The organism is Flavobacterium frigidimaris (assembly GCF_002217275.1).
GTDB classification, from domain to species: Bacteria; Bacteroidota; Bacteroidia; order Flavobacteriales; family Flavobacteriaceae; genus Flavobacterium; species Flavobacterium aquidurense.
The window spans coordinates 115343-220872 of the sequence record NZ_MUGV01000039.1 but is presented as its reverse complement, the minus strand read 5'-3'; the positions used below and the strand labels follow the sequence as shown (position 1 = coordinate 220872).

Genomic DNA, 105530 nt, shown 5'->3' with positions numbered 1-105530 from the left:
ATCACGGGATGGCCAGGCGGGAAACCAAATTCAGATGATTCAAATCGTCCGGAAAGAGCAGAACCGGCTAAAAAACGTGTGTTGATTTTTAGTCCGCACCCAGATGATGATATCATTAGTATGGGAGGAACTTTCATGCGTTTGCAAGAGCAAGGGCATGAAGTTCATGTTGCGTATCAAACTTCAGGAAATATCGCTGTAGCGGATGATGAAGCATTACGTTTTGCAAGATTCGTGATTGATTACAATGAGAAATTCGGAATCAAAAGTGCTCAGGCAGATGATATTTACCAAAAAGCGGCGACTTTCTTAACCAATAAAAAGAACAGCGAAATTGATATTCCGGAAGTGCGTTATATCAAAGGATTGATCAGGAAAGGAGAAGCGAGAGCAACAAGTCATTTTGTTGGATTGACAGATGATCAGATTCATTTTATGGAATTACCATTTTATGAAACCGGAACAATTGAGAAAAAACCACTTGGCAAAGAAGATATTCAATTGACAATGGATTTAATTGAAAAAATCAAACCACACCAAATATATGCTGCAGGAGATCTAGCAGATCCGCACGGAACACATAAAGTATGTCTGGATGCTATTTTTGAAGCGGTAAAAGCTCTAAAACCAAAATCGTTTATGGATGATTGCTGGTTATGGTTATACCGTGGAGCATGGCAGGAATGGGGAATTGACGAAGTGGAGATGGCAGTACCAATGAGCCCGGATCAGGTTTTGGCAAAACGTCACGGAATCTTCAAGCACCAGTCTCAAAAAGATGGTGTAGTTTTTCAGGGAACCGATGCAAGGGAATTTTGGCAAAGAGCCGAAGACAGAAATGCAGAAACAGCAGCTTTATACCAACAGTTAGGTTTGGCAACTTATGCCGCTATGGAAGCTTTTGTGAGATGGCACTATTAAGTTGCTAAGGTTCTAAGGGACTAAGATTCTAAGATTTTATATTCGCCACGAATTCACGAATTGATTTAAATATAATTCGTGAATTCGTGGCGAAAATTTTTTAAATCCTTTTAATCTGTGGCAAAAGAAAAAATAAGTGATAGTTTTGCATACAATTAAATTAAGCGGAATAATCTATTTTCTTTGTTCTAGCTTCTTTCCTCTCTAAAAAAATGGAACAAGACAAAAAACTGCTCATAAAATTAGCTCATACCAAAATGCCTTTCGGGAAATACGAAGGGCGATTTTTAATCGATTTACCGGAGTATTACGTGGTTTGGTATCATAATAAAGGTTTTCCTAATGGAGAATTAGGACAGCAATTAGCTCTCATTTACGAGTTAAAACTGAATGGTTTGGAGGAATTAATTCGGAATATTAAAAAGCAATATCCGAAACCAATTAAATAGTAGGAAAAATCTTTGGTGGTTTGATTTTTTTTATTTAAGTTTGATGTATATAATATTATAATTTTTAAAAACTAATTGATACCACAGAATTCAAGACTGAATTTGTAAATGTGTACAAGTCAATATTTTGAAATTATAATAGACATAAAAAATATTATAATTTTTAAAAACAAATTGGCACCACAGAATTCAAGACTGAATTTATAAATGTGTACAGGTCGATGTTTTAAAATTATAATATTTTTTTTTGCTTAAAGTTTCCTGTAAAACTTATAGTAAGAAAGTGAAATAACTTTGCAATCATAATTAAATTAGAGAGCAATAATTAGTCTCAATTTAAATACATTTTTCAAAAAAATCCCAAATTAAAAGTTAAAATTATCGATTACAAAACCATATAATCATTCTGTTTAAAAATTTGCAAATTATCTCATTCTCTTATTGACAAATAATCTAATTAAATTTGTACTTTTGCCAAGTTTTTTACACAACTACATACAAACAACAACAGAATGAATCAAACAAAATATATTTTTGTTACAGGCGGTGTGACTTCTTCATTAGGAAAAGGGATTATCGCGGCATCTTTAGCAAAATTGTTACAAGGAAGAGGATACCGTACAACTATTCAAAAATTTGACCCGTATATAAATGTAGACCCGGGAACACTTAATCCGTACGAACATGGAGAATGTTATGTAACAGATGATGGTGCTGAAACCGATTTAGATTTAGGTCACTACGAACGTTTTTTGAACGTTCCTACTTCTCAGGCGAATAACGTTACTACAGGAAGAGTTTATCTTTCGGTTATTGAGAAAGAAAGAAGAGGAGAATTTTTAGGGAAAACGGTTCAGGTTGTTCCTCATATTACAAACGAAATCAAAGACAGAATGCAATTGCTGGGTAAATCTGGTGATTATGATATTGTTATTACTGAAATTGGTGGAACAGTTGGTGATATTGAGTCTTTACCTTATATCGAGTCTGTTCGTCAGTTGGTTTGGGAGTTGGGCGAAAATAACGGAATCGTTATTCATTTAACTTTGGTTCCTTATTTGGCTGCTGCAGGTGAATTGAAAACAAAACCTACACAGCACTCTGTAAAAACGTTGATGGAAAGCGGTATTAAAGCTGATATTTTGGTTTGCAGAACTGAGCACGAACTTTCAGATGAATTGCGTAATAAATTAGCATTATTTTGTAATGTAAAAAGAGAGGCAGTTATTCAATCGATAGATGCTTCAACCATATATGAAGTTCCAAATTTGATGCTTGAAGAAGGATTAGATGTTGTGGCTTTGAAAAAATTAGATTTACCTAAAAAAGCGGCACCAGACTTAAAAAACTGGAATACTTTTTTACGCAGATTAAAAAATCCAAAACATACCGTAAATATTGGTTTGATTGGAAAATATGTAGAAATGCAGGATTGTTACAAATCTATTTTAGAGGCGTTCATTCATGCAGGTGCTTCAAATGAAACTAAAGTTAACGTAATTTCGATACATTCAGAACATATTAATAGTGATAATGTAGAAGAAAAATTAGGACCTCTTGATGGGGTTTTAGTAGCTCCTGGTTTTGGTGAAAGAGGAATTGAAGGAAAAATAGAAGCGGTTCGTTTTGCACGTGAAAATAATATTCCATTTTTCGGGATTTGTTTGGGAATGCAAATGTCTGTTATCGAATATTCAAGAAATATTTTAGGTTACGCTGAAGCGAATTCTACAGAGATGAATGAAAAAACAAAACATCCTGTGGTGAATTTGATGGAAGAACAAAAGAATGTTACTGATAAAGGTGGAACAATGCGTTTAGGGGCTTGGAAATGTGATATTAAACCAAACTCACTAGCACATAAAATCTACGGTCAAAAGACGATTTCAGAGCGTCACCGTCACCGTTATGAATATAATAATAAATATAAAGATGAATTACAGAAAGCAGGTTTAATTGCTTCTGGAGTTAATCCTGATACTGGTTTGGTAGAAATTATAGAACTTGAAAATCACCCGTTTTTCATTGGAGTGCAATACCATCCTGAATATAAAAGTACTGTTGCAAACCCACATCCAATTTTTGTAAACTTTGTGGCTGCTGCTGTTAATACGCATAAAAAATAATATTAATATTCTAAAAGGATGTAACGTTTGAGTCCAACTCACAACTAATAGCCTTTAACGAATAACTTTTTTAAATTAATAATGGAAGAAAAAAAATTTGATCTTAATTCAATCATTGGTTTTGTATTGATATTTGGAATTTTGATTTGGATTATGTACCAAAATCAGCCTTCTGATAAGGAAATTGCTGCTGAAAAAGCCAAGAAAGAATTAGTTGCTAAGCAGGAAGCTCAGGCTAAAGTGGATAAAACTAAAACAGCCGTTTTGCCAGTTGCTGCTGCAACAACTCCTGGTGATACAGTTCAATTGGCACAATTGCAAAAAACTTTAGGTGGTTTTGCTTATTCGGCTACACTTCCTTCTGCAAAAGAAGGTTTTACAACTATTGAAAACGAAAAGATGATACTGAAAATCGCCAATAAAGGTGGTTACATAGTTGAAGCTACGTTGAAAGAATTCAAAAGGTTTGAGAAAAATTCAGGTCAATTAGTAGAATTAATTAGAGATAATAATTCGAATCTAAACATTCAGTTACAAACTACAGATAACAGAACTTTAAATTCTAAGGATTTATATTTTGAACCAACTTTGACTAAAAGCGGAGCAGATCAAATCTTAACAATGCGTTTGAAAGCGGGTGCAAACGAATTTTTAGAATATAAATACATCTTAAAAGCAAATGACTATTTAGTTGGTTTTGATATTCGTTCTCAAGGATTAAATAAAGTCTTAAATTCTTCTAAACCATTAGATTTACAATGGGATTTGAAAAGTTACAGAAATGAGAAAAGCGTTTCTATTGAAAAAAGATATGCTCAGTTAGAATATGAATATGGTGATGAAAAATCTAACTATGTAAGCGCAGGTGTAGGAAAAGAAGATACTCCGGAAAAAGTAAGTTATATCGCTTTTAAACAACACTTTTTTGCTGCTATTTTAGCAACTGATAAGCCATTCGAAAAATCTAAATTGCAATCTGATGATTTAGTTAAAGATGAAGCTATCGATACAACATTTGTAAAGCAATTTAGAGCAACAGTTCCTTTAGCTTTTTCTAATGGAGAAGTTGATTATAAAATGAGCTGGTATTTTGGACCATCTGATTATAAAACATTAAAATCATACGATAAAAATTTCGAAAAAATTATTCCATTAGGATGGGGAATTTTTGGATGGATCAATAAATGGATTTTTATTCCGTTATTTGGATTCTTAAGTTCAACAATTGGATTGTCTTTAGGAATTGCAATTATCATTTTTACTATACTTATCAAATTGGCAATGTCGCCAATTACATATAAATCATTTTTGTCTCAGGCTAAAATGAAAGTTTTGCGTCCAGAGATTACAGAGTTGGGAGAAAAATTCAAAAAAGACCCAATGAAGAAACAGCAGGAAACAATGAAGTTGTACAACAAAGCGGGGGTAAACCCAATGGCAGGATGTATCCCGGCATTGATTCAGCTTCCATTCATGTATGCATCATTTCAGTTCTTTCCATCAGCTTTTGAATTAAGACAAAAAAGTTTCCTTTGGGCCGACGATTTATCTTCATTTGATGCTGTCGTACAATTGCCATTCCATATTCCTTTGTATGGAAGTCACATCAGTTTGTTCCCAATTATGGCAGCAATTGCGATTTTCTTCTACATGAAAATGACTTCTGGAGATCAGCAAATGGCGGCGCCTCAACAAGAAGGTATGCCGGACATGGCAAAAATGATGAAAATCATGATCTATGTTTCGCCATTAATGATGTTGATTTTCTTTAATAGCTATGGTGCTGGTTTGAGTTTGTATAACTTTATTTCAAACTTAATTACAATTGGAATTATGTTTGTTATTAAAAACTATATAGTTGATACAGATAAAATTCACGCTCAAATTCAGGAAAATAAATTAAAAGAGCCTAAAAAACAAAGTAAGTTTCAACAACGTCTTCAGGAAGTTATGGAGCAACAAGAAGCTGCGAAAGGGCAGAATAAAAAGAAATAAATAATATTATTTATAAATAAGAAAGCCGTCTTTTTGACGGCTTTTTTGTGTTTAAAATTTAGGTAATAGAACTTTGTCTATTACATGAATGATTCCATTTGAGCACTGAACATCTGTAGCTACAATAGTACTTACTCTATTGCTCGCATCTGTGATTTTTGCACCTCCAGTTAAACCAATTGTAAAATTTTGTCCGGCAAAAGTACTTACTACTTGCCCGTTTGTTAATGCGGTCGATTGTACATTTGCTCCGGCTACAACATGATATTTTAAAGTAGTCTCTAAAACATTGGCAGGAATAGCTGGAAGTCCTGAAAATCCAGTTTCAGTTAAGAAACTTGTAAAAGCAGCATTTGTTGGAGCGAAAACAGTAAACGGCGAGCTGGCGGTTCCTGATAATATTCCGGCAAAACCAGATGAAGGATTGAAAGTTAAAGCAGCAACAAGAGTAGTGAAGTTTTTATTGGCTACCGCATGATTAACAATAGTCGGTAATCCGATAACACCATCAACTACATGAATGATTCCGTTTGATGCTTGAATATCGGCAGTAGTAACTGTTGCTCCGCCATTTGTTTTTCCACCGTTAATAGCAACACCGGAACCTTTTTCAAGATACATACTTATGGTATTTGAAGTCGATGCACTTCCTTTAGCTAAAGTCTTTACGTAGCCTGTTGCAATTTCTGTCGATTTTACTTTGGTACTCAAAACATGATTTAATAATATTTCTTTTAGGGCAGGAACAGGAACAGCATTTAAATTGGCATAACCTTTGGCTGTTAAAAATGCGCTAAAAGCGGTATTGGTAGGCGCAAAAACGGTATAAGAACCGGAAGAGTTCAGTGTGGTAACCAGATCTGCTTTTTCAAGAGCGGCAACCAAAGAGCTGAGATTAGGATCTGCTTTCGCAATAGAGACGATCGTTTGGGGTTGTTGAGATGAATCATCATCATCATCATCATCATTGTTACATGAAATACTGACGAAAGCAATTAATGCTACCAGAGCAATTAATTTAAATTTGATTGTTTTCATAATATTGATTTTTTTTGTTTGTTACTGCTAAGTTATTTATTTTGTTTAACAAAATTTACAATTAATTAAACAATTATTAATTTTAATATATATTTAACCTTTTTGTTTAAGGTTGTATTTTGCTGATTGCTAGTTAATTATGTTTTAATGACTTGCTTTTTGAATATTCGTGTAGATTCAAATGTGGCAAAATGATTAAACAAAAATTAAAATTATTTTTTGGGTAATAAAAGTGAAAATGAAGCTACTTTTGCAATACTAAAACGTACTTTTTATTGTTATATAGAAAAACATATTATGAAAAATTTTTTGATTTTATTTTTAATAAGTGTTACCGCTTTTTCTCAAGATTTTAATAAAATAGATGCCAGTGGAAAAAAAGACGGAGCCTGGAAAGGAACATATGAACTTTCCAAACGTCCACGTTATGAAGGAACTTTTAGTCATGGTAAAGAAACAGGAATATTTAAATTTTTTGATGACACTAAAAAAGGTGATGTTGTAGCTACTCGAGATTTTACTGCTAATGACGGCAGTTCATTTACTATTTTTTATGATCAGAATAAAAATAAAGTAAGTGAAGGAAGAGAAGTGGGTAAAGCCCGTGAAGGGGAATGGAAATATTATCATAAAGCTTCGAAAGTGGTTATGACACTTGAAAATTATAAAAATGGTAAGTTAGAAGGTGTGAGGTCTGTTTTTTATCCGGATTCTAAAATTGCAGAAGAAATGACGTATAAAAATGGTTTAAAAGATGGGACTTATAAAAAATACGGTCAAAATGCCTTTCTTTTAGAACAGAGCACATATAAGAATAATGAGTACAACGGAGACGCTATTTTTTATGATTCTGATGGTGTTATGGCCTCTAAAGGAAAATTTTTAAACGGAAAGAAAGTGGGAATGTGGCAGTTTTATCTAAAAGGAAAATTAACTAAAGAAGTAAATATGAGCGATCCGAAAAGCAATTATAAAGCGGATTCAAAACCTAAAATGGAATAATAGGTCTCGAAATTGCTTGAGTAAAAAGAATTTTTTTGCCACGAATTCACCAATTTATAAATCAATATTTAAATTCGTGAATTCGTGGCAAACTTTTTTCTAAATTTGATTTGCTAATACTTTAAGTAAATGGATTTAAACGAACTTATCGGAAGGTTTTTATTATTGTTTTTCTCAATTTTGGTTTTGTATTTTTTCTCTAACAGAAAAGATAATGAAACTATAAATCCGTTGATGGTTATTGTTGGTCTTTGTACTTTTTCATTGTGCTATTTATTCACAAAAATCGAAATTGGAGTAGGCATTGGGTTTGGATTATTTGCTATTTTCTCGATTCTAAGATTCAGAACGCAGTCTTTTACTGTAAATGCCATTATTTTCCTTTTTGCAACCATCACACTTTCTATCTTAGATATTATGTATCCGTATGAAAAGATTGAAGTGTTATTGTTCTTCCAAATAATTATTATCGGATTTTATATTTTGGCTTCGGTTTTAGTCAATAAAAAAGCATCTAAATATCTGAATATTGTCGATGTCAAAATTCCTCTAGAAGGCGACTTTTCGTTAGAAAATCAAAGAATTCGAAAAATGATTCAGCAAAAAATTAATATTGACGATTTCGATTTTAAAATCATCCTGATCAATACGGTTTCAAATGAAATAGATTTGCAGGTTTTCTATTGATTATTCGTTAAAAGGCCTAGCCTGTTTGATATATAAAGCTCTGTTTTTTCCAACAATTTTAAATTCAATATCAACAGGGTTTAATCTGTTTTTTTTCCAATAACGATTCATTTGGGTTTCAATTTTTTGACTAACAAGATTTAGACTGATCATTTCTTTGTTACTTAACAAAGGTTCATTATTGTTTAAATTGGAATTGGAGATATAATCGACATTAAAATCTTCATCAGCTGTTTTTTCAGGCGTCAGGTAATAAGCCGTGAATTGCTCGCAAATTTCTCCTTTTTCAGGTTTCACAACTGAGTTTTCTCCTTTTTGTATGTTAACCGTAATACCCGGGAAATTTTTCCTGAAGATATTTTGAGTAATGATTACGCCATTTGCCAATTCATCTGGAAAAGAACGATGCACCAAAACGCCCATAGCAATACTTTGCTGATCGATTCCAAAAAGCTCTCTTTCGGTGTAAGACCCTTCATTCCATACACTGGCCCAAACTTGCTTAATTGCCTTTTCGAAAGTTTTTATACTATCACCTAAAATTCCGGTTTTAGAATCGTAAAGACCGGCGCCATTAAAATCATCTAAATCTTCAGCATTGGTAGAAGACCTGAATCTGAAATTTTTAAAGGCTGCATTTTTATACGCTTGGTTCAGTTTTGCAATTAAATCCGGATTAATTGGTTCTTTTTTAATAGCATCCCGAATTTTTTTTAATTGATGATTGATCCATACTGTTGAATCTTTATATGGATAGTCTAAAAGCTCTTTAATTAAGGGTGATATTGATTGCTTCTGAATGTGTTGGGTATAAAAATAAAAAGGAATAGCATGCGCATTTTCAGGAGTTTTAAACGAAATATCTTTTGTAATATCTTTTGAAATCGCAATTAAATAGGCCAAATTTTGTGCTTTTGAGCCAATAAAATTCACACCTTTTTTGGGTATTGAATTCAAATCGACTAAATCTGTAACACTATTATCAATAAGCAATTGCTTCTTTTTGGAAATGGTTTTGTTATTTATTTTTTTGGTTGTTTCTTTAATGTAAAAAGTGTCAATTTCAATTTTTAACTCTACTTTCTTTGAAATCAATCTTTTGATAGTGTTGTCTTTAAAAACAGTTGTATAGGCCATAATCGGAATCTTTCTGTTTTTACCTAAAAGTACTAAATGACTTAAAGGTGTTTGAAGTTCATTCACAATAATTCCTCTTACATCTGGCAGAATATCGGGCGTTCCATCTAAAATTATAATTTCGTCAGTCTTTGGTTTAATCGTCTCTAAATCTTTTATTTTATATGGTTTTAAGATACCAACGTTACTTCCTGAAACGATCTCCTGATAGGTAATTTCATTAAAAATGTAATCTGATTTTACACAGGGAATTTTGAATTTATTTTCCTGATACCACTGCATTTTTTCAGGATTATTCAAATAGAATTTTAAATTGGGTCCAATGAAGCTGGATTTTAAAATTAAATTATAAAAGTTTTCAATTAAAGGAACAGACATGCGATCTGACGCAGCTAACTCAAAAATCCATTTGTCAGTTCCTTTGATATGGTTTAGATTTCCCAGTAAATAAGTTCTGTCTTTTTCGGAATCGCTATAATTTTCCTGATTAAAGATTTCTACTTCTTTGTCATAACCTAAATAGTTGGTTGCAAAATCGTAGTGATGCGAAATTAAGGCACTATTGAAGTAGTACATTTTTTTGTTCTTCAAATCATAAACAATTTTTACCGATTCGATATTTGAAAATTTATCTGATAATGGTTTCCCTTTAAATGCTTTATAAGCTTCGTAATTGGACAAAGAAGCACTGTAGCTTTGTGCGCTTAAAGAGGTTATAATGAAGAGGAAAATAAAAGTGTAAACAAATTTTCGCATGACATTTTTATTGAATAATAAAAGTAATTAAAAAAAACGATAGGTTTTATCTACTGCAGGATTATATAAACTAATCAAAACTAGTCTAATTATCTATATTTTGGCTTACCTTTGCACCCTTGTAAAATATAAACGATTTAGAATGAAACGTGTAGTAGTTGGACTTTCTGGTGGAGTAGATTCGAGTGTTGCAGCTTATTTATTGCAACAACAAGGATACGAAGTTATAGGCCTTTTTATGAAAAACTGGCACGACGACTCGGTTACTATTTCTAATGAATGCCCTTGGTTAGAGGATAGTAATGATGCTTTACTGGTTGCTGAAAAACTAGGAATACCGTTTCAAACTGTCGATTTAAGCGAAGAATACAAAGAAAAAATCGTTGATTATATGTTCAACGAATACGAAAAAGGAAGAACTCCAAATCCTGATGTGCTTTGTAATCGCGAAATCAAATTTGATGTTTTCATGAAAATTGCCTTAAGCCTTGGTGCTGATTATGTAGCAACAGGACATTATTGTCAAAAAAAGGAAATTGAAGTAGATGGAAAGCCAGTTTATCAATTAATTGCCGGTGCCGATAACAACAAAGATCAGTCGTATTTTTTATGCCAATTGTCGCAAGAACAATTAGCAAAATCACTGTTTCCAATTGGAGCTTTAACCAAACCGGAAGTGCGCGAAATTGCTGCTGAAATGGATTTAGTAACGGCTGAAAAGAAAGATTCTCAAGGATTATGTTTTATTGGAAAAGTACGTTTGCCGGAATTTTTGCAACAAAAATTGCAACCTAAAGAAGGTAAAATTGTTCAGATTGATAAAAACGATCCCATTTATATTATTGAAAAACCAGCTGGTTTATCGGTAGAAGATGAATTGAATTTAGAAGCTCAAAAACGTGCTTATCTTCCAACAATGGGAAAAGTAGTGGGTAAACATCAAGGGGCTCATTATTTTACAATTGGACAAAGAAAAGGTCTGAATGTGGGCGGAACAACAGATCCGTTATTTATTATTGCGACCAATGTTGAAACCAATACCATTTATACTGGTTTGTCAAGCAACCATCCAGGTTTGTTTAAAAAAGCTTTATTTATTGAAAAATCTGAAGTGCACTGGATTCGTACTGATCTTGCTTTAAAAGTTGGTGAAACAATGGAAGTTATGGCAAGAATTCGATACCGTCAGCCTTTGCAAAAAGCTACTTTGCATCAGTTTGAAGATGGAATGTATGTTAGTTTTGATGAGTCGCAATCTGCCATTACTGAAGGTCAGTTTGTTGCCTGGTATTTCGGTAATGAATTAGTTGGTTCGGGAGTAATTTCTTAGCTTTATACTTTTTATGGAGGTTTATCCTTTAAAAAAAGTACAGTATGAAGCACATTTTTACGTTTACTTTATTGTTATTTTCTCTTGTGATGTTTTCTCAGGAAGAAGATGCATGGGTTTATTTTAAAGATAAGCCAAATGCACAACTGTTTTTAAATAAGCCATCAGATATGCTTTCGCAACGTTCTTTAGATCGAAGAACGAATCAAAATATAGCTTTAAATAGTACCGATGTTCCTGTTGAGAAAACATATATTAATCAGGTAAAAGCGAGCGCTGGAATCAAAATAATGGCGCATTCAAAATGGTTAAATGCACTTCATATTCGTGGAACGCAAATTAATATTCAGGCACTTAAATCATTATCATTTGTAGACAAAGTTGTTTTTGCTAATAAGGCTTTAAATACAACTGCGAAAAAAGTTAATGAGAATCTGGTAACCCAAACTAATGATAAGCTTAAAACTACTGTAGATTACGCTTACGGCAATTCTGCCAATCAAATTCAGATGCTTAACGGGCAGGCTTTGCACAAACAAAATTATACTGGTGCCGGAAAAATAATTGCTGTTTTAGATGGTGGATTTCCAAATGTAAATACTGCGGAACCGTTTAAAAAGCTGATAGACAATCATCAAATTTTAGGAGGTTATGATTTTGTGTCTAAAAGTGAAAATTTTTATACAGGTGACAATCATGGGACAATGGTTCTTTCTACGATGGGAGGTTATAAAGAAAATGCTTTGATTGGAACAGCACCAGATGCTTCTTATTATTTATTTATTACAGAATATGACCCGACTGAAAACCCGGTAGAAGAATCTAATTGGGTGGAAGCCGCTGAAAAAGCAGATAGTTTAGGTGTAGATATTATAACCACTTCATTGGGTTATTTTGAATATGATAATGTCAATTATAGTCATACTTACAGTGACATGAATGGTACTACCAATTTTATTTCACGAGGTGCAGAAATCGCCTTTAGTAAAGGAATAATTGTGGTGGCTTCGGCAGGAAATGAAGGCACTACATCAGAGCCTCATATTGGCGCGCCTGCAGATGCCGTTTCAGTGTTAACTGTTGGATCTGTTACTTCAGCAAAAGTAAAATCAGGTTTTAGTTCTATAGGACCAAGTTTTGATGGGAGAATAAAACCCGATATTATGGCGCAGGGTACTGCAGCTGTGGTTTCTGATGTAAACGGGAATATTGTCACTACAAACGGAACTTCTTTTTCTTGCCCAATAATAGCTGGAATGATTGCCTGTTTATGGCAGGCATATCCATCTAAAACCAATAAAGAAATTAGACAAATGATTTTAGAATCATCTGATAAATTTGCTGCACCAAATAATAATTATGGATACGGTATTCCAAATTTCGGATCTACTTTAGGCGTTGAAAGCTTTCAGGTTTTATCTCATTTTTCAGTTTTTCCAAATCCAGCTAAAACTTTTGTTTCTTTTTCTTTTTCAAATGAAAATTACAACGCATTAGTCTCAATTTACTCCGTTTTGGGACAAAAATTAATCGAGAAAAAAATCACAAATCAAAACCCAATTCTTTCTGTAGAAGCATTAGATAGTGGACTTTATTTCTATACTTTTGATGCCGAAGGTTTGCATAAAACCGGAAAGATAATCAAACAATAAGAACCTGCTTGCATGAATAAAATTACACAACTTTTCAATATAAAATACCCAATAATTCAAGGCGGAATGATCTGGAACAGCGGTTATAAACTAGCATCTGCAGTTAGTAATTCAGGAGGACTAGGCTTAATTGGTGCAGGTTCTATGTATCCTGAAGTATTAAGGGAACACATTCAGAAATGTAAAAAAGCGACTGATAAACCTTTTGGTGTTAATATTCCGATGTTATATCCCAATCTGGAAGAAATCATAAATATTGTGGTGGAAGAAGATGTGAAAATCGTTTTTACTTCGGCAGGAAACCCTAAAACCTGGACTTCTTTTTTGAAAGAAAAAGGGATTACGGTAGTGCATGTAGTAAGTAGTAGTGTTTTTGCCTTAAAAGCGCAGGAAGCTGGAGTAGATGCAATTGTTGCTGAAGGTTTTGAAGCGGGAGGACACAATGGACGAGATGAAACTACAACATTGACTTTGATTCCGATGGTGAAAGAAAAAATTCAGATTCCGATTATTGCTGCGGGGGGAATCGCAACGGGAAGAGGAATGCTGGCAACCATGATTTTAGGTGCCGATGGCGTTCAGGTTGGAAGCCGCTTTGCCGCTTCAATAGAATCTTCTTCGCACAATAATTTCAAAGAAACAATAGTTAAAGTAAAAGAAGGAGATACACAATTGACTTTAAAAGAATTGGCTCCAGTTCGATTGGTGAAAAATAAGTTTTATCAGGACGTTCAGGAATTATATGAAAAATGTCCTTCTAAAGAAGATTTGGTTCAACTTTTAGGAAGAGCAAGAGCCAAAAAAGGAATGTTTGAAGGAGATCTTGAAGAAGGCGAACTTGAAATTGGACAGATCGCCGGATTGATTCATGAAATTCTTCCAGTCGAACAAATTATTCAACAAATGATCACTGAATTTGAAGATGCCTGCAAAGAAAAAGCTAAATTTGAGTTTTAATTATCTGCAAGAACCTACAATATGAATTCTATACGAACCTACATACTATTACTTTTTTTAACATTTGGTCTGCAACAGGTTCAAAGTCAGTCTTATCAATTTAAAACTTCAGGATTTAGTGTTTTAGAAAAAAACGAAAGAGGAAAATGGGGCGAATGGTCCAATCTCGATTTAGTAAATCTCTCTGTAATTCTAGATACTAATAAGCACCGAATTGTTGTTTATTCTCAGGAAATCCAACTTTTTAGCATTTTAGATTATATAGAACGGGAAGAGAATGATACTGATATTGTTTATTCTTTCATGTGCAAAGACAATGATGGAAAAGAATGTAAAGTATCTATTATAACCCGTAAAAAGCAAGATTATCGTAAACAGCTTTACATCAACTATGATGATCGTATTATCGTATATAATATTTTTAGTGTTTAAATCATATAACTATATATAGATAAAAAACAAACAAACCCGACAGGATTGAAAAAAATCTCTAGGGTTTGTCATTAAAAAAAATCTTAGAATCTTAGAATCTCAGAACCTTTCTCAAGAAATGTCTTTAATAAAATCATCATACTCTAAATAAAACATTTCAAGAGCATTCATCTTTTCAAAAAAGAAATCAAAAATAGTATCCCAGTTATTGCGATTGCTAAAACCTACGCCTTGTATTTCTGTCCAAATACGACTAATCGTTTTACCGCTTTCTAAAGTATAGTTTTTTTCGAAAACCAAATCTTTAATAAATTCATCTTCCAGAATTCCTTTTAAAGCTTCTAATTTTTCAAAATAAGCATTTCGTTTTTCATCGCTTCTTTGTTCGATATCAATAAATACCTGCGCCTTTTTATTATCTACATAAAATTTAAAAGAAAAATCTTTTATTTTGGTGTCATACAGAACCCATTTTCTTGGATATTTTTCGGCAAAAGCCACCCAAAATTCTCTTTTTATTTTCTGTGATTCTTCTTTACTGTACATTTTTTAAATTTTGTATAGCCGTAACTATTTAATATTGGAGTTTAAAATTATTTACGTATAACGTACTGTTTACACCACCTTCATATAAAATTCCATCGGCACTTGAAGCGAAAACTACAATAATATGCGTTGGTTTATCTGTTGCACTACCATAAAGACCATTGCCAGGTTTCTGATAATCAGGATATGATGAATCTAACGTTCCGTAGGTCAAATTTACACTAATATTTTGAAGATTTATGCCTGTTGTGGTGCCAGTTCTGTGCCAACCTGTTGCAATTCTTTTAATAGCATTTGGATTATCTCTATTTTCGAGGATTACATAAATATCAGCCTGATCTGTTTTGTCCATAACTTTTCCTTTTCCATCCTGATAAGGTGTTCCGGCGGTGTATTTAATTTCTGCAGAAAAACTTTTTGGTTTCGCAGTAAATGGAATTCCAAATTGTGTTGAAGCCGGAGGATTAGAAACATTCAAAACAAATTTCCCTGTAAATAAAGTGCCAGAACCCATACGTTGGCCAACAATGCCTGAAACGCTACCAAGATCTTTAGTGATAATTTGTGCTACATAATCTGTTCCTGTATTTAGATAAGGGTAAGTTGTTACGTTGGCGGCACTGGTTGTTGTAGTTCCATCATTTGCAGTTGCCCATATAGTATTGTCGTTTAATCCAGGTTGTTTATAAGCTTTTCCGGAAGGTGTATACCAGTCATCAAAAGCACTGTTTTCCAGTTGAGGATTAGAACCTTCCTGAGTAACAATAACTGTATAGATGGCTTTGTTTCCGTTTTCGGCCGTTACAGTGTACGTTTGCGGAGAGGTAAAATCACGAACTGTTTCTTTTACAGGAGACAGGGTTGCAAAAGTTGATAAAGCTAGTGAATCAATAGCTAATTTAGTTACGTCAGCATTGGTATCAACAGTAATTTTGATTTCTTTTGTTTCCTTGTTAATTTCAGAAAAACCAGATTGATTTTGTAATGTAATATATCGAATATCATTTTTATCAGAAGCACCAAAATGATTTTCATCAACACAAGCGATTATTAAGAATAACAGACTTAAAGTCAAAACGGAATAGCAGAAAATCCTTTTCATTTTTTTAGACTTTTTTTGATTGGAAAATAATAGTAAAAACCGATATTCAAGCGAAGTAAATTAATACTAAAATCAGAGTCTGTTCCATGAGATTTCTCTGTAATTTCGTCATTTACTTTTGTTTCTGTCCATGATGCTTTAAATCCTGCAATTTGTGCCCCAACTTCTACAGAAAAACCTTTAACGACATTCACCATGATTCCAGGATTTATTTGCAATTCGATCGAACGATCTTTAGAATAGGTCCTGGTCAATAAATCATCTGTTGTCCTTTCTTCCAGAGAACTGCTAAAAGAAGTTCCTAACAGAATTTGGTTGTATAAAAAGAATCTTTCTTTCTGATCGAGAGGAATAAAATTCTTCATCACGCCATAAATTCCATAAGCGTCTTTTGCATATTGAACTGCTGTTGCACTATTTTGTGAGTCAGTTTCCGTCTGTTCTCTTCTGATATTTTCGTAACTGATTAATGCTCCCAGGGCAAAGTTGTTCTTGATAAAATAACCAGCATCAATGCTTGTTTTAAACTGATTGCGGGATTCATCATTTACATCAACTAATAAACCTTCTTTTTTGTCCGTATCTTTAGTTGAAAATGAAAAAGTGATACCACTATACATATTGCCTTTTCCGGTAAGTTTGTGTTTTAAATCGAGACTGTCTTTTGGTGTTGTTTGCGCAAAACTTGTTTTTGATAAAAATATAAAAAGAATTAAAAAACTATATCGGATTATCTTTTGACGCATAAATTGGTTTTTTGATGGTTTTGGAGTCTTTTATAAAGTGTAAAGCAGCAATAGTTTACATCATAAAAATACAATTTTTATCCAATTCTTTATTTACTAATCATAAATTAAGCGATTGAGAAATATAAAACTTGTGAGATGAGGATTTCTAGACTATCTTTAGGTTTAATTTTTTACAAAAACTTCCTTTAATCATGGATTTTCAAGATTTTTTGCAATATGTTCCTAATTTAATTCCAGTTGAATTGCCAGCCACTTTGTCTCATATAAAAATGGCCCCAAAAGGACGCATCGAAGAACTCAAAAATCTTGATTTGTCAACCAAAACGCCGAGAATTGCTGCTGTTATGATGTTGTTTTATCCTAAAGATGAGAAGACGCATTTAGTTTTAATTGTTCGGAATGCTTATAATGGAGTTCACTCTTCGCAAATTGCTTTTCCTGGTGGCAAATATGAAATTTCAGATGTAAATTTTCAGGAAACAGCACTAAGGGAAACAGAAGAAGAAGTTGGTGTTTCGTCTGAAAAAATTAAGATCATAAAGCATTTTACACCAATGTATATTCCGCCAAGTAATTTTTTGGTGCATCCATTTTTGGGAATTGCCAACGAAGAACTTTCATTTTTTCCGGATATTAGGGAAGTAGCAGATATTATTGAGTTGCCCTTATCAGTCTTTTTAAATGATGAAATTATTATCGAAGCCACATTGTCAACTTCTTACGCCGAAAATGTTTTAGTTCCCGCTTTTAATATTCAAAATCATATCGTTTGGGGAGCAACTGCGATGATATTGAGCGAGCTAAGAGACGTCCTGAAAGCAACTTTTGAGGAAAATTCGTAAAAACAAAAAATTAATGATTTGATATTCATTATAATAACAATTTATTTCCGAAATTGCTTAATAGTATTGCTAAAAGAATAATTTTTGTATGTTTGCGACCTAACAAAAAAAAACAATAAGCACTTATGGGATTGTTTAAGCGAAATCCTTTTGGACATATATTATTCATCAAGAAATGGTTAATCCGAATCTTGGGCTCAATGACGCACCGAAGATACAGAGGTTTTAATGAATTGCAGATTGAAGGATCTGAAATTATTAAGACACTGCCAGATAATAATGTATTGTTTATTTCGAATCACCAGACTTATTTTGCTGACGTTGTGGCGATGTTTCATGTCTTTAACGCAAGTTTAAGCGGACGTCAAGATACTATTAAGAACATTGGTTATTTGTGGCAGCCTAAAATGAATATCTATTATGTTGCTGCAAAAGAGACGATGCAAGCGGGTTTATTGCCAAGAATTTTAGCTTATGTTGGCGCTATTACAGTGGAGAGAACATGGCGTGCTAAAGGTGTTGATGTTACGGAAAAACGTGAAGTTAATCCAAATGATACTGAAAATATTAGAATTGCGCTTGAAGATGGTTGGGTAATTACTTTTCCGCAAGGAACTACAAAGTCTTTTAAGCCAGTTCGTAAAGGAACGGCGCATATTATCAAACAGCATAAACCAATTGTAATTCCGATTGTTATTGACGGTTTCCGTCGTTCATTTGACAAGAAAGGATTACGAATGAAGAAAAAAGGAATACTACAATCTTTTATCATCAAAGAACCTCTTGAAATTGATTATGAAAATGATACTATCGAAGAAATCGTAGAAAAAGTAGAATATGCTATTGAACAACATCCATCATTTTTAAAAGTTATTCCAGCTGAAGTAATTAAGGTAGAGGAAGAACTTAACGAAATGAGAAGATGGAGTTATAAGGGGCCGGAAAATGAATATTAGTTTGTAAATATTTTTATGTTTCAGTTAGAAACTTAGCAACTTAGTGTCTCAGAACCTTAGCAGTTTAAATTAAAAATCAATTTTCTTCAACTCTTTATAATTAGCATATAATCTTCGTAATAAGGTTCCGTAAAGCAATCGGTAAAAACACCAGAATAGACCAAAAAACGCACAGGCAACCAAAAATGCTATTCCGAAAGTTATAAACATCGTTCTGCCATTTGCGGCTAATTTTTCTCTTATAAATGCCATGTCAGGATTATAGACAAAGGTGATAAAGAAGCTTAGAATTGCTGTGATCACAATTATTACCAGATTGTACCAAACATAATACTGCACTGTTTTGCGTGTTCTTAAAATAGCGCTCATTAATGATTTTGTAGCAACTGTAGTTGAAATTGTAGCGTAGTTTTTATAGAATAGGAATACAAAAACCAATCCAATTAGATAATTTAGATAAGTTAAGTATTCAAGTGCACTCACAATTTCCGGATGATTACTTTTCTGTAAGACATCATCTGTATTAAGGAATAAGTTTGAAAAAGTCCAAAATGAAATCTCTACAATACTAATTATCAGAATCCACTTCACGATAGAAGATGATTTCTTGTGAATCATTCTGTAGATTTCTTTTTCAGAAATTTGTTCAAAAGAATCCGAGTTCTTTTTCCAGTCTTTTTTTAATAAATCCAGTTCTTTCATAATAATTTTTAAGGATTTAGTATTTTTTTAAGTTTCCCTTTAATTCTATTCATTTTCACACGCGCATTCACTTCGCTGATTCCCAGGGTCTCTGCTATTTCTTGATAATCTTTGTCTTCTAAATACATAAAAACTAATGCTTTTTCGATGTCATTAAGCTGGTATACGGCTTTATACATCAATTTAATCTGTTCTTCTTCTTCATAGTTGTAATCAACATCTTTTACAAAATGCTGATGACTTTCATATTCTACTGTCGATATGGTTCTTTTGGTTTTTCGATATAAGGTAATGGCAGTATTTAAAGCCACACGATACGTCCAGGTCGAAAATTTACTGTCGCCCCTAAATTTTGGATAAGCTTTCCAGAGCTGAATAGTAATTTCCTGAAACAAGTCTTTGTGTGCATCTTCGCCAGCAGTATATAATCTACAAATCTTGTGGATTATATTCTGATTAGCCTTCAATTGCGCAACAAATGACTGTTCTAGGTTTTCGCTCATAATGTATTAGTAGTATTGCAATCTATTTTGTTACAAAGATTTTTTCTTTAGCTATTAATTGCACAAACTTTCTATAGTTTATTATAATTTTTTAGATAAGTAGATGCGTCTATGCCCTTTCGGAAAATCTTTTATTTCACCAATTGTTTCGTAACCATTTTTTAAGTAAAATTTTTCCGCTTGAAAATCAAATGTATCAAGCATAGAAATTTTGACTCCTTTTTCTCTCGCAATTTTTTCAGCATGTTTCAAAATCCAGGTTCCGATACCTTTATTTCGGTATTTTTCTTCTACCCATAAAACTTTAATTTCAAGTCCGTTCCAATATCCAATACCTGCCAATATTCCACCAATTTCAATACCGTTTTTGGTTTTTGCCACAAATTCTAATGGATCCCAGGTATCTGAAATTGCTGGAACTTTACTCAAATTAAACTCATTAATTCCATCAATTACTTTCTCTATATTTTCTTTAGTACAAGTTTCAAGAGTAAATTCTGTTATTATCTCCATTTTAGTTTTTAAGATCTTTTTATTGTGAAATTGTGTAATTGCTTTAGCTGTTCAGTATCACTAAAGTTTTGTTAGCTTTTATAAAGGCTTGGTTTTATAATAATTCACCATCAAATCTACAAATTTACTATAACTGTCTATGCCGTCTTTTTGATTGTTTGTCTTTAGGAAATTATCATAAAAAACATGAAAACCTTCATCTATAAAAGTGTCATACTGTTTCCAGAAATCCTGACTTTCCTGATAGTTTTTTAAGATTCCAACATGCGTTTGTTTCTTTAACTGGTCGAAAATTTTCTCATTTTTAACTTGCCAGATCCCTAAACAATAACGTAAGGCAAAACTGTATCCGGAATATTGATAATATAAATTATTGTTTTTTACCGATGCTAAAACACCTATAAAATTACATTCGCTTTCACTTGCAAAACCCATTTGGTGTGCCATTTCATGACAAGTGGTAACCGGAAAATTGTACATTGGCAATAGATCATTTACCTGTGCTTCATTAGTAAATGGATTGAGATAACCACCAAAACCCATATAAGTTAACGGCAGACTGAAAAGAGATTTTTTGACACTTAAAATTTCATATTTAAAATAAGGATGTTCTTTCGCAAGATTTTCATAACCTTTAAGATTCATCTGAAAAGCTTCTTTTTGAGAGTAAGGAAACACGACTTTTGAACTGTCGTTTTTGGTTATCTGAAATTGAATTTCGTTGGTTTTTAAAATTAACTTTTTAGTGAAAGCCAATAATTCGGCATCAGTATATTCTCTTTTTATTTCCATCTTTTCAAACAGGGGTTCGCGATAATAATTGAAAGCCCAGAGAACATGAAACAAAAAGTAAAAAACAGAAATTTTACCTATGATTTTTAAAAGATGGTCTTTCCAATCTGCTCTCCATGTTTTTCTGATTTGCCAAAACCAGCTAATTACAGATAGGATTAGAATAGCATAAATAAGATCACCAACAGAAAATGGGATCTTACCTAAAAGTGTGCGTAAGAAATGCGAAATTCTGATATATAAATTATTGCTGTAAGCGCCCTCGACAAAATCCGGGAAAAAGGGCAGGATCCTCAGGAAGATAATTTGAATTGCAAGAAATAAGGGTAAAATATATTTTGATTTCACATTGTAAATTTTGGATACGTAAATATAAATACAATATTAACTGATTAAAAAAAAGTTGGCCAGGAATTCCAAAAATTTCCGCTAATTAAGGTTGTCCTTTATTAATAGTTTGATTTTACTTGCATTTAGAGTCCTTTTAATTTGTGCTAATTCGTGTAATTCGTGGCCAAAAAAACTAAGACATCACTTTAAACTTTGTAACTTTGGAACTCTTAATTGTTAAACTTCAAACAAAATATAATGAGTCAGGAAATAAGAAACCTCGAACCCAAAGCGCTATGGAATAAATTTGCAGATTTAAACGCTGTTCCGCGTCCATCAAAGAAAGAAGAACGTGTGATCGAGTTTATGAAAAACTTTGGAAATAGTCTGGGTCTGGAAACTTTTGAAGACGAAATTCGAAATGTAATCATCCGTAAACCTGCAACTCCGGGAATGGAAAATCGCAAAGCAATTGTAATGCAGGGACATCTTGATATGGTACACCAAAAAAATGCTGATACAGTTTTCGATTTCGATACGCAAGGAATCGACATGTATGTTGATGGTGACTGGGTTCGCGCTCGCGGTACGACATTGGGTGCTGATAACGGATTAGGGGTTGCTACAATTATGGCTATTTTGGAAAGCAAAGAAATTCCGCATCCGGCAATTGAAGCTTTGTTTACAATCGACGAAGAAACAGGAATGACAGGTGCTTTAAATCTTAAAGGAGGAATCCTTCAAGGTCAGATTTTATTGAATCTGGATACTGAAGAAGATGATGAGATTGATATAGGATGTGCTGGTGGAATTGATGTAACGGCTACAAGAACCTATCACGAAGAAGAAGTTCCGGAAGGATCAGTGGGTCATATTATTACCGTAAAAGGCTTAAATGGTGGTCATTCAGGAATGGATATTCATAAAGGTTTAGGTAATGCTAATAAAATCATGAACCGCTTGTTGTTTGATGCTTTTGAAAACTTCGGTTTGCAGGTTGCTGAAATTAATGGTGGAAGTTTACGTAATGCTATTCCGAGAGAAAGTGTTGCTAAAGTTATTATTTCTGAAATGTTTGATGAAGCCTATATCTTTGATATGCAGGAAATCATCAACGATATTAAAGCGGAATATAAAACGACTGAACCAAACTTATCTATTGAAATCGTAAAATGCGATTTACCTGAAAAAGTAATGGATTTAGGAGTTCAGGAGGGAATCATCAGAGCGATTTATGCTGCACATAATGGTGTTTACAGAATGAGCGCTGATATGGATGATCTGGTTGAAACTTCAAATAATATTGCTCGTGTTATTGTAAAAGATGGCGAAATTTTAGTTGGATGTTTAACGCGTTCTTCTGTTGAAACTTCAAAATTTGATTTGGCTAATTCACTACGTTCTGCTTTTGAACTGGTAGGCTGTGAGGTTGAGCTTTCAGGTTCATATCCAGGCTGGACACCAAATGTACATTCTGAAATATTAGATACTTTGGTTGGAATTTATGAAAAACAAAATGATGAGAAACCAAAAGTGGTAGCTTGTCACGCTGGTTTGGAATGTGGAATTTTAGGAACAAATTATCCTGATATGGATATGATTTCTTTTGGACCAACAATTCATGGTGCGCATTCACCAGATGAAAGAGCAAGTATTTCATCTGCTCAAAAATATTGGAAATTTGTATTAGAAATTCTTTCAAATATTCCAGTTAAGTAAAAAAGTCTCAGTTTACAGTCTCAGTTTACAGTTCTAAAAGTAACTGAAAACTGCGACTGCGACTGAAAACTAAAAAAAAAGTCTCAGTTTTCAGTCTCAGTTTTCAGTTCTAAAAGTAACTGAAAACTACGACTGCGACTGAAAACTAAAAAAAAGTCTCAGTTTTCAGTCTCAGTAATCAGTTCTAATAGTAACTGATTACTGAGACTGTGACTGCAAACTAAAAAAAAGTCTCAGTTTACAGTCTCAGTTTACAGTTCTAAAAGTAACTGAAAACCGCGACTGCGACTGAAAACTAAAAAAAAGTCTCAGTTTACAGTCTCAGTTTACAGTTCTAAAAGTAACTGAAAACTGCGACTGCGACTGAAAACTAAAAAAAAGTCTCAGTTTTCAGTCTCAGTAATCAGTTCTAATAGTAACTGATTACTGAGACTGTGACTGCAAACTAAAAAAAAGTCTCAGTTTACAGTCTCAGTTTACAGTTCTAAAAGTAACTAAAAACTGCGACTGCGACTGAAAACTAAAAAAAAAGTCTCAGTTTTCAGTCTCAGTAATCAGTTCTAAAAGTAACTGAAAACAGAGACTGTGACTGAAAACTTAATTAATCTCTCTTCGGATTATTTTTCTTCTCGCGTTTCTCTTCTTTCTTTTCTTTAGCCGTTTTTAACGGTTCTTTTTTTGCTGTTTTTTTAGCATCCTGACTCTTTGACATATTTTTTTTGATTAAGTTATTTTATTTATTTTCAAGTAAATATAAGTTCTATTTTTGGTTTATGATGTTAGTTTTGCTGATATACTTCAATTGAATCTTTGGCAAGTCTTTGTTTTAGCCACATTTTCATTTTTATTTGTGTTGCTTCATCAAGACCTTTAGTACTCTGAAAAAGAATTACAGGAATAATTTTTGATCTGGTTGCGTCATTTTCGATAGTGTAATTTCCAATTTTTAATGAAGTCAATGTTGGGAATAAAATTTTAGCTTCATTGTTAATCTGGTTCGTGTTGAAATTGTATTGCGATAATTGATTTCTAAGGCTATTGATTAAAATATCTTTTTGATCGACCGCAGTTTGGTTGTTATTAATCTGATTCATAATATCTTTTCTCAAATTAACGGTATCTTGTCTAATAATGAGTTTTGTATTGGGTAAATTGTAATTAATCAGTTTCTTATTAAGATCTTTAATTTCTTTGTCATCGAATTTTTTGGTTAAAAAAGCCAATTCAATTTTTTTAGGATCTGCATTGTATCGTATTTTTTTATAGATAAGAGGATAATCTTTGTTGTGGAATTCATCTTGAAGAAAAACTTCTACTCTTGAATTATAACTTTTTTGATTGTATAACTGATAAGCAAAATAAACACTTGGGGTAATTAAAAATAAGATTAAAATCGAGATCCCATATTTTACTCGTTTTTGATGTTTTTGGTCAAGCTGTTTTGTAATGGGGTATTTCAAATATTTAACGATCAAAAAGGTAGCAATGCAAATAAAAACACAATTAATAGTATACAGATACATGGCTCCCAAAAAATAGATGTAATTTCCTAATGCCAATCCATAACCAGCGGTACAGAGCGGAGGCATTAAGGCTGTTGCAATGGCTACTCCAGGAATTGGATTTCCTTTTTCTAGTCGTGTTACGGCTATCACTCCCACTAATCCGCCAAAAAAGGCAATTAAAATATCATAAATATTAGGAGAAGTTCGGGCCAATAATTCGGATTGGGCTTCTTTAAAAGGGCTTGCATAAAAATATAGAGTTGAAGTGACCAGACTTACCAGGGTCGCTATGATCAGGTTTTTAATTGATTTTTTTAAGAGTTCAAAATCGTACATTCCTAAACCAAATCCTGCGCCCACGATTGGTCCCATTAAAGGAGAAATTAACATAGCTCCAATAATAACAGCTGTCGAATTCACATTTAATCCCACAGATGCAATAATTATAGCGCAAGCTAAAATCCAAATATTAGAACCTCTGAAAGACACAGCGTTCGTTATATTTTCGATTACAGATTTTTTATTTTCTTCGCCTTTATGAAGATCAATAAAATTCAGAATTTTTTGAGTGATATCGGTCATTGCTTTTAATGGAATAATTGAAAATTAAATTTTCGATAGAAGTAAGGATGTCTAATTTAATCAAAAAAAAGGATTAAATACTTGATTTGGGAGATAAACTATGTGAAATACCCAGAAAAAGAAGATAAAAGTTTCTCTTTCAGACATAAAAAAATCCTTAATAAAAAATTAAGGATTCGAATATTTTTATTTAAAACGAAATCTAATTTCGTTTTAAAACTTTATATTGTTCATAACAACCGCTTATAGCATCCAGAATTTGTAAATCATTTGCAGATTGAATAAAGGAGTCAGAATAATTGCAACGTTGCAAAATTTCAGGAATTTCATCTTTGCTTATACCTAAAAGCACAGCAAGTGTTTCACGATCGTATTTCGATTCTAAAAGATTTCGAATCGTATCGTCTTTTTTCATATCCTTTAGTTTCTTAAGCTCTTTTCCATTTTTTCCAAAGAAATTGTAAAGCATATCAGCTGGATTGAAAATAGATCCTAATACTTTTCCAAAGGCATTTGGCGCATATTCACCAGCTTCATAACCCTGTGTTAGACCAGAAATGCTATAACGATAATTTTCTTTGGTTGGAATTAATTTAGAATCAATTTCAAGATAACCAGTTAAGTTAAAAGGAGCAATAACAACTTCTTCCAGCGCAATTGCTTTTTCTGTAAGTTGAATTCTTGTTACTTTATTTTTTATCCAGTCATTCGTTACTCTGATTCGCAGAGACTGAAATCCTAAAAGAGAGAAATGAAGCGTGTCATTTGGCTGCACGTCAATCTCAAAATATCCTTTAGCATCAGACATTGCACCACGTACTTTGTTTGTGTTAATGACATTTACATTAGGAAGTGGTTGTTTACTATTATCGTTGTAGATATAACCAGAAACTCTCTGAGGAGTGGTGGGTTCAGTTTCTTGTGCAAAACTGATGGTCGATACTAGTATAAAAAAGAAAACTGCGAAATATTTCATATCCTGATTTAAAGCACTAAAAGTAGTAAATCGGGATTAAATATTTCGCAGTCTTCGAATATAATTATAAGAAAATTAACAAAGCAAGTAGTGTTGCTTTTAGTATTTAAATAAAAAGGTATGAGAAAGATTAAATTGAATTGTTTTTAATTAGAAAAACTTATTCCAGAAAGATCTTCGGTACAAAAAAATCCCAAATTCCAATTATGTCTGGAATTTGGGATTTTGTATTTAAGATGATTAAAATTAATCTCTCCTTGGTCTTCTTGGTCTTGGTGAATCACCAAAACTTTCAGAACGTCTTGGAGCTCTGTCTGAACTTCCTTCAGTTCTTGGAGTTGAACTTCTGAAACCACCTTCTCTTTTTGGAGCAGATGAGTTTCTGTCGCTTCTGAAACCACCTTCTCTTGGAGCAGCGTTTCTGTCGCTTCTAAAACCTCCACCACCAGAACCTTCACGTCTTGGGCCGAAACTACCGCCTCCAGAACCTTCACGTCTCGGTCCAGAACTACGTCCTCCACCGCTGCGTCCGTTATGGTCACGTCTTCCTCCGCCATCATTTTTAGAAATTTCAACATTAATACGACGTCCTTCTAATTGTACGTTGTTTAATACTTCCATTACTTTTTCAGTGTGCTCAGGATCAGTGTTAAAGAAAGAGAAACCTTCTTTTACATCTACTTTGAAAACGTCATCACGACCTAAGTCTAATGTTTCTTTCAAATAATCTTTCAGTGTCATCCAGTCGAAATTGTCTCTTGAACCGATGTTTACAAAATAACGAACTGCTCCGTTATTATTGAATTCTCTTGGTTCAGAATCACTTCTTTCACGTCTTTCTCCTGCTTGAGATGAAATATCTCTGTTCTTTTTATAGTAAGCAATAAAACGGTTAAATTCTACTGAAACCATTTTCTTAATCAATTCTTCTTTAGATAAACCTTCAAGAACATTGTTGATTGCTGGTAAATAGTTGTCAATTTCGTGATCAACTTCAGTATCTTTAATTTTGTTTGCTAAGTGCAATAATTGAATTTCGCAGATTTCGATTCCAGATGGAATAGATTTTTCTTCGAATTTTTGTTTGATAATTCTTTCGATAGAAGAAATTTTACGCAACTCACTTTTTGTAACAATTACAATAGAAGTTCCTAATTTTCCAGCTCTACCAGTACGTCCAGAACGGTGATTGTATGTTTCAATTTCGTCAGGAAGTTGGTAATTTACTACGTGAGTAATATTATCAACGTCAATACCACGTGCAGCAACGTCAGTAGCAACTAGCATCTGAATTTGTCTTCCACGGAAAGATTTCATTACACCATCACGTTGCGCCTGAGATAAATCTCCGTGCAATGCAGCAGCGCTGTATCCATCTTCAATTAATTTTTCGGCTACAGCCTGAGTATCTCTTTTAGTACGACAGAAAACCACAGAGAAAATATCCGGGTTAGCATCGGCTAAACGTTTTAAGGCTTCGTAACGGTCACGTGCATTTACTAAGTAAAATTCGTGAGAAACTGTTGCAGAACCTGAGTTCTTAGCTCCAACAGTAATTTCAACCGGGTCGCTCATGAATTGTTTTGCAATTCTTGCAACCTCTTGCGGCATAGTTGCAGAGAACAACCATGTGCTTTTTTGATCTGGTGTATCAGATAAGATAGATACGATATCTTCATAGAATCCCATGTTCAACATCTCATCAGCCTCATCCAAAATACAGTAATCTATATTTTTAATGTTTACTAAACCTCTGTTAATCATGTCTTGCATTCTTCCCGGAGTAGCCACGATAATTTGTGCTCCTCTTTTAATGTCCCTAGCTTGCTCTGTAATACTAGCCCCGCCGTAAACTGCTACCACATTAATACCTTTCTCGTATTTTGAGTAGTTTTTAAGTTCGTTGGTAATCTGTAAACAAAGTTCTCGTGTTGGCGATAAAACTAATGCTTGTGTATTCCTGTTGTCAGCATCAATTTTTTGAATTAGCGGAAAACCGAAAGCTGCCGTTTTCCCTGTCCCTGTCTGAGCCAACGCAACCATATCTGTGTCTTTTTCCAATAATAGGGGAATCGCTTTCTCCTGTACTTCTGACGGATTCTCAAATCCTAGATCTAAAATCGCCTTCAGTAACGATTCATTCAATCCTAATTGTTCAAATTTATTCATATGTGTATTTAAAATAGGGTGCAAAATTACTGTTAATATTCCACATAAACTAATGCATTTTTAAGAATTATGCATTTGTTATGATTTGATTATCAAAAAGTTATGTTTATCGCAAAATCAATTTGATAAGAAAATGAATAAATTTACGTCTGGTAATATAAAATTTACCCTTTAAAATGTTGTATTTTAAACAATTATTTTGTGGAGTTCAGAAAATCAATTAGTTGCTGAGTTGCTTTTGCGCGATGACTGATTTTATTTTTGATTTCTGAGGATAATTCGGCAAAAGTCTCCTTATAGGTTTCAGGTTGAAAAATAGGATCATACCCAAAACCGTGATTTCCTGCTTTATCCATAGTAATACCTCCTTTTGCAAGTCCGGTAAATAAATGTTGTTGGCCATTTAAATTTAAAGCAATAACGGTCTTGAACTGTGCACTGCGATCTGATTTGTCTTTTAAGGCAGTTAAAAGTTTATTCATATTATCGTCAGCATTTTTTTGCTCGCCGGCATATCTTGCAGAATATACGCCAGGTTCTCCGTTTAAAGCCGCAACTTCTAAACCTGTATCATCAGCAAAACAATCGTAACCGTATTTTTGAGTTATATAATCCGCTTTTAAAATGGCATTTCCTTCAATAGTATTTGCCGTTTCAGGAATTTCTTCATGACAGCCAATATCTTCCAGACTTAATAATTGTATCGATCCATTTAAAATGCTTTGAATTTCTTTGATTTTATTTAAATTGTTTGATGCAAAAACGAGTTTCATAATAGGGAGTTTAGTTAAAGGAGTAATTGTAATACAAATTTAGAATTCTTATATTTGATAAGTTGCCTAAAAATAAAATAAATGGAGATATCCTTATTATATAAGAAAATAACACCTTTTGTAAGGCCCTATCGAAAAATGGTTATTGCGACTTTATTACTTACTTTTTTAGGTTCATTTGCGGCACAGGTGAATGCTTTAATAATAAAATATACAGTTGATACAATTAGTAAGCTGATGGTTGCGCATGAACCTTTATCAAAAGGGTTTCATTTATTAGGTATTATTAGTGTTGTTTTGCTTTCTAAAGAATTGATTTATTCGGTGGTGCAATTTGGACAAAAATTCTATGGAGAAAAATTGCGAATCTTTATAACCCGTGATATTTCTCAAACCATAGTGGAGAAAATTCTGAGTTATAGAATGGAATTTTATTCGTCAAGCGAAAATGAAAGCGGAAAACTCCAAACCCGAATAGATTTAGGAATCAGCAGCTTAACAAGGCTGGTTCAGAATTTCTTTATTGATATTTTGCCTTTGTTTGCCAATGCTTTTGTGGCATTGATTTTAATGTTTTATGCCAATGTCTATGTTGGTTTAGTGAGCTTGTGTATTATTCCGATTTATTTTTATGTGAGCCAATTGCAGGCCAGTAAATTAAGTGGTTTTAGAAGAAGAATGCGTAATTATCGTGAAACGAAGAACAACGGAATCATAAGTTTAATTGAATCGATAACCGTAATAAAATCTTTTGTTCGAGAGCCAATGGAGGCGAATCGGCATAAGAATATTCAATTTGAAATGACCGAAAATCAATTGGCAACAAGAAAAACCAGTTTTATTTTTGAAAGTATTAAAGGTTTTATTGAGCAAATAGGAGTGGTAATTATCATTATTCTGACTGCTTATTTTGTTTTGAATAATACGATGACCATTGGGGCAATCATGTTTCATATAATGCTTTTTAACAATGTTTCATCGCCAATTAGACAATTGCACAGAATTTATGATGAAGTAAATGATGCGTTGATTTATTCCGAAGGATTTTTCGACATTTTAGAATCGGATCAGGAAAAAGAAACGAGTGGAAGTTACATTCCAGAGAAAATTGTCGGGCTTATAGAAGTTAAGAATGTTGATTTTTTCTATCCAAATGGAACGAAGGCACTCTCAGATATTAATTTTACCATTAAGCCAAATGAAACAAGCGCTTTGGTTGGATTAAGTGGTGCCGGAAAAAGTACTGTTATTAATTTATTGGATAAATTTTATTTGCCTTCATCAGGAAAAATTTATCTGGATGGAGTAGATCTAAAGGATTATGATACCGATTTTCTTCGAAAAAATATTGGATTGGTTTTACAAAAGAATCATATTTTTAAAGGTACAATTGCCGAAAATATTTTTTACGGAAATCCTGACGCTACACAATCGGAAATTATTGATGCGGCAAAACAAGCTTATATTCACGAACAAATAATGGAATTGCCAAAAGGATATGATTCGGATGCGCATTTGCTTTCAGGCGGACAACAACAACGCATTGCCATTGCCCGATTATTTTTAAAAAATCCACCAATTATTTTTCTGGACGAACCAACGGCTAGTTTAGATGCAATTGCAACAGAGCAAATTAAAAAATCTCTAGATGCTATTAAAAAAGACAGAACCGTAATTATTATTTCGCATAGTATTTCTCAAATTATTGATGCTTCTCATATAATAGTTTTGGAGAAAGGAAAATGCGTAGAGCAAGGAACGCACGATGAATTATATGATAACAAATCGGTTTATTATGAAATATTTACCGCTATGGCGAATAGTTTAAATATTGATAAAATTACTCAGACACTTGATTAATGTTTTAAGTGGGATTTTTGTCAAAATTTTAAGCTTTGACAAAGATTAGGTTCTTTAATTAGACAGACGAAAGTGTATTATTTTCCCAAAGGATTTTATCAATGATAAAAGCAATTGCAATTCCAAAAGTATAAGCCATAATATCAGTCCAAAGAAAACTCTGACCGAGAACATATCTTCCAAAAAGTGTTTTTCTCAATTCTATCATCCATTCGCCTTGATAGAGTTGTAAAAACTCAATTCCGTAGCAAATTAAAAGAGAAATAATTGCTGTTTGAATTACTTTTTGATGCATCAATATTATTCTTATAAGTACATACATCATAACGGCATACAATAAATCGCCTACGTATAAAGGAATAAAGCTTGTTTTTCTGGAAAGTATTCCGAGAAAAATAATTCCGACAAAAGTGATGAAATAGTAGAGTCTGTTTTTTTTCAATTTTCAATTTTAGTTGGCAACATTAGTACTTTTTAGGTAAACAAAAATACAAAGATTCGGATAGCTATATTTTATTTTCTAAATTTATCAATTCTAAAAAACTTTACAAAAATAACCACATGATTACAAGATTTTCAACACTCATTTTGGCTTTATTTCTTTTGACTATTTCAGCTTATTCTCAAAAAAGCAATTCATTTAACGTTAAAAAACAACTTGAATATTGTGCTGTACAAGCTTCAAAAACATTAAAAGTAACTCCGGATGACGGAACTTCTCCGAGAACTGTTCCGAATGGAAGCAAAGAATGGAAATTTGTGGGTTATAAAGACTGGACAAGTGGTTTTTGGCCAGGGGAGTTATGGTATTTATATGAAGCAACCGGCGATAAAAAATGGGAAAAAGAAGCAGATAAATTCAGTCGATTTTTAACACCATTATCTGTAAGTAAAGCCGGTGATCATGATTTAGGTTTTCAGGTTTTCAATAGTTTTGGAAATGGTTATCGCTTAACAAAAAATAAGGAGTACAAAGATATTATCTTGAAAACTGCAGATACGCTTGCAACACTTTTTAATCCAAAAGTAGGAACAATTCAATCGTGGCCACATAATAAAATGGGTGGCCATAATACGATTATTGATAACATGATGAATTTAGAATTGCTTTTTTGGGCTTCTAAAAATGGTGGAAATAAAAAGTTATATGATATTGCCGTAAAACATGCCGAAACTACAATGGCCAATCATTTCAGACCAGATTATTCAGCTTATCATGTCATTATTTATGATTATGAAACGGGCAAAAAGATAAAAGGAAGAACAGCACAAGGTTACAGCGATGATAGTATGTGGGCACGTGGTCAGGCTTGGGCAATTTATGGATTTACAATGGTTTACAGAGAAACAAAGGATCCTAAGTTCTTAGATTTTGCACATAAAGTAACACGTGTTTATTTGGACAGATTAACAACAGAAGATTTAATTCCGTATTGGGATTTTAATGCGGCGGGAATTCCGAATGAACCAAGAGATGCTTCTGCGGCTGCGATTGTATCCTCGGCATTAATCGAATTGAGTTCGTATACAAAAGATAAAAACCTGAAAAACGAATATTTAACAAAATCTAAAAAAATGATTGTTTCACTTTCAGATCATTATCAAAGTCATGATGTTAATTCGGCTTTCTTGCTTCATTCAACGGGGCATAAACCAGCCGGAAGCGAAATTGACTGTTCTATAAATTATGCTGATTATTATTATCTGGAAGCACTTCTAAGACTTCAAAAACTAAAATAAATTAAAGATTATGATGAAGAAGATAAGTAAAGTTTTATTTGTAATTACAATTGCATTAATGGCGATAAGCTGCAAAAACACCAAACAGAAACTTCAGGAATATGTAGTTTCCTATAATAAAACTGCTGTCAATTTTAAAAGCGAGAAGGTGACACTGACAACTGCAAGAGGCTACATGAATGACAACAAAATTGAATTGCGATTTGAAACGGATTTAGAGCAAAATGAATCTAATAAAACAACAGTCGCAACAGAATTTCCGAAGCTATTGAAGGAAATGATTAACAAAGACGATAATTTTAAAGAATTAGTAGAAGAAGGAGTGCAGTTTGATGTTTATTACCTGGCAAATGATAATACTGTTCTGGAGAAAAGAATTATCAATAAGGAAGAAATGTCTCTATTGTTGAAATAAGTAATTCTAAATATCATTCCTGAAATAATTTACAGCCTCTTTAATCGTTTTTAAAGAGGTTTTTTTTGGAAAAACAATTCGGTTTTGGTTTTTGTAAATTCAATAATTCTGAGGGTTAATTTATTTGTAGTTAAATAATTACGTTTTGTTGTTTTTTTTAGCACATGTTGCTTTTGTGTTAAAAGTTTGTTATGTTTGAGTTAAAAAATAACTATAAAACCAAAAAATTATGAAAAAAATTACCCAAATCGCATTTGCTCTTTCCTTTGTTTTACTGCTGGTAAGTTGTAAAAACACCAAACAAAAGATACAGGAACATGTTAGTAATTATAATACTACCTCGTCTATAAAAGGTGGAAATGTTGTGAGTACAAGTGCAAAAGCATTTTTAAATGATAATAAAATTGAAATAAGAATTGAAACGAATCTGGAAGGAACTGATGCAAACAAATTAGCCTACAAAGATACTTTTCCTGATTTGTTGAAAGAAATGGTTAAAAATGACCAAATTTCTCCAGCATTAATCGAAGAAGGAGTAAAGTTTGATGTTTACTTTTTGTCTTATAATAATATAATTCTTGCTCAGCAATTAGTGGATAAGGAAGAACTGGCAGTTTTAGAAAATGGTTCTTCAGCTGGTAAAGAAACCGCAAAACTGTAGTTTGAAGAAAGTTTAAAAAACATAAAGAACGATATACTAAAAAGCCTCTTTGTTAAATTCAAAGAGGCTTTTTTATTTCTAGTGTTTGGTAACGTTTGTTAAGTTATCAGGAAAATAAGAGTCTGATAAATTAGCAAATTCATCACCACGCATGAAGATATTAATATCGACGTCAGCAAAACTTTTCTTTCCAGCTGCTGCTAAAAGTTCATTAGCCGCATGCAGCGTGTTTTTATGAAAATGATAAACACGCTCTGATTTATCGGTGACAACCAAACCTTTCATTAGCATTTTATTTTGAGTTGCTACTCCGGTTGGGCATTCATTATTATGACAACGTAAGGCCTGAATGCAGCCTAATGAAAACATAAATCCGCGGGCACTGTTGCACATATCTGCACCTAAGGCAATCGCATGCAGAATAGAATAGCCTGAAATGATTTTTCCGCTTCCAATAATACGTATTTTGTCACGGATATTTAAACCTATTAATGTTTTGTTTACAAATATCAGGGCAGGTTCAAATGGCATTCCAACTCCATCTGCAAATTCGAGCGGTGCGGCACCAGTTCCTCCTTCGGCACCATCAACGGTTATAAAATCTGGATAAATATCTTCAGCAATCATTTCGTGGCAAATGGCTTCAAATTCAGCGGTGTTTCCAATACATAATTTAAATCCAATAGGCTTTCCGTTTGATAATGCACGTAACTGCGCTATAAAATGAATAAGGCCTTTACTGTCTGAAAAAGCATGATGACCTGGAGGAGAAAGAATGGTTGTGTGAGGTTCAACACCTCTTATTTTAGCAATTTGTTCGGTGTTCTTAGCTGCCGGAAGTACACCTCCGTGACCAGGTTTAGCACCTTGCGAAAGTTTAATTTCGATCATTTTTACATTCGGAAGATTGGCTTTCTCAGAGAATTTTTCCGGACTGAAATTTCCATCAGCAGCGCGACAGCCAAAATAACCTGTACCAATTTGCCAGGTAATATCACCACCGCCCGCCAAATGATATTCGGTTAAACCACCTTCTCCTGTGTTTTGATAAAAATTTCCTTTTTTAGCACCAATATTTATCGCACGAACCGCATTTTCGCTTAGTGAACCAAAACTCATGGCAGAAACATTAAATAAAGAAGCCAGATAAGGTTGCTTACAATCTTTTCCACCAACCAAAACACGAGGTAGTTCCTCATTAACTTTTGCGGGAAAAATAGAATGTTTTATTCCTTCATAACTGTCATGATTTAAATTTAGTTGTGTACCAAAAGGAGAATTTGAATCGATATTTTTTGCTCTTTGATAAACCAGAGAACGTTGATTTCTGGAGAAAGGTTTTCCGTCAGTAGATCTTTCAATGAAATACTGTTGAATTTCAGGCGCAATCATTTCAAATAGATATCTGAAATAGCCCAGAACCGGGAAGTTTCTTAAAATAGCGTGCTTTTTTTGAATAATATTATAAATGCCAACTACCAATAAGATTGGAATAATAATGACCAGTAAAAAACCACGTTTTGTATAAAAGTAAATGGTAACAACAATTATTAACAATAAGAATCCGTAAATAAAGAATTTTTTTCTCATGTTTTTAAAACTTTAAAATGTAATAAATTGATAACTAATTGAATCTTAAACGAACATAAACGTGTTTGATTCCTTTTTTATCTGATTCTCTTTCGTCAATTTCAAGAATATCTGTTAGTGATTTCAGCATAGGTGTAAGCTTAGAAAATCCATAATTTCTAGGATCAAATTCAGGTTTTTTCTTTACGATCAAATTTCCAACATCACCTAAAAATGCCCAGCCATCGTCATCCTCAATATCTTCAATTGTGGCTTCAATAAGGTCGATGGTTTGTTTATCAATTTTATGCAATGCTTTTTCAGCAGGTTTTTCAACAGGTTTTTTGGCATCTGCGGCGACAGCAGTTTTTGGTTTTTTCTTTTGAATGGCACCATCTAAAACTTCGATATAAATAAATCTATCGCAGGCGACAATAAAGGAGTTAGGAGTTTTCTTTTCTCCAATTCCAATCACTTTCATGCCAGATTCACGTAATCGAATGGCTAAACGGGTAAAATCACTATCGCTCGATACGATACAAAATCCGTCTAATTTTCCGGAATAAAGCAAATCCATTGCATCGATAATTAAGGCAGAATCAGAAGAGTTTTTTCCAACAGTGTAACTATATTGTTGAATAGGAGTAATGGCATGCTCTAGCAAAACACCTTTCCAGCCATTTGAGTTAGGCTTGGTCCAGTCGGCATAAATACGCTTGGTGGTTGGTGTTCCAAATTTTGCTATTTCTTCCATCATACCTTTTACATTGCTGTAAGGTACATTATCAGCATCTATTAAGACTGCTAACTTTAAATCTTTGGAGTTGCTTAAGGGCATTATTGAATTATTTAGAATTTGTGTTTCATTTTTTTTAAAATGCTTTTAAAATTACTAAAAAATAAAACAATGGCAGTCCTTTTGAAAGAATTTATAACAGGTATAAATTGTGAAATTTCGATAGACTTATGTTTATTTATTAAGAATTAATGTCATAAAATTTTTTATTTTATTCGTAAATCTTTAGAAAACATCAATTTTCATTTCGAATCATTTTTAAATTATTATGATACCATAGAATAAATATTTATTTTTGCTCGCTGATAAATTAAAATTATTACTTCAAATATATTATGGTAAAAGATTTATTCGAAAGAATCCAGAACAATAAAGGCCCTTTAGGAAAATGGGCATCACAAGCAGAAGGTTATTTTGTATTTCCTAAATTAGAAGGAGAATTAGGTCCAAGAATGCAATTTGGTGGAAAAGAAATTTTAAACTGGAGTATAAATGACTATTTAGGACTTGCTAATCACCCGGAAGTTCGTCAGGCTGATATTGATGCTGCAACACAATTTGGAGCTGCTTACCCAATGGGTGCGCGTATGATGTCAGGACATACTAAATACCACGAGCAACTAGAAAATGAATTAGCGGAGTTTGTAATGAAACCGGCAGCTTATTTATTGAACTTTGGTTACCAGGGTATGGTATCGATAATTGATGCATTAGTTACTAAAAATGATATTATTGTATATGATGTAGATTCTCATGCTTGTATCATTGATGGTGTTCGTTTGCACATGGGTAAACGTTTTACTTACAAACACAATGATTTAGAAAGTATGGAGAAAAACCTGCAGCGTGCTACTAAAATGGCTACTGAAACAGGTGGAGGGATTCTTTTTATTACTGAAGGTGTTTTTGGTATGAGAGGACAACAAGGGAAATTAAGAGAAATTGTTGCTTTAAAAGAAAAATATAATTTTAGATTATTAGTAGACGATGCACACGGTTTTGGTACTCTTGGTAAAACAGGAGCAGGAGCAGGTGAGGAGCAGGGAGTTCAGGATGGTATTGATGTTTACTTCTCGACTTTTGCAAAATCTATGGCAAATATTGGAGCTTTTGTAGCTGCAGATCAAGATATTATTGATTATTTAAAATATAATTTGCGTTCTCAAATGTTTGCAAAAGCATTGCCAATGATCCAGACTATTGGTTCATTGAAACGTTTAGAATTATTGCGTAATAATCCTGCATTGAAAGACAAACTTTGGGAAAATGTAAATGCTTTACAAAATGGTTTACGTGAAAGAAACTTCAATATTGGAGATACTAATACTTGCGTAACGCCTGTTTATTTAGAAGGAAGCGTTCCTGAAGCAATGGTAATGGTAAATGATTTAAGAGAAAACTACGGGATATTCTTGTCTATCGTAATTTATCCGGTAATTCCAAAAGGAATTATTTTATTGAGAATGATACCAACAACTTCTCATACGATAGCTGATATTGATGAAACTTTGGTTGCTTTTGAAGCCATTCGTGAGAAATTAGTAAACGGAACTTATAAAGAAATTGCTAGTAGAACTACAGTTGATTTAGACGCTTAATTAGAAGTAAAAAAAAAAATAGATTTTCTTAAGTGGAAATTATGTAAAAAAATCCATTCGTTATACGAATGGATTTTTTTTATTTGCGGTAACTTTATAATTCAAAATCAGTAAAAAATAAGAATTATGAAAAAATTACTAGCAGCAACGATCATTATTTTGGGAGTTTTTATTTCTTGTAAAAAAGAAACAACACTTCCGCCTCCCCAAATAGAACCAAATCCTCCAAAAGAAGCAGAAATTGTAGAACCTGCCGGAGATCAATGTTATACATCAAGACTTAACGGTAATATTGTAGCACTAAGTTTTAACGTTAACTCACATCAGGAAGTAAACGGAAAATTAAGTTATAATATAACTGGAAAAGATAAAAATGAGGGTACTATAATTGGAAATATGAAGGGTGATACGCTTATTGCCGATTATACTTTTATGTCTGAAGGAGTGTCTTCGGTAAGGGAAGTTGTTTTTTTACAAAAAGAAGGAACTCTTATAGAAGGATACGGAGATGTAGTTGATGCTAATAATAAAGTTACTTTTAAAGATAAAAAGAAATTAAAATTTGATGCAAAAAATACGTTGACAAAATCAGATTGCCCACAGTAAAAAATAAAAAAAATGTAAAAAAAATCCATTCCAATATATGTTGGAATGGATTTTTTTATTTGTTACAAATAAGGGCTTATTTAAGGTCCTTTATTTTATTTAGATAGTCAATAGAATTTCCATTCCAATAGCATATTACAAAGCGTCTATTTTTAAATTTAGGGTCACAATTTTTATATCTTGCTGCATTTTAATTCAAAACTGAAAACTGTTACTGAGACTGAATACTCCTTAAAGATCTTTTCTATATGTTTTTCTCTGACAGTGAATTGTCGGGTCAAAGTTTTTCCAAAGTAAATGAATAGCTGTATTTTCAGCTAATTCCGGAGTTCTAATACAATTTACAATTCCTTTTTCTGAAAAAGTCTTAAAATACTCATCAAAAATAATAGCGGTAACGCCTTTGTTTTGATAATCAGGATGAACTCCAATTAAATAAAACACAACATCTTTGCTCTTTTTTCTGGCTTGTAATAAATGCCAAAAACCAAACGGAAACAATTTGCCTTTTGCTTTTTGTAATGCTTCAGAAAAACTGGGCATTACAATACTGAAAGCTATTAAATTATCTTCTTTATCAACTACAAACTTGATGTACTCCGGATTGATAAAACTGATGTATTTTTTCTTGAAATATTCTTTCTGAACGTCAGAAATAGCTACAAACGATGCTAAATTAGCATAAGAAGTATTAAACAAATCAAACATTTTATCCACATGTGGCATAATGTCTTTTGTTTTGGTAAAAGTCAAAGATCTTAAACCATACCTTTTTTTGATTAATTCCTGGGCTTTCAGGAAAAATTCAGGATGAACATTTGAGAAAGGAAAAATACTCTCGATGTATTCTTTTTCTACCTGAAAACCTAATTGTTCAAAATGTGTTACATAATAAGGGTTGTTGTACCAGGTAATCATGGTTCCCATTTGATCATATCCTTCTGTAAGTACTCCAACTTTATCTAAGTTTGAAAAACCCATTGGACCTTCTGCGTGTTCCAGATTATGTTTTCTGCCAAGTTCATATACTTTTTCTAATAAAGCTTTTGTAACTTCAACATCATCAATAACATCAAACCATCCAAAACGGACTTTTCTTTTATGTTGATTATTAACTTCAGACCAATTTATGATTGCTGTAATACGGCCAACAACTTCATTGTTTCTGTATGCCATATAAAAGTAAGCTTCCGCATGATCAAAAGCAGGGTTTTTTGTTTTATCAAAAGACTCTAACTCATCAGCAATAATTGGCGGAACCCAATATGGATTGTCTTTATACAGTGAAAACGGAAATTTTATATATTCTGTTAATTCCTTTTTAGTTTTGGCTTCTTTAATTGTAATCATTAAAAGTCTTAATTGTTTTTCTCCGGTTTAGAGAAGTTCAGTTATTAAATTATTCATATTTAGCTTTACGCTTTCTTTCCTTTTCCTGATAGTCTATATTTTCTTCTGCATTTTTATTTTTATCCTTTTTCTCTTTCTTGATTATCAGTTCTTGTTTTTCTTTATACCAACCGTCATAACGCCATGAAAAACCAACTCCGCCATATAATACAGAAGGTGTATTTTTAAAATTAGTACTTATAGAAGCATCAATCTGCATGTTTGAATTAAGTAAATAGGCAGCGCCGCCACGAACGATTGCATCGCTGTAAAAATCACTTTTATAACCTTGGTTTTCAATGAAACCAGACCATTTGTCATTAAATCCGTGCGTCAAAGTTAATACATATCCGTAACTTGGGTAATCTGTTGTGATATAATCTGCAATAAAGTTAGTGACAAATACCCATTTACCGCCTCCAAAAAGATTTTGAGTGATTAATACAACTTTAGGAGAAATACTGGATTCTGGTGAAAAAGAATATGGATTATCTGCTCCAACAAAATTAGCACCTGCAAACAGCGAAACGGCTGGTATTAGTTGTTGCCAATCAAAGGAATGATTTGCTTTGTAACTGTAAATATTGGCTGTTTTTTTGTCACTTTTAAAAGGATCATAGATTAAATATTTTGCTCCTAAAACGGTCTGTCTGAAATTGTTTTTTTTGTAACTGGTATATGGAGTATCAAAGTTTTCCATTTGATACTGGAGATCAAGAATAAACTCAAGTTTCTCCGTAAATGCGCCATAACGAACTGTTAAATCAGTTCCAAAACCGCTTGCGTCATAATCTAGTAAATCGTGTTTTTCTTTAATTCCGTAAACACCAATTTCTCCCTGAATAACGGATTTCCCAACTGCGTAAGCAGACATTGTTTCGCCGGGGCGATTTGAATTAATTACATCTGTGTATTGTGCAAAGAAAAGTTGTGGTGCTAAAAAAAGAATTGTAATAAATAAGTTTTTAATTTTTAACATAAATGTATTTTTTGATTAAAAAACTATAACGCATTTCAAATGTACTATATTTTATTATTTATTTAAGATTGATATTTTAATTTTAAACAACGGATTTATTAATTTTGGCAAAAATTATACGATTATGCAAGAAGCATCTTTTACAAATTTGTTTAAAACGATAATGTGGATCATTGCGTTTTATTATATTTTCAAATTTTTAGCCAGAATCTTTTTGCCAGTATTGGTAAAAAAAGCGGTTGAAAAAGCAGGTGAAAATTTTCAGAGACAGCAACAATATAGCCAGGATAGCTCATGGCAAAAAACACGTACTAATACTGATGAGATAATCATCAACACGGCTAATGCAAAAAATCCTCGCGAAACCAAAAAGGTTGGCGATTATGTTGATTACGAAGAAATAGATTAAGTTTGTGTCCTAATTAATAGGATTCATCATTTAACCCAAACCAGCCTAAATTGAAAATAGTAAATAAGTTCTATCCGCACGCCCTTGTTATATTGGGCTTTATTCTCGTTTCGTTAATTTATTTTTATCCAGTCTTACAAGGAAAACAAATTTTCCAATCGGATATTGCACAATATACCGGAATGGCAAAAGAGCAAAATGACTTTAGAGCCGCTGAACATACAGAACCTTATTGGACAAACTCTGCTTTTGGCGGAATGCCAACGTATCAATTAGGAGCGAATTACCCTAATGACTTTGTAGGTAAATTAGATGATGTTTTGCGTTTTTTACCTCGTCCTGCTGATTACCTGTTTTTATACTTCTTAGGCTTTTACGGATTGTTGTTAGTTTTAAAAACAGATCCTCTTAAAGCATTTATTGGCGCAATTGCGTTCGGTTTTTCTACTTATTTAATTATTATTCTGGGAGTTGGTCATAATGCAAAAGCGCATGCGATTGCTTATATGCCGCTTGTGATAGCAGGTTTTATACTGGTTTTTCAGAAAAAATATATTTGGGGAGGTTTGCTCACCATGTTTGCGGTCGCGTTGGAAGTGAATGCGAACCACTTTCAAATGACGTATTATCTTTTGATTTTCCTTCTGATCCTTTCAGGATATTTTGCGTTTCAATTTATTAAAGCTAAAGAATATAAAGAGCTTTTAAAAGCGGTTGGAGTTTTGGCAGTGGCCGGAATTTTTGCTATAGGCGCTAATGCCGGAAATTTAATGGCAACGAGTGAATATGCTAAGTACAGTATTCGTGATAAAAGCGAATTAACGTTTAATCCTGACGGATCTAAAAATGAAACAACGGCTTCAATGACAACAGACTATATTACAGAATATAGTTACGGTATTGCTGAAAGTTTGAATTTAATTGCACCAAGAATTTTCGGTGGTTCAAGCCATGAAAATGTGGGGACAGACAGCCGAATGTACTCGTTTATGATCGAGCAGGGAGTTCCTTCAGATCAGGCACAGGATTTTGTTTCCGGAATGCCAACTTATTGGGGAGATCAGCCTATTGTATCTGCTCCAGCATATATAGGTGTAGTAGTTTTCTTTTTGGCGGTTCTGGCTCTGTTTATTGATGAAAGAAAAATAAAATATGTATTTCTTAGTGGAGCTTTATTTACGTTGATGCTTTCCTGGGGAAAAAATTTCGCTGTACTGACTAACTTTTTTATCGAATACGTTCCGATGTACGATAAGTTTAGAGCAGTATCTTCGATTCAGGTTATATTAGAATTATGTATTCCTGTACTTGCAGTGATGGGACTACAATCGTTTTTTAAAGCTAAAGATGAACCAAAATTACAGCAGAAAGCTTTAATTCAGACAGGAGTTTTTGGACTTGGAGTTTTATTGATTTTAGTTATTGCTAAAGGAATGTTTCACTTTACAGGAATGAGTGATAATGCTTACTTGCAAAGTTATGGACCTGCTTTTGTTGATGCATTAAAAGAAGACAGAATGAGTTTGTATTCTGCAGATTTATTGCGTTCAGGATTCTTTATTGTCATTACATTTGGAATTTTATGGCTATTTATTAAAAATAAATTTTCGCAAAATACAACCTTAATTATAGTTGGTATCTTAATGATTTTCGATTTGTTTTTTGTTGATAAAAGATACGTTTCAGCTAAAGATTTTGTTAGTCCTGTACAGATTGCGGCTCCTTTTCAGGAAACTCCAATTGACTCTAAAATTTTAGAAGATAAATCAATATATCGTGTTTTTGATGTACAAGGGCAGTTACAGGGAAGATCTTCTTATTTTCATAAAACCATTGGCGGATACAGTGCCGTACGCCCGAGAAGAATGCAGCAATTAATGGATTATCAAATTCAAAAAGGTAATATTGAAGTACTTAATATGTTAAATGTTAAGTATGTAATTCAAACTGATAAAGAAGGGAATGAAGTGCCAGTAGCAAATCCGGAAGCAAATGGAAATGCCTGGTTTGTTAATTCAGTAAGATTGGTGAATAAACCAGACGACGTGATGAAAGCTTTAAATAACCTTGATACTAAAAAGGTTGCCGTTTTTAACGTTCATGATTACGAGGGTAAATTTAAAAGCGCCCGATTGAAAAAACAATGGGATACAACCGGAACAATAAAAGTAGTCACATATAAACCAAACTACATTAAATATCAATCAGATAACAGAAAAGACGGTTTAGCTGTTTTCTCTGAAATGTATTATAAAAATGGATGGAATGCTTACGTTGATGGTCAATTTACAGATCATTTCCCTGTAGATTATGTTTTACGAGCAATGGAAGTTCCAGGAGGAAAACATACTATTGAATTTAAATTTGAACCACAGGTTGTAAAAACCGGAGGAACCATTACTTTGGCTAGCTCAATTGGAATGTTATTGCTTTTGATTGGTGGAATTTATTTTGAAAATAAACACAAAAAAGCAAAAAATAACCAAAGTTAATTTTGTATTTGGTGCTATTTTATTGCTTTGATCATTTAGTATCTTTGCAAAGTATTTAAAGACTGACCGATGGAAAAAGATGTTTTAAGTTTTGGTACTCCAAAAGAGTTAGAAGCTAAAAGAATTGCTGAAATAAAATCACTGTGTTATTTGGAAAGATTAGAGCGGTTAATGGCAATCATTGAAGTTTCTAATATGCTCAAAACAGCTAGAATAATTCAATCCAAAAAACGATGAATGAGCAAATAATTTCTATTTGGACTAGTTTTTTTGAGAATAAGATTAGGTATATAACTATTGGAGGATTTGCAGTTAATATATATGGGTACAATAGAAATACTGGTGATATTGATATTTATCTGGAAGATACTATAGAAAAAACAGAATCAATTTAAGAAAGGCTTTAAAATCGATCAATCTAGGTGATTTTGAAACCATCGAAACAATGCAATTTATTCCTGGTTGGACCGATTTTAGCTTAAATTATGGTTTGAGGTTAGATATTATGACTACTGTTAAAGGTTTAGAAGATAAAACTTTTTCGTCATTGCTAGATGATGCTACAATTGTTATGATAGATGAGACTCCTGTTTATTTTATTGATTATGATAATTTAATCATTGCTAAAAAAGCAGCAAACAGGCCTAAAGATATTTTAGATATTGAAGAGCTTGATAAAATCAATAATGATACAAAAGAAAATAAATAATATTTTCAGAAATTAAATAAATTGGAACCAAAAAAACTTTTAATTATTACTTATTATTTTCCACCAGCTGGAGGCCCTGGCGTACAGCGTTGGTTGAAATTTGTAAAGTATTTGCCCGAATTTGATATTCAGCCAATTGTTTATGTTCCTGAAAATCCAACTTATCCCATTATTGATGAAGGTTTGGTAAGTGAAATATCAGATAAAGTAATTGTTCTTAAAAATAAAATCTGGGAGCCGTATCAACTGGCTTCTGTTTTTTCAAAAAAGAAAACAAAGAAAATTAGTTCGGGGATTTTTCCTCAAAAGAAAAAACAAACCTTTTTAGATAAAACTTTTCTTTGGGTTCGTGGTAATCTTTTTATTCCGGATGCTCGTGTATTTTGGGTGAAACCTTCCGTTTCTTACCTTGAAAAATATATTAAAGAAAATAATATTGACACAATCGTAACTTCTGGTCCCCCGCATAGTTTGCATTTAATCGGATTAGAATTAAAAGAAAAATTAAACATAAGATGGTTTGCTGATTTCCGTGATCCCTGGACTACAATTGGATATCATAAAGCATTGCGTTTGTCTAATTATGCTGCTAAAAAGCATAAAAAATTAGAGTATAAAGTTCTAAATAACGCTGATACTATCATTGTAACAAGCAAAACTACTAAAACCGAATTTCAGGCTATTACCAATAAGCCAATTTCGGTAATTACAAACGGTTACGATATTGAAAATGTCGAAAAGCAAACTTTAGATTCTAAATTCACTTTAGCACATATCGGATCATTTTTATCTGATAGAAACCCTAAATTTCTTTGGGAATGTCTGGTAGAATTACTTCAGGAAGTGCCAGATTTTAAATTGCATTTGGAAATCAAATTAATTGGGGCAGTAAGTCAGGAAGTACTCGATTCTATTCAGGAGTTTAATCTGAATTCCTATTTAAATCTTCTGGGTTATGTTTCACATCACGAAGCAATTGCGCATCAAAAAAAATCTCAGGTTTTACTTCTTATAGAGATTAATTCGGAAGATACTAAAAGTATTATTCCGGGGAAATTGTTTGAATATATGGTGTCAAATCGCCCAATTGTTGCTATCGGTCCGCAAGGTTCTGATTTCGCAGACATTATAAAAGAAACTAATACAGGAGTATTTTTTGATTATTCTGAAAAAGCGAAGTTAAAAAGTGTAATTTTGGACTTTTATAATCAGTATTTGGAAGGAAAGCTTCAGGCTAATGGCGTTGGTTTACAACAATATTCAAGAAAAAATCTAACCAAACAATTAGCACAGCTGATTAACAGATAAGTGCAAAAAATCTAAAATCTACAATCTAAACTCAAATATGGGTATTGTTTTAAATCAGTCTTTCAAAAATACAATTATTACTTACATAGGTTTCGCTATTGGAGCCATTAATACACTTTACCTATATCCTGTTTTTCTTGGTGCAACTTATTATGCACTAACTAATTATGTGACATCGGCTGCAAACGTTATTATGCCTTTGTTTGCAATTGGTATGCAAAATACCCTGGTCAAATTTTATTCGCAATATAAAACAGAGGAAGAAAGAGAACAGTTCTTGTCTTTTACTGCGTTATTTCCGGTCTTAATGTGCATTCCTCTGGGAATAATTGGTATTTTTTTCTTTGATGACATTACTGATTTTGTTTCTAAAGAAAATCCTGTAGTAAAAGAATTTATGCTATTAATTCCATTTATAGGAATCTGTATGGCTTATTTTGAAATATTTTATGCATGGGCAAGAGTTCATATGCATTCCGTTTTTGGGAATTTCATTAAAGAAGTAGGGTTAAGGTTGCTTTCGACCTTTGCTTTAATCGGACTTTATTTTAAATGGATTTCGTTAGTCGAATTTGTTTACGTAACTGCGGCAATTTATTTTATCGCATTTATAGTGACTATGTTTTATGCTTTTTACATCAAGAAACCTAAATTTCAGATTACAATTCCGGAGAACGTAAAAAGTGTAATGGAATATACTTTCTTTATTATTCTTTCCGGAAGTGTTGCTAATTTACTTTTAGATGGAGATAAATTGATGCTGAATCAATATATGAAGATTGAGAACATTGCTTACTATTCGGTCGCAACTTATATCGCTTTGGTCATTTCTGTTCCGAGCCGGGCCATGCATCAGATTGTATACCCGATTACAGCAAAATTAATGCATGAAAACAAACATGATGAATTGAATTTATTGTATAAAAAAACCTCTATTAATTTGCAGATGGTTGGCGGATTTGTGATGTTATGCATTTTTGTAAACATCAGCCAATTGTATGAATTGGTTCCAAAAGAATATAGTGGGGGAATTGCAGTTGTGTTTATGATTGGATTATCGAAATACTTCGATTTGATATTAGGAAACAATAATGCGATCATTTTTAATACAAAATATTACAGAATGGTATTGTATCTCGGATTAATGCTGGTAGTTCTGACGATTGTTTTAAATATGATTTTTATTCCAATTTTCGGAATTTTTGGGTCTGCATTTGCGACTTTGTTGTCTATAACCTTATATAGCCTGGCAAAATTACTTTTTGTTGTTAAAAAGCTTCATTTATACCCTTTTACTAAAGAAACCATTTATTCAGCGTTACTGACATTTGCTTTGTTCTTGATGTTTTATTTCTGGGAATTTCCATTTTTTCAATTAATTAGTATAGCACTAAAATCTATTTTAGTTACCATTTTATATGTGTATCTAAATTATAAATTTAATATTTCTCCGGATATTAATAAAGTGATCGATACTATTTTTAGAAAATTAGGAATCAAAATTTAGTACGATTTTATTGAGAAATTATAAAGTAATTTAATTTCGAATCTATTTTGTTTTTATATTTGTTAGAAAGGATAATCAATTTATTTTTAGCGTTATATGAAAAAGAAATTACTTTGTTTTTTATTATTGTTTGTTGTTTTATTTTCGTCGGTAGTATCTGCTCAAAAAGATACCTTAAAAACGGTACAAACAACCATTCCTCAGGCCAAATTAAAAGGTTATCCGATAGTTCCTTTTAAAGACACTCTATTTTACGTCTATAATAAGGTAGGGTCTTTTTCTGCAGAAAACAGAGCAAACGCTATTACTGAAAAAATCAGAAAACTCTATCATGATTCTTTTTTTGAAAGCGATTCGATTGTTGTGGTTCCTTCTGATATCTCTCAGGATATCACATACAAAGGAGATTTTATTATTATGTCTGTTTTAGATATTGATGCAAAAATCGAAAATGAAACCCCGGCGTTTATTGCAAAACGGAATCTAACTTTAATAAAAAATGCTGTTGTTTATCAAAATGCAAACTATTCGCAGCTTCCAAAGCGTCTGGGCTATACTGCTTTATTAATTTTAATAATCGGTTTGGTTTTATACTTTGTGGGTAAAATTTTTAATTGGATAAAATTTAGAATCTTAAAAAAGAGCGACAAATACTTTAAAGGTTTCACTTATAATAATATCAGTATTTTGTCACCACACAAACAACAGTTTGTATTAATGCGATTGTTTGGTGTTATTAAAATGATCACGCTTATTTTTATTGTTTATCTCTCATTACCCGTTTTATTTAGCATATTTCCAGCCACAGAAGCCTATACAACGACTTTATTACGTTGGATATTAACTCCCGCAAAATTGGCTATCATGGGCTTTGTCGACTTTTTACCAAGCCTGATAACTATTATTGTCATTATTATCATTTTTAGATATAGTATAAAAATTATAAAATTCTTCTTCGATGAGATAAAAAAAGAAAACATAAAAATTGACGGTTTTTATAATGATTGGGCAATGCCAACTTTTAATATCATCAGATTATTAATGTATGCTTTTATGCTGGTTATTATTTTTCCGTATCTGCCAGGTTCTGATTCTCCTATTTTCAAAGGGGTTTCTGTATTTGTTGGTGTTTTGTTTTCATTAGGTTCTTCAAATGCTATTGCCAATATGGTGGCAGGGTTGGTAATAACGTATATGCGACCATTTAAAATTGGTGATTTTATAAAAATTGGTGATGTCAGTGGAGAAGTAATTGAGAAAACGGCATTGGTTACGCGTATCAGAACACCTAAATTTGAGGATATTACGATTCCGAATGCCACTGTTTTATCTAGTACTTCTACGAATTTTTCGGCGAACACAAAGCATGCTACTAACGGATTATTAATACATACAACGGTAACAATTGGTTATGATGTACCTTGGGCAGCCATCCATAAAGCATTAATTGATGCTGCTTTAAAAACGGATATGACAGAGAAAACTCCGGAGCCTTTTGTTTTGCAAACGAGCCTGGATGACTTTTATGTATCCTATCAAATTAATGTTTATACGAAAGAACCTACGAAACAGCCAAGGATCTATTCGTCCTTACATCAGAATATTCAGGACTCTTTTAATGCTGCCGGAATTGAAATTATGTCACCACATTATAATGCGTTACGTGACGGAAATACTACAACTATTCCCGAAAATTATTTAAATCCCGATTATCAGGCACCTTCATTTAACGTTAAAAATAAAGATTAAGAAAAAGACAACTTATTGATTAAGTGATGTTAATATTTAAATTTTAACACTTGATTCTTTTGTCATTTAATTTATAAAAATTAACTTTATCTTGAATTTTCAGCAGCACTTTGCGCTATAACCTGCATAATGTTGTGTTAAATGCAATAAAATTTGTGTTTTAGTGTTTTTAAAGTACTAATTAGTTAGCAAAAATTGTTAAAATTTAAGAAAGTAGAAATTAGGCTTAATTTAAATGGTTTGTGATTATGAAAAAAAATCAACTGAGTCAGGAACAAAGTTTACAAGTATTTTCGAATATGATCTCAAATAAGGTTCATAAAGGATTTAAACTTGAAGAAAGAAATGACAAAATGCTTTTTGCAGTTCTTTCTAAAGGAGGGAAGGTTGTTAATCATGGTTTGAATTTTACCATTTTTTGTCTAACCTTAGGATTATGGTCATTTGCATGGTTGTACCTTACTTTACAGGCTTCTAAAGAGAAAAAGATTTTAGTTGCTATCGATGAGGATGGTTTTCCATTTGAAGAAAGATGTTTGGTGGCTTAACACATTAAATTCCAAAAATTTTAAATTCCAAATTCCAATACGATAATCGTTATTGGAATTTGGAATTTTTTATAATTTAAATTTTGTCTTTTAAATAAATACCCGTAACAGATTCTTTTACTTTTACAATATCTTCTGGTGTTCCAACTGCCAATAAATGTCCGCCATTTTCTCCTCCCTCCGGACCAAGATCAATAATCCAGTCTGCACATTTTATTAAATCGAGATTGTGTTCAATTACAATTATTGAATGCCCCTTTTCAATCAAGGCATCAAATGACTTTAATAGCTTTTTAATGTCATGAAAATGCAATCCGGTTGTTGGTTCGTCAAAAACAAATAAAGCTTTGTCTTTAGTTGCTCCTTTTACTAGAAAAGAAGCCAGTTTAATACGTTGTGCTTCGCCACCAGAAAGTGTAGAAGAAGATTGTCCTAATTGTACATATCCTAAACCAACATCTTGTAAAGGTTGCAGTTTTTGAGTGATTTTGGTTTGCTTGTTTTTTTCGAAAAAGGCAATTGCATCATCAATAGTCATTGTTAGAATATCGTTGATGTTTTTCTCATCAAAATGGATCTCTAAAATCTCTTTTTTGAAACGTTTTCCACCACAAGTTTCGCATGGTAAAGAAACATCGGCCATAAATACCATTTCAACATTTATAGAGCCTTCTCCTTTGCATGTTTCGCATCGGCCTCCATCAACATTAAAAGAAAAATGTTTTGCCTGATAACCTCTTATTTTGGATAATTTTTCTTTGGCATACAAATCACGAATATCGTCGTAAGCTTTGATGTAAGTGACAGGATTCGATCTTGAACTTCTTCCAATAGGATTCTGATCTACATATTCAATATGTTTAATCTGTGAGAAAGAACCTTTTATTTCGGTAAACTGACCCGCTTTTTCAGCAGCATTTTCCAGTTTTTTCTGCATCGCAGGAAAAAGAATCTTTTTAATCAAAGTACTTTTTCCACTACCTGAAACTCCTGTAATTACAGTTAAAACATCTAAGGGAAATGTTACATTAATATTTTTTAAATTGTTTTCGCGTGCTCCAACTATATCAATATGATTTTTGAATTTTCGTCTTTTCTTCGGAACAGCAATTTCTAAATCTCCATTTAAATATTTAGCAGTAAGCGATTCTGATTTCAGGATTTCATCATAAGTGCCCTGCGCAACTAAATTTCCTCCAAAAGTTCCGGCTTCAGGACCAATATCAATAATCATGTCGGCAGCTTTCATGATATCTTCATCATGTTCTACTACAATAACAGTATTTCCTAAGTCACGAAGGGAAAGCAAAACTTTAATCAATCGCTCAGAATCTTTCGGATGTAAACCAATACTTGGTTCATCTAAAATATACATAGAACCAACCAAACTACTTCCTAATGAAGTTGCTAAATTAATACGCTGAGATTCACCTCCGGAAAGTGTTGAGGAATTTCTGTTTAGCGTAAGATAATCCAAACCAACTTCTGTCAAAAAGGATAAGCGATTATTGATTTCAAGCATCAAACGTTTGGCAATTTGCTGTTCGTATTTGTCTAATTCAAGATTTTTGAAAAAGGTAACCAAATGTTTAATGGGAAGATCAACTAAATCTGAAACTGTTTTTCCACCAATTTTCACATACGAAGCTTCTTCACGTAAGCGTTTTCCGCGACAGGCGTGACATTTCGTTTTTCCGCGATAACGTGATAACATTACACGGTTCTGAATTTTATAATTTTTTTCTTCTAACTCTCTAAAGAAATCATTTAACCCTTGAAAATATTGATTCCCTTTCCAGATTAGATCTTTTTGATCTTCCGTTAATTGGAAATAAGGTTTATGGATTGGAAAGTCGAATTTGTAAGCATGTTTCACCAATTCGTCTTTGTACCAACTCATACTATCACCTCTCCAGGGATAAATAGCGCTTTCAAATACAGATAATGAAGTATTAGGGACTACTAAATCTGCATCGATTCCAATGATATTTCCATAACCTTCACAAACCGGGCAGGCGCCATATGGATTATTAAAACTAAATAGGTGAACATTGGGTTCTAAGAAAGTGATTCCGTCCAATTCAAAATTATTCGAATAGCTAAATCTTTTATCTGAGTTTAATTCCTGCAAATAACAAATTCCTTTTCCTTCAAAAAAAGCAGTTTGTACTGCATCAGCCAAACGGTTGTAGAATTCTTCTTCCTCTTTAACAACAATTCTGTCAATAATAAGCAGAATGTCTTTATTGTCTAATTTATGAACTTCTGTTGGTGTAAATTCATCTAAACGAACCATTTCGTTGTCAACCAGAATACGGGCAAAACCTTGCTGTAAAAGGACTTTGAGCTTGTCTTCAAGTTGTCTTCCTTCTTCCAGATGAATAGGAGAAAGCAATAACCATTTACTGTCTAATTCAAATTTTTTTACATCAGAAACAACATCAGTAACGGTGTTTTTCTTGACTTCTAATCCGGAAATTGGCGAATAAGTACGTCCGATTCTGGCGAATAAAAGCTTTACATAATCGTATATTTCTGTTGAAGTTCCAACTGTAGAACGGGCATTGGTGGTATTTACTTTTTGTTCAATAGCAATCGCGGGTGCAATACCTTTTATGTACTCTACTTTTGGCTTGTCTAAACGGCCAAGGAATTGACGTGCATATGAGGATAAACTTTCAACATAGCGACGTTGTCCTTCGGCATACAAAGTATCAAATGCCAGACTTGATTTCCCTGATCCTGAAAGACCTGTGATAACGACAAGTTTATTTCGGGGAATAGCGACATCTACATTTTTTAGATTGTGTACCTGCGCTCCTTTAATGATAATATTATGTTTTGGGTCGAGTTTTGAAAGATCAATTTGCATAAAAAAAGTCAATTTTTACAAAAGTAATCAATTTTGAATTGAGTTTTGTTAATGCCATTGTTCCAAATCTTAACAGATTTCAATAGAGTCTTGTTCATTAAATCCCAATTAATCATTCATTTTTTGTTTCACGCAGATTTGAGCAGATTTAATTTGAATAAATAAGCTGCGCTGATCTGCTAATATCTTTTTAAAGCTGCGTGAAAAGCTTTGCACAATTCTGTATGTTTAATTTATTTTTATGCAATGAATTGTTTTAATGCAAAATATCCTATTTTAGAACTGCTTTAAAACTATTTTAAATTCTGACCAAATTTTGAAAACAAAACTATCTACACTATTATTTTTGATGAGCTTTTTCCTGTTTTCGCAGGAGTTTCCGCCAATAGTAAAATATTCTTCTTCTGTTTATGGCGCAGGAAATCAAAGTTGGATGATTTCGCAAGATGATCAGAACTATTTATATTTTGCCAACAATGATGGACTTTTAGAGTTTAATGGCACAACCTGGCAATTGTACCCGGCTCCAAACGAAACGATTATTCGATCTGTTAAAGTCATTGGAACAAAAATCTATACGGGCTGTTATATGAATTTTGGTTATTGGACCAGACAGACAAACGGGAAATTAAAATATACTTCACTAAGTGATACCATTAAAGATAAAATATTAGACGACGAACAGTTTTGGAATATCCTGAAATACGATCAGTGGATTTTGTTTCAATCCTTAAACCGAATTTATATTTACGACACGAAAACGGGAAAATTTAAAATTATTGCGCCTAAAAATGGTGTTATAAAATCGTTTTCTCCTAAAAATGCAATTTATTTTCAGACCATAAAAGAAGGGCTTTTTGAAATTGAAAGCGGAAAAGCAAAGTTAGTTTCAGACCACCCAATCCTTAAGAAATTTACAATCGTAAATATTTTTACAACAGACGATGGTTTGCTGATTCAGACACAATTGGATGGTATTTATAAATTAGTTGGGAATAGTTTAACCCGTTTTGTTACAGATGTCGATGCCGAATTAAAGTCAAGTTTTGTCTACAGCAGTCAATTTCTTCAGGATGGAAGTTTTGCTTTAGGAACGGTTTCTAACGGAATTTTTGTTTTATCAGGTAGCGGAAAATTAAAATATCATATTTCACAGCGAAAAGGGTTGAGCAATAATACGGCGCTTTCACTTTTTGAAGATAAGGATCAGAATTTATGGGCTGGATTAGATAACGGAATCAATTGTATTAATATTAATTCGCCAGTACACAGTTTTACAGATGATTCTGGCGTATTGGGAACCGTTTATGCATCGGCAACTTTTAATGGAATACTGTATGTTGGAACAAATCAGGGACTGTTTTGTAAACCAAATCAAAGTCATGCTGAGTTTAAATTTATAAATGGAACAAAAGGACAGGTTTGGTCGCTTTATGTTTATGATAATACGCTTTTCTGTGGGCATGATTCCGGTACTTTCATCATCACTAATGATTCGGCAAGAAATATATTTTCTGCTTCTGGAACCTGGAAATTTGAACCAGTTCCGAGTGCTAAAAATCAATTGCTTCAGGGAAATTACTACGGAATTTCAGTTCTTGAAAAAGTTGGGAATCAATGGGTTTTCAAAAATAAAATTAAAGGTTTTGATTATTCATCACGATACTTCGAAATTACAAATAATTTTGATGTTTATGTAAGTCACGAATACAAAGGAATCTTTAGATTGAAATTAGATAAATCAGTATCAAAAACACGAGGTTTTTATACTTATAAATCTCCTCAAAAAGGAAAAAATGCAAGTTTAACTAAATTCAATAATCAAATTTATTATGCTTACAAAGGTGGCATTTTTAATTTAAACCCGAACACTAAATTATTTGAAAAAGATAATTTGCTAAGTTCTATTTTTGAAAAAGACGAATATACTTCAGGGAAGCTAATTGTTGATAATTCGAATAAAATATGGTTGTTTTCTAAAAATTACATTCACTATTTTTCTGCCAGTAAACTGAGTAATCAATTAAAACAAAACGTTATTCCGATACCAGCTTCTTTGACCAATTCAATGTTGGGGTTTGAGAATATTACACAAATTTCTAAATCAACATACTTAATTGGTACTACAGATGGTTATTATACATTAAATATAGATGATCTAAGTTTTAAAAATTATATCGTTTTTATAACTGATATTACCATAAACAAGCAAAATGAAACACTTACAAACGTAGCAATTCAAAATGAAGGAAGTTTTCATTCTAACGAAAACAATATCACTTTAAATTACACTGTTCCGGAGTATAATAAATACATTAATTCAGAATATCAATATTTATTAGAAGGATTTCAGAATGACTGGAGCGAGTGGAGCACAAAATCTACAGTAAATTTCAAGAATTTATCTCCCGGAAAATATACTTTTAAAGTACGGGCGCGTTATGCTAACACGATTTTGCAAAATACAGCCACTTATACATTTGTCGTTTTAAAACCTTGGTATTTGACTAATTTGGCCTGTTTTATTTATTTTCTGTTGTTAGTGATAATGGCTTATTTTATTAATAAAGCGTATAGAAATTATTATCATAAACAAAAAGAGAAATTAATTGAAGAGAATAATCTTTTGCTTGAGATTAAAGAGTTAGAAAATGAACGACAATTAATGAAGGTAAGAAATGAGCAGCTTTCTCAGGATGTTGATAGTAAAAATCGGGAATTGGCTGTTTCGACAATGAGTTTAAATAGTAAAAACGAATTGTTGGCATTCATCAAAGAAGATTTAAAGAAAACAACTCAGGATGATAATAAAAATATTAAATCTGTAATAAGTACCATCAATAAAAATATTACAGAGGACGATTCCTGGAATGTTTTTAAGGAAGCTTTTGATAATGCCGATAAAGATTTCTTAAAAAGAATCAAACAAGTTCACCCTTTATTGACTCCAAACGATCTTAGGCTTTGCGCTTATTTGCGACTGAATCTTTCTTCTAAAGAGATAGCACCTTTATTTAATATTTCTGTTCGAAGTGTTGAAATAAAAAGATATCGTTTGCGTAAAAAAATGGATTTACAGCACGAAATTGGGTTGGTTGAATATATTCTTGCTGTATAGGAAGTCAAAAAACACCCTAAATAAACTATACATTACCTCAACATTAACGTTTTGTTGTGCTTTTTGAGTGTTTTTGTTAAGGAAATTAACATTTGTAATTTATAGTTAAATCAGGCATTTTTTTAATATATCAGTAATTAAGTGGTATTTTTTTTATGATGTATGTTTTTTGTTGAGGTTAATTTTGTCGTTTTCCTAATGGGATCTGATAATTTTATCTTTCAATAAAAACTAACTAATTATGAAATCAAAATTATTACTAACCGTACTATTACTGTTTACATCTTTTGCATTTTCGCAAAATTTGGATGTAAGCGGTACAGTACTAGATGGCTCGGGATTATCACTACCGGGCGTAAATGTAAAAGTTAAAAGTTCCTCCCAAAGTACAACCACAGACTTTGATGGCTCTTTTAAATTATTAGGAGTTCCAAAAGGAACTATCATTGTTTTCAGTTATATTGGTTTTCGAACGCAGGAAGTTGCAGTTTCAGGAACCAAAATAACGGTTAAAATGAGCGACGATGCCAGATCTCTTGATGAAGTCGTTGTGATTGGTTACGGAACTCAAAAGAAAAGAGAAGTAACCGGAGCCGTTTCTGTAGTAGACAGTAAAACGTTAGATATTTTAAAACCAGTAAAGGTTGAACAAGCTTTACAGGGAACCGTTTCCGGAGTAAACGTAACTACACAATCCGGAGCTCCCGGAGCTAAATTAGATATTCGTATTCGTGGTATCGCCACCAATGGAGAAAATGGTCCGCAAGCCATTATTGACGGTTATGTAGGTGATTTAAGTTTGCTTAATCCAAACGATATTGAAACTATTACTGTTTTAAAAGATGCGCAAGCTGCCATTTATGGAACTATTGGGGCAAACGGAATTATTTTAATTACCACTAAAATGGGAAAGAAGAATTCAAAAACAAAAATCTCTCTAAACAGTTATTCAGGATTTCAGGAAGCTTCGAGAAAATTACCAATGCTCGATGCTACGGAATATGCTTTATTACTAAATGAAAGTTATGCCAATGGCGGAAAAGCGCTTCCTTACCCAAATGCAAGTGGTTTAGGAAAAGGAACCGACTGGCAAAAAGAAGTTTTGGGTACCGGAGTGCCAATTTTAAATACTGATTTAACAATTTCTGGAGGATCGGAGAAGATTACCTATTCTGTAAGTGGTTCGCATTTAGATCAGGAAGGTGTAGTAGGACAGGATAAATCCGGATTTTTAAGAAATACGGCGAGAATTGCCTTAGGCGCTGATCTAAGCGATAAATTCAAAATAAAAACAAATGTAATTTATACCTATTTCAATAGAAAAACAATTAATGAAAACGGATTAGGATCTGTACTTTTTAATGCTTTAAACGTGCCGGCAACTATTGCTCCTTACGATGCAAAAGGCGATTTTACTTTAGTACCAAGTACAACAGGATTGGGAACAGAAATTATAAATCCGTTAGCACAGATTGCAAACACTTACAACGATTATAATTTTAAAAAGCTTAACGGAAATTTTGGTTTTGATTATAAAATTTTCAAAGGATTTGTTTTATCAAGTTCTATAGGATTTAATACCGCAAACAGCGAAGGCAAAACCTTTGGAAAACAAATCAGTTACGGAGGAAAAGTTTTTGATGTTCAGAGAAGTTCTGTAACGCAAACGGCAACAAATGATAATGATTATTCATTTGATATCTACGGAACGTATACTGCAAAAATAGCAGAGAACCACAACATCACCGCTACATTAGGAAATACTATTTTTAAAACCTGGGGAAATTCAGCTAATGCAACAGGATTTGACGTTCCTAATAATTCATGGGAATATGCAGATCTTTCCTTAACCAAAGGATTGCCAACTGCATTGAATACAGGAGGATATGTTTACGACCAAAGAAGACTTTCTTACTTTGGAAGAGCACAATACGATTATAAAGGAAAGTATCTTTTCTCTGCAATGATCAGACGTGATTCGTCTACAAAATTTGGTCCGGGAAACAAAGTGGGATATTTTCCATCTTTTACAGCAGGATGGGTAGTTTCTGACGAAGGCTTCTTTGGAGAATCAAAAACAATAAACTTCTTAAAATTCAGAGCCAGTTACGGTACTCTGGGGAATGACCAAATTCCAAATAACGGTTATCTGTCTCTCTTAACAGGAGAAGCTACTTATGTATTTGACGGTAATTTAACAAGCGGAAAAGCCACCGGACAAATTCCTAATTCTGATTTAAAATGGGAGGAAGCTAAAAAGTTTGATGTTGGTTTAGATTTAAGATTATTTAATGATAAAGTTTCTGTAGTTGCTGATTATTTTATAGATACCAGAGATGATCTTTTGATACCAAATATTCCGGTTTCTGGAATTATAGGAATAGGTGCGCCGGGTGCGAGTGCTCCAACATTGAATGCAGGTTCTGTTAGAAATTCAGGTTTTGAATTTGCAATTGATTACAAAGAGAAATTTTCAGATTCTTTTAGTATGAGTGTAGGTTATAATGTAACCTTTATTAAAAATGAAGTGTTAGAAGTAAATAACGGAACCGGAATTATTGAACAAGGTGGTTTTGGAGTTGGTCAGCCAGCTGCTTCACGTATGGAAGCCGGAAAACCAATAGGCTATTTTTACGGCTATAAAACAGATGGATTATTTCAAAATCAGGCAGAAGTTGATGCTCATCCATCACAATTGGCTTTAGGAGCAAACGCTGCACCGGGAGATATTCGTTATGTAGATTTAAATGGAGACGGTGTAATTGATACTAAAGATAAAACCAATATTGGAGATCCAATTCCTGAAGCAACAATGGGATTCAATTTCCAGTTAAATTATAAAAACATTGATTTTGCGCTTTATAGTTTTGCTTCAGTAGGAAACGATATGGTGCGCAATTACGAGAGAGTTCTTTCTGATGCTAATCGTTTAGATTATGTTTTAGACAGATGGACAGGTGCCGGAACAAGTACTACTGTGCCAAGAGTAACAACAGGCGCAACGGCAAACAATGTACTTTCAGATTATTTTGTAGAAGATGCTTCTTATTTCAGAATTCAAAACATACAATTGGGTTATACACTTAATCCAAATGTAACGCAAAAAGCCGGAATTACTAAACTAAGACTTTATGCAGGAGTAAATAATTTGTACACTTTTACTAAATACAAAGGTTTCGATCCAGGCTCTTCAGCCGGGCCTACAAATCAGGATGGAGTATCTCAATCACCAATTGGTGCCGGAATTGATTACGGTTATTATCCAGTTCCAAGAACCTATTTATTGGGTTTAAACATTAATTTTTAATTTCAATAAAAATGAAAAAATATTTAATCACAACCATTATAACACTTACACTGTTCTCGACAATAAGTATTTCTTGTTCCGATGATTTTGTAAGTCCTAAGCCAAAGTATTCTATAGATTCTGAGAATTATTTCAATTCAAAAGAAGACTATGATGATGCCTTAGTTGCTGCTTACGATTTGTTGCAATCTTCGTATGTCAATGTTTTATTAGGAGAAATTGCTTCAGACAATACTTTGTGTGGAGGAGAAAGTCCGACAGACGTTATTGGTTTTCAGCAAATAGACGACATGATTCATACGCCGGTAAACAGCAATTTGAGAGATATCTGGAATTGGATGTTTGCGGGAGTTCAAAGAGCCAATTATATTCTTGAATTTAAGGATAAAACAGATTTCGAGGGAAAAAACCAGCTAATTGCAGAGACACGTTTTCTGAGAGCATATTACCAGTTTGAGTTAGTAAAATGGTTTGGTGGAATCCCGATGAAAGGAGATGTTAGATTTAAAGTTGGAGATGAAAAAACAGTAGCAAGAGCATCTGCTCAGGAAGTGTATGCTTCAATTGAAGCTGATTTGATTTTTGCTGCCGCCAATTTATCTCCAACGGCATCTCAAAAAGGGAGAGTTACAAAAGGTGCAGCACAGGCATTATTGGGAAAAGCCTATTTGTATCAAAATAAATTTGCACAAGCTGCAGCTGTTCTTGATGCTGTAATTACTTCGGGTAAATATTCATTACAGTCAGATTATGATGCCATGTTTGAATTGGATGGAGAAAACGGAACAGAATCTGTTTTTGAAGTACAATATACAGATGTTGAAGGAGCCGGTTTTACCTGTTTACAATGTAGTGAAGGTAACGTTGCAGTTGGTTTTAGTGGTATCCGTAATTATTCAGGACCATTATTCTCATCTGGATTTAGTTTTAATATTCCGACCAAAGAAAGTGCCGATGCTTTTGAAGTGGGTGACAAACGTAAAGATGTTGCCATATTGGATATTGTGGCCTGGGCTGCTGCAAATGCTTCATTTGATGGAGGCAAAGGTGTCAGTTTCGGAAAAGGAAATGAAGACACAGGTTATTTCAACAGAAAATATCTTCCAAGAAAAAGAAGCGCAACTGCGGCTGGAGATTTGAATTTGACAAATCCAAATAATTACAGAGCGATTCGCTACGCAGATGTTTTATTAATGGCAGCCGAAGCTTATAGTCGTGCTGGTACCAATGATGCAAAAGCAAGAGATTATTTAAATCAGGTTAGAAGACGTGCTTTTGGAGACAATAACCATGATATTTCAGTTTCTGGTGCCGCTTTGACCGATTTTATTTGGGCTGAGAGAAGAGTAGAACTTTTTGGAGAAGGACATCGTTTCTTCGATTTAGTAAGAACAGGAAAAGCAGTTGGCAAAATTCCGGGTTTTAAAGCAAATAAAAACGAGTTATTTCCGCTTCCAATTGAAGAAATTCAATTCGCAAACGGAAACTGGCAACAAAACCCTGGATATTAAAAATATACTATTATGAAAAAAATACAGTTAATTATAAGTTTTTTCGTTTTAATAATCTTTCTAGGTTGTTCAAGCGATGAAAGCAGCAATATTGATTTAGATGCTGTAAGTGCACCGGCTAATATTGCTGCCTTGACAACAGTAACACAGGATAATTCAGGTAAAGTTACTTTTATACCAAAAGGAGAAGGAGTAACGCAATACAAGATAAATTACGGTGACGGATCTCCTGAGTCTGCTTATTTTGGAGCGGGTGGCACAACAACACACACTTACAAAGAAGGTGTTTATCAGTCGAAAATTATCGCAATGGGAATTTCAGGAAAAACAACTGAAGTGATTCAACCGGTTGTCGTTTCTTTTAAATCTCCTGAGAACTTGAAAGTGGTAATTACAAATGATATATCTGTTTCTAAAAAAGTAACCGTAAAAGCAACAGCTGATTTTGCCTTGTTTTATGATGTTTATTTTGGAGAAACTGGAAAACCGGAGCCAATTTCAGCTAATAATGGAGAATCTGTTTCATATGTATATAAGGAAGCAGGAACTTATACAATTCGTGTAGTTTCAAAAAGTGCTGCAATTAAAACGACGGAATATACAGAGCAGTTTGCTGCAAAATTAGTGCTAAATCCTACTACTTCAGCAACTACACCTCCTAACAGACCAGCCGGAAATGTGATTTCTATCTATAGTGCAAAATACACTAATATTGCCGGAACTAATTTCTATCCAAATTGGGGACAATCAGGCGGTTATTCAGAATTTGATTTGAATGGCGATAAAATGCTGAATTATACTAATTTAAATTATCAGGGAATTGCCTTGGCAGATAATGTCACGGTTGATGTTTCGGGAATGGATTATGTTCACCTCGATGTTTGGACAGCAGATTTACAAAAATTAGAAACTTCGCTAATCAGTAAAACGAATGGAGAAAGACCAGTAACAAAAGATCTGATCGCCAATCAATGGACAAGTATTGATATTCCGATTTCGGCCTTTACAAGTCAGACAAACTTCAAAGTAGCAGATATTTTTCAACTAAAATTGGTTGGAACTCCCGCTGGTAAAAACATTTTTGTTGATAATATTTATTTCTATAAAAATGGAGAAGCATTAAGTGTCGCAGCGCCAACACCAACAAAACCTGCCACTGATGTAATTTCAATGTTTAGTAATGCGTATTCAAATGTGCCAATTGCAACATGGCGTACAGATTGGTCAGCAGCTACATTAGAAGAAACAGCTGTAGCAGGAAACGCAGTAAAAAAATACTCCGATTTAAATTTTGTGGGTATTGAACCAACTGCAACAATTGACACGGGTGCAATGACGCATTTTCATGTAGATGTCTGGTCAGCTGATTTTACAGAATTCAGAATAAAATTAGTTGATTTTGGAGCTAATGGCGTTTACAACGGAGGAGGAGATGACAAAGAACACGAAATTAAAGTTACCGCTCCTGCAAAAGGAACATGGGTAAGTTTAGATATTCCTTTAAGCGATTTTACAGGATTAACAACCCGGGCGCATATTGCTCAACTTATTTATTCAGGGAATCCTAGCGGAGCACATACTATATATATAGATAATGTTTATTTCCATAAATAAGATAAGCACTTTTAAAAAGACATTAAAATGAATTTACATTTTATAAAAAATAACAAAATGAAAAAATATAATAAATACTTCGTATTACTTTTTGCACTGCTTTTAGTAATAAGTTGCCAAAAAGATGATTACGCTTTTGGCGATTTGTCTGCACCCACAAATTTGCAGGTTAAAGCCGAAATTGTTGGAAAAACAGCCGCTGCTCCTAACGGAGACGGATCAGGAATGGTAAAACTTACTGCAACTGCAGATAACGCTATTTCATACAAATATGTATTTACTGACGGTACTACTGAAAATGCGCCAAACGGTATCTTTACAAAACGATTTACCAAAACAGGATTAAATAAATATACTGTAACGGTAATTGCCTCTGGAAAAGGAGGGATAGCAACAAACACAACAATAGATGTTGAGGTGGTAAGTAATTTCAGTGACGACGAAGCGGTTCAGTTTTTAACAGCCGGAACTTCAAAAAAATGGTATTGGTCAGCTTCTGAACCTGGTCATTTAGGTGTTGGACAAAATGATGGTGATGCTACTAAAAATTATTTCGCAAACTATTATATGGCTGGACCTTTTGAAAAAGCTGGTTCACCAAGCAGCAGCTGTTTATACGAGAACGTATTGACATTCTCTCTCGAAAGTGACCAACTTAAGTTTCAGTTAGATAACGGTGGATCGACCTTCTTTAATGCTGCTTTTGCAAGTGTAGCCGGAGGAAGCGGACCGGACGATTCTTGCTTGTCATACAATGCTTCTGGTAAAAAATCAGTTTCATTAAGTCCATCAGAATCGGTTGTCATGTCAAATCCAAATCATGCAACTCAAACCAGAGGAACAACAATGAACTTCTCTGATGGCGGATTTATGGGGTATTACATTGGTCAGAGTTCGTATGAGATTTTGTCAATTACAGCTAACAGAATGGTCGTTAGAGCCGTTATGGGCGGAAATCCGGCATTGGCATGGTATCATATTTTTACCACCACAAAACCAACTCAGGCTCCACCGGCAGATTTTACAAAACTAGTTTGGTCAGATGAATTTAATACTGATGGAGCACCTGATGCGACAAAATGGAATTACGATTTAGGAAAAGGTGACAACGGTTGGGGAAATAATGAAAAACAGAATTACACCAACTCGGCTACAAACGTAATTGTGCAAGGCGGAAGTTTGAAAATTACAGCTAAAAAAGAAGCTTCAGGCGGAGCAGATTATTCTTCGGCGAGATTAAAAACAGATGCTAAATTTGCCTTTACTTACGGAAAAGTTGAGATTAAAGCTAAGTTGCCAATTGGTGCCGGAACCTGGCCGGCAATCTGGATGCTGGGGCAAAATTATGCCACCAAACCTTGGCCAGCTTGTGGAGAAATTGATATTATGGAGCATGTTGGTAATAATCAAAATGTTATTTTGAGCACACTTCATTATCCGGGACACTCTGGTGGAGGTGGAAATACTGGGTCTAAAACAATACCAAATGTTTCAACTGAATTTCATGTTTATAAAGCGGTCTGGACTGCTGCATCGGTTACAACATTTGTAGATGATGTTCAGATTCATTCTGTTCCTAATGACGGTTCTTTGCCTTTTAATAGTGATTTTTTCTTAATTTTAAATGTCGCAATGGGAGGTAATTTGGGAGGCAATATTGATGCCGCTTTCACACAGTCTTCTATGGAGATTGATTATGTAAGAGTGTATCAATAGATTATAGATTAATTAGTAATAATGAAATGAGAAGGTCAGTTTAGGCTGACCTTCTTAATTTTTGTAATTTTAAAATGATACTATGAAAAAAATAATGGTATTGCTGTTAATTAGCAGTTTTTGTTTCGCGCAGGAAGTAAAAAGAAAATTAGTTTGGGAAGAAAATTTCAACAATAAAGATTTAAACGAAAAAGACTGGAATTTCGAAGTCGGTGACGGTTGCCCAAATCTTTGTGGTTTTGGAAATAACGAAAGACAAATTTATACCAAAACCAACCACGAGTTTAAAGAGGGTAATTTAGTTATCGAAGCCAAAAAAGAAGGAAGTAAATATACATCGACTAAAATCACGACAAAAGGTAAAAAAGAATTTTTATACGGTCGAATAGAAGCAAGGGCAAAATTACCCGTGGGACATGGTTTATGGCCGGCATTCTGGATGTTAGGTGCCAATATTGATGAAATCCACTGGCCAAAAGCAGGTGAAATTGATATTTTAGAATACATTGGCCGAGACCCTCATATGGTCTACACAACTTTGCACACGCAAGACAGTCACGGAAATACGATCAATACAAAAAGAACAGCATTCCCTAATATTGAAGAAGGATACCACGTTTATGCAATCGAATGGACAAAAGATAAAATTGATTTTTTTGTCGACCAAACTTTAGCATATACTTTTAATCCAGCGGTAAAAAATGAAGATACATGGCCCTTTGATAAACCTTTCTATATCATCGTTAATTTAGCGATTGGAGGCAATTTTGGAGGCCCTGAAGTAGATGATAAGGTACTGCCGCAAAAGTACTATGTAGATTACGTACGAGTTTACCAATGATAAATAGGGTGTTGAAAAAATAGACATATGTGACTTAAGTGTTTAATTGTAAGTTATTTATGTCTATTTTTTTATGCTCTTAACATTTCTTAAATTTAATGTTTTAACGCACTTTGTCGATTAAATTTAGGTTTTATTTATATTTTCTGATATTTTGTTGTTAATTATTCTCGATTTAATTTGCTTTTTAAAATAATTATTTGTTAAATTTGGTCACGATATTAACATAAACAAAAAAAGATAGGCCTATACAATAAAATTACTTTTTAGAAAAATTACTCCAAATTATAAAACCTAAAAAAGTAGTATTATGGCAGATCTGCATATTCCAGACGCTCTATTAGTAAAAAATTATATCGAAGGCAATGAAACTGCCCTTTCGATACTAATTAAAAGGCACGAGTCTAAAATATATGGATTCATATATTCAAAGATTGCTGATAGAGATATTTCAAACGATATTTTTCAAGATACTTTTATTAAGGTAATCAAAACCTTAAAAAGCAATTCATATAATGAAGAAGGTAAATTCTTGCCTTGGGTTATGCGTATTTCACACAATTTAATTGTAGACCACTTTCGTAAAACTAAAAAAATGCCGATGTACAGAGAAACAGAAGAGTTTTCTATTTTTTCTGTCATGTCTGACGATTCTCTAACCATTGAAAGCAAAATGATCGTTGATCAGGTCGAAGTGGACTTGAAAAGATTAATTGAAGAGCTTCCGGAAGATCAAAAAGAAGTATTAGTAATGCGTATGTATCAGGATATGAGTTTCAAGGAAATATCTGAATTAACGGATGTTAGCATCAATACAGCGCTCGGAAGAATGCGTTATGCACTAATGAATTTGAGAAAAATAATTGATAAACATCAAATTATTTTAACCAACTAATACTATTTTGAATATTAGCTCGTTATACTTAATATAAACATATTTATAGTATGGCGAAAATTTACTCTAAGAAGGAATTAGCTTCTAAAAATCTAAAACCTAAGAAAGAAGTTGTTTCTTTCTTATTAAACTATTCACAAGCACTAACAGTTGTGAAAGTTAAAGATAAAAGTTTTGAGATTATAGCTAATTAAACAGCCCACTACTTCAGTCGGATGTTTATTCTAAAACCAATTAACTTTTGGTTTGAAAAACTCACTATTTGCAAATAATTGCAGGTAGTGAGTTTTTTTGTTTTCATGTAAATATAAAGTAAGAATATTATTTCTTTTTTAATTTACATGATCTAAAAGTCCTCTTTTTTGTGTGATTTTTCTCGTTGTTTTGTTAAAATGTTATATTTAGGTTAAAATTTATTTGTTTATTCGGTATTTAGTTTTATTTTAGTTAAAAAAGTTGCTTTAAATACATGAAAAACACCTATTAAAGAGGTTTTTCGTATTAAAACAATTAAATGATTAAATAATTATGAATGAAGTGAAATAAATGTTTAACAAAAATAACCAGTAACCTATGATGAAAAATTACACCAACTTATCTTGTTTGTTTGTGGTACGTCTTTAATGTTTTAGTAGAAGATATAGTGAATGATTTCAAGAATTTCATTTCACCTAAAATGTATTCTTCAATTAAAAATCATTTATAAGAAAACCCTAAGTATTTAACAACCAAACCTGACCCAAATGAAGAAAAACCTACAGATATTATCATTTTTTTTATTGATAAATATTGGAGCATTTGCTCAACAAGACCAAATCAAAGAGGCGCAGTCTCTTTATGATAAAGGAAAAAGCCAGGAAGCTCTGGTAGTATTAAATAAAACAGAATATCTTATACTTAATGCATCTGATGAAGCAAAATCAGATTATTATTATTTAAAAGGAAATGTTTTAAAAGACTTAGCTGTAAAAAATATAGATGCAGCGAATAATTTTACATTGGCCTCTCAGGCATATCAGGATGTGTTTTTATATGAAAATGAATCAGGAAAATTTAAATTTACCGTTAAGGCAAATGCGGCATTAAAAGAAATGAAATCGAGTCTCGTTAATGGTGCAATGGCCGATTTTAATGCAGGTAAATTTAAAGAAAGCGCTGAGAAAAGCTATAAAGTATATATGTTTGATAAGAAAGATACACTAAACTTGTGTAATGCAGCATCTTCCTCTATCAACGCAAAAGACTATGACTCGGCAGTTAAATATTATGAAATTTTAAAAAAGATTAATTTTTCAGGAAAAGGAGTTTTGTACTTGGCGACAAATAAGAAAACAAAAGAAGAAGATCTTTTTGTTTCACCAAAAGCAAGAGAATCAGCTATCGCACAAGGACTTTACGAGAAACCAAGAACCGAATCAGTTCCTTCTAAAAAAATTGATATCAATAGTAATTTAGCTTATGCTTATCTTGAGAAAAAAGATTATGCTAAATCAGAAGTCGTTTATAATTATGTTTTAGAGCTTGATCCTAATTACGTTGATGCTTATATTAATATGGCTTATCTGAAGTTAGAAGAGAAAAAAGATCTGGCTGATGAAATCTCTTCTTTGGGAACTTCGGCTGCAGATATGCAAAAATATGACAAGTTAAATGCCAAAAAAGATGATATAGCCCGAAGTGCAATTCCGTATCTAAAAAAAGCCCTTACCTTAGAACCTAAAAATACTGATGCGACAAAATCGCTTTTAGGTATTTACAGATCGCTAGACATGACAAATGAATATAATGCCTTAAAAAATGGTATGTAAAAAACAAAACGAAGCTGCTAAATTATTTTTTTAGCAGCTTCTTCTATTATTGATTTTTTACCAATAGTTCTAGTAATAATATCTTTATCCAGACTCCAGCCTCGGGCCGGCGAATATTCTCTCCCGTACCAAATAATCTGAAGATGTAAATCGTTCCATATTTCTCTTGGGAACAATCTTTTAGCATCTTTTTCAGTTTGAACTACATTTTTTCCATTCGAAAGATTCCATCTGTACATTAATCTGTGAATATGCGTATCTACCGGAAATGCAGGAACGCCAAAAGCTTGCGACATTACTACGCTGGCAGTTTTATGTCCAACGGCCGGCAATTCTTCAAGCGCTTCAAAACTTTGTGGAACCTTTCCGCCATGTTTGTCAATTAATATATGGGATAACCCGTGAATCCCTTTTGATTTCATTGGTGATAAACCACAAGGTCGAATGATTTCCTTAATTTCTTCAATCGACATTTTAATCATATCATACGGGTTATCAGCTTTAGCAAAAAGCAATGGCGTAATCTGATTCACACGCACATCAGTGCATTGAGCCGAAAGCAAAACTGCGATTAATAATGTATAAGGGTCCTTATGATCAAGCGGAATAGGGATAGTAGGGTAGAGTTCTTTTAACGTATTTATAACAAATTGTACGCGGGCTTCTTTATTCATTTCCGTATTTTTAATCTCGTAAAATTAGTATAATTTTAATGATGTGCCTAATCCAGCTTTCCGTTTCAACTCCTCATTGTGTTAGCAACATTTTTAAGCAATAAAAAGAGCTTCCGTTGGTCGCTTTTTTATCGCAAAAAATGTAAACTACCACAACTGCGGGGTTTTTACTTCAATCTGGGGCAAAAAATTATGAGTTATGAATTATAAGTTATGAATTATGATTTATCAATAGGAGATGTTGAGTCAAATCTTGAATCTTAGCTCTTTATTCTATGTTCTATGCTCTAAAAAAAATCTAAAGTCAAAATCTAAAATAAATATGATAACATTAAAAGCAGGCGATAAAGCTCCAAACTTCACAGGAGTAGATCAGGACGGAAAAACGCATAAACTGGCAGATTATGCCGGAAAAAAATTAGTAGTTTTCTTTTATCCAAAAGCAAGTACACCAGGTTGTACGGCAGAAGCCTGTGATTTAAGAGATAATTTTGAGCGCTTCAAAGCTAATAATTACGAACTTCTTGGAGTTAGTGCCGATAGTCAAAAAGCACAATTAAAATTCAAGGATAAATATGAATTTCCTTTTCCCTTATTAGCTGATGAAGATAAATCAGTGATTAATGCGTTTGGTGTCTGGGGACCAAAGAAATTCATGGGAAGAGAATACGACGGAATCAACAGAACCACTTTCGTAATTGACGAAAAAGGCATTATCGATGAGGTAATCGAAAAAGTAAAAACAAAAGAACACGCTTCACAGATTTTGAAGTAGAGAAGTTTGTTTCAGGTTTCAGGTTTCAGGTTTCAGGTTTCAGGTTTAGATTGTTAAACAACTGTAAGAGAAAAACTTGAAACCTGAAACAAAAAAAACTTGAAACAAAAAAAAACCGAAAAAGAAAAACTTTTCTTTTTCGGTTTTTTGATATTATGTATTTTGTTCTAATTCTTTTTGAGGATGGTATCCAAAAAGGTGATGTTCTTTTATGATTTCGGCAACTCCGGAAGGAAGCATTGGTTCCCAACCTGTTTTTCCCTGACTGATCATTTTCAAAACTTCTCTTGAGAATACATTTAATATACCAGGATCGTAATCTTTAATGTCAACCACTTTTCCGTTGAATTTAAAGAATTTATACAATTCTTTCATTCTTGGATGTACTTTTAAATTATCAGAAGTGATAATTTCTCCATCTTCACCCAACATTGGGTACAAGAAAACTTTCATGTCTCGGTAAAACAATTTTCCGAAAGCTTCCAGAATTCCTCCACTTAAATGGCGATAGTATTTCTCGTCAAAAATATCAACTAAGTTGTTAACTCCCATTGCCAATCCCATTCTGGCTTTGGTGTAATTAGAGAAATATTCTACAACTTTATAATATTCCTGGAAATTCGAAATCATTACGGTTTGGCCAAGCGAACAAAGTAATTCGGCTCTGTCCATAAAATCACGTTCATCAATTTCACCATCTGAACGTAAATTAGAAAGTGTAATTTCAAAGACAACTAAAGTATTGTCTTTTTCGACTTTATTTTCTTCGAGAAACATTTTTAATGATTTCTCATACATATCAAGATTAACATTCGTAACCGGACGGAAACTTCCTCTAAAAGCAAGAAGGTTTTTCTTGTATAAAACGGCAGCAGGTAATACATTTTTCCCATCAGGGTTAAACATTACCGCATCTGTCATTCCGTTTTTAACCAGTTGTAAGCTCATTAAACGATTATCAACATCAGCAAAACGAGGTCCTGAGAAGTTAATAGTATCAATTTCAAGTTGGTCTTTGTCTAAGTGATCGTATAAATAGCGAAGTAATCGCTTTGGATCGTTGTATTTGTAAAAAGCACCGTAAATTAAGTTTACACCTAAAATTCCTAATGTTTCTTGTTGTAGTCGGGCATCAGTTTCTTTAAAACGAATGTGAAGAATAATTTCGTTATAAGCTTCGTCCGGTTCAATTTGGTATCGTATTCCAACCCAACCGTGACCTTTAAATTGTTTAGCAAAATCAATAGTTGCAACCGTGTTGGCGTAACTAAAGAAAAGTTTGTTTGGATGTTTTTCTCTACTTAAACGCTCTTCAATAAGTTCTCCTTCAAAGGTTAACATTTTTTTGAGTCGGTTTTCGGTAACATAGCGACCGTCGCCTTCAATTCCGTAAACGGCATCACTAAAATCTTTGTCATAGGCAGACATTGCTTTTGCAATAGTTCCCGATGAACCTCCGGACCTGAAAAAGTGCCTCACAGTTTCCTGTCCCGCGCCAATTTCAGCAAATGTTCCGTAAATATTCTCGTTTAAATTAATGCGTAACGCTTTGTCTTTTATAGAAGGAATCTGTTCGATGACCTTGTCACCTTTGAGTTTTATTTCTGTACCCATTTTATTTTAAATAGATTTGTTACAAAGTTAGTAAATTAGGCTTCTAATGAAAGAGAAATAATCCTATTTTTGTAAAAAAAATAAGTTCAATTGAAGGTATATTTTTTAGGCACTGGTACTTCTCAAGGTATCCCGATTATTGGGGTCGATCATCCCGTTTGTAAAAGCACTGATCTTAAGGATAAAAGGCTCCGTGTAGCGATTTGGATTACGTGGGACGATTACTCTTATGTAATCGATTGCGGACCCGATTTCAGACAGCAAATGCTTTCCTGTGGTTGTCGAAAACTCGACGCAATCCTGTTTACGCACGAACATGCTGATCATACTGCTGGTTTAGATGACATTCGTCCGTTTAATTTCCGTCAGGGAGAAATCCCGGTTTATGGACACGAACGTGTAATCGACAATCTAAAACGTCGTTTTGAATATGTTTTTGAAACCGTAAACAAATATCCTGGTGCGCCAAGCGTTAAAACGATCGAAGTTGTAAATAATAAACCGTTTGCTGTTGGCAATAAAATGGCAATTCCGGTAAACGTAATGCACGGTGATTTACAGGTTTTTGGTTATCGTATTGATGATTTTGCCTATTTAACTGATGTGAAAACAATTGAAGAAGTTGAAATTGAAAAATTAAAGAATCTGAAAGTGCTGGTTGTGAATGCCTTGCGTGTAGAACCTCATGACACACACTTTAATTTGCAGGAAGCGCTTGATTTTATAAATTTGGTGAAACCGGAAAAAGCGTATTTAACACACATTAGCCATGTTTTAGGATTTCACGAGGAAGTGCAAAAGCAACTTCCTGAAAACGTCTTTCTGGCTTATGATAACTTAGAAATTACAATTTAAATAATAGAACACAAAATGAAAAAATCCTTAATGCTTTACCTTTTTATCCTTGCGATACTAATGAATATTTTTACTTATATGTTTTATAGCAGAGAAGTAAAATTTGGAGAAGAGCGATACGATAAAACAACGAAGAAGCTTAGAGATAGTATAAATTTAGTAGCAGGAAAATTGGCTGAAGCCGATTATTTTTCTTTAGAACATAATGAAAATGCTCAGAATTACTTTGATAACAGCGCTTCTGGAGGGAAAGCAATTTTATTTGAAAAATTGATTCCGGTCGTAACAGAGAAATTATTGGATTTAAATGCTAATCCTAACGGGAATCCTTATACAGGTCAGGATAAAATTGGTCCGAACAAATTTATCATCAACAAAGTAAAGATATTAAACCACAGATGGATTATCGCTGATTATAGCAATGGTGAATTGTGGGGAGAAGTCTTGTTAAAATATTTTGTTAATGATGATGAAAGTATTAATTTTGAAGTAAACCAATCAATATTATATCAAAAATAGGATTTTTATGTCCTATGTTTTTGAACTAAATTAAATATAGAACATATGAAAAAAGTACTTTTATTTTCAGTTATAATAGCTCTTTCTTTTTCTTGTGCGAAAAAAGTTTCTGAAGAAAAGAAGGAATCAAAAGAAGTTTCAAAACCGGCAAAAAAAGATACTACTCCAGCTGTTGTAGTTGGAGGAGATTCAGATTCTCATGGCTGTAAAGCTTCTGCGGGTTATAACTGGTCGATTCTTAAAAAAGAATGCATCCGAATTTTTGAAAACAGTACTAAATTATCTCACGCTGAAGATGGAAAAACCTATTCTACAGTTGCCTACGTAATCTTCGATGGTGATAAAGCGGAACTTTTCTTGGATACTCAAAAAGAATCTATTATTCTCGAAAGAAAATCGGAAGGAGATTCCTGGGTTAAAGATGATTTACAGTTAATTCCCTGGAAAGGTTATGTGCTGAAAAAAGGAGAGAAGATTATTTATACAGGGGAATAAGGAAGTTTTTAGTCTCGGTTTTCAGTCACAGTTTAAAATTGAAAACTGCGACTGAAAACTGAAAACTATAAACTATAAAGCCAGCCAATTCTTAAAATCAAAGAAATTCTGAGGCGCAACTCCATGTCCAACAGGATATTCTTTATAAGTAATTGGAATATTTAAATTTTCTAAAATGGCAGGAGTTTTTCTTGCCCAATCTACGGGAATAACCTGATCTACAGTTCCGTGTGAAGCAAATATTTTAAGGTTTTTAAAGTCGTTTTTCTCGAAATCTTCTTTTATAATTTCATTATTAAAATAACCGCTCATTGCCACAACTCGCTGAACCTTTTCAGGATAAGAAAGCGCAACAGAATAGCTCAAAATAGAACCCTGGCTGAAACCAATCAAGGTTACATCATTAGCATCAATTGGATAATTAGCAACTAGATCATCAATGAATTTAGCAATTAAATCACGAGAAGTTTTGGCTTGTTCGTTATCTGAAAATTTATTCTGATCAGCGTCAAAGTTAATTGCGTACCAGGCATAAGCTCCGTATTGTAAATCGTATGGCGCTCTTGCAGAAATGATATAGTAATTATCAGGAAGTTCAGTCGCAAACGAAAACAAATCGGCTTCGTTGCTTCCGTATCCGTGTAATAAGATTAAAACAGGATTTTTATCTAAAATAACTTTTGGTTCTTGTATTTTATATTCTAAAGATAGATTCATTTTTTTAATTGTGAATTGTAAGTTGTGAATTGTGAATTTTTCAACTTTGTCAAGATTTAAAACTTACCAAAGTTATTTGAATTTGGACCCGAGCGTTAGCGAACAGGCGAAGCAATTTTAAATTTGGAATTTTATTTAACCGATAGATTTGAACCATTTCTGAAAAAGATTCCCAACTAACGGAATTGGTCTTGTCTGTCCCTGAATGGCACTAAAAATCCCGTACGTCCATAAAATAGAAATGCAAATCCACATTGGGAAAGTGATCATAAAGCTGTCAAAGTTGCTGATAATAGCTCCGAAAGAAATAAAAGCTAAAGACAATCCTAAGGCCTGACGGATGTGAAAAGATGCAAAGCTATTTTTATTTTCAGAGTTCATTGACATCGCAATTAAAACCCCAATGATTAAAATATAACTGGTAATGGCGATTGATTTTCCTTCTTCTACTGAATTATTCATTTTAATTATTTTGTGATAACAAGTTTGTTTTGATTTAAAATCCCGTATACAGAACCTTTGATTTCAGTTCCTAAAAAGGCGGAATTTTTAGATTTTGAAAGAATATTTTCTTTCGTAAAAGTTGATTTTCCTTCAGGAGTAAAAAAAGTAAAGTTGGCTATAGAACCTTCAGCAATTGTATTGTTTTCAATTCCAAATACCGCTTTTCCTAACGTTAGCTTTTCGATTACAGTTTCTAAAGGTAAAACAGCTAGCAAAGCTCCGAAAGCACTTTCAAGTCCAATTGTTCCGTTTTTAGCGGTATCAAATTCCATTTTTTTGAATTCAATATCAATGGGATTGTGATCTGAAGTAATCATGTCGATTGTTCCGTCTAAAGCAGCATTTATAAGAGCGGTTCTGTCAGTTTCAGTCCTTAATGGCGGTGTCACTTTAAATCTCGTATCAAAACCTTCTAATTTTTCATCAGTAAGAACTAAATGATGTACAGTAACACTACAGCTAACTTGTAAGCCTTTTGCTTTAGCTTCTTTAATTAATTCAACTGATTTTGCCGTAGAAATTGTCGGAATATGCAATTTTCCTCCGGTATATTCTAGTAAAAATAAATTTCGGGCCACTTGCAATTCTTCGGCTAAATTCGGAATTCCTTTTAAGCCTAATTTTGTAGACACGATTCCTTCATTGGCAACTCCGTTTCCTTTGATATTGGTATCTTGAGAATAAGCAATTACTAAACCATCAAAATCCTGTACGTATTGTAAAGCAATTTTTAACAGATTGGCGTTATCAAGACTTTTATTATAATCTCCAAATGCAACTGCTCCGGCTTTCTTCATATCGAATAATTCGGCCATGTCTTTTCCTTCGCTGGCTTTGGTTAACGCTCCAATTGGAAAAAGTTCTGTAGCAAAACCATTTGCTTTGTTTTTTACAAAATTTACCTGAGATTGATTGTCAATGACAGGGAAAGAGTTAGGTTGTAATGCTACTCCTGTAAATCCACTTTTTGCAGCAACATTTAACCCGTTAGCAATTGTTTCTCTGTCTTCGAAGCCTGGTTCTCCAAATGAAACACTACTGTCAAACCAACCTTGGGAAAGATGTAAATTATCAAATTTTACTTCGGTTGTATCCTCAATATCAAGAATTGAATTTCCTATTTTTTCGATTAAACCATCTGCAATTAAAAGATCAACAGTCTGGTTATGAAACGGACTTTTTGAATCGATAATTTTGGCGCTTCTGATGATTATTTTCATATGTAGATAAATTTATTTTTAAATTGAAATCGTATTTTCTAGCATTTTTAGTCATACAGTTTGTTATTTCGACAGAGGAGACTCGAGCGTTAGCGACTGGCGCAGCAAATCCCCGCAAGTAACTCCGTAACGGAAAGCCAATCTTTGTCGAGCTTCTCGCGGAGATTCCTCGTTCCTCGGAATGACAAACTAAAAGCAAAAAGAAAAACTCTGCGTTTTACTTTACAAATTTGATGATTGCCATTTCTAATGCTAAAAATAACAGTGCAAAGATAATAAACCATTTCCAAATTTGGCTGTCAGTTCGTTCAGTTTGTAAGGTGTTAAATATAGTCGAAATCGTATCGGCAGTTTTAAAATCTGAAACGATGTTTGTATTTACCTGACTTAAATCGCTTTCACTTCGTTTGTAATTGAAACTTAGGTTTTCAATCGATTCTTTTTTATCAAAAACAGTATAATTACCGGCCGTTTCAGGAAAGTCGTTGAAGGTTAATTTCACCTTATTATTTAATATCTGTTGAATAGGAATAAAAGAATCCTCGTTTCCTTTTACTTCCAAAATAGCATCTTTGGTCAATAAGACATCTACAAAATAAGGTTGATTATTACCAATGGTCAATGCATTTACACCTGTTTTTTGATTGTTCTGTCCCATTTTATAAAAAAGAGGCACAATCAAAGGCGATTGCTGGAAGTTTGAATTCTCTGAATTTATTGGTGCCGAAAAAATAGTAATTCCTGAAACTGGATTTTGAATTGCCGTTACAAATACACTTTGATCTTCATATGCTAAAACCGCCGGATACGGACTTGAAATAGCGAACGAGTTATTTGTTTTTGGATACTGAAAATTGGTGATTTTATTCTCGAAAACGCCAGAAAATAAGGGATGATCAAAATTGATTTTCGTAATTAATTTACTTTTGGCCTCCAGATTTCCAAACTGAACTTTTCCAAAATTTCCTAAAAAAGAATTCAAATTAGAAACTGAAGTTTTTTCAGAAGGAATTATAACCAAATTTCCGCCTTTTGATACAAATGCTTTTAAAGTAGTTTGTAGTGCCTGCGGAACTTCAATTAGTTCATTTAGAATAATAGTATTTTGTTCTTCAAGACTATTATAATCTAAATTGTTTAGGGAGTAATTATTGTATTTAAATTCGGCTGAAGTATAGATTCGGGATAGGAAATTGCTTTTTTCAGGCTCTCCAATACTAATTACGTTTGTTTTTTTAGCTTTTGAAATACTAAAATAAAGTTTGTTGTCGTAAGTTAGTCCGTTATCTTCAATGCTTACATAGCCGTGAAAAGCTTCTTTGGGAATTGTAAAGTTGATTTCTTTTTTCTTCTTATCAAAATTAATAATGGTTTTGGCAATCAGCTTATTTTGATTGTATAATGCCATCGAAACAGGTTTAAAATCATCACCATAAGCCGATAGAGTAATTCCGATCTGATAAAAATTTTCTAATGTTTGAGTAATAAAAACACTGTCAATAGATACATTGTTTTTTTGTTCTGCTTCCGGAACTATAAAATAAGGTTTCTCTTCAGAATCGATATTTTTAACATCCTTTTCCGTTAAGCCAACAGCATCGGTAATAATGACAATATCTTTTTTATGTGCTGATTTGTGCGCCTTAATTTTTGCCATTATAGAAGAAAGCTCGAAAGCTGCGGCACTGTAGCTTAAATTCTGTAAAGCACTTTTTGAAGATTTTATATCGGTATTCCAGAAATTTTCGGTGTTGGTTAATAAGGAAAACGATGTATTTTCAGGTGTATTTTCAAGTAATTCCTGAACGGCACGTTTTAATAATTCCCCTTTCTTGCCTTTAGCCTGCATACTGAATGAATTATCCAGAACGATATACATTTCGTTGGTCGCATTTTTGCTGTCTTTGGCTTCAAAAAAGGGCTGAGCAAAGGCGAGAATGACACAAGTGAGTAATAATAACCGGGTTGCCAGTAATAATCTTTTTTTGATTTTCGAACTCTTACGCGTCTGAACGGCAAGTTCTTTTAAGAATTTTACGTTTGTAAAATAAGAAGTTTTAAAACGTCGTAATTGAAACAAATGCACCAAAATTGGAACAATCAATAAAAACAGAAAGTATAAAATTTCGGGGTGTTTAAAATGCATTCTGGCTTCGATTTACTTCACTACTTTTTGTAGATACTGGTCAAAAATACAAATTTTTAGTTAAACCATATAAGTAATATAAGAGATTATAAGCATGCTGAAAATTTAAATGGAATTATGTTACTCTTATGGTTTCAAAGATTAAAAGTGAATTGGAAAAATGTAACTTTTCATAATTCATTTGTAACAACAAATGTAATTTCTATTGATATTATTGAGTATTTTAGCATATTCAAAAAACCACAGAAAACTATGAAGGGATTATATATGCTGCTTTTTTCAGCGTTAGCTTTTACAACTCAGGCTCAGAATAAATTTAATTTATTGATTGGGACCTATACTAATACTTGCCAGAGCAACGGAATCTATGTTTATGAATTCGATGCGGCTTCAGGTGAATTTAAATTTAAAAATTCTTCAGAAGGTGTTATCAGTCCGAGTTATTTATCGGTTTCAGCAGATAATAAATTTATTTATGCCGTAAACGAAAATGGAGATCAAAGTGCGGTTAGCGCTTTTGGATATAACGCAAAATCAGGAAAAGTTACTTTTTTAAATACCAATAAAGCATTAGGAGCCGACCCTTGTCATTTAATAAATGACGATAAAAACGTTATTGTGGCCAATTATTCTGGCGGTAATATTGTGGTTTTTAAGAAACAGGTAAATGGAAGTGTTACTACAGTACAACAAGTAATTCAGCATGAAGGTAAGGGGGTAAATCCGGCTCGTCAGGAAAAAGCACACGTACATATGGTCGTTTTTTCTCCGGATAAAAAATTCGTATTGTCTAATGATTTAGGTTTAGATAAAGTGTTTATTTATAAATACAATCCGAATTCTAAAAATGAAATACTGACATTAAAAGGAACTGTTGACGTAAAACCAGGAAGCGGGCCAAGGCATTTGACGTTTAGCAAAGACGGTAAATTTGTATATCTAGTTCAGGAATTGGATGCAACGCTGACAACTTTTAGCTATGATAAAAGCGGAAACTTAAAAAAACTTGCCGAAACTAGTATACTGGCAAAAGATTTTAAAGGTGGTACAGGAGCAGCTGCGATCAAAATTTCGCCTGATGGAAAGTTTTTATATGTAACCGACAGAGTAGATGCCAATAATATCACAGTTTATAAAATTCTTAAGGACGGAAAAATTGAATTGGTAGAACAGCAAAGTACTTTAGGAAAAGGCCCAAGAGATTTTGCTATTGATCCAACAGGAAATTATCTTTTAGTAGGACATCAATACACTAATAATATTGTAATTTTCAAAAGAGATAAAACTACCGGAAAACTTACAGATACTGGAAAAAGAATCGAGTTATGTTCACCAGTTGGGCTGGTGTTTACTAAAATATAATTGAAAGGTTCAGAGGCTCAGAGCAACAAAGGTTCAGAGGCTTGAAAATGAAAAGGCTCAAAGAAGTAGAATTAACTTTTACTTCTTTGAGCCTTTTGTATATTTTTACTTTGAACCTTTGTTCCTTAAAAAGATCTATTTATCTTTATCTTTTCTCTTCTTATCTCTCGTTTTCAACATATTTCGATTGACAGATCCGTGTGTTTTCTTTTTTGTTTTAGAAGGTCCTCCTAAGTTAACTTTTTTATTCTTTTTATCTTTTTCATGAAAAGCACCATCACCTTTTAGTGTTTGTTTTTTCATTAAAAACTTAATTGGTTGTCGGTCTTTTTCAGGCTCGATTAATTTTGCTGAAATTTCAACTTCTACTGGAAACGCAGCGATTTCAAGCTCCTGATTCATTAAAACTTCCACTTCCACTTTAAATTCTTCTTCACGAGGCGTAATAAAACTTATTGCAGTTCCCGTAGCATCGGCACGACCTGTACGACCAATTCTGTGCATATACAATTCAGGAAATTCAGGAAGCTCAAAGTTGATAACATGTGAGATATTCGAAATATCCAAACCTCTCGCCATAATATCAGTAGTAATCAATCCACGAAGGTTTCCTTCCTGGAATTCAGCCATGGTGCTCAAACGGTAATTTTGAGATTTGTTGGAGTGAATTACACCAAACTGGCCTTCAAAATCTTCTTCGATACGCGTATGAAGCATATCTGAAATCTTTTTATTATTGACGAAAACCAAAACACGTTCCATGCTTTCGTTTGTTTCTAATAAATGTTTTAGCAAATTTACTTTTGTATTGAAATTCGGTACGTTGTATGTAATTTGAGTAATATTTTCAAGCGGAGTTCCTGAAGCAGCAAGGGTAACTTCTTCCGGAAAATCAAAAAAGTCATTCAAAACAGCATCAACTTCATCTGTCATTGTTGCAGAGAAAAGAATGTTTTGACGTTTGGTTTTCATCATTGCCAAAAGCGCCGTCAACTGTGTACGGAAACCTAAATTTAGCATTTCATCAAACTCATCAATAACTAATTTTTGAGTTTCATCAAAACGAACAACTGCATCCAAAGCCAAATCCATCATTCTACCTGGTGTTCCAACTAAAACGTCAACACCTTCGTAAACGGCTTTTTTTTGTGTATTGATATTTACACCACCAAAAATACCAAGCGTTTTAACCGACATGTATTTGGTTAATTTCTCGATTTCATCTACAACCTGAACTACCAATTCGCGGGTTGGAACCAGAATTACAATTTTAGGTGTATTGGTTGGAGTAAATTTGTATAATTTTAAAAGAGGCAATAAATAAGCAAATGTTTTACCGGTACCGGTTTGTGCAATTCCCATCATATCTCGTCCAGACATAATCACAGAGAAAGATTTTTCCTGAATAGGAGTAGGCGTAACAAAGCCTAATTCGTCGATTGCTTTTTGTACTGATTTTGGAAGATTGAATTTTTCGAAAGTGCTCATTTGCATTAAATTTTGTGCAAAGATAGCTATAAATAGCTGAAAAATTGATGTTTCTTAGAAATTACGATTGTTTAGGGTATTCGTATTTCTCAAAATTAGACTTTAAATTACTATAAAAATCGTTTTATTCGCAATAAAAGCTCGTTTGGATTAAATGGTTTTGCAATAAAATCATCAACACCCAGTTCAAAGGCTTCTTCAACAGTACTTTCTTCCTCGCCAAGTGAAGAAAGTGCAATCACGCGAATATCTTTGAAATTTTGTTTGATGGCATTAATAATTTGTAATCCTGATTTAAGCGGAATTATTATAGTAGTAATCACTAAATCGGGAATAATAGTCGGAATTCGTTCTAAAGCATTGACACCATCTTTTGCAATGCTTACCTTATAACCTTCTTTTTTTAGAATAAATTTTAGAATTTCGATAGTCATTTCATCATTATCGATGATTAGAATTTTCTTTTCGCTGTTATTCATTTGCTGGCTTTTATTTTTTATACAACTCTATTTCATCCATCATTAGCGTAGGTTTCTTGTTTTTTCGCTTTCTCCAGCCGGGTAATTCTGTTTGGGGTTTAATCACTATTTTGATTTTGATAAAACTACTAAATTTTTGATTTACAAGTTCCCATGATTTTGTTGTAATTTGATCATTTTCAGTTAAATTATCACAAGTTTTTTCTTCTAGAAGTGTCCATTTTTGATTTTCATAACCATAAATTAGTATTTTTTTTGGTGCAAAAATCCAATGCCTCTGATCATCAAGAAAGTTTAATTTTAGAGTATTAAAATCCAGTTTTTTTGTTTCGATTTCAAGTGAAGGTTCTGTTCCATACCAGCCAATCCAGTTGATATTGAAGTCTTTATAACCTTTATTTCCATCAACTAAACCAGCACTTCCTTTTCCTTTAAAATCATCTGATGGTGGTGTTATAAAATTTACTTTTAAATCTTCGCCCAGATGAGTTGCAGTGTTTTTGCAAATTTCCAGCCATTCTTTGTAATAGTTATCTGGTGAAAGGCCACCTTCGCTCAATTCATAAATTCCAAATTCATTGCAGGATTTTGTGAATTTTAAAACTCTTTCTGTCAATCCTTTTTTTACTTCTTTTTCGCCTTTATTATTTACGATAAACATTCCATGTTGGTTTTTACCGTAAAATTTCGATTGTTCAAAATAAACATATTCTAAAGCCAAACGCAGCTTTTGAATTCTTAGATTTAAAGTTTTATCATCTTCAACCGCAGCTGCTGCTTTTTCCAGTAATTTATCATATTGATCCATCGCTTCCGGAGTCAAAAAAGTGTTTCTGGCCTGCACAGGACCAGAATAAATATCTAAATAGGTGTTACTTTTATTCTGATTTTCCGTTAAAAGAGTCAAATAGTTCCCAACAAAAGGAGCTGCTTTTCCATAAAAGCCTCTTAAGAAATCTGCCGTTACAGCTTTTATATCAATTTCCGTATCCCACAGTAATTTAGCCAAAAGATATTGCCTTAATTCTGAAAAATCTCCAGGAACATCAGCATAACCCTGAGTAAATATGCCTTTTACTTTATTCTTTTTAAAGAGTTTATAATTGCTTTGAAAAGGTTCGAAATTAGGAAAGGGCGACATATAATTAGAAAACTGAACAGTATAGTCCCAAAGGAATAAATGCGGAGATGTAACACTCCAGTTCTCCAGTGTTTTTACAAATGAAGGAGAGTTTTGAGCATTAATTGCTTTTCCTCGATTCAATTCAATCGGACAGAAAATGGTATAAATATTCGGCTCAATTTTTAAGTTTACTGGTGGTTTTAAAGTATGTAAATAGGCGAGTGTACTAATTTTTGTTTTTGGAAAATGTTTGGCAACTTTATTTAAGAAATAATAAAATGAGCCCTGAGGACCACCATATTTTTCATTCAATTTTCTACATTCAGTACATTCACAATAAACAACATCATCATTTTGGCTGACCGAATAAAATTGTGCGTTGGGTGTATCAGCAATTATTTTGGTCATTTTTTTCTCTATCAAATCCACTACAGTGTCATTTGTCATGCACAAAGATTCTCCGTTTCTTTTTCCTTCGTATAAAGCAAAAAGTTTCGGATTGCTTTTAAAATATTCTTTTGGCTGAACCAAAACATTAAAGGAGTGCCCCCAAATACCAAAATCATCTACTTGCCAATCGAGCTTGTGCCATTCTCTAAAAGCTTCATCGTAGCAATCAGGATAAAAAAGTGCTCTGTAATCGAAGGCTGGCTGATAGGTTTTTTTGGTGTTTTTTAAAAAGGTAAACTGTTCAACTTTTGGAATATAGGTTTCTGTGGAAGTAAATTTTCTGAATTCCCAAATTTCCAGTAAAGTATAAACGGCATAACGAAGATATTTTGGATTTTGAGCAATTAAATAAATTGATTTTGAATCGCTTTTAATTATAAATTCATTTGGTTTTAGTTTTTCCTGATCTGAAACTTCTAAAACAATTTCAGATAAATCTTCATGCCTTTTCTCATTGATATTGTCAAATTGTTTTGAAAAAGCTATGTCAAGATATTTTTTTAATAACAAGGATGCGCTCTGAGTATCGTCAGATTTTGAAATAATACTATTTTTATTGGATATAATTATTTCAGATTGTGCCATCATTGTAAAAGTAAATAAGAAAAAAAAGATCTGGGGAACATAAGTAAGGTGCTTTTTTTTCATAATGTTTTAAAATTTATATTGCATTAAAAATGCAAAATCGAGTTCTCTTTGAAATTTATTTGCTTCATATTCCTGTTCATTGTTTGTGATGAGAACTCCAAAAATATAATGGCTTTTTACCAATCTAAAAAAACCGACACTTAAACGATAGGAACGCAAAGACATTCTCGCTTCATATTCTGCAGCTCTGGTTCGATCGTCTGGCGAAGTTCCGTAACCCGCAATTAGCGTAGCATAATCATATTTTGTTTTATAATAATATCTTGAAGTTACAGTAAATGAAGTCCCATCTTTCTGAATGTAAGATCTTAAGTTTACCCAAAAAGAGCCTAAATATTTTCCGACACCAATATTTAACGTTTTTAAATCACTATTATCCTGCATTATAAGGTAGCGTGCTCCCAAATCGGCTTCCCAACCTTTGTTAAAGGTATGAAAATAAGAATAACCAAACCTCCATTCCGGGAAAGCATCATCCTGACTGTAGGCAAAATCAATATAATGATAGTTGCTTTTTTTAGCAAAAAGGTAAGATTCCGCTTCAAACTGAAGACCACTGGACATAACGGCATTTGAAGATAATCTTCGGGCATAGTTAACCCGGCCAATCAAACTTCCCCAGGAACGCTGCCTTACATAGTCGGCACTTACAAAATGCCAGGGGCCAACTCCGCTACGATCAATAGTTGTTACATTATAATACGCACCAACTCTGTCAAAGTTTATTTTAGAATACAAATCATATAATAGTTGTTCAATTTGAGGATCATTAGGGAATTTTGCCCGAATCGATTTTAAGTATTTTTCTTCATTTAGGGTGTCGTTTTGCAAGGAATAAATAGCGATTCTTTTAAGTCTCAGAGTTTTATTGTCCGGATATAACTCAATGGCTTTGTTTACCAAAATTAAACCTTCATCATGTTTTTTTTCTTCGATATCTAAATTAACTAAATAAAGAAAGGCATCTTCATAAACAGGATTTCTGTCAATAACATAATTATAGTAATATCGGGCACTGTCTTTTACTTTAGTCAAATCATAATTTCGACCTAAAACCAAATGAAAATCAAGGTAATCAGGAGCCAGTTTTTTTCCTAACAAAGCCCTTTGAATGTTTAACTTGTAATTCGGGTGGCTGGTTTTCATATCGGTAACAATAACGGTCAAAAGACTATCGGTGTCTATTTTTTTCTGTGCATTTATATTTTGATTAAAAAATAAAAACAAACAAAAGAATAGTCTGGCTATTGGTATAGTTTTACTTTTCATTTTCAAATTATTTTTTGACGGGTTTTTCATAACCTTTACGAACCATTACACCCCATTTTTGTTCTTTATTAGAAAAGAAATGCCAATAGCCTTTTAATGAAGCGTAAACATTAATCGGATGATAGGCAATAGGTTCAATAATTGCCATTCCAATCAGCAGTAACAATTCTTTATAATTGGCGTAACTTTTATATAGTACTTCATCAATCAATATGGATACTATTGTTATCGAAAGATAAAACAGATAAATTAATGTAGTAATTAATAGGAGATACTGATAATCTATAAGACCAAAAATAAAACTGTAGATTAAGGTTAAGATGCCTAGAAATTCGATTATTGGAACTAAGAATTCAAAAGTGAAAAAAAAGGGCAAAACCAGAAAAGCTGTTCGTCCGTATTTCGGATTTAAAAACATATTTCGATGTAAATATAACGTTTGTATCAATCCTCTGGCCCAGCGAATTCGTTGTCTTAGAAACACTTGTCTTGTACTCGGGACTTCTGTCCAGCAAAGCGATTCAGGAATATATTTAATTAAAAATTTCTCATTAGTATCATGCATGTATTTTCTCATTCTAGTTATGAGCTCCATATCTTCACCCAAAGACTGATGCCAATAACCTCCGGCTTTTACGACAATATCTTTGTCGAACATACCTAATCCGCCGGAAACTAGCAGCAAACCATTTATTTTACTCCATGCCATTCGCCCAAACAGAAAAGAACGAACATATTCTAATTCCTGAAAACAAGGGTACCATTCTGTTGGAAAATGAACTTTGAATAAAAAACCTTCTTTTACTTCACATGAATTCGAAATCCTGATTCCTGCACCAGTTGCAATAACACGCGTTTCATTTTCCATGAATGGTTTTGCTAATTTTAGAATTGTATCACTTTTTAGAATACAATCGACATCAGTACATAAAAATAACGGATATTGTGAGGTGTTTATTCCTGCATTAGAGGCGTCAGCTTTGCTTTTTCCGTTTACTTTGTCGACAACTAACAACTTTGAATATACAGGGTTTTTTGATTTATAATGTCCTCTTACGGGTTGGGTTACAATTTTTTCCTGGTAATAAAAATCAATTTTAACCAAATCAAATTCGGTTATTAATTTCTCTAATGTATCATCTGTACTGCCATCATTTACAATGATAATTTCGAATTTAGGATACGTTAAGGAAAGTAGTGATTTTACATTATATACAATATTAACTCCCTCATTAAAGGCTGGTGCAACAACCGATACACCCCAGATATGGTTAGAACGAAGAAGAACCTCTTCTTCTAAATATTTTTGTTCTTTTAAATGTTTAATAATGGCCCAGTAGGACAATATTGCCAAAAAAATATAAAACAGAATGTAGCTGAGGGAAAAAGTGGCTACAAAAATATCATAAAAACGAACTAGATAAGCTAAAAATTCATGTATCATAATTCTAACTGTCTAGTGTGATTAATCATTTTTTGTGTGTCGGCATCCTTATTTCCTAAAAAGTCTAAACCAATTGCATCTAAATTATTTAAGGAGCAAACCATTTTCAATTTAATATCTTTTATTTCTTGTTTCGGGATTTCGTTTTTTAAAAAAGCTATTGTTTTTTCAGATCCTATAACACCAAGAGCTTCCAGTATTTCCAATTGAATTTCTAAAGATTCGTTGTAAAACAATGATAATAAATCGTCTTCGGCTTCTTCTAAAAAAAGATCCTGAATAGCCGTAATTACATCTATTTTTAAAGCTTTATTTTCATGGTGTAGCAATTTTATTATTTCGGCTGATTTATTTGTATAATTATAAAAAACCATCGCCATTACGGCTAATTTTAAAACCATTGGATCTTCCGACTGAATCCAAAGGTCCAGATTTTTCGGCTGTGGAATTTTTTCTTTATGTAAAACGTCCATTACTTTTATTGTAGCAATGATTGAACGTTTGATAGGAACTTTGCCAACTGCTTTCCAATCGCCTTTTGAAAGAGCCAAATAAGCAACATTTACATTAGAACGAATAACTTTGTTGGGATGAAATAAATATTTTTTTAAAAGCGAGATTCCCGGTTTATAACCTAAAGCCTGAAAATGACGAATTCCTTCGTATTTTTTATATTTTCTAAAGTCCCGAATTAAACTGGCAGAATAATGGTTTAGATCTAATGCTTTATAAATTGTAAGAATGTTTTTAGCTGTTTTGCCTTTCAGATTATTTTTTATTTTGATGAGATCCTCAACGAGTATCTCTTTGCACCATGTTTTATGAATTGGAATCTCAGATTTAAATTGGGCAATTTTAGATTTCAGCGTATTTTTGTCGTCTTTTGATAATGCGATTTCAGTTAAAAAGCGTTGCGATTTTTGTATGATATGATATCGGTAAGGTAAATTATATTGGTAATAAATTCTATTCAATAATAGAACAACAACCAAAACTAAAGCGAAAACTAGAAAAAACGGAATTACATAGTAATGTTTTATGTTGTGGATAACGTGTTCCATACAAATGGCTTTTATATCGTAATATTACGAAAAAAAAGCGAGTAATCACAATAATTAAGGCTTGATTTTCAGGCTAGAAGCCTTCGAATACACCTAATCCAAAAAGTGCAAAATCGTATTTAACAGGATCTTCTGAATCCATTTCACGAAGTTTAAAATCCAATTCGGCTAAAGCTTTTCCGTCATTCTGTTTTCGGGTAAGAATGCCTAATTTTCGTGCTACATTTCCGGAATGAACATCTAACGGACAAGATAGGGAAGCTGGAGAAATGGTTTTCCAAATCCCTAAATCGACACCCTTTGTATCCTGACGAACCATCCAGCGTAAATACATGTTGATTCTTTTTGCTGCCGAATTGTTTAGCGGATCTGAGATGTGTTTTTGTGTTCTGGGTAGATGCTCTATTTCGAAGAATATTTTTTTGAACTCGTGTATGCTTTTCTGTAAACTGTTTTCTTCTTGGTTTTTAGCAAATACGGCTTCTAAACCATTATGATTTTTGTAAATATGCTGTAATCCTTTTATAAAACCGCCAAAGTCTTTTCCGTTGAAAGTTCTGTGAACAAAGCTTTCCAGTCTTTCTAGATCTTCCTCAGAATGTGACATGATAAAATCATAAGGTGTGTTGCCCATTAATTCCATCATTTGATGGGAATTTTTAATGATCATTTTACGGTTTCCCCAGGCAATTGTGGCACTCAGGAAACCTGCAATTTCGATATCTTCTTTTTGCGTAAATAAATGCGGAATTTGTACAGGATCGCTCTCAATAAAATCCTGATTGTTGTATTGAATGACTTTTTCGTCGAGAAATTCTTTAAGTTCTTTTTGATTCATTTGAAATGAAAGTTCTTGTTATTCAACTGCCTTAGCCCTGATGGGAGCGGTATCCTTTTTCTGGCTTCTTTAGCCAGGAAAAGATACAAGTGGACAGCAGGAATAGCTCCTAATTACTAATCTGTCCGTCGACCATTATCAATTTCCTATCAGCCATATTAGCCAATTCTTCATTATGTGTAACAATAACAAATGTTTGCCCAAACTCATCGCGAAGCTGGAAGAACAACTGATGAAGATTTTCGGCAGAATGGGTATCTAAATTTCCTGAAGGTTCATCGGCAAAAATGACATCTGGTTTATTAATTAAAGCTCTCGCCACGGCAACACGCTGTTGTTCTCCACCTGAGAGCTCATTGGGTTTATGATTAATACGGTGTGACAGGCCTAAAAAAGTCAATAATTTTTCGGCTTCTGCCAGTGTTTCAGATGGTTTTTTACCAGCAATATAAGCTGGAATACACACGTTTTCTAAGGCTGTAAATTCAGGTAAAAGTTGGTGAAACTGAAAAATGAAACCTAAATTTAAATTTCTGAATTTCGATAATGTTTTGTCATTCAGCCCCAAAATATTTTCACCATTAATGGTTAATGAAGTTTCGGTTGCTGCTTTTGAAGGTTTGTCTAAAGTTCCTAAGATTTGTAATAAAGTCGTTTTTCCGGCCCCTGAAGCGCCAACGATAGAAACAATTTCTCCTTTTTTAATATGCAAATCAACTCCTTTTAAAACCTCAAGCTGATCGTAGAATTTATGTATGTTTTTTGCGTGTATCATTTTTGAAACTGTTTCCACAAAGAAACAAAGATTATGGTTAGGAATCAAATTACAATTTCTTAAAACCAATAAAATAAATTCCAAATTTAAAAGAAGATCCAATTTCAATTTTTAAAAATGTAAAATTTAAAATCGGTATATTTATTGGTATGGGAATTAAGCAATAATTTTACTCTAAGAAATAAGTTTAGTTAAATGAATTCTTTATAAATTCGAATAATCTCTAAATAGAATAACATGCAGGATTTAGAAGTAACAAGCGATGACAGAACCAGAAAATTACTTTTGGGTTTGCTTTTGGACGGAATTGGAATGATTTCGTTTACAATTCCTTTTTTGGGAGAGTTCTCAGATGTAGTTTGGGCACCAATTGCAGCTTTTATAATGACCAGAATGTATAAGGGAAGAGTAGGGAAAGTGGCTAGTGTTTTGACTTTTGTGGAAGAAATAATGCCGTTTACAGATGTGATTCCATCGTTTACACTAACGTGGATTTATACCTACTATTTTCAGAAAAGAAATGATGAAATTTAGTTTTTGAAGAGAAAACCTAATCCCATATTCTTAAGCATTTTCTTTTCGAAGTTCCAAAAGAAGCGAAATTGGCCAAAAACGGTTCCAATAGCGACCAGTAAAACCTGATAAATAGGGAAGATAATCAACAAGCGAATTAAAGTAAACCAACCGCCAAAATCTTCTTTGGTGATACCTAACCAAACGCAAAAAGGCTTAGACAACCATGCAGATGCCGATCCTGTGATGGCAAAAACGATAAGTATAATTATGGCTTGTAGATTGGAGGTAATGCCCCAACGTTTCTTTAATTTATCCATGCTTTATTTAAAACAATTACAAATATAACAACATTATCTTATTGGGACATACCCGCCAAGCTTTTGTTTGTAAGTATTTTGAAAATAAATCATATAGTTATAGATCAGGTAATTTACTTCGTAACCATAATGAATTTGAGGTTGATAATCGATTGACATTTCATATAAATTTGGATTATATCGTTGTGGTTGTAATACGCGACTATTCCATTCTGTTACATATAAATAATTCTTGTTTTCAAGATAAGAGAGGGAATAATAGTTTCTGGGTTGTGCCATAGACGCCAGCCAATAACTAAAACCGTTATCTATAATAATTACTTCATACTCCAATGAATCATTTGCAATTCGGACAGTATCATTTACCTCAGGATGTTGTTTAGGTTTAGCTACAGTAACTGCATTATTTTTTGAAGCTGTAGAACATGCGATTATGGTAAAAATTATGATAAGTATGTAGATTATCTTTTTCATGACCCATTTTTTGAACCTTAAATTTACGAATAAATTTTGAAAAAGGGACTAAGGTTATAAGATTCTAAGTTGCTAAGATTTTTTTAAGACATAAAAAAAAGCTGTTAGAAACAGCTTTATATTTATAAAGTTGAGAAAACTCAGAACCTTAGTATCTCAGTATCTTAGAACCTCCCTTGCTTATTTACTTCCAAAGATTTTCCCAATAAAACCAGCTATACCACCTTTAGTTTTAGCAACAACCATAACATCTGCTACATCCAGTTTTCCATCAGCGTTTTGATCTAAACCAAATTGAGTTCCGTATTTAGAGATTGTATCCATTATGCTTGAAGCTTGTCCGCTGTTTCCCGAAATGGAACTGATTATATCTGAAATGTTAAAACTGCTATCGTTAGGGTCTTTTGCTTTATTTATTAACGAACCCAATATCTGAGGAATCATGCTTGCTGCAACACCAGAAGAAGCTTCACTGCTTAATCCAAATTTTTGACCAAGATTTCCACTTAATTGTTGCGTTAGTTGCTGCACAACCGGATTAGAACTGTCTATTGAAGATGTTCCGTTAAATAAACCTGCCAATTGTTCTGCACCGCCTTCTGAAGCAATTTTTTGCAATCCTGCAAATATCGAATTACTAGTCTCACCAATTACGGCTTCATTATGCTCATTTGGGACAGCAGTGTTGTTTACAACAGCATCGCCTCCGTATTGTTGTACTAATTGTGTTAATTGTTCAAACATGATTTAAAGAATTTAGATTAGATTTATAACTCAAATTTAATCAAAAAAAGAAAGGGATTTATTAAACAATGTTAATAAATCCCTTCTAAATGTTTTATTTTTAATTAATTAGCTCAACAAAGAAATAATTTGTGATGCTAATTCAGTACCAATTCTGTCTTGTGCTTCTCCCGTTGCAGCTCCAATATGAGGAGTCAATGAAATTTTAGTGTGCATTAAAATTGCCATTTCTGGTTTTGGTTCGCTTTCGAAAACGTCTAAACCTGCAAAAGCCACTTTTCCTGAATCTAAAGCTTTTACTAAAGCTACTTCATCAATAACACCTCCACGAGCACAGTTTACGATTCCAACACCATCTTTCATAATTGCCAGTTCTTTTTCTCCAATGATGTAACCATCCTGAGCAGGAACGTGCAATGTAATGAAGTCAGCTTCTTTAAACAAAGATTCTAAAGATTGAGAAACGATTGTTGTAGTGATAGATTGTCCGTCAAAGAATTCTACTTTAACATCAACTTGAGGAATAAAACTATCTGCAGCGATAACTTTCATACCTAAACCAAGCGCCATTTTCGCAGTAGCTTGCCCGATACGACCAATACCAACGATACCAAGCGTTTTTCCTCTTAATTCAGTTCCGTTTGCATACGCTTTTTTCAAACCATCAAAGTTTGAATCTCCTTCAAGAGGCATATTTCTGTTAGAATCATGTAAAAAACGAACACCAGAAAACAAGTGTCCAAAAACCAGTTCAGCAACAGATTCTGATGATGAAGCAGGTGTATTAATTACGTGAATTCCTTTGCTTTTAGCATAATCAACATCGATATTATCCATACCAACACCACCACGACCAATAATTTTAAGACCAGGACAAGCGTCGATAATATCTTTACGAACTTTAGTTGCGCTACGCACTAAAACTACGTCTACATTGTTTTCATTTACAAAATTAGCTACTTGTTCCTGAGCTACTTTTGTAGTTATAACTTCAAATCCACCTTTTTCTAAAGCCAGAATTCCACTTTTAGAAATTCCATCATTCGCTAATACTTTCATTTTAGTTTATGTGTTTATTTGGTTAATCGTTTAATCGTTAAGATTAGAAGATTAAGATATATATAATTTTTTCTTTTTTGATTTAGGAGCTAATCCCGCTATCCGTTCCAATCTTTTATGTTTTGAAAAAAAAACATAAAAGGATTTCCACTTCTATCGGGGCTAGGGCTGTAGTATTCAATTCAAGTTTTCGGCACACTAATACTGAAAACTGAGACTGAGACTGAAAACTATACTTTAGACTCCAAAGCTTTCATTACATCAACTAAAACCTGAACACTTTCGATAGGCATAGCATTGTAAATAGAAGCTCTGTAACCACCAACAGAACGATGTCCTGGCAATCCTGAAATTCCTGCTTCTTTCCATAAAGCATCAAAAGTTGCAGTATGATCAGCATTGTTTAATAAGAAAGTAACGTTCATTTTAGAACGATCTTCAACTGCTGCAGCACCTTTGAATAATGGGTTTCTGTCAATTTCAGTATAAAGTAAATCTGCTTTTGCATCGTTTAATTTCTCAACAGCAGCAATTCCACCTTTTTCTTTGATCCATTGTAATGTCAATAGCGAAACGTACACAGCAAAAACAGGAGGAGTATTGTACATACTTTCTGCTTTGATATGTTTAGCGTAGTCTAACATACTTGGAATAGTTCTTCCACTTTTCTCTAAAATTTCTTCTTTAACGACTACTAAAGTAGTTCCTGCAGGTCCCATATTTTTTTGAGCTCCGGCATAGATTAAATCGAATTTAGAAAAATCTAAATTGCGGGAAAAAATATCAGAACTCATGTCACAAATAACAGGCACACTAGTTGCCGGGAATTCTTTCATTTGAGTTCCAAAAATGGTATTGTTACTTGTACAGTGAAAATAATCAGCATCACTTGGTATCGTGTATCCTTTTGGAATATGGTTGTAATTTTCGTCTTTTGAAGAAGCTACTACTACAGTTTCTCCAAAATTCTTAGCTTCTTTTATTGCAGCAGTCGCCCAGGTTCCTGAGTCTAAATAAGCTGCTTTTCCGTTCTCTTTCATCAAGTTGTACGGAGCCATTAAGAATGCGGTACTTGCACCACCTTGTAAAAATAAGGCTTGGTATCCTTTTCCTTCAAGTCCTAATAACTCTAAGGCAAGGGAGCGAGCTTCATCCATAACAGCAACGAAATCTTTACTTCGGTGCGAAATTTCAAGGATTGATAATCCTGAATCATTAAAGTTTAAAACTGCTTTTGAAGCTTTCTCAAAAACTTCCTGAGGTAAAATACTCGGACCTGCGCTGTAGTTGTGTTTTTTCATGGTTGTTGTTAATAGTCGAAAATTTTAAAGATGCAAATTTCGGCAATAGGAGCTGAAAAAGCGATAAATTATTCGAAATAATTAAACATATTTTTACTTTGTTGTTAACAAAAACGTTATAGTATCTACGTTATCTGCATAATCCCACAATTGCGGATTTTGTGTTTGTCCGAATGGGATGCTATTTTGGATTAAATCATTGCTAACGATGCACTGAATTTGTTCAGAATCAGCTTTAAGACGTGCTTGCAAATCTTCGATATTTTCATAAAATTCATAAAAAACACTCGAAATAGGCGAGGCATAGCTCGAATCTTCTTTAATAGTCAAAAATCCATTATCCAATAATTTGAAATTACTCATTAAAAATACAGCTTTGTTGTAGTCGTAATTATTAGCATATTTCTCATAATGTATAACGTCCTGATATTTGAAAATTGCCTCAAAAAAAGCATCAAATGAATAGCCTTTCGGTACAAAAATCTTAGATACATTACGACATCCCAATCCAAAATAACGGAAAATATCTTCGCCTAAAGCTTCTAATTCCTCTTTGCTTTCTTTTCCGTTTAAAACAGCTGCCGAATTTCTGTTTTTTCTGATTATCGAAGGTTTGTCTTTAAAGTAATATTCAAAATAGCGTGCTGTATTATTGCTTCCTGTGGCAATTACGGTATCAAAATTTTCCAGTTTGCCTGCTACGAAAGTGATTTTATCTTTTAAATTTTCATCAACAGCAATTAAATATTTGGCCAAAAACGGCAGTAAATGCTGATCGTTTGAGGAAGTTTTAATTAAAGCTTTATTTCCTGTTATTAAAACCGATAAAAAATCATGAAAACCTACCAATGGAATATTTCCGGCTAAAATTAAAGCGACATTTTTTCCGTTTTCATTATTTTGAGAAAGCTCGGTGTGGTAGTTTGAAAGCCATTTGTCAAGCTTTTCTTCGGTCAAAGCATCGGCCCATGATTTTATTGCAAAATAAACCTGTTCAGGCGTATACCATCCATTATGAGATTGCGATAATTGTATCAGTTTTTCGAAATCATCAAAAAATAAATCGTTATGCAAGACATTCGATTCTTTAACTGTATCGTTTTCGGAAAATTGTTTTAGAAATTTTCCTAATTCAACAAAAACACTTTTTTTTGTTTCTAATGTCATAATGTTTGTTTATGAATAGTTTTGATTGTAATTTTGCACAAAAATAAGCTATATTAAGTTATAAGACAAAGCAGAATAAAATCTTCGCATTATTATTTCTGAACTTGTAACTTTTAACTCGTAACTAAGAAAAAAATGGCAATAATTATAACTGACGAATGCATCAATTGTGGGGCTTGTGAACCAGAGTGCCCAAATACAGCAATTTATGAAGGTGCTGATGATTGGAGATACAAAGATGGAACTAGTCTTAAAGGAAAAGTGATTTTACCTGACGGAACTGAAGTGGATGCAGAAGATGCTCAAACTCCAATTTCTGATGAAGTATATTACATTGTTCCTGGAAAATGTACGGAGTGTAAAGGTTTTCATGATGAACCTCAATGTGCTGCAGTATGTCCTGTTGATTGTTGCGTACCAGACGATAATCATGTTGAAGATGAAGAAACTTTGTTGAACAGACAAGCGTTTTTACACGGATAATAACTATTCTTAAAGTAAGATTTTGATATTTAAAAATCCTGAGCATAACACTCAGGATTTTTTTTATTTAATATAAGTTTTTTTTGATTTTTTTTAGGCAGTTTACTGTTACTTAATGATTTATTTTGTTAATTTGATGATAATATTTTAACAATTGCCTATGAGAGGATTACTACTATTATTAATTATTTTCGTTAACACTACTGTTATTGCGCAAAATGCAGAATATTCTATTGTTGTGAAAGACATTGAAACACAATTGCCTATAGAAAATGCAATAGTGTTTATCATGAAAACGAAACAAACATTAATAAGTAATCAGGAAGGCAAAGTAACTTTTATGCTCAATGGAGCTTCTAATCTTCAGGTCTCAGAAACCAATTACGAAAAAGTGACACTTCGTTGGGGACCTTTAAAGCCAGATATGTTTGTTGTTTACCTAAAAAATAACAACAACAAGCTGGAAGAAATTGTTGTTTCCAAAGAAAAACCTGAAAAAAATCTTCAAAAAATCGTTTCTAATTCAAGGGAAAAACTGGCCAATGAATACAGATTAAAAGTCTATGTAAGAGAGTTTTTTATGCTCGATAATAAATATTCCTATTATAATGACGGATTGGTGAATTTTCAATTTGAAGGAAACCAAAAGACATCAAGTACGACATTATTAGTGGAACAAAATAGATCTTACGGACTACTGGAAAATGATGTTAGTGCCGATTTAATGGGATATAATTTGAATAATATTATGGAGAATTATTCGAATTTGAAGTATTTCGATCCACTTCTGGATTCAAAAACAAAGAAAGAATATGAATTCACAACAAAGGGACATCCAAATAATAAAGATTATTATATAATGTCAGTTACACCTTTGGATAAATCTAAAAAAGCGCTTGATACTTTTGAAATTATTTATGATCCGTTAAAAAAGTTAATTGTAGAATTCAGTATTAGTATTGCACCAGGAAATCTTGCTCAAATTGAAGAACAAACAAAAGTGGGTTCAAAGAATGTTACCAGATCACAAGTAAAGGTAACGTACAGAATCGATGGTGAAGATTATTATTTACTAAGTTCAAATGAAGAAATTGCTTATGATTTAATTCTAAAAGATCAGGTCAAAAAAAATATTCAGGTTCGGAATAATTTTATTACAACCAATTTCAACAGGCAAAATTTTACTTATAAAGAAAGTGATGTGTTTAAAGAGAAAACGCTTTTTAATAAAACGAACAAAATCCTAACCAAATATTGGGATATATCTGGATTTACAGCCACAGATGAAGAAAAAGGAATTATAGATTCATTAGAGTTCAAACTGTAATTTTTAAAACAAATAGTAACAAAAAAAACCTGAGCAACGCTCAGGTTTTTTTGTTGTTTTAGAACACATAGAAGAATAGATTTGCGATCCGGAGAAAGCATTTCACTTTTAAAACTTAATTAGAACTATGCGAAATAAGTTCTTACTATACTAATTCGTTAAAAGAGAAGATCTACGTTTCTATGTGTTTAAAATTTTTATTAGAAATTAAATCCAAGTCTTGCATAATAATAAGCTCCGCTGAAACCCATTTGCACGGCATCCCAATAACCTCCAGCTTCCGTATTTCCTTGTTCATCTTGTTTTGTCGGATATACATTGAACAAGTTATTGCTTCCTATACTTAATTTCAGACTTTTGTTAATTCTGTATCCTAAAGTTAAATCAGTTACCAATCTTGCGTTGTAAACATCATCTTCATCTGCATAATCTACTAAAACTACTTTGCTAAAACGAGTAAAAGCAAGACCTGCATCAAATTTATTTTTAGAATAATTTAGGTTCAAGCCGAATTTACTATCTGGAGCTGAAGCCAGTAAGAATGCTTTTTCACGTTTTCCGAAGAAAGTATCAGCATCCAAATCTCCATTTTTTACCTTATCAATTTTCATGTCGTTAATGTTTCCAACTAAAGTTGCTCCGATATTTCCAAAATCATATGATTTTTTCCATGAAAAAACTAAATCTAAACCATGTGTGCTTGTATCTACTCCATTAGCAAAAAATTGCGCTTCAGAAACGCCAAGGTTTAAAGGTTCTGCATCAAAATATCCGGTAAGAACGATACGATCTTTTACCTTAATGTAATAACCATCAACTGTTGCAGTAAAATCTCCAAAAGTTCCTGTAAATCCTAAAGATGCATTTACGGCTTTTTCTTCGTTTAGTTTTTCAATTCCAAACGCTTGTGTTACAGGACTGTTGTTTGGAGCCAAAAGCACTTCGGTTGCACCACTGGCATTAAAGTTAGTGAAACGTAAATTATAATAAATTTGAGCTAATGAAGGGGCACGGAATCCTGTACTGATAGATCCTCTCATATTAATATGATCGCTTAGTTTAAGCCTTGAAGCTAATTTCCCGTTTATGGTACTTCCAAAATCACTGTAGTTCTCAAAACGAACTGCACCGGTTACCATAAAACCTTCCGTAATATCTAATTCAGCATCAGTATACAAAGAGAAGTTTGTACGACTTTCATTGACCTCATTTGCAGGGCTATATCCTGGAAAACCCTGAGAACTTCCTGGCCTTGGAATAGTTGGTGAAGAAGTAGGATCTGTAGGGTCATAGTCTGGATTAGGAACTGTAGGAGCGCTTTGAGTTGTTGGGTCGGTAATTGGCACTCCATTCGTGTCATAAGTTGTATAAGAACCTTCTTCACCAGCAAAAATTTCAAATTTTTCTACTCTGAATTCTGTTCCAAAAGCGATATTGAAACCGCTCATTACATCATCATAGTTTTTAGAAATATCAAAATTAGTTGTATTTTGAAGTAAACTGTGTCCTCCTGCGTCAAATTCATGCGGAGATTTGTCTTCAAGTGAAGCATTTATTGTTCCTTCTATATTATAGTGAAACTTATTCTTTCCGAAAGTATTACTTAAATCCATTTTCCAGCCACCTGAAGTTTCAGTTCTAATTCCGGCAGCAATTGAATTATCATTAATTTTTGAAGTAATTCTTGGAGTATATCCTCCAGGATATACAGATTCTACAACTCTTTCACCATCATTTCTGGTAAAAGCATAAGCATCTGTATTTCTTAAACTGCTGCCTCCAAAAGCATAAAGTTCTGTTTTGTCAGCTAATGGAATGGCAAGATTTCCAAAGAAATTCACACCATTAATTTGTGCATCACCAAAACCTTTTCTAAAATCATAACTTGGTCTTAATGTTTTTTCTTTATTAATAAATTCACCGGTAAAATTGGCATAGCCACCTTTGCTGCCAAGTGAAACTCCATAATTGGCAGCCACTTTTATAGATTGTCCATCAAAAGATTTATCTTTTCCATAAGAGTTTCCGTTTCCTTTTTGGTCTAATCTAAATCCGTCAGTATTTGGCGTTCCCGGTAAAAAATCTCCTTTTGCATTGGTATTAAAAAGACCATACGTTACAGAACCAGTTAGTTCGTTTACATTGTCATTGGTGACAATATTAATAACTCCCGCAATAGCATCAGAACCATATTGCGCTGCTGCACCATCTCTTAAAATCTCAATTCTTTTAATAGAAGAAGCTGGAATAGCATTTAAATCTGTTCCAGTATTTCCACGTCCACGTGTTCCAAATAAATTGATTAGGGAGGATTGATGTCTTCTTTTTCCGTTGATCAAAACTAAAGTCTGATCAGGTCCCATTCCTCTTAAGGAAGCAGGATCAACGTGGTCAGCTCCGTCAGAACCAGATTGTTTGTTGGCATTAAACGATGGGGCAACATATTGTAAAAGTTCGTTGATTTCTAATTTTCCACTTTGGGTTGTAACATCTTTTACATTTATAACATCAATAGGAACAGCCGAATTTACTACAGTTCTTTTTGTATTTCTTGAGCCGACAACCACAACATCATTTAAAATTTGGCCACCGCTCTCGTCTAAAGTAATAGTTAAATTGCTGCTTGAGGCTGATTTTTCAACTGTACTATAACCTACATAACTAAAAATTAGTGTAGCGCCTTCTTTAACTTTAATAATAAAACCACCTTCATAATCAGTAGAAACGCCATTGTTTGTTCCCTTTTCGACAATATTAACACCAGGTAAAGCGGTGCCTGTCTTATCTTTTACGGTACCTTTGATCTCTTTTTGGGCAAAAAGAAATGCCGTATTTAGTAGAAATAATAATAATACAATCTTTTTCATGGTTTGGTTTAATTTTGGTTTATTGTTTGTTTGTTATTTGATAAAAGTAGTATTTTTTAACAAAAACTTAATAAAAAGTTTAATTTTTTTATGTTGAATACTTTAAAATACATTAATCGTCATTTTTAGTTCAGTTACGAGCTATTAAATCTTATATTTGCAAAATTTTAAAGCCAAAAAATATCATTTTGGCAGAAACAAAAAATCAATAAATAGAATTATAAACCATTAAAAGTGACTTCTATAATAATATGGTAGAAGCATTAATGGAAAAACCTGAGTAACTCAGGAATAAATAAAAATAAACAGAAACAACAGATGAAAGCAGGAATTGTAGGATTACCAAATGTTGGAAAATCAACATTATTTAATTGTTTATCTAATGCAAAAGCGCAAAGTGCTAACTTTCCGTTTTGTACAATCGAACCTAATATTGGTGTTGTAAACGTTCCGGATCCAAGAATCAACAAATTGGAAGAATTGGTAAAACCAGAGCGTGTGCAAATGGCAACAGTTGATATCGTAGATATCGCAGGTTTGGTAAAAGGTGCAAGTAAAGGTGAAGGTCTTGGAAACCAGTTTTTAGGAAACATTAGAGAGTGTAACGCTATTATTCACGTTTTACGTTGTTTTGACAATGATAATATCGTTCACGTTGATGGAAATGTAAATCCAATTCGTGACAAAGAAACGATTGATATCGAATTACAGTTGAAAGATTTAGAAACGGTTGAAAAACGTTTAGAAAAAGTAAATCGTGCAGCTAAAACCGGAAATAAAGAAGCACAAACTGAAAAAGCACTTTTAGACAGAATCAGAGAGTCATTATTACAGGCTAAATCGGCTCGTACTATTATCCCTCAGGGGAATGACGAAGAAGTTTTAATGGAATCTTTCCAATTAATTACGGCAAAACCAGTATTGTACGTTTGTAATGTCGACGAAAATTCAGCTGTAAACGGAAACAAATATGTAGATCAGGTTCGTGAATTAGTAAAAGATGAAGATGCTGAAGTTATCATTCTTTCAGTAGGTGCAGAGGCTGATATTACCGAATTAGAAAGTTACGAAGAGCGTCAGGTTTTCCTTGAAGATATGGGATTAACTGAGCCGGGAGCATCAGTTTTAATTCGTGCAGCTTACAAATTATTAAAACAACAAACTTACTTTACCGCTGGTGTAAAAGAAGTTCGTGCCTGGACAATCAATATTGGTTCAACTGCGCCACAAGCAGCCGGAGTTATCCATACTGATTTCGAAAAAGGATTCATCCGTGCAGAAGTTATCTCATACGAAGATTACGTTCAATACGGTTCTGAAGCAAAAGCAAAAGAAGCAGGAAAATTCAAAGTAGAAGGAAAAGAATATATTGTTAAGGATGGTGATGTAATGCACTTCCGTTTTAACGTATAAATTTTTTTTAGAGTATAGAATAAAGAATAAAGAGAATAAACTTGAACTGCTGGAGAAATTCAGCAGTTTTTTTTATGTTTTAACAAATCTGCTAAATCTGCTAAATCTGCGAGAGAAAATAAAAAAAAATCCGTCTAAATCAGCGCCTTCGCTTTAGCGAATCCGTATCATCCGCGTTCTGTTTTAATATTCCAATCTACCTTTGAAATTTAAAATTAATTTTTGGCTCAAAAATTGGTTACAACAAAATAACCTAATTCATTAATCCAAAAACAACCAACCAAAATGCTAAAAAAATCTTTCAAATTTCTCGGCTGGACAATCCTCGGAATCATTACTTTTCTTGTTGTATATTTATTCGCGATGTATCTGATTTCAAAAATCACGGTCAACTCAGATATTGCACAAGTCGAAGAAAAAGACGGAATCCCAATTTACATTCTTTCCAACGGTGTTCACACCGATATTGTTGTTCCGGTTGTAAATGAAATTAAAGATTGGCGAAAAGAAATACAATTCAGCCAGACACAGTCTAAAGATTCATTGGCAACATTCGTAGCTTTTGGCTGGGGAGATAAAGGTTTTTATTTGCATACGCCAGAATGGTCCGATTTAAAAGCAAGTACGGCTTTAAAAGCAATTTTCGGTGTAAGTTCGTCAGCCATGCACACTTCATTTTATAAAAGTCTTGCAGAAAACGAAAATTGCAAACGCATTCTGATTTCAAAGGAAAACTATCAAAAACTAGTTTCTTATATTTCTGAAAGTTTCAATAATCCAACAAATCCAGAATGGATTCAAGGTTACAGCTACGGTAAAAAAGATGCTTTTTATGAAGCAAAAGGAAGTTATAGTCTTTTTTATACTTGTAATACCTGGGCAAATAGCGTTCTGAAAGCCGCAAATCAAAAAGCAAGTTTATGGACGGTTTATGATAAAGGGATTTTTTGTCATTATCAATAAGAATGGCTATGAAAAAGATATTTTTAATTCTGGTCTTAATAGTTTTAGTTGTTTCATGCAAAAAAGTAAGAATTCGTCCCTGTCCGGATTGTTTCATTTTTTATTTTGAAAATCCGCAACCGGAAAATGATACAGAATTAGATCATTTTCCGGTAAGATTTAGAGGTTTGTACATAGATAAGGATTCATCGTTTTTGCGAATTAAAGAAGACAGAATGATATATAAATATTTTGGAACATATAAAATTCATAAAATTGAATTCGATTCTATTAAAGAAGAATTTACGATTATCGGGAATGAGGCTACAAATAAAACTACACACGAAAAATCAGTTATACATATAAAAGGAGATTCAATTGAATTTAAAGAAACCTTCTTAGATACTTTCTTCAGATTGTCCTACTATAACAAATTGAAACAAATAGATGGTCAATTGGTATTAAGTAAAAAAGATTCAATTTTTTGGACTACAGAAATTATGAGTTTAAATAATAAAACGCTCAAAATAAAAGAAATTTATTTGCCAGGTGATTTAAAAAAAATAGATTCAATTACAGAAATTAAAGGAGAAAAATTAGATTCAATGTCATATTTAATTAATCCAACAAGAAGTGAATTCAAAAAAATATTAAGAATTAAAAAGATGGGAACAGACAGTGAATATAGACGAATTTCTAAATAAATAACACATGGTAAAAATATAAGATTTCCTCAAAAAGCAACAATTCAAAATTTTTGACTAATTCTTAAATTTGAGCGAATATCAAAAATAGAGCAAATGAGAATTAAAAACATATTCGCCAAGTCTTGGTTTCTTCTAAAAAACACCTTTTTAGAATTTAATGATGATAATGCTATTAAGCTAAGTGCGGCATTGGCTTATTATACCATATTTGCTTTACCGCCATTATTAATTATTATCATCACAATTTGTGGTTTCTTTTTTGGAGAAGAAGCTGTAACAGGAGAATTGTACGGACAAATTAATGGTTTGGTAGGCAACGGCGCTGCGAGTCAGATTCAGGAAGCTATAAAAAACGTGCAATTATCGGGTGATAATGTTTTTGCAACCGTATTCGGAGTCGTTATGCTATTAATTGGAGCGTCTGGAGTTTTTGCTGAAATACAAAGTTCAATCAATTTTATTTGGGGACTACGGGCAAAACCAGATAAAGGTGTTAAAAAGTTTATTCAAAATCGTTTGATGTCATTCTCAATGATTGCTTCGGTTGGATTTTTAATGTTGGTCAGTCTTTTTATAAGTACAACATTAGACTTATTGAGTTCACGCTTAAAAGTATATTTTCCGGAGAGTACCGTTTATTTATTTTATGTGGTCAATATAGTTATTGTCTTGGCGAGTATAACAACTCTTTTTGCTATTATTTTTAGAACATTGCCTGATGGAAAAATAAGATGGAAGGATGCTTTTATAGGATCTGGCGTTACAGCAATTCTTTTTATGATTGGTAAATTTGCAATTGGTTTTTATTTAGGAAGTTCAACAGTTGCTTCAGTTTATGGTGCGGCAGGTTCTGTAATAATAATCCTGGTTTGGGTATATTATTCGGCGATAATTCTGTATTTTGGAGCAGAATTTACTAAAGTCTATGCTAAATCGTATGGAGGGAAAATTTATCCAAACGAATATTCTGTGGAAATAGCAAAAGAGATTTATGAAATCGACGAGCCAAAAAAAGAACCAATAGAAAAAACATTACAAAAAGAGAAACCATGAAAATAGTAGCCTTTGGAGGAAGTAACAGTACACATTCAATCAATAAACATTTAGCCACTTACGCAGCAGGTTTATTCGAAAATGCAGAAGTTGAAGTTTTAGATTTAAATGATTTCGCAATGCCTTTATTCAGCGTTGATCTCGAAAAAGAGGTAGGTCAGCACGATTTGGCAAAAGCATTTCTTGCAAAACTTGAAAGTGCAGATATTTTAGTAGTTTCTCTGGCCGAGAATAATAATAACTATTCATCAGCTTTCAAAAATCTTTTCGATTGGAGTTCTAGAATAATCAAAGATGTTTTTCAAAAAAAGCCTATGCTATTATTGGCAACTTCACCTGGTTCAAGAGGCGGTGCTTCCGTTTTAGAAATTGGGCGTAATGCTTTACCAAGATATGGAGCTGATATAAAAGCTTCTTTTTCGTTACCGGCATTCAATGCTAATTTTGATTTAGTGCAAAATAAAATCTCAAATACTGAGTTAGATAAAGAACTAAGAGACCTTATTAAAAACTGTTTTTAATTCCATGAAATCAAAAAAAAGCTACTTTCTAATCCTTTTTTTAAGTATAATTTTTCTGCAATATTCTCACGCCCAAAAATACAGTGCTGTGGATAAGGTTGTTCTAAAGTATCCGAAAAGCTTTGATACTACAGAAGAATTGGCGCAAAGAATCGAAAAGGATTTTAATTCAGATTATGATAAAGCCAGGGCTATTTACAGTTGGATGGCCTTCAATATGAAATATGATTTTAATGCTTTTTTAAATCCGCCAAGAACGCAAAGCTTTTCTTATCGCAATGAAGCAGAGAAGCAAAGAAAAATACAGGAACTGAATGATAATATGCTTCAAAAAGCATTTAAATCTCAGAAAGCAGTTTGCGAAGGGTTCACACTTTTATACCAGCATTTAGCTTCGTTGGTTGGTATTAAATCAGAAATTATTCGGGGAGATTCTAAGGTCAGATTGGCAGACATTGGCCAAAAAAATACTACTTCAAACCATGCATGGAATACTATTTTAATTGATGGAAAATGGCGTTTAGTAGACGTTACCTGGGGTCAGGGATATTATGATAGTTCTAAAGGCCGAATGGTAAAAGACTTTGAGCCGTCCTATTTTGATACAGAACCCGATTATTTTTTTGCGAAACATTTTCCGGATTCAGGCTCTTATTTAGGTCATAAATTAAGTAAAGAAGATTTTCTAAACGGACCATTAATTTATAATAAAGCAATTGCAGGAGATAATAAAGTCATAGCTCCTGAATCGGGAATTATCGAGGTCAGTAAAGGCGATAAAGTAACATTTCAGATTAAAAACATTTCAAAGTCTAGTCAGTTTTATTACCTGAATAGAAGAAATCAGGCTGTTAGAGTCGTGAATGCAAGAGAAAAAAGAGGAAGTTTAGAATTTCAAATTACATTTGATAGTTCTATAGGAGATTTTATTACATTTTTTTTGGATACCAATAGTATTGCTTCTTTCAAAGTAGTTTCGAAATAAATCTTATTTACATCTTTACTAAGACAATTTTATTCTTTTGTGAAATTGACGTATATTAGCAGTTAATGAAAAATGAAAGTGAACTGGCTTATGGAAACAACTTTTTTGAAATCAATCTTAGATAATGATTTCTATAAATTTACGATGCAGCATGCCGTAATCAGACTTTTTCCCAAAGCTAAAGTACGTTATGGCTTTATTAATCGAGGTAAACATATTTTTCCGCCAGGTTTTAGTGATTTACTTCGAAAATCGGTGGATGCATTAGCCGATTTACGATTAACAAAAGATGAAAAACATTACTTATCACACCACTGTCCTTATCTTGATCCTACGTATTTAGATTTTCTGCAAGGATATAGTTTTGACCCAGCTGAAGTTCATATTTCTCAGGAAGGTTCTGAAATAAAAGTGACCATTGAAGGTTTTTGGTATCGGACGATTTTATGGGAAGTACCTTTAATGGCTTTAATTTCTGAGCTTTTTTATAAATCCAATCATTTAATTCGCCTGAATGATGAAGCTATAAAAGAACTGACAAAAAACAAAATTGACAATTATAATAAACTAGGAGTTTCCGTTTTAGAATTCGGTACAAGACGACGTCATTCTTACGATGTTCATGTCTTGGTCAACGAAACGTTAAATACTTACGGTTCTCAAAGTTTTATCGGAACAAGCAACGTGCATTTTGCTATGGTCAATAATAAACGACCTTTGGGAACGCATGCACATGAATGGTTTATGTTTCATGCTGCACAATACGGCTTTAAAATGGCGAATTCCATTAGTCTTGAACATTGGACACAAGTTTATGGCGGAGACCTCGGAATAGCTTTAACGGATACTTATACAACTGAAGTTTTCTTTAACCAATTTGATAAAAAATATTCTAAACTTTTTGACGGTGTCCGACATGATAGTGGAGATCCAGTGGAGTTTGCCCAAAAAGTGATTTCGCATTATACCAAAATGGGAATTGATCCAAAATCAAAAGTCATTGTTTTCTCCGATTCTTTAAATTATGAAAAGGTAAAAATCATTACTGATTTCTGTAAAGACAAAATTAAAATGTCTTTTGGTATCGGAACCAATTTTACCAATGATGTTGGTCTTCCTTCTATGAATATGGTTATAAAGTTAACCGATACTAAACCTGATAATACACATTGGCAAGGTGTTGTAAAACTTTCTGACGAAAAAAACAAAAACACGGGAACGCCCGAAATGATTGCTTTAGCAAAAGAAGTACTCGGAATCAAATAGTAATTTTTTGTTTTAGAACTGATTTTTTTTAATTTTAAAGCTTGCGTTTTTTTAAAATCAATTTAAATAGAATTCAAAGCTGTTATTATTCGTAACAAAAAAAAAATACGCTTTTATTTTTTACACAGAAATGGTACATTAGCCAAAAATCCAATTCATTTATGCTAGAGCAAAATCAATATAACGAAGATAATATCCGATCACTCGATTGGAAGGAACATATTCGTATGCGTCCCGGAATGTATATCGGGAAATTGGGAGATGGATCTTCGCCGGATGACGGTATTTATATTCTTTTAAAAGAGGTTTTAGACAACTGTATCGATGAGTTCGTAATGGGCTCGGGTAAAACTATTGAAGTGACTATCAAAGACAAAACGGTTTCAGTTCGTGATTACGGGCGTGGAATTCCGTTAGGAAAAGTAGTTGATGTAGTTTCGAAAATGAACACGGGTGGAAAGTATGACTCTAAAGCTTTCCAGAAATCAGTTGGTTTGAATGGTGTCGGAACAAAAGCAGTAAATGCTTTGTCCAATTATTTTCGTGTAGAATCAGTTCGTGATGATAAACAAAAAGCAGCTGAATTTTCCGGAGGTAACCTAGTTTTAGAAGAAGATGTAATCGAAACAACAAAGCGAAAAGGAACAAAAGTTACTTTTACACCAGACGAAACG

The 105530-nt window shown here is 33.0% G+C and carries 92 protein-coding genes (1 of these 92 cut by a window edge); 52 read left to right on the top strand and 40 right to left on the bottom strand.

Features of this window, described 5'->3' with window-relative positions; all coding sequences use genetic code 11:
* From B0A65_RS20390 to yidC, 4 genes are all read left to right on the top strand, one after another.
* Nucleotides 1–921, top strand: a 921-nt coding sequence (locus tag B0A65_RS20390) for a PIG-L family deacetylase (RefSeq protein ID WP_207556469.1), incomplete at its 5' end; no start/stop codon positions are given.
* 212 nt (nt 922–1133) lie between these two features.
* On the top strand, nt 1134–1370 hold the full coding sequence (locus B0A65_RS20385) for a DUF3820 family protein (protein ID WP_074656841.1): 237 nt from the start codon (nt 1134–1136) through the stop codon (nt 1368–1370).
* Nucleotides 1371–1882: 512 nt separating this feature from the next.
* On the top strand, nt 1883–3496 hold the full coding sequence (locus tag B0A65_RS20380) for a CTP synthase (protein ID WP_074656843.1): 1614 nt from the start codon (nt 1883–1885) through the stop codon (nt 3494–3496).
* An 81-nt stretch (nt 3497–3577) separates the two neighbouring features.
* Nucleotides 3578–5491 carry a membrane protein insertase YidC gene (gene yidC / locus B0A65_RS20375; RefSeq protein ID WP_074656844.1) on the top strand — a complete coding sequence of 638 codons (1914 nt, stop codon included), beginning with the start codon at nt 3578–3580 and terminating at the stop codon, nt 5489–5491.
* A 51-nt stretch (nt 5492–5542) separates the two neighbouring features.
* Here the strand turns inward: yidC and B0A65_RS20370 are convergent, their stop codons facing one another.
* A complete protein-coding gene (locus tag B0A65_RS20370) occupies nt 5543–6529 on the bottom strand; it encodes a fasciclin domain-containing protein (protein ID WP_074656846.1) in 987 nt (328 codons plus the stop codon).
* Nucleotides 6530–6826: 297 nt separating this feature from the next.
* Here B0A65_RS20370 and B0A65_RS20365 point away from each other — a divergent pair, with 297 nt between their 5' ends.
* Both B0A65_RS20365 and B0A65_RS20360 read left to right on the top strand, forming a co-directional pair.
* Complete coding sequence (locus tag B0A65_RS20365) at nt 6827–7531, top strand: toxin-antitoxin system YwqK family antitoxin (RefSeq protein ID WP_074656848.1); 705 nt, start codon at nt 6827–6829, stop codon at nt 7529–7531.
* Nucleotides 7532–7660: 129 nt separating this feature from the next.
* Entirely contained in the window at nt 7661–8218 is a 558-nt protein-coding gene (locus B0A65_RS20360) for a DUF4956 domain-containing protein (protein ID WP_074656849.1), read from the top strand.
* On the opposite strand, the gene B0A65_RS20355 is transcribed toward B0A65_RS20360, so the two are convergent.
* A complete protein-coding gene (locus B0A65_RS20355) occupies nt 8219–10111 on the bottom strand; it encodes a PEP/pyruvate-binding domain-containing protein (protein WP_074656851.1) in 1893 nt (630 codons plus the stop codon). It abuts the gene before it with no gap.
* A gap of 142 nt (nt 10112–10253) precedes the next feature.
* Here B0A65_RS20355 and mnmA point away from each other — a divergent pair, with 142 nt between their 5' ends.
* The 4 genes from mnmA to B0A65_RS20335 are packed head-to-tail and all read left to right on the top strand — an operon-like array spanning nt 10254 to nt 14482.
* The gene (gene mnmA / locus B0A65_RS20350; RefSeq protein ID WP_074656854.1) at nt 10254–11441 is read left to right on the top strand and encodes a tRNA 2-thiouridine(34) synthase MnmA; all 1188 of its coding nucleotides are present in this window, start codon (nt 10254–10256) and stop codon (nt 11439–11441) included.
* A 44-nt stretch (nt 11442–11485) separates the two neighbouring features.
* Nucleotides 11486–13093: a S8 family serine peptidase gene (locus tag B0A65_RS20345; protein ID WP_074656856.1), complete on the top strand. Its 1608-nt coding sequence runs from the start codon at nt 11486–11488 to the stop codon at nt 13091–13093.
* A 12-nt stretch (nt 13094–13105) separates the two neighbouring features.
* A complete protein-coding gene (locus B0A65_RS20340) occupies nt 13106–14050 on the top strand; it encodes an NAD(P)H-dependent flavin oxidoreductase (protein ID WP_074656859.1) in 945 nt (314 codons plus the stop codon).
* A gap of 21 nt (nt 14051–14071) precedes the next feature.
* Entirely contained in the window at nt 14072–14482 is a 411-nt protein-coding gene (locus B0A65_RS20335; RefSeq protein WP_074656862.1) for a hypothetical protein, read from the top strand.
* A 111-nt stretch (nt 14483–14593) separates the two neighbouring features.
* On the opposite strand, the gene B0A65_RS20330 is transcribed toward B0A65_RS20335, so the two are convergent.
* From B0A65_RS20330 to B0A65_RS20320, 3 genes are read right to left on the bottom strand one after another with little or no spacing between them, the layout of a single operon-like run.
* Complete coding sequence (locus B0A65_RS20330; RefSeq protein WP_074656865.1) at nt 14594–15028, bottom strand: DUF4268 domain-containing protein; 435 nt, start codon at nt 15026–15028, stop codon at nt 14594–14596.
* A 28-nt stretch (nt 15029–15056) separates the two neighbouring features.
* Nucleotides 15057–16130 carry a PCMD domain-containing protein gene (locus B0A65_RS20325; protein WP_074656868.1) on the bottom strand — a complete coding sequence of 358 codons (1074 nt, stop codon included), beginning with the start codon at nt 16128–16130 and terminating at the stop codon, nt 15057–15059.
* The gene (locus B0A65_RS20320; protein WP_074656870.1) at nt 16127–16876 is read right to left on the bottom strand and encodes a hypothetical protein; all 750 of its coding nucleotides are present in this window, start codon (nt 16874–16876) and stop codon (nt 16127–16129) included. The genes B0A65_RS20325 and B0A65_RS20320 overlap by 4 nt, the downstream gene beginning before the upstream one ends.
* 194 nt (nt 16877–17070) lie before the next feature.
* Between B0A65_RS20320 and B0A65_RS20315 the strand changes: the two genes are divergently transcribed.
* Together B0A65_RS20315 and B0A65_RS20310 are read left to right on the top strand one after the other, a co-directional pair.
* Nucleotides 17071–17721, top strand: coding sequence for an NUDIX hydrolase (locus B0A65_RS20315; RefSeq protein WP_074656871.1), 651 nt, complete (start codon nt 17071–17073; stop codon nt 17719–17721).
* A 125-nt stretch (nt 17722–17846) separates the two neighbouring features.
* The gene (locus tag B0A65_RS20310; RefSeq protein ID WP_074656874.1) at nt 17847–18677 is read left to right on the top strand and encodes a lysophospholipid acyltransferase family protein; all 831 of its coding nucleotides are present in this window, start codon (nt 17847–17849) and stop codon (nt 18675–18677) included.
* 69 nt (nt 18678–18746) lie between these two features.
* Here the strand turns inward: B0A65_RS20310 and B0A65_RS20305 are convergent, their stop codons facing one another.
* From B0A65_RS20305 to B0A65_RS20290, 4 genes are all read right to left on the bottom strand, one after another.
* On the bottom strand, nt 18747–19379 hold the full coding sequence (locus tag B0A65_RS20305) for a hypothetical protein (protein WP_074656876.1): 633 nt from the start codon (nt 19377–19379) through the stop codon (nt 18747–18749).
* Nucleotides 19380–19387: 8 nt separating this feature from the next.
* Nucleotides 19388–19882: an RNA polymerase sigma factor gene (locus tag B0A65_RS20300; protein ID WP_026982022.1), complete on the bottom strand. Its 495-nt coding sequence runs from the start codon at nt 19880–19882 to the stop codon at nt 19388–19390.
* Nucleotides 19883–19963: 81 nt separating this feature from the next.
* Entirely contained in the window at nt 19964–20395 is a 432-nt protein-coding gene (locus tag B0A65_RS20295) for a GNAT family N-acetyltransferase (RefSeq protein WP_083370358.1), read from the bottom strand.
* A gap of 78 nt (nt 20396–20473) precedes the next feature.
* Nucleotides 20474–21535, bottom strand: a complete 1062-nt coding sequence (locus B0A65_RS20290) for a DUF3810 domain-containing protein (RefSeq protein ID WP_074656879.1) — start codon at nt 21533–21535, stop codon at nt 20474–20476.
* A gap of 240 nt (nt 21536–21775) precedes the next feature.
* Here B0A65_RS20290 and B0A65_RS20285 point away from each other — a divergent pair, with 240 nt between their 5' ends.
* Complete coding sequence (locus B0A65_RS20285) at nt 21776–23236, top strand: aminoacyl-histidine dipeptidase (protein WP_074656881.1); 1461 nt, start codon at nt 21776–21778, stop codon at nt 23234–23236.
* 779 nt (nt 23237–24015) lie between these two features.
* Here B0A65_RS20285 and B0A65_RS20275 read toward each other — a convergent pair.
* The 4 genes from B0A65_RS20275 to B0A65_RS20260 all read right to left on the bottom strand — a co-directional run bounded on the left by B0A65_RS20275 (nt 24016) and on the right by B0A65_RS20260 (nt 29241).
* The gene (locus B0A65_RS20275; protein ID WP_083370359.1) at nt 24016–25323 is read right to left on the bottom strand and encodes a DUF389 domain-containing protein; all 1308 of its coding nucleotides are present in this window, start codon (nt 25321–25323) and stop codon (nt 24016–24018) included.
* A 202-nt stretch (nt 25324–25525) separates the two neighbouring features.
* Nucleotides 25526–26299 carry a carboxypeptidase-like regulatory domain-containing protein gene (locus B0A65_RS20270; protein ID WP_074656884.1) on the bottom strand — a complete coding sequence of 258 codons (774 nt, stop codon included), beginning with the start codon at nt 26297–26299 and terminating at the stop codon, nt 25526–25528.
* Nucleotides 26300–26545: 246 nt separating this feature from the next.
* Nucleotides 26546–28468, bottom strand: coding sequence for a DEAD/DEAH box helicase (locus B0A65_RS20265; RefSeq protein WP_074656885.1), 1923 nt, complete (start codon nt 28466–28468; stop codon nt 26546–26548).
* A gap of 194 nt (nt 28469–28662) precedes the next feature.
* On the bottom strand, nt 28663–29241 hold the full coding sequence (locus B0A65_RS20260; protein WP_074656887.1) for a non-canonical purine NTP diphosphatase: 579 nt from the start codon (nt 29239–29241) through the stop codon (nt 28663–28665).
* Between the two features lie 81 nt (nt 29242–29322).
* On the opposite strand from B0A65_RS20260, the gene B0A65_RS20255 reads away from it, so the two are divergent.
* Nucleotides 29323–31101: an ABC transporter ATP-binding protein gene (locus tag B0A65_RS20255; RefSeq protein WP_074656889.1), complete on the top strand. Its 1779-nt coding sequence runs from the start codon at nt 29323–29325 to the stop codon at nt 31099–31101.
* A 58-nt stretch (nt 31102–31159) separates the two neighbouring features.
* On the opposite strand, the gene B0A65_RS20250 is transcribed toward B0A65_RS20255, so the two are convergent.
* A complete protein-coding gene (locus B0A65_RS20250; RefSeq protein ID WP_074656892.1) occupies nt 31160–31543 on the bottom strand; it encodes a ribosomal maturation YjgA family protein in 384 nt (127 codons plus the stop codon).
* 119 nt (nt 31544–31662) lie between these two features.
* On the opposite strand from B0A65_RS20250, the gene B0A65_RS20245 reads away from it, so the two are divergent.
* The 3 genes from B0A65_RS20245 (at nt 31663) to B0A65_RS20235 (ending at nt 33917) form a co-directional block, all read left to right on the top strand.
* Nucleotides 31663–32841 carry a glycoside hydrolase family 88 protein gene (locus B0A65_RS20245; RefSeq protein WP_074656895.1) on the top strand — a complete coding sequence of 393 codons (1179 nt, stop codon included), beginning with the start codon at nt 31663–31665 and terminating at the stop codon, nt 32839–32841.
* Between the two features lie 10 nt (nt 32842–32851).
* Entirely contained in the window at nt 32852–33256 is a 405-nt protein-coding gene (locus tag B0A65_RS20240) for a hypothetical protein (RefSeq protein WP_074656897.1), read from the top strand.
* 229 nt (nt 33257–33485) lie between these two features.
* Complete coding sequence (locus B0A65_RS20235) at nt 33486–33917, top strand: hypothetical protein (RefSeq protein ID WP_074656899.1); 432 nt, start codon at nt 33486–33488, stop codon at nt 33915–33917.
* Between the two features lie 78 nt (nt 33918–33995).
* Here B0A65_RS20235 and B0A65_RS20230 read toward each other — a convergent pair whose 3' ends face one another.
* Both B0A65_RS20230 and B0A65_RS20225 read right to left on the bottom strand, forming a co-directional pair.
* Nucleotides 33996–35507 carry an FMN-binding glutamate synthase family protein gene (locus B0A65_RS20230; RefSeq protein ID WP_074656902.1) on the bottom strand — a complete coding sequence of 504 codons (1512 nt, stop codon included), beginning with the start codon at nt 35505–35507 and terminating at the stop codon, nt 33996–33998.
* A 34-nt stretch (nt 35508–35541) separates the two neighbouring features.
* Entirely contained in the window at nt 35542–36324 is a 783-nt protein-coding gene (locus B0A65_RS20225) for an NYN domain-containing protein (RefSeq protein WP_026982034.1), read from the bottom strand.
* A gap of 293 nt (nt 36325–36617) precedes the next feature.
* On the opposite strand from B0A65_RS20225, the gene B0A65_RS20220 reads away from it, so the two are divergent.
* Both B0A65_RS20220 and B0A65_RS20215 read left to right on the top strand, forming a co-directional pair.
* Complete coding sequence (locus B0A65_RS20220; protein WP_074656905.1) at nt 36618–37880, top strand: aminotransferase class I/II-fold pyridoxal phosphate-dependent enzyme; 1263 nt, start codon at nt 36618–36620, stop codon at nt 37878–37880.
* A 126-nt stretch (nt 37881–38006) separates the two neighbouring features.
* Nucleotides 38007–38486 carry a hypothetical protein gene (locus tag B0A65_RS20215; protein WP_074656906.1) on the top strand — a complete coding sequence of 160 codons (480 nt, stop codon included), beginning with the start codon at nt 38007–38009 and terminating at the stop codon, nt 38484–38486.
* Nucleotides 38487–38717: 231 nt separating this feature from the next.
* Here B0A65_RS20215 and B0A65_RS20210 read toward each other — a convergent pair whose 3' ends face one another.
* Both B0A65_RS20210 and B0A65_RS20205 read right to left on the bottom strand, forming a co-directional pair.
* Entirely contained in the window at nt 38718–39836 is a 1119-nt protein-coding gene (locus tag B0A65_RS20210; protein WP_074656907.1) for a GTP cyclohydrolase, read from the bottom strand.
* 49 nt (nt 39837–39885) lie between these two features.
* The gene (locus B0A65_RS20205; protein WP_074656908.1) at nt 39886–40854 is read right to left on the bottom strand and encodes a transporter; all 969 of its coding nucleotides are present in this window, start codon (nt 40852–40854) and stop codon (nt 39886–39888) included.
* A gap of 124 nt (nt 40855–40978) precedes the next feature.
* Between B0A65_RS20205 and B0A65_RS20200 the strand changes: the two genes are divergently transcribed.
* The 8 genes from B0A65_RS20200 to B0A65_RS20170 all read left to right on the top strand — a co-directional run bounded on the left by B0A65_RS20200 (nt 40979) and on the right by B0A65_RS20170 (nt 49576).
* On the top strand, nt 40979–41263 hold the full coding sequence (locus tag B0A65_RS20200; RefSeq protein WP_074656909.1) for a DUF4834 family protein: 285 nt from the start codon (nt 40979–40981) through the stop codon (nt 41261–41263).
* Nucleotides 41264–41313: 50 nt separating this feature from the next.
* The gene (locus B0A65_RS20195; protein ID WP_074656910.1) at nt 41314–43755 is read left to right on the top strand and encodes a YfhO family protein; all 2442 of its coding nucleotides are present in this window, start codon (nt 41314–41316) and stop codon (nt 43753–43755) included.
* A 69-nt stretch (nt 43756–43824) separates the two neighbouring features.
* A complete protein-coding gene (locus B0A65_RS23355) occupies nt 43825–43992 on the top strand; it encodes a hypothetical protein (protein WP_207556468.1) in 168 nt (55 codons plus the stop codon).
* A 208-nt stretch (nt 43993–44200) separates the two neighbouring features.
* Nucleotides 44201–44464, top strand: a complete 264-nt coding sequence (locus B0A65_RS23585; RefSeq protein ID WP_242670323.1) for a hypothetical protein — start codon at nt 44201–44203, stop codon at nt 44462–44464.
* Between the two features lie 21 nt (nt 44465–44485).
* A complete protein-coding gene (locus tag B0A65_RS20185) occupies nt 44486–45772 on the top strand; it encodes a glycosyltransferase family 4 protein (protein ID WP_074656911.1) in 1287 nt (428 codons plus the stop codon).
* A 37-nt stretch (nt 45773–45809) separates the two neighbouring features.
* A complete protein-coding gene (locus B0A65_RS20180; protein WP_074656912.1) occupies nt 45810–47279 on the top strand; it encodes a lipopolysaccharide biosynthesis protein in 1470 nt (489 codons plus the stop codon).
* 96 nt (nt 47280–47375) lie between these two features.
* Complete coding sequence (locus B0A65_RS20175; RefSeq protein ID WP_074656913.1) at nt 47376–49028, top strand: mechanosensitive ion channel family protein; 1653 nt, start codon at nt 47376–47378, stop codon at nt 49026–49028.
* A 248-nt stretch (nt 49029–49276) separates the two neighbouring features.
* A complete protein-coding gene (locus B0A65_RS20170; protein WP_074656915.1) occupies nt 49277–49576 on the top strand; it encodes a hypothetical protein in 300 nt (99 codons plus the stop codon).
* 76 nt (nt 49577–49652) lie between these two features.
* On the opposite strand, the gene uvrA is transcribed toward B0A65_RS20170, so the two are convergent.
* On the bottom strand, nt 49653–52448 hold the full coding sequence (uvrA, locus tag B0A65_RS20165) for an excinuclease ABC subunit UvrA (RefSeq protein ID WP_074656917.1): 2796 nt from the start codon (nt 52446–52448) through the stop codon (nt 49653–49655).
* Between the two features lie 316 nt (nt 52449–52764).
* Between uvrA and B0A65_RS20160 the strand changes: the two genes are divergently transcribed.
* From B0A65_RS20160 to B0A65_RS20125, 9 genes are all read left to right on the top strand, one after another.
* Nucleotides 52765–55566, top strand: coding sequence for a helix-turn-helix and ligand-binding sensor domain-containing protein (locus B0A65_RS20160; protein WP_317044627.1), 2802 nt, complete (start codon nt 52765–52767; stop codon nt 55564–55566).
* Nucleotides 55567–55807: 241 nt separating this feature from the next.
* Complete coding sequence (locus tag B0A65_RS20155; RefSeq protein WP_074656920.1) at nt 55808–58873, top strand: SusC/RagA family TonB-linked outer membrane protein; 3066 nt, start codon at nt 55808–55810, stop codon at nt 58871–58873.
* A gap of 11 nt (nt 58874–58884) precedes the next feature.
* Nucleotides 58885–60384, top strand: a complete 1500-nt coding sequence (locus B0A65_RS20150; protein WP_074656922.1) for a RagB/SusD family nutrient uptake outer membrane protein — start codon at nt 58885–58887, stop codon at nt 60382–60384.
* 12 nt (nt 60385–60396) lie between these two features.
* A complete protein-coding gene (locus B0A65_RS20145) occupies nt 60397–61998 on the top strand; it encodes a hypothetical protein (RefSeq protein ID WP_242670322.1) in 1602 nt (533 codons plus the stop codon).
* A gap of 57 nt (nt 61999–62055) precedes the next feature.
* Entirely contained in the window at nt 62056–63714 is a 1659-nt protein-coding gene (locus tag B0A65_RS20140; RefSeq protein ID WP_074658281.1) for a family 16 glycosylhydrolase, read from the top strand.
* 82 nt (nt 63715–63796) lie between these two features.
* On the top strand, nt 63797–64555 hold the full coding sequence (locus tag B0A65_RS20135; protein ID WP_074656925.1) for a glycoside hydrolase family 16 protein: 759 nt from the start codon (nt 63797–63799) through the stop codon (nt 64553–64555).
* A 310-nt stretch (nt 64556–64865) separates the two neighbouring features.
* Nucleotides 64866–65450 (top strand): RNA polymerase sigma factor, encoded by a 585-nt coding sequence (locus tag B0A65_RS20130; protein ID WP_074656934.1) that lies wholly within the window; start codon nt 64866–64868, stop codon nt 65448–65450.
* A gap of 50 nt (nt 65451–65500) precedes the next feature.
* Nucleotides 65501–65644, top strand: coding sequence for a hypothetical protein (locus tag B0A65_RS23350; RefSeq protein WP_167547713.1), 144 nt, complete (start codon nt 65501–65503; stop codon nt 65642–65644).
* A 549-nt stretch (nt 65645–66193) separates the two neighbouring features.
* The gene (locus B0A65_RS20125; protein WP_074656935.1) at nt 66194–67258 is read left to right on the top strand and encodes a hypothetical protein; all 1065 of its coding nucleotides are present in this window, start codon (nt 66194–66196) and stop codon (nt 67256–67258) included.
* Between the two features lie 17 nt (nt 67259–67275).
* Here the strand turns inward: B0A65_RS20125 and B0A65_RS20120 are convergent, their stop codons facing one another.
* The gene (locus B0A65_RS20120; RefSeq protein WP_074656939.1) at nt 67276–67932 is read right to left on the bottom strand and encodes an endonuclease III domain-containing protein; all 657 of its coding nucleotides are present in this window, start codon (nt 67930–67932) and stop codon (nt 67276–67278) included.
* A gap of 322 nt (nt 67933–68254) precedes the next feature.
* Here B0A65_RS20120 and bcp point away from each other — a divergent pair, with 322 nt between their 5' ends.
* Nucleotides 68255–68707, top strand: a complete 453-nt coding sequence (gene bcp, locus B0A65_RS20115; RefSeq protein ID WP_074656945.1) for a thioredoxin-dependent thiol peroxidase — start codon at nt 68255–68257, stop codon at nt 68705–68707.
* 153 nt (nt 68708–68860) lie between these two features.
* Here the strand turns inward: bcp and B0A65_RS20110 are convergent, their stop codons facing one another.
* Nucleotides 68861–70321, bottom strand: a complete 1461-nt coding sequence (locus B0A65_RS20110) for a nicotinate-nucleotide adenylyltransferase (RefSeq protein WP_074656948.1) — start codon at nt 70319–70321, stop codon at nt 68861–68863.
* A 90-nt stretch (nt 70322–70411) separates the two neighbouring features.
* On the opposite strand from B0A65_RS20110, the gene B0A65_RS20105 reads away from it, so the two are divergent.
* Genes B0A65_RS20105 through B0A65_RS20095 form a run of 3 tightly spaced genes read left to right on the top strand, consistent with a single transcriptional unit; the run spans nt 70412 to nt 72190 of the window.
* On the top strand, nt 70412–71176 hold the full coding sequence (locus tag B0A65_RS20105) for an MBL fold metallo-hydrolase (RefSeq protein WP_074656950.1): 765 nt from the start codon (nt 70412–70414) through the stop codon (nt 71174–71176).
* 15 nt (nt 71177–71191) lie between these two features.
* Nucleotides 71192–71695, top strand: a complete 504-nt coding sequence (locus B0A65_RS20100) for a hypothetical protein (RefSeq protein ID WP_074656957.1) — start codon at nt 71192–71194, stop codon at nt 71693–71695.
* 45 nt (nt 71696–71740) lie between these two features.
* Nucleotides 71741–72190 carry a hypothetical protein gene (locus tag B0A65_RS20095; protein WP_074656958.1) on the top strand — a complete coding sequence of 150 codons (450 nt, stop codon included), beginning with the start codon at nt 71741–71743 and terminating at the stop codon, nt 72188–72190.
* Nucleotides 72191–72262: 72 nt separating this feature from the next.
* On the opposite strand, the gene B0A65_RS20090 is transcribed toward B0A65_RS20095, so the two are convergent.
* From B0A65_RS20090 to B0A65_RS20075, 4 genes are all read right to left on the bottom strand, one after another.
* Nucleotides 72263–72907, bottom strand: coding sequence for an alpha/beta hydrolase (locus tag B0A65_RS20090; RefSeq protein ID WP_074656960.1), 645 nt, complete (start codon nt 72905–72907; stop codon nt 72263–72265).
* A 135-nt stretch (nt 72908–73042) separates the two neighbouring features.
* A complete protein-coding gene (locus B0A65_RS20085) occupies nt 73043–73369 on the bottom strand; it encodes a membrane protein (protein WP_026982068.1) in 327 nt (108 codons plus the stop codon).
* Nucleotides 73370–73374: 5 nt separating this feature from the next.
* Nucleotides 73375–74631 carry a dihydroorotase gene (locus B0A65_RS20080; protein WP_074656962.1) on the bottom strand — a complete coding sequence of 419 codons (1257 nt, stop codon included), beginning with the start codon at nt 74629–74631 and terminating at the stop codon, nt 73375–73377.
* A 217-nt stretch (nt 74632–74848) separates the two neighbouring features.
* Complete coding sequence (locus B0A65_RS20075) at nt 74849–76777, bottom strand: vWA domain-containing protein (RefSeq protein WP_074656964.1); 1929 nt, start codon at nt 76775–76777, stop codon at nt 74849–74851.
* A 252-nt stretch (nt 76778–77029) separates the two neighbouring features.
* On the opposite strand from B0A65_RS20075, the gene B0A65_RS20070 reads away from it, so the two are divergent.
* Nucleotides 77030–78139 (top strand): lactonase family protein, encoded by a 1110-nt coding sequence (locus B0A65_RS20070; RefSeq protein ID WP_074658283.1) that lies wholly within the window; start codon nt 77030–77032, stop codon nt 78137–78139.
* A 135-nt stretch (nt 78140–78274) separates the two neighbouring features.
* Here the strand turns inward: B0A65_RS20070 and B0A65_RS20065 are convergent, their stop codons facing one another.
* The 8 genes from B0A65_RS20065 to B0A65_RS20030 form a co-directional block, all read right to left on the bottom strand.
* Nucleotides 78275–79627: a DEAD/DEAH box helicase gene (locus B0A65_RS20065; RefSeq protein ID WP_074656966.1), complete on the bottom strand. Its 1353-nt coding sequence runs from the start codon at nt 79625–79627 to the stop codon at nt 78275–78277.
* 110 nt (nt 79628–79737) lie between these two features.
* On the bottom strand, nt 79738–80106 hold the full coding sequence (locus B0A65_RS20060; RefSeq protein WP_074656971.1) for a response regulator transcription factor: 369 nt from the start codon (nt 80104–80106) through the stop codon (nt 79738–79740).
* Between the two features lie 10 nt (nt 80107–80116).
* Entirely contained in the window at nt 80117–82327 is a 2211-nt protein-coding gene (locus tag B0A65_RS20055; RefSeq protein WP_242670321.1) for a DUF4838 domain-containing protein, read from the bottom strand.
* A 6-nt stretch (nt 82328–82333) separates the two neighbouring features.
* Nucleotides 82334–83596 (bottom strand): YaiO family outer membrane beta-barrel protein, encoded by a 1263-nt coding sequence (locus B0A65_RS20050; protein WP_207556467.1) that lies wholly within the window; start codon nt 83594–83596, stop codon nt 82334–82336.
* Nucleotides 83597–83603: 7 nt separating this feature from the next.
* Nucleotides 83604–85040 carry a glycosyltransferase family 2 protein gene (locus B0A65_RS20045; protein ID WP_074656972.1) on the bottom strand — a complete coding sequence of 479 codons (1437 nt, stop codon included), beginning with the start codon at nt 85038–85040 and terminating at the stop codon, nt 83604–83606.
* Nucleotides 85037–86101, bottom strand: a complete 1065-nt coding sequence (locus B0A65_RS20040; RefSeq protein WP_074656973.1) for a HEAT repeat domain-containing protein — start codon at nt 86099–86101, stop codon at nt 85037–85039. Before B0A65_RS20040 ends, B0A65_RS20045 begins: the two co-directional genes overlap by 4 nt.
* 73 nt (nt 86102–86174) lie before the next feature.
* Nucleotides 86175–86939, bottom strand: a complete 765-nt coding sequence (locus tag B0A65_RS20035) for a TIGR02757 family protein (protein ID WP_074656975.1) — start codon at nt 86937–86939, stop codon at nt 86175–86177.
* Between the two features lie 109 nt (nt 86940–87048).
* Nucleotides 87049–87714 carry an ABC transporter ATP-binding protein gene (locus tag B0A65_RS20030; protein ID WP_074658288.1) on the bottom strand — a complete coding sequence of 222 codons (666 nt, stop codon included), beginning with the start codon at nt 87712–87714 and terminating at the stop codon, nt 87049–87051.
* 237 nt (nt 87715–87951) lie between these two features.
* Between B0A65_RS20030 and B0A65_RS20025 the strand changes: the two genes are divergently transcribed.
* The gene (locus B0A65_RS20025; protein ID WP_074656976.1) at nt 87952–88248 is read left to right on the top strand and encodes a hypothetical protein; all 297 of its coding nucleotides are present in this window, start codon (nt 87952–87954) and stop codon (nt 88246–88248) included.
* Here the strand turns inward: B0A65_RS20025 and B0A65_RS20020 are convergent.
* The 6 genes from B0A65_RS20020 to B0A65_RS19995 form a co-directional block, all read right to left on the bottom strand.
* Entirely contained in the window at nt 88245–88547 is a 303-nt protein-coding gene (locus B0A65_RS20020) for a DUF6787 family protein (protein WP_074656977.1), read from the bottom strand. The two genes, B0A65_RS20025 and B0A65_RS20020, sit on opposite strands and share 4 nt — an antisense overlap.
* Nucleotides 88548–88580: 33 nt before the next feature.
* Nucleotides 88581–89021, bottom strand: a complete 441-nt coding sequence (locus tag B0A65_RS20015) for a DUF6146 family protein (protein ID WP_074656978.1) — start codon at nt 89019–89021, stop codon at nt 88581–88583.
* Nucleotides 89022–89201: 180 nt separating this feature from the next.
* Nucleotides 89202–89765, bottom strand: a complete 564-nt coding sequence (locus B0A65_RS20010) for a DUF937 domain-containing protein (protein ID WP_074656979.1) — start codon at nt 89763–89765, stop codon at nt 89202–89204.
* 108 nt (nt 89766–89873) lie between these two features.
* A complete protein-coding gene (locus B0A65_RS20005; protein ID WP_074656980.1) occupies nt 89874–90824 on the bottom strand; it encodes a D-2-hydroxyacid dehydrogenase in 951 nt (316 codons plus the stop codon).
* Between the two features lie 230 nt (nt 90825–91054).
* Nucleotides 91055–92125, bottom strand: coding sequence for a 3-phosphoserine/phosphohydroxythreonine transaminase (serC, locus tag B0A65_RS20000; RefSeq protein ID WP_074656981.1), 1071 nt, complete (start codon nt 92123–92125; stop codon nt 91055–91057).
* A gap of 93 nt (nt 92126–92218) precedes the next feature.
* Nucleotides 92219–93292, bottom strand: a complete 1074-nt coding sequence (locus tag B0A65_RS19995) for an acyl-CoA reductase (RefSeq protein WP_074656982.1) — start codon at nt 93290–93292, stop codon at nt 92219–92221.
* Between the two features lie 135 nt (nt 93293–93427).
* Between B0A65_RS19995 and B0A65_RS19990 the strand changes: the two genes are divergently transcribed.
* On the top strand, nt 93428–93775 hold the full coding sequence (locus B0A65_RS19990) for a 4Fe-4S dicluster domain-containing protein (protein ID WP_072971397.1): 348 nt from the start codon (nt 93428–93430) through the stop codon (nt 93773–93775).
* A 160-nt stretch (nt 93776–93935) separates the two neighbouring features.
* On the top strand, nt 93936–95102 hold the full coding sequence (locus tag B0A65_RS19985) for a hypothetical protein (RefSeq protein ID WP_074656990.1): 1167 nt from the start codon (nt 93936–93938) through the stop codon (nt 95100–95102).
* Between the two features lie 200 nt (nt 95103–95302).
* Here B0A65_RS19985 and B0A65_RS19980 read toward each other — a convergent pair whose 3' ends face one another.
* Nucleotides 95303–97969 carry a TonB-dependent receptor gene (locus tag B0A65_RS19980; RefSeq protein WP_074656994.1) on the bottom strand — a complete coding sequence of 889 codons (2667 nt, stop codon included), beginning with the start codon at nt 97967–97969 and terminating at the stop codon, nt 95303–95305.
* 318 nt (nt 97970–98287) lie between these two features.
* Here B0A65_RS19980 and ychF point away from each other — a divergent pair, with 318 nt between their 5' ends.
* The 8 genes from ychF to B0A65_RS19940 all read left to right on the top strand — a co-directional run.
* On the top strand, nt 98288–99382 hold the full coding sequence (ychF, locus tag B0A65_RS19975) for a redox-regulated ATPase YchF (RefSeq protein WP_074656996.1): 1095 nt from the start codon (nt 98288–98290) through the stop codon (nt 99380–99382).
* A gap of 285 nt (nt 99383–99667) precedes the next feature.
* Nucleotides 99668–100345, top strand: coding sequence for a TIGR02117 family protein (locus tag B0A65_RS19970; protein ID WP_074656998.1), 678 nt, complete (start codon nt 99668–99670; stop codon nt 100343–100345).
* Between the two features lie 8 nt (nt 100346–100353).
* Complete coding sequence (locus tag B0A65_RS19965) at nt 100354–101028, top strand: hypothetical protein (RefSeq protein WP_123890395.1); 675 nt, start codon at nt 100354–100356, stop codon at nt 101026–101028.
* Between the two features lie 96 nt (nt 101029–101124).
* On the top strand, nt 101125–102084 hold the full coding sequence (locus tag B0A65_RS19960; RefSeq protein ID WP_074657002.1) for a YihY/virulence factor BrkB family protein: 960 nt from the start codon (nt 101125–101127) through the stop codon (nt 102082–102084).
* Nucleotides 102081–102605 carry an NADPH-dependent FMN reductase gene (locus tag B0A65_RS19955; RefSeq protein WP_074657004.1) on the top strand — a complete coding sequence of 175 codons (525 nt, stop codon included), beginning with the start codon at nt 102081–102083 and terminating at the stop codon, nt 102603–102605. The genes B0A65_RS19960 and B0A65_RS19955 overlap by 4 nt, the downstream gene beginning before the upstream one ends.
* A gap of 4 nt (nt 102606–102609) precedes the next feature.
* Nucleotides 102610–103590 (top strand): transglutaminase domain-containing protein, encoded by a 981-nt coding sequence (locus tag B0A65_RS19950; RefSeq protein ID WP_074657007.1) that lies wholly within the window; start codon nt 102610–102612, stop codon nt 103588–103590.
* A 90-nt stretch (nt 103591–103680) separates the two neighbouring features.
* Nucleotides 103681–104856 carry a nicotinate phosphoribosyltransferase gene (gene pncB / locus B0A65_RS19945; RefSeq protein WP_074658290.1) on the top strand — a complete coding sequence of 392 codons (1176 nt, stop codon included), beginning with the start codon at nt 103681–103683 and terminating at the stop codon, nt 104854–104856.
* Nucleotides 104857–105017: 161 nt separating this feature from the next.
* Nucleotides 105018–105530, top strand: the 5' portion of a protein-coding gene (locus tag B0A65_RS19940; RefSeq protein WP_074657009.1) for a DNA topoisomerase IV subunit B. It continues 1356 nt past the right edge of the window; the window shows 513 of its 1869 coding nt (coding positions 1–513); the start codon lies at nt 105018–105020; its stop codon lies off the right edge, out of view.

Bases quoted from the DNA above. Each gene is read 5' to 3' on its own strand.
- B0A65_RS20385 (WP_074656841.1), top strand. From the start codon at position 1,134: ATGGAACAAGACAAAAAACTGCTCATAAAATTAGCTCATACCAAAATG.
- B0A65_RS20380 (WP_074656843.1), top strand. From the start codon at position 1,883: ATGAATCAAACAAAATATATTTTTGTTACAGGCGGTGTGACTTCTTCA.
- yidC (WP_074656844.1), top strand. From the start codon at position 3,578: ATGGAAGAAAAAAAATTTGATCTTAATTCAATCATTGGTTTTGTATTG.
- B0A65_RS20370 (WP_074656846.1), bottom strand. From the start codon at position 6,529: ATGAAAACAATCAAATTTAAATTAATTGCTCTGGTAGCATTAATTGCT.
- B0A65_RS20365 (WP_074656848.1), top strand. From the start codon at position 6,827: ATGAAAAATTTTTTGATTTTATTTTTAATAAGTGTTACCGCTTTTTCT.
- B0A65_RS20360 (WP_074656849.1), top strand. From the start codon at position 7,661: ATGGATTTAAACGAACTTATCGGAAGGTTTTTATTATTGTTTTTCTCA.
- B0A65_RS20355 (WP_074656851.1), bottom strand. From the start codon at position 10,111: ATGCGAAAATTTGTTTACACTTTTATTTTCCTCTTCATTATAACCTCT.
- mnmA (WP_074656854.1), top strand. From the start codon at position 10,254: ATGAAACGTGTAGTAGTTGGACTTTCTGGTGGAGTAGATTCGAGTGTT.
- B0A65_RS20345 (WP_074656856.1), top strand. From the start codon at position 11,486: ATGAAGCACATTTTTACGTTTACTTTATTGTTATTTTCTCTTGTGATG.
- B0A65_RS20340 (WP_074656859.1), top strand. From the start codon at position 13,106: ATGAATAAAATTACACAACTTTTCAATATAAAATACCCAATAATTCAA.
- B0A65_RS20335 (WP_074656862.1), top strand. From the start codon at position 14,072: ATGAATTCTATACGAACCTACATACTATTACTTTTTTTAACATTTGGT.
- B0A65_RS20330 (WP_074656865.1), bottom strand. From the start codon at position 15,028: ATGTACAGTAAAGAAGAATCACAGAAAATAAAAAGAGAATTTTGGGTG.
- B0A65_RS20325 (WP_074656868.1), bottom strand. From the start codon at position 16,130: ATGAAAAGGATTTTCTGCTATTCCGTTTTGACTTTAAGTCTGTTATTC.
- B0A65_RS20320 (WP_074656870.1), bottom strand. From the start codon at position 16,876: ATGCGTCAAAAGATAATCCGATATAGTTTTTTAATTCTTTTTATATTT.
- B0A65_RS20315 (WP_074656871.1), top strand. From the start codon at position 17,071: ATGGATTTTCAAGATTTTTTGCAATATGTTCCTAATTTAATTCCAGTT.
- B0A65_RS20310 (WP_074656874.1), top strand. From the start codon at position 17,847: ATGGGATTGTTTAAGCGAAATCCTTTTGGACATATATTATTCATCAAG.
- B0A65_RS20305 (WP_074656876.1), bottom strand. From the start codon at position 19,379: ATGAAAGAACTGGATTTATTAAAAAAAGACTGGAAAAAGAACTCGGAT.
- B0A65_RS20300 (WP_026982022.1), bottom strand. From the start codon at position 19,882: ATGAGCGAAAACCTAGAACAGTCATTTGTTGCGCAATTGAAGGCTAAT.
- B0A65_RS20295 (WP_083370358.1), bottom strand. From the start codon at position 20,395: ATGGAGATAATAACAGAATTTACTCTTGAAACTTGTACTAAAGAAAAT.
- B0A65_RS20285 (WP_074656881.1), top strand. From the start codon at position 21,776: ATGAGTCAGGAAATAAGAAACCTCGAACCCAAAGCGCTATGGAATAAA.
- B0A65_RS20275 (WP_083370359.1), bottom strand. From the start codon at position 25,323: ATGACCGATATCACTCAAAAAATTCTGAATTTTATTGATCTTCATAAA.
- B0A65_RS20270 (WP_074656884.1), bottom strand. From the start codon at position 26,299: ATGAAATATTTCGCAGTTTTCTTTTTTATACTAGTATCGACCATCAGT.
- B0A65_RS20265 (WP_074656885.1), bottom strand. From the start codon at position 28,468: ATGAATAAATTTGAACAATTAGGATTGAATGAATCGTTACTGAAGGCG.
- B0A65_RS20260 (WP_074656887.1), bottom strand. From the start codon at position 29,241: ATGAAACTCGTTTTTGCATCAAACAATTTAAATAAAATCAAAGAAATT.
- B0A65_RS20255 (WP_074656889.1), top strand. From the start codon at position 29,323: ATGGAGATATCCTTATTATATAAGAAAATAACACCTTTTGTAAGGCCC.
- B0A65_RS20245 (WP_074656895.1), top strand. From the start codon at position 31,663: ATGATTACAAGATTTTCAACACTCATTTTGGCTTTATTTCTTTTGACT.
- B0A65_RS20240 (WP_074656897.1), top strand. From the start codon at position 32,852: ATGATGAAGAAGATAAGTAAAGTTTTATTTGTAATTACAATTGCATTA.
- B0A65_RS20235 (WP_074656899.1), top strand. From the start codon at position 33,486: ATGAAAAAAATTACCCAAATCGCATTTGCTCTTTCCTTTGTTTTACTG.
- B0A65_RS20230 (WP_074656902.1), bottom strand. From the start codon at position 35,507: ATGAGAAAAAAATTCTTTATTTACGGATTCTTATTGTTAATAATTGTT.
- B0A65_RS20225 (WP_026982034.1), bottom strand. From the start codon at position 36,324: ATGCCCTTAAGCAACTCCAAAGATTTAAAGTTAGCAGTCTTAATAGAT.
- B0A65_RS20220 (WP_074656905.1), top strand. From the start codon at position 36,618: ATGGTAAAAGATTTATTCGAAAGAATCCAGAACAATAAAGGCCCTTTA.
- B0A65_RS20215 (WP_074656906.1), top strand. From the start codon at position 38,007: ATGAAAAAATTACTAGCAGCAACGATCATTATTTTGGGAGTTTTTATT.
- B0A65_RS20210 (WP_074656907.1), bottom strand. From the start codon at position 39,836: ATGATTACAATTAAAGAAGCCAAAACTAAAAAGGAATTAACAGAATAT.
- B0A65_RS20205 (WP_074656908.1), bottom strand. From the start codon at position 40,854: ATGTTAAAAATTAAAAACTTATTTATTACAATTCTTTTTTTAGCACCA.
- B0A65_RS20200 (WP_074656909.1), top strand. From the start codon at position 40,979: ATGCAAGAAGCATCTTTTACAAATTTGTTTAAAACGATAATGTGGATC.
- B0A65_RS23355 (WP_207556468.1), top strand. From the start codon at position 43,825: ATGGAAAAAGATGTTTTAAGTTTTGGTACTCCAAAAGAGTTAGAAGCT.
- B0A65_RS23585 (WP_242670323.1), top strand. From the start codon at position 44,201: ATGCAATTTATTCCTGGTTGGACCGATTTTAGCTTAAATTATGGTTTG.
- B0A65_RS20180 (WP_074656912.1), top strand. From the start codon at position 45,810: ATGGGTATTGTTTTAAATCAGTCTTTCAAAAATACAATTATTACTTAC.
- B0A65_RS20175 (WP_074656913.1), top strand. From the start codon at position 47,376: ATGAAAAAGAAATTACTTTGTTTTTTATTATTGTTTGTTGTTTTATTT.
- B0A65_RS20170 (WP_074656915.1), top strand. From the start codon at position 49,277: ATGAAAAAAAATCAACTGAGTCAGGAACAAAGTTTACAAGTATTTTCG.
- uvrA (WP_074656917.1), bottom strand. From the start codon at position 52,448: ATGCAAATTGATCTTTCAAAACTCGACCCAAAACATAATATTATCATT.
- B0A65_RS20155 (WP_074656920.1), top strand. From the start codon at position 55,808: ATGAAATCAAAATTATTACTAACCGTACTATTACTGTTTACATCTTTT.
- B0A65_RS20150 (WP_074656922.1), top strand. From the start codon at position 58,885: ATGAAAAAATATTTAATCACAACCATTATAACACTTACACTGTTCTCG.
- B0A65_RS20145 (WP_242670322.1), top strand. From the start codon at position 60,397: ATGAAAAAAATACAGTTAATTATAAGTTTTTTCGTTTTAATAATCTTT.
- B0A65_RS20140 (WP_074658281.1), top strand. From the start codon at position 62,056: ATGAAAAAATATAATAAATACTTCGTATTACTTTTTGCACTGCTTTTA.
- B0A65_RS20135 (WP_074656925.1), top strand. From the start codon at position 63,797: ATGAAAAAAATAATGGTATTGCTGTTAATTAGCAGTTTTTGTTTCGCG.
- B0A65_RS20130 (WP_074656934.1), top strand. From the start codon at position 64,866: ATGGCAGATCTGCATATTCCAGACGCTCTATTAGTAAAAAATTATATC.
- B0A65_RS23350 (WP_167547713.1), top strand. From the start codon at position 65,501: ATGGCGAAAATTTACTCTAAGAAGGAATTAGCTTCTAAAAATCTAAAA.
- B0A65_RS20125 (WP_074656935.1), top strand. From the start codon at position 66,194: ATGAAGAAAAACCTACAGATATTATCATTTTTTTTATTGATAAATATT.
- B0A65_RS20120 (WP_074656939.1), bottom strand. From the start codon at position 67,932: ATGAATAAAGAAGCCCGCGTACAATTTGTTATAAATACGTTAAAAGAA.
- bcp (WP_074656945.1), top strand. From the start codon at position 68,255: ATGATAACATTAAAAGCAGGCGATAAAGCTCCAAACTTCACAGGAGTA.
- B0A65_RS20110 (WP_074656948.1), bottom strand. From the start codon at position 70,321: ATGGGTACAGAAATAAAACTCAAAGGTGACAAGGTCATCGAACAGATT.
- B0A65_RS20100 (WP_074656957.1), top strand. From the start codon at position 71,192: ATGAAAAAATCCTTAATGCTTTACCTTTTTATCCTTGCGATACTAATG.
- B0A65_RS20095 (WP_074656958.1), top strand. From the start codon at position 71,741: ATGAAAAAAGTACTTTTATTTTCAGTTATAATAGCTCTTTCTTTTTCT.
- B0A65_RS20090 (WP_074656960.1), bottom strand. From the start codon at position 72,907: ATGAATCTATCTTTAGAATATAAAATACAAGAACCAAAAGTTATTTTA.
- B0A65_RS20085 (WP_026982068.1), bottom strand. From the start codon at position 73,369: ATGAATAATTCAGTAGAAGAAGGAAAATCAATCGCCATTACCAGTTAT.
- B0A65_RS20080 (WP_074656962.1), bottom strand. From the start codon at position 74,631: ATGAAAATAATCATCAGAAGCGCCAAAATTATCGATTCAAAAAGTCCG.
- B0A65_RS20075 (WP_074656964.1), bottom strand. From the start codon at position 76,777: ATGCATTTTAAACACCCCGAAATTTTATACTTTCTGTTTTTATTGATT.
- B0A65_RS20070 (WP_074658283.1), top strand. From the start codon at position 77,030: ATGAAGGGATTATATATGCTGCTTTTTTCAGCGTTAGCTTTTACAACT.
- B0A65_RS20065 (WP_074656966.1), bottom strand. From the start codon at position 79,627: ATGAGCACTTTCGAAAAATTCAATCTTCCAAAATCAGTACAAAAAGCA.
- B0A65_RS20060 (WP_074656971.1), bottom strand. From the start codon at position 80,106: ATGAATAACAGCGAAAAGAAAATTCTAATCATCGATAATGATGAAATG.
- B0A65_RS20055 (WP_242670321.1), bottom strand. From the start codon at position 82,327: ATGAAAAAAAAGCACCTTACTTATGTTCCCCAGATCTTTTTTTTCTTA.
- B0A65_RS20050 (WP_207556467.1), bottom strand. From the start codon at position 83,596: ATGAAAAGTAAAACTATACCAATAGCCAGACTATTCTTTTGTTTGTTT.
- B0A65_RS20045 (WP_074656972.1), bottom strand. From the start codon at position 85,040: ATGATACATGAATTTTTAGCTTATCTAGTTCGTTTTTATGATATTTTT.
- B0A65_RS20040 (WP_074656973.1), bottom strand. From the start codon at position 86,101: ATGGAACACGTTATCCACAACATAAAACATTACTATGTAATTCCGTTT.
- B0A65_RS20035 (WP_074656975.1), bottom strand. From the start codon at position 86,939: ATGAATCAAAAAGAACTTAAAGAATTTCTCGACGAAAAAGTCATTCAA.
- B0A65_RS20030 (WP_074658288.1), bottom strand. From the start codon at position 87,714: ATGATACACGCAAAAAACATACATAAATTCTACGATCAGCTTGAGGTT.
- B0A65_RS20025 (WP_074656976.1), top strand. From the start codon at position 87,952: ATGCAGGATTTAGAAGTAACAAGCGATGACAGAACCAGAAAATTACTT.
- B0A65_RS20020 (WP_074656977.1), bottom strand. From the start codon at position 88,547: ATGGATAAATTAAAGAAACGTTGGGGCATTACCTCCAATCTACAAGCC.
- B0A65_RS20015 (WP_074656978.1), bottom strand. From the start codon at position 89,021: ATGAAAAAGATAATCTACATACTTATCATAATTTTTACCATAATCGCA.
- B0A65_RS20010 (WP_074656979.1), bottom strand. From the start codon at position 89,765: ATGTTTGAACAATTAACACAATTAGTACAACAATACGGAGGCGATGCT.
- B0A65_RS20005 (WP_074656980.1), bottom strand. From the start codon at position 90,824: ATGAAAGTATTAGCGAATGATGGAATTTCTAAAAGTGGAATTCTGGCT.
- serC (WP_074656981.1), bottom strand. From the start codon at position 92,125: ATGAAAAAACACAACTACAGCGCAGGTCCGAGTATTTTACCTCAGGAA.
- B0A65_RS19995 (WP_074656982.1), bottom strand. From the start codon at position 93,292: ATGACATTAGAAACAAAAAAAAGTGTTTTTGTTGAATTAGGAAAATTT.
- B0A65_RS19990 (WP_072971397.1), top strand. From the start codon at position 93,428: ATGGCAATAATTATAACTGACGAATGCATCAATTGTGGGGCTTGTGAA.
- B0A65_RS19985 (WP_074656990.1), top strand. From the start codon at position 93,936: ATGAGAGGATTACTACTATTATTAATTATTTTCGTTAACACTACTGTT.
- B0A65_RS19980 (WP_074656994.1), bottom strand. From the start codon at position 97,969: ATGAAAAAGATTGTATTATTATTATTTCTACTAAATACGGCATTTCTT.
- ychF (WP_074656996.1), top strand. From the start codon at position 98,288: ATGAAAGCAGGAATTGTAGGATTACCAAATGTTGGAAAATCAACATTA.
- B0A65_RS19970 (WP_074656998.1), top strand. From the start codon at position 99,668: ATGCTAAAAAAATCTTTCAAATTTCTCGGCTGGACAATCCTCGGAATC.
- B0A65_RS19965 (WP_123890395.1), top strand. From the start codon at position 100,354: ATGAAAAAGATATTTTTAATTCTGGTCTTAATAGTTTTAGTTGTTTCA.
- B0A65_RS19960 (WP_074657002.1), top strand. From the start codon at position 101,125: ATGAGAATTAAAAACATATTCGCCAAGTCTTGGTTTCTTCTAAAAAAC.
- B0A65_RS19955 (WP_074657004.1), top strand. From the start codon at position 102,081: ATGAAAATAGTAGCCTTTGGAGGAAGTAACAGTACACATTCAATCAAT.
- B0A65_RS19950 (WP_074657007.1), top strand. From the start codon at position 102,610: ATGAAATCAAAAAAAAGCTACTTTCTAATCCTTTTTTTAAGTATAATT.
- pncB (WP_074658290.1), top strand. From the start codon at position 103,681: ATGGAAACAACTTTTTTGAAATCAATCTTAGATAATGATTTCTATAAA.